Here is a 115,343-nt window from a genome sequence, read left to right on the forward strand (position 1 = left end):
CGCTGCTCCTTTTGGCGGCGCTGCTGGCGCTGGTCGCGGCCGTCGTCGTATGCAAGACGCACAAGCTCTCGCGCATCTCGCCGCTCGTCGCTTTCCGGGGCGGCGCGGCCGACGTGACGTTCCGCAGCCGGGCTGCCCGCCCGTTGGGCGGCTCCCATCTCGGTTTGGGGTTGGCCGTGCGCGCTATCGTGTCGGCGAAGCGCCGCTACGTGGGGCTTGCGGGATGTGCGCTGGTCATGTGTGCATTCATCGTGCTCGTGTTCGGCATAGGCGGCGCGCTCGGCGGCCCGAATGCGGCGAAGGAGGCTTTCGGCATGTGGACGAGCGACGTGTCGGCCACCCTCGTCTCGCCCGACGCGAGCTTCGACGAGGTGGAGCGGGTCATCGAAGAGGTCAGCCCCATAGAGAAGTCGTGGAAGGAGTCGTTCGCCATGGTGAGCTTCGGGGGCGAGAGCCACTCGTTCGCGGGCTTGAGCGACCTTTCGCTTGTGACGGGTGTGGTGGCAGGGCGTCTGCCGATTCACGACAACGAGGCGCTCATCGGCGGAAACCTTGCGAAGTCGATGGGTCTTGACATTGGAGACGAGCTGGCTGTCGACGGGGCGGACGGCGAGGAGCGCCGCTTCGTGGTGTGCGGGCTGCTCTCCGCCATGTTCAATGCTGGCTACGGCACCATCCTCACCTACGACGGGGTGTGCGATCTGGCCGGAAAAGGCGCGGACGTCGCCGAGACGGCGCGGCAGTACGTCCTGGCCGATCCGCAGAAGGCCGACGAGGCGCGTGCGGCCATCGAGGCGCGCTTCGGCGATGCGGTGGACGCGCGGCCTGCCGGCATGTTCAGCGATACCGAGGGCATGATCGGCCTTATCCAGCAGCTGTTCACCATCATGGGCTTTGCCATGGCGACGGTTGCCGCGACGCTCGTGTTCCTCGCCGTGTCGCTCATTATCGGGCGCATGTTCACGGCCGAGCGTCACGACTTGGGCGTGTACCGCGCGCTCGGGTTCACGACGCGCGCGCTTCGCGTGCAGTTCGCCCTGCGCTTCTTCCTCGTGGCGCTCGCGGGCTGCTCGGCGGGCGCAACGCTGGCGGCGCTCGGCGGCAGCTGGCTCATGGGGCAGCTGTTCGGCCTCTTCGGCGTTTCGCGCTTCGCCATCGATACGAATCCGCTCATGGTAGGCGGCCTCACGCTGGGCCTTTCGGCGCTGTTCCTGGTCGCCGCCTACGCGAGCGCCCGCAAGGTGAAGCGCGTGGACGTGCGGGAGCTGGTGGAGGAGTAGAGCTTGCGAGATGCAGGAGCACGGCTTCGCGTATAATGGCTCCAACGCATGACGACGGGAAGGGGCGGATCATGGCGGAAGCGACGTATCCGGGGCAGGGGGCGGCCATCGCCTTCGAATCGCCGGTTCTGCGATGCGCGGGGCTCACGAAGACGTTCGGGGCCGCAACGGCGCTCGACAATGTGTCATTCTCCGTACCGCGCGGGCGCGTGGTAGGGCTGCTCGGGCCCAATGGCAGCGGTAAAACCACGCTTATCAAGCTGGCGGCGGGTCTGCTCACTCCCACGGCAGGCCAGGTGCTCGTGGCCGGCAGCGAACCCGGCCCGCAGACGAAAGCCCTCGTGTCCTATCTGCCGGAGCGACCCTACTTTTCTCCTAGCATCAAGGTTGCCCGCACACTCGATTTCTTCGCGGACTTCTACGCCGACTTCGATCGTCCCCTTGCCGAGGATATGCTCGCACGCTTGCAGGTTCCTCCGAACATTCATATGGGAGCGCTCTCGAAGGGAACGAAGGAGAAGGTGCAACTGGTATTGGTGATGGCCCGCCGAGCAATGCTCTACCTGTTGGATGAACCTATCGGCGGCGTCGATCCGGCCACGCGCGATTACATTCTGGACACCATCATCGGCGCCTACCGTCGCGAGGCCACCATCCTGCTGTCAACGCACCTCGTGGCCGACGTCGAGAGGGTGCTGGACGATTTTATCTTCCTGCAGTACGGCACCATGGTGCTTCACGCGCCGGTGGCCTATGTGCATGAAACGTTCGGCATGAGTGTGGACGACTACTTCAGGGGGGCGTTTCGATGCTAGGGAAGCTGTTCAAATACGATATGGCGGCGCTCACGCGCGTGCTCGCGCCGCTACATTTGGCGGCGCTGGGCGTGGCGCTTCTGGCTGCGGTATGCGGGCTTGCGGGCAACGGCCTGGGGCAGGCCGCGCACCAGGCGTCTGGAAGCGCGGGGAAGTTGTTCGGCATGTTCGCCGGTTTCGCGTTCATGGCGTTCGGGGTTTGCCTGTTCTTGCTGCTCGTGCTCACGCTGGCCACCTTTTTCGTCGCGGTGCATCGCTTCTACGCCAACCTGTTCACCGACGAGGGCTATCTCACGCTTACGCTGCCTGTTACCGCTCACCAGATCGTGATATCGAAGGTGCTGGCGGCCGCGCTGTGGCTGCTCGTCGATTTTCTGGTGGTTGGCGCCTGCGTTGCTATGGTGCTGTTCGCCATGGACGTGTTCTCGGAGATTCTGAGCAGAAGCGACCAGGTTGGGCTTCCGAGCCTTCCCACGCCGAGCGAATGGCTCTCCTTCGCTCATTCGTTCTTGCAGATCATCGCCTGGTTGATCGCAGCGTATGCCGCGCTCGCCGCAGGCTCCGCTGCCGCGCGCCACAAGGTTGCGGCGAGCATCGGAGCATTCCTGCTCATCGCCGTGGCTGTAGGTGTGGTGACGGCGTTGCTCAATGTGTTCGCGTTTTCGGCACTTTCGGCCCTCGCGCCTGCCTACCCGATCGGGTCGCTCGACCCGTATGGGCCGGCGTCGAACATGATAGGCAACGTTGTCATGGTTGCGCTGGCGGCGTGTTCGTATGTCGCGTGCGTCGTTCGTCTCAAGCGGCACGTGAACTTGGCATGAATGGCGCCCGTGCGATGTAGACGGGCGTTTTCGAGGACGATGATTGCCGGTCATCCAGGTTGAGAAGATCGGTGGCGAATATGCCTTCGGGTGCGGGCTTTTTCGAGCCCGCACGAGGATGTCACCCCCAGTGCGATCGTTGATGCTATACTGGCGCTCGCAGAGAACCGGATCGGCAGGAAAGGAAGGGCTGCATGGCGCTTGAAATTCGCCCGTACCGCGAGGAGGATCTTGCGGGCATGATACGGGTGTGGAACGAGGTCGTGGAGGCAGGCAATGCGTTTCCGCAGATCGATCCACTGACGATGGAGACGGCTGGCGCGTTCTTCTCCTCACAGACCCTCACCACGGTTGCCGATCTGGACGGGCGCCTCTTTGGTCTCTACATCCTGCATCCGAACAACGTGGGCCGCTGCGCGCATGTGGCCAACGCAAGCTACGCCGTGGCGTCGAGCGCGCGGGGCCTGGGTCTCGGGCGCGCGCTTGTGGAGGACTCGCTCGAGCAGGCGGCGCGCAAGGGCTTTCGCGGTCTGCAGTTCAATGCCGTCGTGGCCAGCAACGAAGGCGCTGTTCATCTATACGAGGACATGGGCTTTACGCGCGTCGGCACCATTCCCGGTGGCTTCGTGAACTTCATGGGCGCCTACGAGGACATGTACATCTACTACAAGAATACGTTGAACGCCCAGCGCTCCTGCTGAGGCTAGTCGGAGCCGTCCGGTCGGACGGCGCGAAATCGTAGACCGAAACACATGCTTTGAGGCGGGACAGCGCGCCTTTCGAGCGACCATGCTTGCGATTCTAATACGGTATCCGTAGAGCGGTAGGAGCGGTGCTATTCCGCGATGACGAGCTCTGGATGCGCACGGTCGACCACCGCGCGTGCGATCACCTCAGCGCCCAGGTAGCGCTTCATGAGATCCGCGAACTCGTCGAGGGCGCCGTCCAGTTCGCACGTGCGCGCGGGATCGACGCACTCGACGATGAGAAACGCGTTCTCCGAATCGTCCTTGAGCGCCGTGCGTTGGCCATCGCGCCAGTTGAAGCAGCGACACACCGCTCCCTCATCGTCGCGATAGCACAGCTCGCCGGGCAGGGTCGGATCGTCCTTGTCCTCGCCGAGAGCCCTGAACGCATCGCCTCCTTCGGTGATGCCGAGCCTGAGATCGCCCGCGAAGGCGTCGATGTCCTCGCCGCCTACCGGCAACGCATATTTAAGCGAGATGGCATTATATATATCCACCGACGGTGTGATGGATCGCACAGGATTGTCTTTGAGCACGCGTTTGAGCAGGTTTTCGATGGAACAGCGCGCGCCCTTCTTCGTCTTGAACTTCTGGTAGGCCTCGCGCCATACGCGCACTACTTCGTTCTCCGAGATGGTAGTGCTTGTCAGATAGGAATTGGCTCGCTCGTTCGCCTCGCGCAGAAGCTTTGCGACGGCGGCCGCATCCTCGGCCGACACCTCGGCGGCGCCTTTCATGCCGCGTACGACGATGATGCCCACGGCGGCATGGGGGAACAACTCCCAGAATGAGTCCTCGGCGATGAACTTCTGCATGATAGTCTCCCGTCTTCGCGTCGCGTGCACGATCGCATTCCGTTTCAGGCTGGGTTCCAAACGCATCGGGCTTGCTTTCCGACCTGACGAAAAGCGTGCTTGCGCGTTTTCAATCTGCTCGACGGCACATCGTTCTGAAACCGGGTGCGAGCGTACTATAGGGAAAGCCGCCGGTCAAGAAGGACCCGCAGCGGCTGCTACCGCGTCAATCCCATAAGGCGGGGTTGTCCTGTCGCTTGCTTTGCTCGCGTGCGGCCATCCTCTGCTTCGAAACGGCTTCCCTCTACGGGCTACGCACGCTCGTCTTTTCTGTTTCCTGTTAGAATATTCTTCCGGATCGAGGGTGCGCCCGTCCACGTGGCACGCGCCTTTCGTCGAGAAGCGGAGCGGTTATGGGATCGTCGGGTGCGGCGGATATACGACAGCACGGCTCGTATTTGGGTCTGGGACTGTATTGGGCGTGGGTGACCGTCGTTTTTTACAGCGATGCGCTCGCCCCCTTGCCGTCCGGTGCCGATGGGCTCGTCGAGCAGATATGGCTCTGGGCCACCTGGTCGCACATGATCGGCCTGTTTGCGTGCGCCATGCTTGCGGATCGGTTGAAGAGCCTCTTCTCGAATCGCATATTCTGCGCCGGAGGCGCGGTGGGCAGCGCGCTCGGGTCGGCGGCGATCCCGGCGGCGCTGCTTCTTCTGGATCCGTCGAGTCCGGCGTGCGGGACGATTGTCGTGGTCGCAGCTGTTTTCATCGGATTCAGCAGCGCGTGGCACGTACTGCAATGGGCAGAGCTCTATGCCGCCGGAGCGGGACATGCCGTCGCCTCGCTCTCGCTGCTGTCGTTTTCCATCGGACTGTCATTGTACTTTCTCGTTTCGCTCTTTCCGTCTCTCGTTGCTACGTCGATGACGGTGCTCCTCCCTCTGTTTTCGGGTTTGGCAATGGCCGCTTGTCGCAGCGGGCACGATGTAGGCGCAGAGGCAGCCGAGGCAGCGGTTCCGTCGGGCTTGCCCGGCGACCTTGCGCTTGCCGTCGTAGCGACGTTCGTGTTCGCTCTGTGCGGCGAGATGCTGCGCGTGCTCTCGATACAAATCATGGGCGGAGGCGTCGATACGATGGGAACCCTGTATTTGGCAGGCGGCCTTGTGGGGCTCCTTCTGCTTACTGCATGGTTTCTCTTGCCGGGTGGCAGAACCCGTACCGTGATCACGCCCCCGCTCGTGCGCACGGTTCTGGTGATCATGGCGGTTGCGTTTCTGCTTGCTCCCTTTCTCGGCGGGCAGGCGCTTGCCGTATCCTACGGCATTTTCGGTGCGGGCTTCTGGTGCTTCCGCGCCATCAGCTGGATTGTCTGCTTCATGTTGGCGTTCAGATTCGGGTATCGGCCGGTTCGAGCAGTGGCCGTGCTCGACGGAGCTTTCGCATTGTCCGTGGTCGTGAGCGGCCAACTCAACCTTTGGGTGGCCGAGTCCATCAAGGTGGGCCGCATCGAGTTGACGGCGGTATCGCTGGTGGCCGTTTTCGTACTCATGCTCACCGCTATCTTCGTGCTCAACGGAAAGGGCATCGGGCAGCTGCTGCGCAACGAAAACGTCGGGGAAGCGCGCGAGGGCACCGATACGATCGCTTCGTCGCACGACGATGTTATCGCGGAGGCGGTGGGGGGCATCGCGCGGGACTTCGGGCTGTCCCCACGCGAAACCGAGGTTGCCGAGCTTTTGGCGAAGGGGCGCAGCCTCCCGTTCGTCCAAAACGAGCTCTACATATCGTCCGGCACCGCCCAGACCCATGCCCGCCATATCTACCGGAAGCTCGACGTCCACTCGCGCCAGGAGTTCCTCGACCTTGTCGAGGCGCGGCTTGCCTCGCCTCGATCGTCTGGCAGCCGTATCGGATAGCGCCCGCACCTGGTTAGACGCCAATATCAGCGATTTCATGTGATGCCGATCATCCATTTAGCGGATGGTGTCCCGCTTCCGTTTGCACAACCATAGGGCCCATGGGATATCCCGGGCGCAGCTCGGGGATCGTATGCAAAACGGAGGAGGAATTGCGATGACCAGGTATGCGAAAGAGAAGAAGGGTCTGACGCGCAGGACGTTTTTGACCGGGGCCGCGTTTACGGGCGTTGCGACGGCGGCCGCCGCTGCGGGGCTCGCAGGGTGTGCTCCAACAGGTGCGGAGGAGGTTTCCACCGACCGAGCGGGCAATGCAGCGCAGACTTCCGATTTGGCTATCGCGGCGGTTCCCGTTGCGGAGGCGGGCGAACCCGCACGCGAGTGCGACTATCTCGTCATAGGGGGAGGCAACTGCGGCATGATGTCGGCGGCGCACGCCGGCTCGCTCGGTCTCTCGACCATTTTGTTGGAGAAGAGCTCGGTGACGGGCGGCTCGTCGGTGGGCACGGAGGTGACCATGGCGTTCTCGGACTGCAAGATCATGCAGGAGTGCGCCGACGATCCGAACGTGATCAACATGAGCCAGCCAACCGGTACCTATGACGAGCTGTACACGTACTTCATGATGCATAATTCATGGGAAGCCAATGCCGAGCTTGTGTCGAACTACGTGAAGAACAACCACCGCCAGCACGATTTTCTCTACGAGCACGGAGCCTATCCCATGATGCTCCTGCCATCGCTCGATGCTCCCGGCGGCGGCATTATGTACGAGGGGCAAGGCGTCGGCGCCTTCGAGGTCATGCAGGCTGCGGCCGAGGAGTACGGCGTCGAGATCATCACGTCCGCCCCAGCCACTGCGCTCGTAGTCGACGAGGCAGGCGCGGTGGCGGGCGCTCTGGCAAAGATCGACGGCGAGTCCGCATTTGTGAAAGCGAAAGCCGTGTTCGTGGGCACGGGCGGATTCTCGAACAACCAAGAGATGATCGAGCGCTATATACCTGGTTATGGGACGCTCGCATGGAAAAACGATGCGCATCTCGCGCACGACGGCGACGGCATTCGCATGATGCTGGGCGCCGGCGCGGTGGAATCCGATTTGAGCCTGGCTCAGCCCTCGGCGTCGAGCGTAGAGAATGTCGCCTGGGACACCCCTATCGACAAGGCTGCGCGCGAGCCGTACGTATGGGTGAACGCGGTGGGCAAACGCCTTGGCAATGAGAAGTGGTCGGTCATGGACGTCATGTTCAAGGTGGGCATCAAAGAGAACGACTACGTCTACTTCAACGTCATCGATTCGGCTGCGGTTGAGCGCATGGCCTCCGAACCGCTGATGACAAGCGCACGCACGGTTCTCGGTTCGTCCGACCCCGTGCCGGACATGGCCGAGGCGCTCGAGCAGGGCGTGTCAGACGGCACCGTGTTCAAAGGAGAGACTATCGAGGAGCTGGCCGCCGCTGCAGGCATCGATGCAGAGGGCCTTGCGACCACGATGGACGCTTATAACAAAATGGCGAAAGCGGGAGAGGATACTGAGTTCTTCAAAGATCCCGCCGCGCTGTTCCCGGTCGATCAGCCGCCGTTCTATGCGTTCAGGCTCATACCGTCGTGGTATTCCACGCTCTGCGGCGTGAAGATCAACGGGAAGATCCAGGTGGTGAACGGGCAGGGCAAACCTATACCGGGCTTGTACGCCGGCGGGCTTGATTCCGGCGAATTCTTCAAGGACAACTACAACCACGGCTTCTCGGGAGGCTGCTCGGGCTACTCATACTTCACGGGGTTCTTTGCCGCCGATCAGGTTAAGGAATACATCGACGGGTTGCAGTAGCCGCATGTGAGAGACGGTCTTATCGGCGCTCGGCTCCGTCGCAGCCGGGCGCCCGCCGTCCGTGCGAGGTCATGCTTCGAACGAGCTTCGGGGAGGGTCGGGCGCCGGGAAAGAGAAAGCCCGCCCTCTCCACTGCCCAGAGTCCGCGGCCATGGCGGAAAACGTGGGCTTTTCGAGGACGATCCGGGTCGGGGATGCGCGTACGGGCGGCGTTGGGTACAATTCAATGCGGTAATCAGCTTGTCAAACGGGCGTTCAGGCCGTATCATAAGCAATTGCTGTTTTCGCGGAGCTTCCCAAAGGAAGAGCGCCCGCTCGGAGAAACGTAAGAAGCAAAAGGAGTTCATCTTCATGGCAGTCAAAATTCGCCTGGCCCGTCACGGCGCGAAGAAGCGCCCGTACTACCGCATCGTCGTCGCCGATTCGCGCGCTCCGCGCGATGGCAAGTTCATCGAGGAAGTCGGCCGTTACAATCCCTGCGTCGAACCTGCCATGGTTCAGTTCGACATGGAAAAGGTCGATCAGTGGATCAAGAACGGCGCCCAGCCGACCGACACGGTCGCGAGCCTGATCAAGCGCGCTCGCGAGAACGCGTAGGGATGCGCTCATGGCCGAGCAGACGGAAGACATCGCCGGCCTCGTCGATGCCATCGTTCGGCCGCTCGTCGAGTTCGAAGACGATCTCGAGATCGTGGCGAGCGATGCGGAGGACGGATCGATCCTCGTCGAGGTACGCGTGAACGAAGAGGATGCGGGCAAAGTGATCGGTCGTCAAGGTCGCGTCATCAAGGCCATCCGGACGCTTGCGCGTGCAGCTGCTTCGCGTACGAACACGCACGTCGAAGTGGAGCTTCTCGACTAGATGCGCGATTGGATGCATGTGGCCGATCTGGCCAGGACGAAAACGTTGCAGGGGGGACTCGTCGCGCGAAGCGCGTCGGGTCTTCCTTTTTTGCTACACGAGGGCATGGAGGTTGCGTTCGTCCCTCCCCGGCATGAAGCGCCGCGCCGGAGCATCGTAAAAAGCGTGCGCGAGGAGGGCGATGCCTACGTGGTCGCCTTCGAAGGTGTGGACGACATAGCTACGGCACAGCTGCTGAGCGGCTGCCGGTGCCTTGTCCGTCGCGCCGACGTGCCGGAAGACGCGCGTGCGACGGAACGCGACAGCCTAGCTGGGTGGGAGGTATGCGACGTGCGCACCGGGTTCGTGGGCGTCGTGAGCGATGTGGTGGAGAAACCGGCGCAGACACTCCTCGAGGTCGTGCTGCGCGACGTGGCGCGACAAGACGGAGGGCATGCGATTCTCATCCCGATGGTCGAGGCTTTCATCGCCTCTATCGATGAGGAGGCGCGCAGGATCGACATGACCCTGCCCGAAGGGCTGCTGGATCTCTAGCGCTCCATCGACCGTCCTGTCTGTTCCCGGCATCGTTTCCACCGTTCCGGATCTTTTCGCCGAAAGGACTTCCTGTGGTCATCGAAACGCTTTCGACGTTCCCCTCCATGTACGACTCCGTCATGGGAACATCCATGATGCGCATCGCCCAGGAGAAGGGCATCCTTTCGTTCAAAGCGCACGATCTGCGCGACTGGACGCACGATCGCCATCGCACGACCGACGACGATCCTTACGGCGGCGGAGACGGCCTCGTCATGAAGTGCGAACCCATCTTCGAGGCTTGGGAAGCCGTTGTCGGTTGCCGTTTCGCGCGTATGCCGCAGGCTGAAAAGGGCGCATCCGAACAGGACGGTAGCCGTTCTTCGTGCGCCGGCTCGCAGGCCGGCGAACTCGGGGCTGCTCGAGCGTCGTGTTCCTCCGGCCTTCTTCCCGTCAGCCGTCCCCATACGATATTCCTGTCTCCGCACGGGGAGCCTTTCGACGACGCGCTGGCCTGTGAGCTGGCGCGCGAACAGCGGCTGCTGTTCGTGTGCGGGCATTACGAAGGCATCGACGAACGCGCCTATGCGCTGGCCGATCGCGTGATCTCGCTCGGCGACTACGTGCTCACCAGCGGCGAGCTGGCCAGCATGGTGGTCATCGATGCGGTGGTGCGCAAGCTGCCCGGCGTGCTCGGCGCGGAGACGGGAGCGCTCGACGAGAGCTTCGCCGACGGCCTGCTGGAATACCCCCACTACACGCGCCCGGCCGTATTTCGCGGCATGGAGGTGCCGCCGGTGCTTCTGTCGGGGGACCATGCAGCCGTCGCGCGCTGGCGGCGCGAGCAGAGCCTCGAGCGCACAGCGCGCCTGCGCCCCGACTTGCTGGAGAGCGTCGAGCTTTCGGCGACGGACTGGAAGCTCCTCTCCGGGCCGGAGGCCGAAGCGGGCGAATGACTCACGGGTCGTGCGGCTTGCACGAGACTTGCGTTTGCGCGGGCTGTATCCCCGACTACTCGAATAGAAGCCATATCGACGTTACGTGACCGGGCGAAACGATGAAAACTTGCTGCGAAGCCGAAGTCAGTCTCGGCGAGCAGGCCGTACAGGCGCAATTTCCGCGCAGGCCTCGAAAGGATGACGCCCATGGAAACCCGCAGCCTGTTCGCGATCTGGCCTCTCCGCCGCGCGGCTTTCGAGGCGACCTCGGGCCCCTGACTTTCCCCCGATGATCGGGAAATTTCTGCAAAGTTTGTCGAGCGGAGCGAGCCGTTCGTTCCGAAGCGCTATCATATACCCTCGCGACTTTATTCGGGCGACTTCGGTGAGCCCGTGCAGAGGAGGATGGACAGACTTCATGGATTCCGGTCAGCACGCCGTTTCCCATCGTTCGGGCATACTGGGTACGTTCTTCAAATTGCTCTTCATGGTGGCCTTCATCCTGGGGCTGTCGTGGTTGCTGCGCACCTTCGTATTCCAAACCTACGAGATTCCCTCCGGCTCTATGGAGGACACCATCATGACGGGGGACATGGTTTTTGCCGAGAAGGTGAGCTACTACTTCCGCGAGCCTGAACCCGGCGACATCGTAACCTTCCAGGATCCCCAAATACCGGGCCGCGTTCTCATTAAACGGTGCATCGCCGTGGGCGGGCAGACGGTGGACATAGGCGACGAAGACGGTCTCGTGCGCGTGGACGGGGTGGCGCTCTCGGAACCCTATACGCGATGGTGCGCCATCTTTTACCCTTTCGGGGGGCGTGTCGTTTCCCTATACGGTGCCCGAAGGCTCCATCTGGGTGATGGGGGACAACCGCACGAACTCACAGGACTCGCGCTACTTCGGCGCCGTTCCCGTTTCGTCGGTGACGGGTCGCGGCGCGCTCGTGTACTGGCCCGTGAGCGATTTCGGTCTGCTGGACTGACGCGGGGGACCGAGCGAGGGCGATCGGGAACACAACGATCTGAAAGACAAGGAGAGCCATGCCAACCGAAATCTCCCCGGTGACGACTGGGCGGTCCGAGGGGACGCCGCCGACGTTCCAGGACGTCATCATGAATCTACAGCGCTATTGGGGCGACCAGGGCTGCGTCGTCCTGCAGCCCTACGATAACGAGGTGGGCGCCGGCACGAACGCCCCGGCCACCACGCTGCGCTCCTTGGGCCCCGATACGTGGCGCACCTGCTACGTGCAGGGCAGCCGCCGTCCGACGGACGGTCGTTACGGCGAGAACCCGAACCGCACCCAGCACTACTTCCAGTTCCAGGTGCTCATGAAGCCCTCGCCCGACAACATCCAGGATCTGTACCTGGGAAGCCTGCGCGCCATCGGCATCGACGTGGACGCGCACGACGTGCGCTTCGTCGAGGACGACTGGGAGAGCCCGACGCTCGGCGCGTGGGGTCTGGGCTGGGAAGTGTGGATCGACGGCATGGAGGTGACGCAGTTCACCTACTTCCAGCAGGTGGGCGGCTTCGAGTGCAACCCCGTGCCCGTGGAGATCGCCTACGGTCTCGAGCGCCTCACCATGTTCGTGCAGGGCGTGGACTCAATGTTCGACATCGTGTGGAGCCGCGGCGCCGACGGCGTGGACTTCACCTACGGCGACGTGTACCTCGAGAACGAGCGCCAGTACTCGCGCTACAACTTCGAGGTGGCCGACACGGACTTTCTGTTCCAGGAGTTCAACGATCGCGAGGCCGAGTGCCTGCGCACGCTGGAGGCGGGGTTGCCGCTGCCTGCCTACGACAGCGTGCTCAAGTGCTGCCACGCCTTCAACCTGCTCGACGCGCGCGGCGTGATATCCGCCACCGAGCGCATGGCCTACATCCTACGCGTGCGCACCATCGCCAAGGCGGTGTGCGCGTCGTACATGGAGCACGTGGTGGGCATCAAGCCCGCCGAGGAAGACGAGGCCGCCGAAGATGGTGCCTCGGCATCCAAGCCCAAGGCGGGGAAGGAGGCCGGCTGTGAGTAACCTGCATACGCTCGCATTCGAGATCGGCACCGAGGAGATTCCGGCGTTCGACCTGCATCGCGCAACCCAGCAGCTGGAGAAACTCGTGCCCGAAGCGCTCGATCGGGTGCGCATCCCGCACGGAGACGTGGCCGTCTACACCACGCCGCGGCGCCTCATCATGATCGTGTCCGATGTGGCCGATGAGACCGCTGCCCTCGAAGAGGTCTTCCGAGGCCCCTCCTCCAAGATCGCGTTCGACGCCGACGGCAACCCGACGAAGGCCGCCACGGGCTTCGCGCGCGGCAAGGGCGTCGAAGTCGGCGCACTCGAGCGCCGCGAGGAAGGTGGTGTGGAGTACGTGTTCGCCACCCGCAGCATCGCCGCGCGCGACGTGGCCGAGCTCTTGCCCGGCGTGCTGGAAGGCGTGATCGCCGGCATCTCGTGGCCGAAGTCGTGCCGCTGGGGCACCACGAGCGAGTACTTCTCGCGCCCAGTGCGCTGGCTCGTGGCGCTGCTGGACGAGCGCGTGATCCCCGTGCGGTTCGCGGGCCTCGAGGCCGGCAACCTCACGCGCGGCCATCGTTTCCTGGCGCCTGGCCCCCATGAGGTGCCCACGGCCGCCGATTTGCTGGGCGTCGTCGAGGCCGCGCACGTGGTCACGAGCGAACAGGCTCGCGAGGCCGTCATCCGCGCCGGCGTGGCCGAGGCCGAGCGGCGTACGGGTGCGCGCGCCAAGCTTCCCGAGAAGACGCTGCTGGAGGTCGTGAACCTCTGCGAGCAGCCCACCGTGCTCGTGGGCTCCTTCGACGAGGAGTTCCTGCGCGTCCCCGAGGAGATCATCGTCGACGCCATGCTCATGCACCAGCGCTACTTCCCGCTGTACGACGCGGACGGCAAGCTCACCAACAACTTCATCGTCGTGACCAACGGCGACCCGGCGCATGCCGACACCATCATCGACGGCAACGAGCGCGTGGTGCGCGCCCGCCTGTCCGACGCGAAGTTCTTCTACGAGGAGGATCTCAAGCACCCGCTGGAGGCGTACGTCGACCGTTTGGACGAGGTGGTGTTCCAGGAGACCCTCGGCACGATGAAGGCGAAGGCTGACCGCATCGTGGCGCTGGCGAAGCACCTCGCCGCCGACGCGCAGCTGGACGCCGCCGACGCCGCCGACGCCGAGCGCGCCGCGTACCTGGCCAAGGCCGACCTCGTGACGAACGCCGTCGTGGAGTTCACGAGCGTCCAGGGCGTCATGGGTTCCTACTACGCCGCTGCTTGCGGCGAGAACGACCAGGTGGCGCGCGCCATCGCCGACCACTACCGCCCGCGCTTCTCCGGCGACGAGCCGCCTGCGTCCGACGTGGGGCGGATCGTGGCCATGGCCGACAAGCTGGATACCGTCTGCGGCCTGTTCGCCGCGGGCCAGGCTCCCACCGGCTCGTCTGACCCGTTCGCGCTGCGCCGCAGCGCCATCGGCATCGTGGCTATGCTGGAAGCGGGCCTGCCCGTGTCGCTGTCCGCCGCGATCGACGCGGCGCTCGGCACCTACGAGAATGCCGGGATCGACTACGATCGGGACGCGGTCCGCGCCGAAGTGGCCGACTTCTTTGTGACGCGCACGAAGGTCATGCTGCGCGACGGCGGCTGCGCCCCCGACGCCGTGGAGGCCGTGCTGGCCACGGGTGTAGAGGAGCCGGCGCAGATCATCGCCCGCACTCGCGCCCTCGAGGCCGCGCGCGTGGATGACCCCGACACGTTCGCCGACCTGGCCACGGCCTACGCCCGCGCCAACAACCTGCGCGACGCGAGCCTGGGCGCCGAGGTGGACGAGACGCTGGCGGCCGACGCCGAGCGCGCGCTGCTCGCCGCCGCCGATGAAGCTGCGGCGCGCGTGGGGGAGGCCCTCGGCTCCGACGACTACGCGGCTGCCCTCTCTGCCCTCGCCGCCCTGCGCGCGCCCATCGATGCGTTCTTCGAGGACGTGCTCATCATGGACGAGGATCGGGCCCTGCGCGAGAACCGCCTGCGCCTGCTCAACCGCTTCGTCGCCGCGTTCGCCCACGTAGCGGACTTCGGCAAGATGGCCAAGGGACAGAAGTAGGGATCCATGGACTTCGACGATCTCGTCATCTGCGAGAACCTCACGTCGCTGCCTACCATCCATGTTGTCAGCGACTCGGTGGGCCTCACGGCCCAGGCGGTGGCCCGTGCGGCTGCCGCCCAGTTCGGCGTCACGAACCCTTGTATTGAGGTTCTGCCGAAGGTTCGCACGTTCGCCGAGATCAAAGAGTTCATCGATGTGCACAGCGCTTTCCACCGCAAACTCACGGGGGATGGGCGCATGCTCGTGTTCTATACGCTCGTAGATGCGTCTCTCTCGCGCAGCCTTGAGAACTACGCCGCTTCGCGCGAGGACATAGTGGCCGTCGACCTCATGACCGAAGCTATCGGCGCCATTGCGGGCATGACCGGGCTCACGCCTTCCACGAAGCCGGGCGGACTGCATGTAGCAGACCAGTACTATTTTCGACGTATCGAGGCCATCGAGTTCACCATCGCTCACGACGATGGACGCAATCCCCAGGAGCTCTCGCGCGCCGATATCGTCCTTCTTGGCGTGTCGCGCTCCTCTAAGACGCCTACCTCGATCTACTTGTCCCAGCAGGGCTACAAGGTGGCTAATATTCCGCTCGATCCCCATACCGAGCCGCCGGTCGAACTCGAGCAGGTTGAGCCTACGCGGCTGTTCGGGCTCATGACCACGGCCGATGTGCTCGTAGGCATCCGAAAGCGCCGTTTGGGCAACGCCGGCGTCGTCGCGTCGAGCTATGCCGATCCCGAATATGTGTACCAAGATCTCGAGCAGGCTCGTGCGCTGATGCGCAAACTCGGCTGTATCGTGATCCACACCGAAAATCGTGCCGTTGAGGAAACAGCGCAGGAAATTTTGCGTTACTATGAGCGGGCGCATCCCCCATCTGCTGATATGATGGGCTAGGCCTGTGACTTGGGTTTGAAACGTTAGATACGTCGGTTAAAGGAGAAAAAGGTGGCCGAAGAAGTCAAACGAGTCTATGCGTTCGGCAAGGACGCACAGGGCAACAACGTAACCGAGGGTAACACGCACATGAAGGCCCAGCTGGGCGGCAAGGGGGCGAACCTCGCCGAGATGGCCAACATCGGGCTGCCCGTGCCTCCGGGATTCACCATCACGTGCCAGACGTGCATGGAATACGCCAACGCCGACAACACCTGGCCCGAGGGCGCGCTCGACACCATCCAGGCCTATCGTGAGGACCTCGAAGCCCGCATGGGTAAGAAGATCGGCGATGCAGCCGACCCGCTGCTCGTATCCGTGCGCTCCGGCGCCCCCATGTCCATGCCGGGCATGATGGACACCGTTCTCAACCTCGGCCTGAACGACGAGTCCATCAACGGCCTCATCGCCCAGACCGAGAACCCACGCTTTGCGTGGGACTCCTACCGCCGCTTCATCCAGATGTTCTCCAACGTGGTCATGGGCCTGGACGGCGACCTGTTCGAGAACGCCATCACGGCTATGAAGCACGCTCGCGGCGTCGCGTCCGACACCGACCTCTCGGCCGACGACCTCAAGGAGCTCGTGGCCGAGTTTAAGCAGATCTTCTCCGAGAACGTGGATGCCGCAGCGTATCCGAAGCTCGTGGTGGGCGGCTCCGTGCAGTTCCCGCAGGATCCCAGCGTGCAGCTGCAGTTGGCCATCGAAGCCGTGTTCGGCAGCTGGAACAACCCGCGCGCGGTCCTTTACCGCAAGCAGAACAAGATCGCCGACGACCTGGGCACCGCCGTGAACGTGCAGTCCATGGTGTTCGGCAACAAGGGCAACACGTCGGCCACCGGCGTCGCGTTCACGCGCAACCCCGCCAACGGCGAGAAGGAGTTCTACGGCGACTACCTAGTGAACGCCCAGGGCGAGGACGTCGTGGCCGGCATCCGCAACACGAGCCCCATCGCCGACCTCAAGCACGTCGACGGTCTGGAGGACGCGGGCCGCGAGCTTGAAAAAGTGTTCGTGACGCTGGAAAACCACTTCCGCGACATGTGCGACATCGAGTTTACCATCGAACAGGGGAAGCTCTGGATGCTGCAGACCCGCGTGGGCAAGCGCACCGCCGCAGCCGCGCTGCACATCGCCATCGAGATGGAGAAGGAGGGCCTCATCTCGAAGGAGGAGGCCGTCATGCGCGTCGACCCCGAGCAGCTCGACCAGCTGCTGCATCCGCAGTTCGACAAGAACGCCTCCTACGATGTGGTGGCCAAAGGCCTGAACGCCAGCCCCGGCGCCGCTGTGGGCGAAGCCGTGTTCTCGGCCGCCGATGCCGTTGCGTGTGCGGAAGCAGGTCGCAAGTGCGTGCTCGTGCGCTGGGAGACCAACCCCGACGACCTTGCCGGCATGATCGCAGCCGAAGGCATCCTCACGTCGCACGGCGGGAAGACCTCGCATGCCGCCGTTATCGCGCGCGGCATGGGCGCGCCGTGCGTCTGCGGCGTAGAGGCGCTCAAGATCGACGCCGAGAAGAAGCAGGCCGTCGTTACGGGCACCGACGTCGTCATCAAGGAAGGCGACATGATCTCCATCGACGGCACGACCGGTTCGGTGGTGCTGGGTGCGGTCGAACTCGTGCTCCCCGAGCTCACGGGCGACCTGGACACCATCCTCGAGTGGGCCGACGAATTCCGCACGCTCGGCGTGCGCGCCAATGCCGACAACCCTGAGGACGCGGAACTCTCCCGCAACTTCGGCGCCGAGGGCATCGGTTTGTGCCGTACCGAGCATATGTTCTTGGGCGATCGCAAGCAGATCATTCAGACGTTCATTCTGAACGAAGACCCCGCCGTGCGAGACAAGGCTGTGAACGAGCTGCTGGAGGCCCAGACAGGCGATTTCCTCGGCATGTTCAAGGCCATGGACGGGCTGCCGGTCATCGTGCGGCTTCTCGATCCGCCTCTGCACGAGTTCCTGGAAAGCCCGCGCGCGCTTGATGTGGAGATTGCGAAGCTTGAAGCCATGGGCGGAGACGCTGCGGCCATCGCCGAGAAGCGCCGACTCATGGAGCAGATCGACGCGATGAGCGAAGCGAACCCGATGCTCGGCCTGCGAGGCTGCCGTCTGGGCATCGTATACCCCATCCTGCCGATCATGCAGGTGCGCGCCATCGCCACTGCGGCGGCTGAACTGAAGAAGCAGGGCCTCGATCCGCGACCTGAGATCATGATCCCGCTCGTGTCCGTGGTGCCCGAACTCGAGAAGCTGCGCGGCGTGGCCGAGCAGACCATTGCCGAGGTGGCCGCTGAACAGGGCGTCGAGCTGGACATCCCTGTGGGCACCATGATCGAGCTGCCGCGCGCTGCCGTCACTGCCGATGAAATAGCCGCCCAGGCCGACTTCTTCAGCTTCGGCACGAACGACCTCACGCAGACGACGTTCGGCTTCAGCCGCGACGATGTGGAGGCTGAATTCGTACCGCAGTACCTCGAGCAGCGCCTGCTGCCCTACAACCCCTTCGCCACCATCGATCCGGGTGTTGCCAAACTGGTGAAGATGGGTGTTGAGCTGGGTCGCGAGGGCAATCCCGAACTCGTGTGCGGCGTGTGCGGCGAACACGGCGGCGATCCCGATTCCGTGAAGACCTTCCACGCCATCGGGCTCGACTACGTGAGCTGTTCCCCGTACCGCGTGCCGCTCGCACGGCTCGCGGCCGGCCAGGCGGCGCTTGCCGAGCAGATGGATGGCGCGCGCGACAAGTAGATCGCGGTCGCGTATCGGTTTCAAGCTTGAACGAGGCGCTCCTTCGGGGGCGCCTCGTTTTCGGTGTGGGAGGACGGTGCGTCAGCACGGGGCGGATCTCCCGTTCGATCTCCCGCCCGATTGTTGGACGGGGGGGCTCCGGATTCCCCCTTTCGCGCTCCGAACTGCCGGTTTCGCCGGGGGGATTGTCGGAAGCGCAGCGCCGGGGCTAGGATAGGGGTTCGTTTCGATTCCGACGGAAGGGGCTTCATGGCTTCGGGTAAGGCGCGCAACCGCGCGACGGTCGTTGTTCTCGCGGTTCTCGTCGTCGTGCTCGCACTAGGGGCGACGGGTGCCGTTGGCTTCCTGGTCTGGCAGCAGCAGAGCGCAGCTGCGGCGCTGCGCGAAGCGAAAGAGGCGCCCCTACCGGCCGCCGAGCCGCTCTATGAACCCAAGGAAGACTCCCTTCCCTTGAATCCGATCGATTTCGAGGAGCTTCGGCAGGAGAACCCCGACCTGTATGCATGGGTCTACGTGCCGAACACGAACGTCAATCTGCCGGTGGCCCGCCGCGAGGGCGACGATCTTTTCTATCTCGATCACGATCGACACGGCGCCTACGATGCCACAGGCACCGTGTTCTCCCAAACGGCGAACGCGGCGGACTTTTCCGACCCGGTCACGGTCCTATACGGACACAACATGGCAAACGGCGCCATGTTCGCCACGCTCCATGATTTCAGCGATCCTGCGTTTTTCGCCGAGAACGAACTGTTCTACGTCTACGTGCCGGGACATATCCTGACCTACCGCGTAGTGGCGGCTTACAACTACGACGACCGCCATATCCTGTATTCGTTCGGCTTCGCCGACGCTGCAGTGCGCGAGGGCTACTTCGCCTCCGTGCTGGCGCCCGACGACCCGCAGGCGAACGTGCGCGAAGGTGTCGTGCTCGACGCCGACAGCCGGATCGTGCAGTTGAGCACCTGTCGATCGGCCTATGCCGACGATCCGGTGCGCTACCTGGTCACCGGCGTGCTGGTGGACGACCAACCCACGACATGATGCCGGGCGGTCGGCAGGCCGGTTGCGCACGGCGCAACGTCAAAGTCCCGCCCGAATTCGCGAAGAGCAAGGCTGCTTTCGCCCGACGGGTCGAATGGCGCGGAGGGGTGCAGTAGTATGAGGAGGCTGTGGTTTGCCGAGCGCTTTTCTGCGAAAGCGCGACGACGAGAGAGGGTTTTACGGTGAAGAAGAGACTGACAGCGCTTTTGTGCGCCGCGATGCTGACAGCTGCCCTGCCCGTGCTCGCATGGGCGGAGGAAGAGGCCGAGGGGCCGACCGAGACGGCCGACGGGGGTGCTGCGCCTTTGGCGGATGCGCAGGATCGATCGATCGGTTCGCGCCCCGCCAACGCCGATAACAGCGACGGCTCGTGCTCGCTCTTCGGCGAGACGACGGCTTCGAGCTTCACCATCATTAGCACCACCGAAGTGGCTGACGAATACGATGAGGCTTTGAAGGGTATGCCTTCGTACCAGGTGATCGCCCAGGAGGCGACTAAGAAGATGGAATTCCTCGTTGTGCTTTCAGGTGCGTACGCCGACTGCAACACGCTCGAGGTGCACGTGAGGCCGAATACGGGCAGCGCAGGCGTTGCCAAAACGTTCGAAGTGACGAAGCCTGCCGGCGTTGAGGCCTTCGACTTCACGTCCGAGATATTCAACCTGGGCGATCAGACGGGCGGCAACACCTACGGGGCCGATCTCATCTTGACATTCGTTCCTTCGAAGGTCGATGCAGGTTCGGCACCGTCGGCCGAGGCCGGATCCGCCGACGGCGCCGGCGTCAAATCTCCCAAGACCGGCCAGGGCGCTGGAACGGCAGCGGGCACCTCGGCTGTGCTGCTGACGGGCGCCGGCGCTGCGGCACTCGCCCTGCGCAGGAAGATACGCGGCTAGTCGGGAAACCCATCGCATTTCGATCGGGCCCGCCGCATCGAGCGACGGGCCCGATCCCGTTGTCGCCGAATTCGCTCCCCTGAGTGCCGAATTCGCACCGTGCCTGCTCCGAAGCCGGGGCTTCGCTACACTGAAAAGCTGTTTCGCAGTTACGCGTGCATGGTCGGACGAGGGGCCGCCGAACGCGCTGCGCGTGGGGTCGAGGTTGGAGGAGAGAGGAGCGCGAGGTCGATGAAGCTTGCGCTATGTGAGGACGATGCCCGGGATCGGACCCTGCTTCGCGATGCGGTCATGCGCTGGGCGGAGCGTCGTGGCCTCCTCGTGTCGTTTTTCGAGTACGACGCCGCAGAACGACTCGTCGAGGATATGGAGGAGGGCGTCGAGCGGTTCGATGCGTTGTTCCTCGATATCCTGCTCGGCGGCATGTCGGGCATCGATGCCGCACGGAGGGTGCGCGCCGTCGATAAGCGGGTCCCCCTCGTGTTTCTCACGGTGACGCCCGAATACGCCCTCGACGGCTACGAGGTGCGCGCCGCAGGCTATCTCGTGAAGCCGCTCGACGAGGCGCGGCTCTCCAAACTGCTTGACGAACTCTTCGAAAAGCAGTCGCCTCCGCGCCTCGCCTTCCGTGCGGGGTCGGCCTGGCGGTACTTCGATCACCGCGACATCCTCTACGTCGAAAGTCGCAATCATGCTGTCATCCTGCATACGGCTGACGGCGCGACGCACAAGGGCTACAGCAAGCTCGACGACGTGGAGGCGGCTTTGGATGATCCGCGGTTTCTGCGCTGCCATCGCAGCTACCTTGTGAACATGGACCAGGTAGCCGACGTGCAGGGCGACTTCGTCCTGCACGATGGGTCGCGCGTGCCGATCCGCGTAAAGGAACGCAAGCGGCTGACCGAGGCGTACTACGCGTACTTCGTCGACGCGAGCTGCTCGCCTTCTTAACCCCTTCGAGCATCTTTCCGCAGAATGATCCCCGCGAGGCAGACGAGCGCCATGGCGACTGCGAGCGCGACGAGGGCTCCAGGGAGGCGAGAGGCTGCTTCGCGCTCTGATGGCGTGCTTTGCCTGTCGCCCGCCTCGGTAGGCTGCGCAGCATTGCCTTCCAACGGCCGTGCGCTCAAGATTGCCGACGAAGCGTCTTCCTGTGCGTCATCAGCATCCGAAGCGCCCTCCGATCCCCTGTTCGACGATCCGTTGGATTCCGAACGTTCGCTCGACGCGTCGGGTTCTGCTGATGCTTCCGTCTCTGCTTCTTCGCCTGCATGTGCGCCCGCATTCTCGCCGTATCGCTCGGAGGGAAGGAAGCTCGGCGTCTCGATGACGGGGCGTTCGTGTTCGCCCTGACCGATGCCGCCCTTGTCGCCGCCGCTGCCTCCGCCGTCCCCGGCATCGGAAGGAGGTCCATCAGGTTTTCCATCGTCGGGCACGACGAAAAACACGGGTGCGAACGAGCGCGTCGCTGTCTTGCCGTCGACGACGATGCCGGCGTAGGCTCGCAGATAGAACGAGCGGCCGGAGCACTCGGTTTCGAAGTAATCGACAAAGGGGACGTCTTCTCCCGTGTCGTAATTATAGTAGCGGATGGTTTGGAATGGATCCTCCAGCGCTGCGAACTCGGCCCAACCCTCATTCCAAACGAACGTGTAGAGCGGCTCCCAGGCATGGGGATTGTCAGCCCAGGCGCGCTCGACGCGGAGCGTCTCCAGCTCGGGGCGATTCGGCAGCTCTGGCAGGTATAGCCATGCGAGCAGCCTGCCATCGTCGGTGATCTGCGGACCGGTGCCGTAAGATTCGCCCGTCGAGCCGTCGGGTTCAGCGGCTGTTGCGGCGAGGAGAGGGCAGGCGAGCAGGAGCGAGGCGGCAAGCAGTGCGCAGGCTGTGAGCGGCGCAGCATGGAAGTAAGGGGCTGCAGGTTTGCTACAATGACAAGGCAAGGATTACTCCGATGGATCGTTCGAGGGGCTATGTCGTCGTTGAGATGCACTCGTACGCTGGCAGCTTGCATTGCCGTTCTCGTGCTCACAGGGGCCGTTTTCGCTGCGGGCTACTTTTATGATAACAAATATGCAGTTTCATGCCCGCGTGGCGCGGATGCCGAATTCGCTTTCACAAGCGACGAACTCGATCGCCCGCTTGTGCTGATCGACGGCTGGCTCATGGACCTCGAAGGCGTCGGCGTTCGCGAGACTTTCATTGGGCAGTACTCCAACTTCTCCTACGTGCCCGGAAGCCCCTCGCCAGATGGGCGGGCCGTGTATACACTCGCGTTGCGGGCCGTCGATATGCAGCAGCCGGTGGCGCTCACGCTGTTCGTACCCGAAGTGTTCGGCGATTACGTGCTGCGTGTGGACGGCGAGGAGATTGCTTCGCGAGGAAGCGGCGCTTTCGCGGGCATCGTGGTGGACGGTACGGCGTTGCTGGAGTTTGATGTTGAAAGCGCGGGCGGCTATTACAGCGGGCTCGTGTACCCGCCGGTTGTGGGTACGGCTCAGGTTATGGGGATGTGGCAAGCGGTGCGCACGGCGACGTCGGGAGCAGCCTGCTTCGCGCCGCTCGTGCTTGCAGCGCTTGCCTGCGCGGTATGGGCTCCACGACGCAACGATCACGTTCTCGTGCTCTTCGCGGTTCTGTGCTTGTGCATGTCGGGCGCCTGCTTCGAGCCCTTCGCCTGGCAGCTGGGCTGGTCGGGCCCCTGGCTGCACGCTGCCGTGGACGCGCTGTGGACGGCGGTGCTTTCGTGCGCGACGGCCATGGCCCTCATCGTGTCAGGACTTGCAGATTCTGCGCGACGCCGTCGAGTCGTGTTCTCATTGCTTGCCGTAGCGCCGCTTGCCTCAGGGCTTCTGGTGGGGGCGGGTATCCCCGCTTTTCCTGCGCTCATCGGCGTGAACGAGGCGTTCCAGATCGTGTTCCGCTTGACGGCGTGGGCACTCGTCATGGCGGCCGCCGCCGCGGGTTTGCGTTCGCGGTTGGCGGATGCGCCCTACGTATTGTGCGCCGCAATGGCCATGGCGCTCGCATTCGCGGCGAACTTGCTGGACGCCGGGGCTTACGAACCCCTCTACGGTCTCTGGCAGAACGAGTATGCGGCGCTTGCGGCCATGGCCGCGTTCGCCGCCCTGATCGTGGCGCGCGGACGGCGCATGGTGGCGCACGAGGCCGCAGCGCACGAGCTCGACGTGCAGTTGCGAGCCGCCGAGCAGACGCTGGCCCACATCCGTGCTAGCGAGGATGCGACACGCGTTATGCGCCACGACCTCAAGCACCATGCGAACGCGCTCGCGATGCTCGCGACCGAGGGCGAGTGGGATCGTGCAAGGGCATATGCATGCGAGCTGAGCGAGGGGCTTGCCGTTATCGCGCCCGTGCGCTACAGCAGAAACCTCGTGGTGAACGCCGCGTGCGCGGCATACCTCGCGGCGGCAACCGAGCAGGGTGTGGAGGTGCGTTGCGACGTGCGTGTGCCCGAGAAACTGCCCGTGCGCGATGGCGATCTGGCGGTGCTCCTCTCGAACTTGCTGTCGAACGCCGTGGAGGGATGTTGGCGCGCGCCCGAGGGCAGCCGGCGTGCGCTGCGCTTCGATGCCGACTGGAACGGAGAGGCGCTGTGTATGCGCTGTGAGAACAGCGCCCCCGAAGGGACGCCTTCTGGCCGCACGAGCAAGCGCGATCCCGCCGAGCACGGTTTCGGTCTGACGTCCATGCGCCAAATAGCTCAACGTTACGGCGGATCAGTAACCGTTCGGCATGCAGACGGCCTTTTCGTCGTACGCTGCGTGCTGCGCCTAGGGCGGCAGGGCGGCGCTGCCCAAACAGACAAAAGCTCCGCTATGAGTGGGAGGATGCGCAATGGCTGATGCACGCTTCGATCGTTTGCCCCGCACGGTAGAACTCGTCCGCGACGGTGACGGTCATGCAGGCTTCGCATACGTCGACCAGCGCCTGCTTCCCGCCCGTCTGCATATTGCGCGCACCGGGGACTGGCGTGCGGTTGTCGAGGCGATCAAGACGCTCGCCGTGCGCGGTGCGCCCGCTCTTGGAGCGGCAGGGGCGGCTGCGATGACGCTTTGGGCCTGCAACGAAGGCGCGGTTCCGTTGCAGGCGGGTGGATGCTGCGAGATGCGTCCGCGCTTCTTCGAAGCGCTCGGCCGCATAGCCGACGAGGTTGCGGACGCCCGGCCGACAGCGGTGAATCTGGCGTGGGGCGTTCGTCGCCTCGAACGGCTCGCCCGCGTTCGCGCTGACGAGGGGGCTTCTCCCTCTGACATTGCCGATGCGCTTTTTGCCGAGGTCAAGCGGATGGAGGTCGAAGACGAGGCTGCAAACCGCGCTCTCGGTGTCCATGGCGCGGCACTGCTTCCTTCGAACGCGCGGGTGCTCACGCATTGCAATGCCGGCAGCCTGGCGACGGTATTCTTCGGTACCGCCCTCGGCGTCGTGTATACGGCGGCGGCGCGCGGCGGGATCGAACGCGTATACGCCGATGAAACTCGACCGGTGGGGCAGGGCGCTCGCCTTACCGCCTGGGAGCTCTCGCGCATCGGGGTGCCCTGTACGCTCATCTGCGACAATATGGCCGCGAGCCTTATGGCACGCAGCCAGGTTGACGCCGTTGTGGTAGGTGCGGACCGTATCGCGGCCAACGGCGATACGGCCAACAAAATCGGCACCTACGGCGTGGCTGTGCTCGCACGCCATCACGGGATCCCGTTCTATGTGGCCGCTCCCGAGTCGACCATCGATCGCTCTATCCCCACCGGCGCAGACATCCCCATCGAAGAGCGCGACCCCGCCGAGGTGCTCCCAGCGCCCATTACTGGTGTGGACGTATGGAATCCCGCCTTCGATGTGACGCCAGCGGGGTTTATCACGCGCATCATCACAGAACGCGGCGCCTTTGATCCGAGCGAGGTGGCGTAGCCGTTTCTGCGCGCGCGTTCTGCTACAATGTCCGTGTCGTCGCAGGCCGGCCCTGCGCGCAGCTCGGCTGGAGCCGTTGTGAGGAGGGTGTATGCGCATCATTCACCGTGAGGATCAAGAGCAGCGCGAGCACGAGATCCTTTCGTCCGATGCTTCGTTCGCCGATGAGAGCGAAGGGCGCGCCCGCTCGGCCGAGCCCGATATCCTGCGCACCGATTTCCAACGCGATCGCGACAAGATTCTCCACACGAAGTCGTTCCGCCGCCTATCTCATAAGACGCAGGTGTTCTTGGCCGCCGAGGGCGACCATTTCCGCACCCGCCTCACGCATACCCTCGAAGTGGCGCAGATCGCCCGTACCATCGCGCGCGCACTCGGTCTGAACGAGGACCTCGCGGAGGCGATTTCGCTCGGGCACGATCTGGGCCACACGCCCTTCGGCCATACCGGGGAAGAGGCGCTTGCCAGTTGCCTGGCTCGTCATCGCGGCATCGACCCCTCCTCTCCGGAGGCGATGTCGCTGTACCGCCACAACGAGCAGAGCCTGCGCGTGGTCGAGCGTATCGAGAACGGCGGTAAGGGCCTCAATCTCACGCCGGAGGTTCGTGACGGCATCGTCTGCCATACCGGCGAGGTGCGCGCTGAGACGCTTGAAGGCCGCATTGTGGCCACGGCCGATAGGATCGCCTACGTGAACCACGACATCGACGATGCCATTCGGGCGGGGATCCTTTCGGAACGCGATTTGCCCGACTCTACGCATACGGTGCTAGGACCCGACCATTCTTCCCGTATTGAGACGCTCGTTCTCGATATGGTGGAAACGTCGGCTGCTGCGGAAGATATCCTCATGAGCGAGCACGTCTGGGCCGCCATGATGGAGTTGCGTGCCTTTCTCTTCGAGCGCGTGTACACCTCGGAGATGGTTATGGCGGAGGTGGTCAAGGCGACGCACCTCGTCAGCGATCTGTTCGATCACTATGTTGAGCATCCTGGCGAGATCCCCCAGGAGTACCATCTCATTTCAGACGGCGATGATCTGCGTGCTGTAGCAGACTTCATCGCGGGCATGACTGATCGCTATGCAAAGAACCTCTACCAGCGGCTTTTCATACCACACGCGCTGCACTAGAAACGACTGCCTGGTTGTTCGCGCAGCTTCTCGTATCGTCTTTGATATGCATCGATAGGCGACGGAACCTGCTTGCGTCCGCGCTTGGAACTTGTATAATCGGGAAGCTGTGCTTTCAGGGGATCACATACGACAATCGCTGTCTACCGCGCTGCCCATCATGCTGGGCTACGTGGCCATCGGCATACCCTGCGGCATCCTGAGCGCATCGATCGGCTTGGACGCGCTGCAGGTGTTCCTGCTGTCAATGCTGTTTTATTCGGGGGCGGGGCAGTTCATGATTCCGAACATGTGGCTGGCCGGTTCTCCTCTCGCCTCCATCGTGGCCAGTGTCTCGCTTGTAAACACGCGACAGATGCTGTATGCCGCCTCGTTCGCGCCCCGATGCGAAGGGGTGAAGAAGCGCCTCGCCTTCCTGTTTGCGGCCACGGTCACCGATGAGAGCTACGGTGTGAACACGGCGAAATTCGAGGCGGGCGGCTGGTCGGTGGGCCGGGCGACGCTGGTCAACCTCATGTCGCAGGGTTCTTGGGCGATTTCCAACGTCGTAGGCGTGCTCGTGGGAAATGCGGTGGGAGTGCCTCTGGCCATCGCATCGTTCGCCATGACCTCCATTTTCATATGCCTGCTCGCCACGCAGAAAGCGAGCGCCGCGAATGTCGTTGCGGCCGCATGCGCCATGCTCGGCGTGTTCACCTGCAAGACGATCGGGCTTTCGGGACCTGCCATCCTCATCGGTGCGCTTGTGGGCGTCATGGGTGCGCTGCTGTTCTCATGGGCGAAGGAGCGCGGCTGATGGAGGCGATGGGTTGGGGCGATTTCCTGATCGTGTTCGCCTGCTGCGCGCTCACGATGCTCGCGTGCCGCGTGCTGCCGCTGTTCGCGCTCAAAGGCAAAGAGCTCCCCGAAAACGTGGAACAGGCGCTCGGTTTCATCCCGCCGGCCGCGTTTGCCGCGCTTGTGGCCAATGATTTGCTGACGCCCGGCATGTTCGATGCGGGCCTGTGGCCGGCTGCCGCGCCGCTCGTTGCTGCTGCGGTGGTGGTCGCCGTGGCGTGGAAGACGAAGTCGCTTCTATGGTGCGCGCTGTCGGGCGTGGCCGCCTATGCGCTGCTCATGATGTTGTAACGATCGAACGACCATCGCTATTTCCTATCGCTCTTACTCAGGCGCATGCCCGCTCCAGTCTTTTCCGTGCGGTATACTAAGGCCATCTCATCGGGCTTTGGGCGGCGGGTTCATGGCGGGCCGCTGTCTCGAACGACCGAGAGTCGGCTTCTCAACGGAACATCTCAGGGCCGGTTTGCGGCGCGATGCGGGCGGAGGTACTGCTATGTCGGACACGAGGCGCGTCGAGCAGGAGATTCCATGGACGCGACCCGCTAGCGCGTGGTCGCTGTACCGCACGGCGAAGCCTACGGCGGCCGATCGTCAGAAACAGCGCATCGCGCAAGCGTTCGAGGAGGTCCTCGAACGACAGTCGTTCGACAAGATCACCGTCATCGAAATCGCCCGAAAGTGCGGTATATCCCGCCAGACGTTCTACAATCATTTTCTTGACAAGTACGACCTGGTCAACTGGATGTATCGTCAGCTCGTCGTCGGGACGACCGGACGTATCGGCATCGACATGACGTGGGAGCGGGCCGTGCGAACCAAGCTTGAGATCATGAGATCGAAGGACTGGTTCTTCTCGAAGGTTTATCGGGTTGGCGATCGCGAGGGGCTGCTCGAGCATGAGCCCCGGCTCGTCTTCAACTACTACGAATCCAATCTGAAACGGCTGACGGGCAAGGTGCTCGACGAAAAGGAGCGCTACGCGCTCATGCTTTACTGCCATGGCGCGGTGCGCATGACGGCAGAATGGATCAGGACGGCCCCGGACACTCCGGTCGACGTCATCGTGGAGGCCGACATGGCGGCGCTTCCTCCGTTCGCAAGGCGGACGTTGCTCGGGAACAGGTGAGATGGCCCGCATGCAACACAGGGGCGATCATCTCCGCTTGAACGGGCATGGATCTGGTTTGGCGATCCGGCTTCTGATCCGCACTGGAGGAGAGGCTGCCTTCAATGATTCCCGGAATTGCTGACAGCGCCGGCGGAATGTACACATTAACGCTTTCGCATCTGTACATTTCCCCTGGCGTGCCGTAATCCAAGAAAGCGAGGCGTAGGTATCATCGGTTTTTTCTATAATTCAGCAACAGGATGATGTTTCGCAGCGTCCAGGCCGTGGCCGTTGATTGCGCTGCGAATACGAGGAAGGAGGTGCGGAAGGGGAATCTTCGCAACCGCAACACGATAAGGAGGAGTCATGTCAGCTGAGAAAATAGCCAGGCAGGGCCTCACCGCCCGCCACATCGGCGTCGTGGTCACCATGGCGCTCACGCTCCTGACCGCCGTGGGCATCATCTTCACGGCGGCGGGCCTGTGCTACCGGCCGGTCTCCGAGCACTTCGGCGTACCGGTCTCGCAGGTCTCGCTCTACATCACGTTCGTCTACCTCGGCCAGATGGCGGGCGCGGCGCCCATGGGCTACCTGTTCGACAGGTTCAGCGCCAAGTCGGTGTGCGTCGCGGCGGCCCTCATGGTCGTCGTGCCCTACATGGGCTTCGCATTCTACCCGGCCATCTGGTGCTACTGGGTGGCGGGTTTCGTCATCGGGCTGGGACTGGTGTGCATCGAGTTCACGATGACCGCCGGCATCCTCTCCCGGTGGTTCCACACCAACTACGGCACCGTCACCGGCATCGTGTTCGCGATGACGGGCGTGGGCGGGGTCGTCTGGAACATCGTCGGGCAGTTCGTGCTCGGCCCGGAGCTTGCGGGCTGGCACACGCTCTACCTCATCTTCGGCGTGGCGATGGCGATCGGCACTGTGCCGTTCATCGCGATCTTCGTCAAGCGCACCCCGCAGGAGTGCGGAACGCTGCCCTATGGCATGCCGCTTGACGCCGCGGCGCAGGCCGCCGAGCTCGAGGCGGCGGGCGAGCAGGCCGCCGAGGAGCCGGGGTTCCGCGCCAAGGAGGTCCTCAAGATGCCCTTCTTCTGGACGCTGCTTCTGGGCGCGGGCCTTCTGAACACCATCACCACCATGTCGCAGCTCTTTGCCACCTACGTGCAGTTCCTTGGCCACGACGGCTGGGGCGGACAGGCGCTCGTGGCACTGCTTTTGCTCTCGGGCACCCTTGAGGCCTTCGCGAGCGCCGGGCAGGGTGGCGGCAAGGTGCTCATCGGGTTTGTCGAGTCGCGCTCCATCGTGGCCGCCCAGGCTATCGGCTACATCGGCGGCGTGATCGGGCTTGTGCTCATGTGGTGGCTGCCCCAACTCATGGGCGAGGCGGGCATCTGGCCCATGTTCTGCAGCGGACTGTTCTACGGCCTGGCCTACGCCTGCTCGACTGCGATGCTGCCCTTCCTCGTGCGCGAGGTGTTCGGCGGGCGGGACTTCGACAAGATCTACTCGTGGATGATCACCGTCTTCAACGGCATCGGGGCGCTCGGGGCCACCGGCTGGGCGCTCGTGGCCGAGGGCTTTGGCTGGCACGGCTTCTTCATCGGAGGGCTGATCGTGCTCACGGTGACCTTCGGGCTTTTGCTCTACACCTGGAAGGCGGGGGACAAGGCGCGCCGAAGGGCCTGGTACAAAGACGACGCCCAGCTCGCCGCGGAGGCGGCGGCCGAGGCCGAGGCTGCGGCCGAGGGCGCCTAGGGCCTGCAGGGCTTGCCGGGCGCGGGGAGGGTCGCCCCTTCCCGCCCCGCGCCCGGAGCCCCGTCTCGCCCCCTGCCGCCCCGCGCGCCGGCGGAAACGGTATCGACGCCCGCCGGGCGAATCCCTATACTGGAACGGTATGTTCGACAGCGGGCCGCATGAGGCCGGCCTGCAGCGGATTTCCGCCCCCGGACAGGTCCGAGGGCCCGCAAAGAGAGGAGACCCGGACATGGGACGAGGAAGCGGACCTGCGCGTATCGATGTGGCTTTGCTGGCGGCGATGCTCAACCCGGCGATCTTCGTCATTCTGCTCGGAGGTCTGCTGCTGGGCTACGATCCCGCCGTGCTCATCGTCGTGGGGATCGTTGGCTATACGACGTGGGGAGTACTCAAATATATTGCCAATCGGCAGAGCAGGGAATAGCTCGGGCGGGAGGGAGCTTGCCGACGCGTTCGAACCTGCGCATCGGTGAGTGCTATGCATACCTGAGCGAGATGGGGCGAAAAGGAAGGCGCGGCCGTGGCCGCGCCTTCCTTTTCGCCTTGGAGGCGCTGGATCAGAGCATTGCTCCCAAATCGATGACGATCTCGCGGCCGTTGAACTTCGTGGCCTCGTCGGACTCGGCGAGCCAAAGCACCATCTTCGTGATGTCCTCGGGGTTGAGGAACTTGAGCCCTCCGGGGTTCTTCTCGTCTTCGAACATCTCCTGCCAAGAAGAGAAGTTCTTGCCCATGGTGCTATTGACGAAATCAACGTAGGCCTCGGTTTCGCACATGGGGGTGCGCACCTTGGTGGGGCAGACGACATTGCAGTAGATGGGAAGCCCTTCGCGCTGAAGTTCGAGGGCGAGCGTCTTGGTGAGGCCGATGATGCCGAACTTCGTCATGCAATACGTCGCCAGTTTGGCTGTGCCTTTCAAGCCCGAGACGGACGATATGTTGATGATGCGGCCATACCCCTGCTTGCGCATGTATAGAGCGGCATACTTATCGGTGCGCCACGTGCCCTCCAGGTTCACCGCGAGCGCTTTCTCGACTTCTGCATCGGTGAGATCCCAGGTGTAGTTGAAGTTGATGATGCCCGCGTTGGCGATGACGACGTCGAGGCGTCCAAATTCATCCCAAGCCCGGGCGAATGCCGTTTCCATCTCGTCGGTCGAGCAGATGTTAGTCTTGATGGCGAGGGCCTTCCCGCCGGCTTCTTCGACCATCCTGACGGTCTCGGCGAAGCGTTCGTCGGTTGGATCGAGCATGTCAAGGAGGATGCAATCGTAGCCCTCCTTCGCGAATGCGACGGCATGCGTGCGGCCTTGGCCCATCGCGCCGCCGGTAATCAGAACGGTTTTCTTATCCGACATGGGGCGTCTCCTTCGGATCGGTCTTCTTAGCGAGCGCGTGTGACGGCTTCGACGATGAAGCCGAGCTTGTCCATCGAATCAAAGTACGTGAAGCGGCATGCGGGATTGACGAGCGACGTCCCCTCCTGCCAGATGCCGATGCCTTTGTCGGCCATGAGCTTGATGATGGCATCCTGGTCATCCACGTCGAAGCGGATGTGGTGCAGGCCGTGCATGCCCATCTTGAGATAATCCTTCCAGATGGTATCCTGGTCACCGACGGGCTGGAGAAACTCCAGCTGCACGTTGAAGAAATCGTAGAACACGGCGTAAACAGGCGCTTCGATGGTCTCGCCCCGGTAATAGCATTCCTTGTAGACGAAATCGCCCTCGTTGTCCGGCGCCAGGCCGAAGACATCGAGCATTCCCTGCTTCGCCTTTTCGATATCTTCGACTACGATGCCAATCTGGACAATCTCTTTCAGTTCGTCGGTGATTGTGAGGTCCTTCACTTTCATGGCACTCCTCCTTTAACGATGGGCGGTACGACTCCGTGCTTCTATTCTACCGCGTCAAGCCTGGCCGTGTCGCGCTTGGAAACGGGCTTGGTCGACGTGGGCGGAGTATTGTCTAATAATGCGCAGATGCTGTTTGACACATCATCGAAAGTGTCAAACAGCGGAAGCGTTCGGCCGCTATACGGACGCGCCTGCCAAGCTGGGACGGTATCCAAGATTTCCCCTTGCAAGATGGTTACTTGGGCGGTATACTATCCAATCGTGTCTTTCCAAGACAGCGTGCACGAGGTTTCACTGAACATATACGAAGGAACGGACCATGGATATCATTCGCGCCATCGAGCAACAGCAGATCAAGCAGGACCTCCCCGAGTTCAACGTGGGTGACACCGTGAAGGTCCACTACCGTATCACCGAGGGAAACCGGGAGCGCATCCAGGTATTCCAGGGCGACGTCATTCGTCGCCAGGGTGCATCGAGCCGTGAAACGTTCACGGTTCGCAAGATGAGCTTCTCGGTGGGCGTGGAGCGCACGTTCCCGGTGCATTCTCCGAAGATCGAGAAGATCGAGGTCGCGCGCCACGGCGATGTTCGTCGTGCGAAGCTCTACTACCTGCGCGACAAGGTGGGCAAGGCCGCCAAGATCAAGGAGAAGGCGTTCCGCTAGTTTTGGCTCGGTTTTCGACCGATCCGTTTCGACGGAGTTGTTACGCCGTCGCTCCGTGTGCCGAGGTTCGACCGGAGTCGCAAAGCCTCCTCGTATCGGGTTCCTTTCTTCGTCAGCCTAGCGTTTTCGCTGCGGAGGAGGATGCCGATGCGCAGGAGGCTTTTTGCCGTCCTGGGTCTCGGCAGCTTGTCGTCTCCCAGGCGAAAGGATGCTCGAGCGCGCTTTGGCGGCGGCTTGCAGGGTGCATGGGCATTCCGCATCTGGCCCGATTGCTGCATAGGCTGTTTCGCATGCCGCTGCTGCGGCTTCGAGGAAGCTGCGTTTTGGTATCATGGGCAAGATAAGATAGCGGCCCGTGCTTACGGGACGAATGGGGGCATGAGAGCGCATGGGATCCACAGTGGCCGATATCAAGCGCCGGCTGCAGGAAGCAGGAGAGCGCGAGTTTGCCGTGCTGGAGCGCGCGCTCGTGGCCGACACGCGACGAGGCGTGCGCGAGGCCGTCGAAGTTGCTCGCAGGCGTCTTGCAGGCGAGCGCGCCGAGCGCGAGCGTGTGGCGCGCTTGTATGCCTATGAGCGCGAACTGGCGGCTGGCCGCGGTGCCGGGGTAGTGGTTGGTCTTGACGAGGTGGGCCGCGGCCCCTTGGCGGGGCCGCTTGCGGTGGGCGCCGTCGTGCTGCCGCTCGAGCCGGCCGTTGAAGGTTTGGACGATTCTAAACAGGTGCGTCCCGAAGCGCGTGAACGCATTGCTGCAATCGTGAAGCAGGTCGCCGTCGCTTGGACCGTCGAATACGTGGAGGCTGCGGACATCGATGCCTGCGGCATGACCGCATCGCTTGTCCTGGCGTTTCGCCGCGCTGTTGCGCACATCGAAGAGGCGGGGGCGTGCCCCGATGTCATTTTGCTCGATGGGAACCCGTTGCGTCTCGATCCGCGCGAGGTAAGCGTCGTGAAGGGCGATGGATGCTGCGCCTCTATCGCCGCAGCTTCGATCGTTGCAAAAGTCGAGCGCGATGCCCTCATGTGCCGCTACGCCGAGCAGTATCCCGAATACGGTTTCGATGCGTGCAAAGGCTATGCCTCCCCAGCGCATATCGAGGCCATCAGACGCTACGGCCTCACGCCCATCCACCGTGCCACATTCTGCACGGCGTTCGTCCAGCCGACGCTGTTCTAACGCGCCGCTTCCACGCGCCGCTGCGTGGGTACGGGGTTGGGCGCTCCTTGCCCATGGCTCGAGGACGCCGCTGGAAGCGCGCAAGATTTTTGTCAGCTCTGCGTTGAAATCGCGCAGGGAAGGCGTTCGCGCCTCGCAAGGCTTGTGTGGCCCCTGCGCATGATAGAAGGTCGATATGCGCCGTTGACCTGCTGGATGCCAGCAATCTTGGCGTCAGGATAGCTGCGTATCATGGCCTCGGAGACGAAAGGGGCGATGATTATGAAGGAAGCTGCGACGGCGGAAAAGGTATCTGGAAAGCAGGAGGGCTCCGCAGGGCGGCCGGGCTGCGAGCGGAAGCGCAAGCAGCCCGTCAAGCGCAAGCCGATCGGTAGGCAAAACGCCGAGCTGGGCCGTCGCGGCGAGGATGCTGCGGCACGGTTCCTCGAGCGGCGCGGATATGAGATAGTCGCACGCAATTGGACGTGTGCGGCCGGCGAGGCGGACATCGTTGCACGTGACGGCGAAACGATCGTGTTTGTGGAAGTGAAAACGCGTTCAAGCTGCGAGAAAGGAATGCCGTCCGAGGCTGTGGACGCCTCGAAGCGCGAGCGCTACGAGCGAATAGCGGCGCTGTATCTACAGGGTTGCGACGTGGTCGACGTTCCCATCCGCTTCGATATTGTGGCGATCGTGGTGATCGCGCCCGATCGTGCGATGATCCGCCACCATATCGATGCGTTCGGCGCGGCATGAGCGGGAAGGGCCGATGCCTCGTGCAGGCCGCCACCTTGCGCGGTGTGGAGGCGGTGCCGGTGGATGTGGAGGTGGCGGTTTCGAGCGGCGTGCCCGGCTTTGCCATCGTCGGCATGGCTGATGCCTCTGTGCAGGAATCGCGCGAACGGGTGAAGGCGGCCCTGCGTTCGTGCGGGTTCACCATGCCGGCAAGCAAGATCGTCGTGAATTTGGCTCCGGGAGCGTTGCGTAAAACAGGTTCCGGTTTTGACCTGCCTATCGCTGCGGGTATTCTGGTTGCCACAGGACAAGTTGATCCCTCCGCGCTCGAGCGCGCGCTCTTCGTCGGCGAGCTTTCGCTCGAGGGCGCCGTGCGACCTGTCGCCGGGTTGCTTGCCTATGCGCTGTGCGCGCGCATGCTTGGGGTCGGGCTGGTAAGCGCAGAAGTCGAAGAGGGGTCGTGTGCGCTTGGGAGGCTGGAGTTGCGCTGCGCGCGCACGCTGGCGGACTTCCGCACCCCTCCTTTTCCCCGTGCTGTGGGGAAGAAGATGCAGATACGAGCCGAGTCTTCCGATTTCTGCGATATTGCAGGGCACGATATGGCCAAGCGAGCCCTGCAAATAGCTGCGGCAGGAGGGCACGGAGTGCTGATGATGGGGCCTCCCGGATCAGGCAAGACCATGCTTGCCTCTAGACTGCCCTCCATCCTGCCGCCGCTGTCGGAAAGCGAGGCTCTCGAGACGGCGGTGGTGCATTCGGTTGCCGGAGAGAATTACGATCGTTCACTTCACGGTGTGCGGCCTTTTCGCAAGCCGCATCATTCGGCGAGCCTCGCGGGGCTTGTGGGCGGGGGATCCCCTCCGCGCCCCGGCGAGATATCGCTCGCCCATAACGGCGTCTTGTTTCTTGACGAGCTGGCTGAATTCTCGCCATCGGTGCTGCAGGGCATTCGGCAGCCGCTCGAATCTGGCAAGGCAACGGTGACCCGCGCCGACGGCAATGTCGAATTTCCTGCTCGGTTCATGCTCGTAGCCGCCTCGAACCCCTGCCCGTGCGGTTATTTTGGGGACGATGAGAAGAAGTGCACGTGCTCGGAACGACAGATACGCGCCTACCAGGGCCGGATCGGCGGACCTGTTATGGACCGTATCGACGTGCATATCGCGGTGCGCCGCATACCGCCCGGAGAAGTTCTTGCCACGGGGCGCGGTACGAGTTCTGAAGAGTTGCGCCGCGCTGTGCTGAAAGCGCGGGAGTACGCCTCATGGCGCCGCGCTCGGGCAGGCACCGGCTCGCGTCGCGAGACGACCGAGGAGCTGGTTCGTGCCTGCGATCTTTCCTCGGAGGACGAGGAGTTCCTTAAAGCGACGGCGCAACGCTCGTGCATGAGCGGCCGCGCCATTATGCGGACGCTTGCACTGGCGCGCACCGTGGCAGATATGGAGGAGCGCTCGCGCGTCAGACGAGCTGATCTGTGCGAAGCGATTGGCTTCAGGTCGAGGCAGGGGGAGCTATGAGCGGAATGCGAACGGATTCTCGGTTGGGAGTGAGTCCGCCGAGTGCGGGAGACTTGTCAAAACGATCGGGTGGGCCGCGTACGGTGCTCGCGCGGACGGACCAGGGCTATCCATCTGCTTTGGAACGAGCAGCCGATCCGCCTGAGCGCCTGTACGTGGCTGGTGCGGTCGATGCTCTTGAGGAAGGGATCGCCATTGTCGGTGCGCGCAGATCGACTCCGTACGGACTCGGGTGCGCCGCGCGGTTCGCACGTGCAGCCGCCGAGCACGGCGTGGTGGTGATATCGGGCGGGGCGCGAGGCTGCGATGCGGCCGCCCATCGAGCCGCTATGGAGGCAGGGGGTCGCACGGTAGCGTTTTTAGGCGGAGGATGCGACCGTCCGTACCCGGCCGAGCATGAGGGTTTGTTCCGGCAGATTGTCGCATCAGGAGGAGCTGTGGTGTCCGAGCATGCATGGGATGAGCCTCCTCTTCCGTATCGATTCCGCCTGCGCAACCGGTTGATCGCATCGCTTGCCCGCGCCACGCTCATCGTGGAAGCGGGCTTGCCTTCGGGCACGTTCTCGACCGCGGACGAGGCGCTCGCCGCGGATCGGGACGTGCTCGTCGTGCCGGGCGCAATCACATCGGCTTCGTCGCGGGGCGCGAACCGTCTGCTCTACCAAGGGGCAACGCCCATTGTCGACGACGAGGCGTTCGCGGACGCCCTGTTCTCGCTGTTCGGCTGCCTGAAGCAAGAGTGCGTATCCTCCTTTGGCGAAACTGCCGCCGTTGCGAAGGCGGATGGCCCGGATGATCCGATCGTGGAAGCGCTGCGCGCCCAAGCTCTCAACATGGAGGAGCTTTACGAGATTGCGCGTGCCGGTTGCGGCAGGATCGATGCGCGCGAATGGCTTATGGAGCGCCTTGTGCGGGCCGAGGGAGCCGGCGCAATCGCTCGTTATCCCGACGGGCGTTGGGGACCATGCTGAGGATGCCGGCCCGGTGCGGTGGAGGGTCGCCTCTTGCGCTCGTCGGCGGTCTTTTTCCCGATCCCGCCGCATCGGGCGATACCCTTTGGTATCCTACGGGCATGCCACGAACAACGACATTTTCCAGGGTGACCGTCCTCGGTGCGGGCCTCGCGGGGAGCGAGGCTGCGCTGCAGTTGGCGGATCGGGGCGTGCGCGTGCGTCTCGTCGAAATGCGGCCAGCCGTCGGCACGCCTGTACACGCAACGGGGAGCTGTGCCGAGCTCGTCTGCTCGAATTCACTCAAGAGCACCAAGTTCGAAAGCGCAGCCGGCATGCTCAAGGAAGAGCTCGTACGCCTCGGATCGCGTCTGTACGCGGTCGCGCTGCGTAACGCCGTGCCTGCGGGCGGGGCGCTCGCAGTCGATCGCGAAGCGTTCGCTCGCGAGGTCACCGCGCTCGTAGAGGAGCACCCTTCCATTGATCTGGTGCGGCACGAAGCCTTGAATCTCGGAGAGGCTGCGCGCGGAGCGGACGTGCTCGTTGTGGCCACGGGACCCTTGACCTCGGATGCGCTGGCCTCCTCACTTGCCGAGGCGGCCGGCGCCGAGCACCTGGCCTTCTTCGATGCTGCGGCGCCCATTGTCATGGCCGATTCGCTGGATGGGTCGAAGCTGTTTCGCCAGAGCCGCTACGAAGATGCTGACGGGGGGCAAGCGGGCGACTATCTCAACGCGCCGTTTTCCCGTGCCGAATACGAGGCGTTCATCTCGTCGCTTGTGACTGCGGAGCGCGTCGTGCAGCGCGACTTCGAATCGCGCGATCTGTTCCAAGCGTGCCAGCCCATCGAGGAGATAGCCCGCAAGGGTCCCGACGCGCCTCGGTTCGGTCCGCTCAAACCGGTAGGGCTCACAGATCCCCGCACGGGTCGTCGTCCGTGGGCGGCGCTGCAGCTGCGGGCGGAGGATGCGCACGGCGAGAGCTACAACCTCGTCGGATTCCAAACGAACCTGACGTTTCCCGAACAACGTCGCGTTTTTTGCATGATACCCGGATTGGAGCATGCGGAGTTCGCCCGTTATGGTGTGATGCATCGCAACACCTTCGTGGACGCGCCCCGTCTGCTCGGGCCCGATCTGAGGCTGCGCGCTTCCGGCGCCGCTGCGATCGGCGTACCGGTGTTCCTTGCTGGCCAAATTGCGGGGACTGAAGGATATTGCGAGGCCATTCGCTCCGGACTGCATGCAGCCGTCTCGGTCGCGGCCTTGCTGAAGGGGCGCGCTGCGCCCTCTCTGCCGATCGAGACGGCCTTCGGAGCGCTTTTGGCCTATGCGACTGATCCCGCCACGGTCGATTATCAGCCCATGCATGTCAACTTCGGCATTCTCCCGCCGTTCGAGCAGCGCATCCGGAACAAGCGGGAGCGCTACCGGGCATATGCCGAGCGCGGCTCGCGCGCCCTCGCCGTCTATGAGGACGAACTTGCGAATGCGGATCTGCTCTTGCATGCGTCGGCTGGAGGCGCGCAAGGGAGATGCGATGGAGCGTGATCGGAAGGAGGGCGCCGCTACCGAGACCGGGCGCGATGCCCGGATGGCCGCGCTGGTGGACGGCTTCTGCGATGTTTTGCGCTTCGAGCGCAATGCGTCGGCTCATACGGTACGGGCCTATCGGATCGATCTTGAGGACTTCCTTCGCTGGTCGGTTCGCGAGGGCGTCGACCCCCTGATCGCTACCCATCGACAATTGCGGCGCTACCTGGGAGAGCTCGACCGAGCACAGTATTCGCGCACAACCATCAACCGCAGGCTTTCGGCCCTGCGCGGCTTCTACCGCTGGCTCAATGTGACCGGAACGACGGACGAAGATCCTGCGAGCGTGCTGCAGGGGCCCAAGCAGCCCAAAAGCCTTCCGCGCGTCATCAAGGCGTCGGACATGGTCAGGCTATTATCGGTGTACGGCAAGCGCGATGCGGAGGGGCATCCCCGCGAGCAGTCGTATGCCGATATGCGCAACCAGGCCTTGCTTGAGTTTCTATACGCATGCGGTGCGCGCGTGTCGGAGGCGTCAGGTCTGTTGGAAGCGGACGTTAATCTGGCATGCGCGCAGGTCAAGGTGTTCGGCAAAGGCTCGAAAGAGCGCATCATCCCCCTGCACGCCATGGCTGTTTCGTCAATGCGTTCTTATGCGACGGTCGCTCGGCCGCATCTTCTGAAGGACCGGTCATGCGCATTCTTCTTTGTGTCCACACGCGGCAACCGCATGGGCACCGATGCCATGCGAAAGATGTTCAAAGACGCTTTGCGCGCTGCCGGATTGGATGAGACGCTATCGCCTCATACTATGCGCCATACCTTCGCCACCGACCTGCTCGAAGGAGGCGCCGATCTGCGTAGCGTACAGGAAATGCTCGGGCATGCGAGCCTGTCCACGACTCAGATATACACGCATCTGTCTGCCGACCGCCTCAAAACGGCGCATGCTCAGGCTCATCCTCGCAGCTGAGTGCCGTACCAGTCATGGCGCACAGGTAGCGGCACCGTGACCGCTGCCTGACGGTTGCTTCCTGTGCCGATTCGCCTACCCCTTCTCGGTCACAATGGGCGGCGCCATAGCGGCGCGCCGATCTTCGCGGCGCGCGATCCGACGAAGGGAGGACCATGAAAAAGAGAATGCGCGCATTCGCGTGCGCTGCGGCCGCTACGCTTGCCATCGTGCCGTTCATGTCCGGCTGTGCCGCCGATGAGGCGCAGTCCGAAGGACAGACGACGGAAGGCGCAACGACCGAGCAGCAGGACACGATGGGCGAAGCTGCCGAAGTGGTCAAATACGGTCAGGTCATGGCCGTGAACGGCGATGAGGTGACGGTCGTTCTCGGCGAGGTGGACCAGCCGAACGGTGACGACGAGGGTTCCTTCACGATGGGCCAAGATGAGATCACGTTCGATCGGACCGGAGTCGAGATCACGGACGGTTCTGGTGCCATGCTCGATCCCACGACGCTTACGGTCGATACTGTGATCGCCATGAAAGGCACAGGCGAAGGGGCCGATTTTAAGCCGGCTGTTATCGAGATCGATAATCTTCCCTTCGAAGCGGGCGAGCAGTCCCGTTAGCGAAGGGTCTCGGATCGTTCCCTTGCCTTTCAGCTTTGGGAACCTATAATGCGGGGATGCCCCTTTATCGGAGGGGCGTCCCCGTCGTCGTTTTTGAACCGGCGCATTGCAAAGGAGTCGGGCATGCGGTTGTTGAAAGTATCTTCGGAGAAGCTGCTGCTTATCGCCGGCATCGTGTGGAGCGTGGCCGGCTTGAATATCGCGTTCATCGGCTTGACGGCCTACCTGGTGGAAACCGGATGGCTTGTTTGGGCTCTCGTGGGCGCTACATTGGCGGTGTTCGTACTGTTCCACGTGTTCGTGTTTACCAAGATGGTGGGCAAACATGCCGAGCGCATCCGTGGGTTCGACGAGGACAGAACCTACGTGTTCAAGTTCTTCGACCGTAAGGGCTACCTCATGATGGCGATCATGATGGCGGTGGGCATCGGACTGCGTGCTTCGGGGTTGGTGCCCGATTGGTTTATTGCGTTTTTCTACACGGGACTGGGGCTTGCGCTGGTCGTGGCCGGTGTCAGCTTCCTGCTGCGCTATTTCCGCAGCGACAAGACGCCGTGCCCGGCATTGCCCGGCACCTACTCGAAAGACCGCAGAGGCGGGACCTCCGGCGGCCGCGGTCGTCGATGACGAAACGGTTACGGGTTGCTTCGCGCGATGGTGGCGTGCCATAGTATGGTTACGGAAGCGTTCGACGACTGTCATTATTGTTTTGACGTCTTGTGCGATGCGATTGCGAGGAGGACCATGTCCAAGGTATTCGTCGTCGAAGACGACGCATCGTTGCGCGAGGAGCTTGCGCGCCTGCTTGACCTGCAAGGATTCACCTGTGAGACGACGGTTGAGTACGATGCTGCGGTGGACGACATCATCGCGGCAGCTCCCGACTGTGTCATTCTCGATCTCAAGCTTCCCGGCGTGAGCGGCCATGCCATCTGCCGGGGGTTGCGCACGCGAAGCGATGTGCCCGTCATCATGCTTACTTCGTCCGACAGTGAGTTCGATGAACTCATGAGCATGAACCTGGGCGCCGATGATTACGTGACAAAGCCGTACAATCCGGCTATCCTGCTCGCGCGTATCCAATCGGTTCTCCGGCGGACGGCCCGTTCGGAGTCCGCGTCGTCCATTACGCATCGCGGGGTGACGCTCGACTTGGCGAAAAGCGAGGTGAAGTTCGGGGAACGGACTGTCGAGCTCACGCGCAACGAATTCAAGATCCTCCGCCTGCTTATGGAGAACTGCGATACTATCATCTCGCGCCAGGAGCTTATGAATGAGCTCTGGCAGTCGGACGCGTTCATCGACGACAACACGCTGACGGTAAATATCAACCGGCTTCGCAAGAGTCTCGAGAAGGCGGGCGTGACCGACTACCTGATTACGAGGCGGGGTCAGGGGTATCTCGTATGAGCACCGCGTGCTTGCATGTGCAGCCGGCCGCGTGGCCCGCCATGCTGCTGGAGGCCCCGGGCGCCGTACCGGCGAGAAACTCTGCTGCCGTATGACGCCGGTGGCCTACTTGAAGGATCGCATGCCGGCAGTCTGCATCGTGTTGATCTGCGCTCTGGCGATCGGGTCTGCCGTGGCGACTCTGGGTGCCGGCACGGATGCCGCTGTCTTGCTGTCCTTGTTCGTCGTCCTGAGCGGAGCAGGCGGTTTTTTGTGGGATTACCTTCGAATACGGCGTTTCTACCGGGAGTTGGGCGAACTGGCGGCTCGGCTAACCCAGCCCTGTCTCATGCCGTCCTTGCTCGAGGAACCGCTGTTTCTCGAAGGAAGACTCACCTTCGAGGCCATCGAATCTGCGAGCAAGGCAGCGGCGGACGAGGTGACGCGTTATCGTGACCAGGCGGAGTCGTACCGCGACTACATCGAGCTGTGGATTCACGAAATCAAAACGCCCATCGCAGCCGCCTGTCTGATAAGCGCGTCTTCGCACGGTTCCGAGGCGAACCGGCTCAAAGGCGAGCTCGACCGCATCGAGGCGTACGTTGAGCAGGCTCTGTACTATGCCCGATCGACATCGCTCGCACGTGATTACGCGATCCGCGAAGTCGATCTGGCAGTATGCGTGCGAAAGTCGTGCAAGAAGCACGCCCGGTATCTTATCGAGCAGGGCGCGACGCCGGACATTCGGGTGCCCGACGGCGAGCGCGTGTTCGCCGATGAAAAATGGCTGTCCTTCGTGCTCGGCCAGCTTATCGTCAATGCTGCGAAGTATGGGGCCGTGCGGATAGGATTCTCGTCGCGCATCGAAGGCGAGGGTACGAGCGCCGCACACACGGTGCTCGAGGTGTCCGACGATGGATACGGCATTCCTGCTGCCGACGTGCCGCGCGTCTTCGATCGGGGATTCACGGGCGTCAACGGCCGTAAGCAGGGAGCCTCGACGGGCATGGGATTGTATCTTGTGGCCCAGTTGTGCGAGAAGATGGGGCTTGGCGTGGCGATCGCGTCTGAAGAGGGTTCGGGAACGCGGGTTCTGGTGACGTTTCCGCATGATCGGCGGGCGTATGATATAAGGAAGTAAGGCTCAGGCCCCTTCCGCCAAGGCGCCGATCCGCGCGTTATCGCCGGCAGATGAGCGACGGGAGCTGTGCAAGGCCTTCCTTCCGGCGGCACGTGCCGCTCATGCGCGCAAGCGGTTCATGCTACCAACCTTTCAAAAGCGTAAGTATTGCGTAAGCGCAAGCGATGGCGCCGCCGTCGGTGAGTGCGTAGTATCGTCATGGCAAACATGCGAGAAGGAGATAGGGCTATGACCGAAGTCTACGCAACCCCTCAACCGTCGGCTGTCGGAAGAGCGGCCGCCATGCAGGCTGCACACGGATCCGAGTCGATGTTGTCCGTACGTCAGATCGAGAAGGTATACGGCAACCGCGATTCCATCACGCACGCGTTGAACAACGTGAGTTTCGATGTGATGCCGGGCGAGTTCGTGGGCATCATGGGGCCCTCGGGCTCCGGCAAGACCACGCTGCTCAACTGCGTGGCCACCATCGACACCGTGACGAGCGGCCACATCCTTGTCGACGGGCGCGACATCACGGGCCTGCGCTCCCGTGCGCTCGCGAAGTTCCGCCGCGACGACTTGGGCTTCATCTTCCAGGACTCCAACCTGCTGGACACGCTCACCGGCTTCGAGAACATCGCGCTCGCGTTGACGGTGAAGGGCGAGCCCACCGGCCAGGTGAAGCCCAAGGTGGATGCCATCGCGGCCACCCTCGGCGTGTCCGAAGTGCTGGGGAAGTACCCCTACCAGATGTCGGGCGGCCAGAGGCAGCGCATCGCGGCGGCACGCGCCATGGTGGCCGATCCGAAACTCGTGCTGGCCGACGAGCCTACGGGCGCGCTCGACTCGCGCAGCGCCACCGTTATGTTGGAGACGCTCTCGATGATGAACGCCTCTCTCGGCGCGACCATCATGATGGTGACGCACGATTCCTACGCTGCGTCGTTTGCGAACCGCATCCTTTTCGTCAAGGACGGTGCCGTGTTCAACGAGATACGCAAGGGCGACACCTCGCGCAAGGACTTCTTCGCGCGCATCATGGAAGTGGTCACATTCCTGGGCGGTGACGTGCGCGATGCTTGCTAAACTGGCCTTCCGCAACATCCGCCGCTCCGTCAAGGACTACGGCGTGTACTTCGTCACGCTCGTGTTCGGCGTGGCGGTGTTCTACGCGTTCAATTCGGTGTCGAGCCAGTCCATCCTCTTCGACTTGGAGGACGAAGCGTCGGCGGGCGTGTTCCAGATGACGGGGCAGTTCCTCGGCATGTTCAGCGTGCTCATCGCCTGCGTGCTCGGATTCCTCGTGCTCTACGCGAACGGTTTCCTCATCAGGCGGCGCAAGCAGGAGTTCGGCACGTACCTCGTGCTGGGCATGAATCCCGCCAGCGTGTCGGCCATCGTGCTCATGGAGACGGTGGCGGTGGGCCTCGTGTCGCTCGTGGTAGGCCTGGCGCTCGGGTTCGCGCTGTCTCAGGGCATGTCGTTCGTCACGGCGGGCTTGTTCAACATCGAGATGACGCAGTACCGCTTCATCTTCTCGTTCGACGCCTTCCTGCTCACGCTGATGTGCTTCGCGATCATCTTCGCGGTGACGGCCCTGTTCAACACTGTGTCCATCCGCCGCTACAAGCTCATCGACCTGCTGTCAGCCCGCAGCCGCAACGCGCGCTTCCGCGTACGCAACCCGTGGATTAGCTTCGCCGGGTTCGTTGCGGCCGTAGGTCTGATCACGTGGGCGTACGCTACGCTCGTCGAAAACGGCCTTCTGGAGTTCGACGACGGGTTTTGGAAGGCCACGACGCTCATGGTGGTCGGCACGTTTCTGCTCTTCTGGTCGCTCGCCGGCTTCGCCATCGCGGTGATCGAGCGCACGCGCGGCGTGTACTTCAAGGGCCTCATGATGTTCACGATGCGCCAGATAGCCAGCAAGGTGAACACGGCGTTCGTGTCGCTGTCGGTGGTATGCATCATGCTGTTCTTCTCGCTCACCGTGTTCTCCACCGGCATGGGGCTGGCGCGCGCCTTTAGCGGCAACATCGAGGACGGTACGATCTACGACGCCACGCTCACGGCGAACGTGTACCTGAACCAGGGCGGCACGCACGATTCCCAGGAGCTTGCGCAGATGACCGAGGAGGATCGCGAGTACCAGAAGGTTGCCGACGAGAAGGCGGCCGCCGTGACGGCCGACGCGGAGGCCTACGGCTGGGACATCGCCGCCAAGCTGGCCGACTCCTCGCCGGCGTGGGATGAGTTGGTGGAGCGCGCGGCGCAGATCGACGCCTTCGTGAGCGACGAGACGTCCTACGGCGAGCTTATGGAGCGCTACGGCCAGGGCACGGGAAATGCGAAGCAGAACGAGGCGCTGCACAACCAGGGCGTCACCCTCATCGGCGTCTCGCAGTTCAACGCGCTCGCCGAGCTTGCGGGCCGGCCGACCGTGGACGTGGGCGAGGACGGCTACGCGGTGAACAACACGCTCGACGCCATGAAGGGGCTCTCGGAGGCGCTCGCGCGTTCGGGCGAGACGGTGGTCGCAGGCGGGCGCGTGCTCGAGTCCACAGGCGAGCTGCGCAGCCAGCCGATGGAGGACACCACGTTCTCCGCGAGCGGGGCTGAGCTTATCGTGCCCGACGCGGTGATCGCCGGCCTGCGTGCTCAAGGTGCCGCGCCCGAGCAGAGCATCCTCAACCTCATGTACAAGACGGACCGGGCCGAAGGCGACAAGCTGCTCGAGCAGGTGCTCGTCGACGCATCTCCTGCCAACCCGGAGGTGGCGGCCTCCGGCTGGAAGTTCAGCCCGAAGCCCTGGCCCGTGACGCTGTCGTTCACGGCCGAGGAGGTGCTCGTGCAGTCGGGCGGCATGAACCTGATGATCTCGTATCTGGCGCTCTACATCGGCTTCGTGTTCCTCATCGCCACGGCGGCCATCCTGGCCATCCAGCAGCTGTCCGAGACGAGCGACTCGCTGCCGCGCTACCGGGTGCTCGCCGAGATCGGCTGCGACCGCCGCATGATCGTCCGGTCGCTGCGCGCGCAGGTGCTCGTGTACTTTCTCGTGCCGCTCTCGCTGGCCGTGTGCCACACGGTGTGCGCTGTGAGCGTCATCAGCGACGCGGTGCTCGGCCAGCTCGGGGTGTCGGTGCTCGAGCCCGCCTTCATGACCGGCGTGCTGGTGGCGGTGGTGTACGGGGCGTATCTGCTGGTCACGTACTTCGCCAGCAAGGGTATCATCCGCGCCTCGCTGGGGAAGAAGCTCGTGGGGTAGGGAAAGGCGCGCATGCGAAACGCTGGCGGCCGCAAACGCCGGCCGCCAGCGTTTCTAGCTCGGCTTGCGCTCAAGCGTTTGCTCCAAGTGCTTTCCAAGGCGCATCGTGACGATCCCCATGACTAGGATCGCGACGATAATGCCCAGCACCGTTGCGAACTCCAGATCCCATCCGATCTCGCTCAGCGTCGCGAAGAGCGTGACGCTGATGGCGGGCGCGATGTTGATGAAAACGGCGATGCGCGAGTATATTTTGGTGTATTCGCGCGGACCGAACAGATGGCGCGCGATCGTGGGACCCAGCACGTTGGTGGCCCCGTACAGTGCTCCGAACAGGACTGATCCCGTATAGATGAGCGCGGTGGAACTGTAGCCCAGCCAGCAGCACACGGTTCCCGTGAAGCCGCAGGCGCAGGCGACGCACAGAGCCACCACGATGCTCCTGTCCGCGATGGCGCCCAGGCATACTTTCGCTACCGCCTGGGAGGCTTGCATGCACATAGCCACCGCCGAGGCCACCATCACGGCAAGCGCGGGGGTGATGTCCGCCAGTCCCGTGTCGCCGAGGTGGTAGACGTAGGTGGGAAGCATGTTGCCAGCTTGGCCGGTGCCGTTGAAGAGCGCGATGGTGAGAGCAAGCAGATAGAATGCGGGGGAGCGGAACGCCTTCTTGGCCGAGACGCCCCATTGCATTCCCTCGTCGGCGCCGACTCGCTCCGCCTCGCCATAGGGTTGCAGTCCGATGTCGGAAGGGTAGCTTCGGATGCAGAACAGCGTGGCGGGCAGGCCGAGCGCGAGCACGGCGCCGCCCAGCACAAGGTACGCGCTGCGCCAGCCGAGATCGCCGATGAGGACGCCGCCCACCATGCTCCAAACGGCGCCTCCGACGCCCATCATGGCCACACAGATGCCTACGAGCACGCCCATGTGCGAATTGAACCATCGGTTGACGAGCGTCGGCGATGCAAGGTAGGAGAGGGCCACCACGCCGGTTCCTTCGAGGACGCCGGACAGGTAGAACTGCCAGATCTCGGTCCACTGGGAGCAGAGGAGTACGCCGGTGCCGCAAAGGGCGACCGATACGGAGAGTACGATGCGGAGGTCGAGTTTTTCCATGAGGTTGCCCAGAGGAGAAGCCATGACTGAACAGCTCAGGAATATAATGGTAATAAGCACGGTGAACTGGCTGGAAGCTATTCCCAGCTCCGTCGATACAGGCACGACGAAGATCGACCAGGTATTGAACACGATAGCGGAGGAGGAGAAGCACAAAAGCGCGCCGGTGCCCACTGCGAGGACATGCCGTATAGTGAGCTTTTGCGGCCTCGGAGCTTCGTCCGAGACCTGCTTCTCGTCGAGCGCTTGCGCTGTCGCTTCCACGTCCCAGCCCTCTCTTTCCTGACGCTGAGCACCCGCCATTCCCTTGAAGGTCGGGGTCGTACCCCCTGGTTCGCACCGAACCGCTCCAAGTATACTCCGCCCCGCTTCGCCGAAGCGGGTAAACCCCCGGAAGTTCGAGCCATTCGTGTGTCTTCATGCTCGCGAAATGGTATGCTCTGCTATTATGCGCGTTATGCAAGACTCACCGAGGACGGCGAAGCGGCGTGCCCGCGAGAAGCGCACCATCTCCCAGATGGTGGCGCTGTATTGCGCAGGCAACCATGATGGGAACGCGCGCAGCGAGCTCGCGCACTGTGGCGAGGCCGTATGCCCTGCCTGTGCAGACGTGGACGCCTATGCTGTGTTGCGCACAGAACGATGTCGCCGCATGGAGGCCAAGACTTCTTGCGAGAAGTGTGGCAACCACTGCTATACGACCGACAAGCGCGATGAGATTTGCGCCGTCATGCGCTATGCGGGTCCGCGCATGCTCGGGAAGCATCCCGTGGCAGCGGTTCGCCATCTCCTGGGCCGGTAGAAGCTGGCGGCGTTGTCGAGACGCGCGCTCGTGGTTCGTGTTCCACTTGTTGGGCCGCGTGCAGATCGGCGTCGCTCGTTCGCCATGCGACTCGCTCGCTAAAGCGCCGACCGGATCGAAATCCGCTTTCCGAACGTATCCGCCCGCGCTGCGCGCCGTGCCTATTCGGGGTACAATGGTTGCCGAAGGCTATCGGTGCAGGTTTTGACCGAGAGCGGAACGAGGTGACGGAAGGGCGGGCATGCTCGACAAGGTGTACGCGCAGTTCGCGCGTTTGGAAGGGGTCATGGCGTTCCAGGCCATCCGCCAGGGCCTCATCCTCACCATTCCGGTGCTGCTCGTGGGTTCGTTCTGCCTCATCCTGCTGAATCTCCCGCTCGAACCGTACCAAGAACTGCTCGGCAGTGCACCGCAGGTCGAGGGCCTGCTCCACCTTGTTTACGATGCCACGATGGGCATATTCTCGCTCTACGTAGCCGTGGCTGTGGCATTGCGCTACGCGAACGCCTACGCCGAGCGCTTCGGCGCGTTTTTCATTCAGGGAGCTCCATTCGCCGCGCTCGCGGCCTACCTCATGTCGGTGGGCTTTGGCACGGCGGGGTTCGATCTGGTCGTTCTCAGCACCCGTTCGCTGTTCATCGCCATCGTGTGCGGGCTTGGATCGTCGGTTCTGTACTGTCGGCTCGTGAACCTCCGACGTGCGCCGCGGCTCTACGGCGACAGCATCGACAACGTTTTCAACCAGGCCGTCACGGGGCTGTTCCCCATCGCCGTGGTGATTGCGCTATTCAGCCTGGTGAACGTCGGTGCGACGGCGCTCACTGGGGCGAGCTGCGTGGAGGAGGCGTTCTTCTGGGGAGTGAGCGCGCTTTTCCCGCTGGCTACGGCCACCCTCGGCAGCGGCCTGCTCTATTTGTTCATGAACAACGTCATGTGGTTCTTCGGCATTCACGGGGGCAACATGCTCGACGGCGTGGCGCAGAGCGTGTTCGTGCCGGGCACGGCGGCCAATGCTGCTGCGCTCGCAGTTGGCGGCGAGCCTGTGCAGATCGTGACGAAGACGTTCCTTGACGTATTCGCTTCGATCGGAGGGGCGGGCGCGCTCCTGTCGCTGCTCATCGCCATGCTCGTTTTCGGAAGGCGGCGAAGCGCACGGCGCCTGTCAGCATTTGCCGCGATTCCCATGTGCTTCAATATCTCGGAAATCATGTTATTCGGTCTGCCGGTGGTGTGGAATCCGGCGCTGTTCGTGCCGTTCATCATCGTGCCGATGGTGAACCTTGTCGTGGCATATGCGGCGACTGCGACGGGTCTCGTGCCGCCCGTTATGGTGGACGTGTCGTGGACGACTCCGCCGCTTGTCGGGGGCTATGTGGCCACGGGTTCGCCTGCGGGAGCCGTGCTGCAGCTCGTCTGCATCGCGCTGGGAGCAGTGCTCTACCTGCCATTCCTACGTCGTTACGAGCAACTGGCCGACGACCGGGCGCGAGTGGAATACGCCTCGCTGCTCGCGTCGTTCCAAGAGGATGAACGCGCCGGGCGCGAGCGCGCGCTCGTCGCGGCTCCGGGCGCCTTGGGAGGAGTGGCCCGTTCGCTTTCGGAGGACGTGCGCCGTGCGGTGGCCGAGCGCGCCTTCGAGCTGCGCTACCAGCCCCAGTTCGACGCGACGGGGCGCTCAACAGGGGCCGAGGCGCTGCTGCGCCTTGAACACCCCGTGTACGGCATGCTGTATCCGCCGCTCGTTATCGAGCTAGCAAAGGAGGCAGGCGTCGTCAACCGGCTGGAACGCGCCGTATTCGAGCGGGCGATCGAAGATGCGCGGGTTTTGGAGGCTCTCGCGCATGCGGGGGAGCTCGACTTCGGCTTTCGCGTGAGCGTGAACGCCACGGCCTCGATGCTGCAGGACGAGGCGGCGGTCGGGTTCATGATCGACGCTTTTCGTGCGAGCGGTCTCGATGCGGGGCGTGTGGTGGTGGAGGCCACCGAGCGTGAGGCACTGCGCTGGGACGAGGGCGCGCACGACCTTCTGCGGCGCGTGGCGGATGCCGGCATGCCGCTCGCAATCGACGACTTCTCTATGGGGCGAACGTCGTTCCAGTATCTTGAGACAAGCGTGTTCAGCGTGGTGAAGCTTGACGGAACCATCGCGAAAGGCGTCATGGAGAACGAGCGCTACGCCGAGATCGTTTCGTCCATCGCCGATCTCTCCGAGCAGCTGGGTTTCTCCGTCCTGGCTGAGTACGTGGAGACGGCCGAGCAGCGCGATGTGCTGAAGATGCTCGGCTGCACGTATTTCCAGGGCTACCTGTACGCCCCCGCGCTGCCCCTCGATGAAATGGTGGAGCGGGCTCGCTTGCGTGACGGTGCTCCGCCGTCTGAATAAAGGGCGCGCTGTACATAAGCCGAAGAATCCCGCGCGATCTGCCATCGAACGAATTGTGCGCATCGTTTGAACGCTCGGACACGAACGGATGTTTTCGCGGGCTCTTTCCGCTCGCTGCGCTAGAATGGACGATTGCACGGAAATGATAGTTTCCCGGTAGCCTAATTTGCGACCATCGGCGCGCAGCGCTGTAGGCGCGGCGCCGGTAGCAGATGCGCGAAGAGAAAGAGCGATAAGCCACATGGGACAGAATGCCATCGTCATCAAGGGTGCCCGCGAGCACAACCTCAAGGACATCGACCTCATCATCCCGCGCGACGAGCTCGTGGTCATCACGGGTCTGTCAGGCAGCGGCAAGTCGAGCCTCGCGTTCGACACGATGTACGCCGAGGGCCAGCGCCGCTACGTGGAGAGCCTCTCCAGTTACGCGCGCATGTTCTTGGGGCAGATGAGCAAGCCCGACCTGGATAGCATCGACGGCCTGTCACCGGCCGTGTCCATCGACCAGAAGACCACGTCGAAGAACCCGCGTTCCACCGTGGGCACCACCACCGAAATATACGACTATCTGCGCCTGCTGTTCGCTCGCGTGGGCGTGCCTCACTGTCCTGAGTGCGGGCGCGTCATTCGCAAGCAGACCACCGACCAGGTGACCGACGAGATACTGGCGCTCGCTCCCGATGCGAAGGCCATCATCATGGCCCCGGTCGTCACCGGACGCAAGGGCGAGTTCACGAAGCTGTTCGCCGACCTGCAGAAGGAGGGCTTCAGCCGCGTGCGCATCGACGGCGAGATCGTGAAGCTCGAGGCCGAGCCGCTCACGCTCAACAAGAAGATCAAGCACTTCATCGACGTGGTGGTGGACCGCGTGCAGCTGAAGGAGAGCGCCACGAGCCGCATTGCCGAGGCGGTGGAGCTGGCCACGAAGCTGGCCGACGGGCGCGTGCTCGTGCAGGTGCTCGGCGAGGACGGGCAGCCGCTCGGCGAGGGCGGCGGCAAGTCGAGCGGCGCTACGGGTGGCCTCGGCGCCGGCGAGCATATCTTCTCGCTCGCGCTGGCGTGCCCCGAGCACGGCCATTCCATGGACGAGCTGCAGCCGCGCGACTTCTCGTTTAACGCCCCCTACGGCGCCTGCCCGGACTGCCTCGGCATCGGCAGCCGCGAGGAGGTGGACCCCTCGCTCGTGGTGCCCGACCCCTCGCTCACGTTGGCCGAGGGCGCCATCGCGCCGTTCAAGACGGGCAACTACTACCCGCAGGTGCTGCGCGCCGTGGCCAAGCACATGGGCACCGACGAAAATACGCCGTGGGAAGATATGCCGAAAAAGGCGCAGGATGCGCTGCTCTTCGGCCTCGGCAACGATAAGGTGCGCGTGGACTACGTGACCGTGGACGGCCGCGAGACGTACTGGTACATCGAGTGGGAGGGCGCGCTCGCTGCCGTGCAGCGCCGCTACCAGGAAGCCCAGTCCGACAACCAGCGCGAGAAGCTGTCGGAGTATTTCGCTATCGTGCCGTGTCAGACGTGCGGTGGCAAGCGCCTCAAGCCGGAGATCCTGGCCGTGACGGTGGGGAATCGGTCCATCCATGACGTGACCGAGATGAGCGCGGCCGACTCGCTCGACTACTTCGAGGGCTTGGCCTTTCATGGCTCCGAGGAGCATATCGCCGGTCCTATCGTGAAGGAGATCAAGGCGCGCCTGCGCTTCCTGGTGGACGTGGGCTTGGACTACCTCACGCTCGAGCGGGCCACGGCCACGCTCTCGGGCGGCGAGGCGCAGCGCATCCGCCTGGCTACGCAGATCGGCGCGGGCCTTATGGGCGTGCTCTACATCCTGGACGAGCCATCCATCGGCCTGCACCAGCGCGACAACGAGCGGCTCATCGCCACGCTGGAGCGCCTGCGCGATTTGGGTAACACCGTCATCGTGGTGGAGCACGACGAGGACACCATCCGCAGCGCCGACTACGTCATCGACATGGGCCCGGGCGCGGGCGAGCACGGCGGCGAGGTGGTGGCGGCCGGCAAGCCCGACGAGATCGTGAGGTTCGAGGGCTCGCTCACGGCCGACTACCTTTCGGGCCGCCGCACCATCCCCGTCCCGGAGAAGCGCCGCAAGCCGCGGCGCGGGTCGCTCAAGCTCACGGGCGCCTCGGAGAACAACCTGAAGAACCTGACGCTGGAGGTTCCCTTCGGCACGCTCACCGTGGTCACGGGCGTGTCGGGCTCGGGCAAGAGCTCGCTGGTCACCGACACGCTGGCACCGGCGCTCGCGAACCGCGTGAATCATGCGCACCGCCGCTCCGGCACGTACAAGAAGATCACCGGCCTGGACAAGATCGACAAGGTCATCAACATCGACCAGAGCCCCATCGGGCGCACGCCGCGCTCGAACCCGGCCACCTACATAGGCCTCTGGGACGACATCCGGGCGCTGTTCGCCAGCACGCAGGAGTCGAAGGCGCGCGGCTACGGGCCGGGGCGCTTCTCCTTCAACGTGAACGGCGGCCGCTGCGAGGCCTGCAAGGGTGACGGCCAGATCAAGATAGAGATGCACTTCCTGCCCGACATCTACGTGCCCTGCGAGGTGTGCGGCGGCGCACGCTACAACCGCGAGACGCTGCAGGTCACGTACCGTGGCAAGAACATCGCCGAGGTGTTGGACATGACTGTGGACGACGCGCTGGCCTTCTTCGAGAACATCCCCGGCATCAAGCGCAAGCTGCAGACGCTGCACGACGTGGGCCTGGGCTACATCCGCCTGGGGCAGCCCGCCACCACGCTCTCGGGCGGCGAGGCGCAGCGCGTGAAGCTGTCGAGCGAGCTGCAGCGCCGCCAGACCGGCAAGACGTTCTACATCCTGGACGAGCCCACCACCGGCCTGCACTTCGAGGACGTGCGCCAGCTCTTGGAGGTGCTGGAGCGCCTCGTGGACGCCGGCAACACGGTTCTCGTCATCGAGCACAACCTGGACGTCATCAAGTGCGCCGACCGCATCATCGACCTGGGACCCGAGGGCGGCGACCGCGGCGGCACCATCGTGGCCCAGGGCACCCCCGAGGAAGTGGCCGAGGTCGAGGGCAGCTACACCGGCCAGTTCGTGAAGCGCATGCTATAGGCGCGGAAGGCTGCCAAGGGCGCGGGGCGATCGGACTTCGGGAATCGCGCGCTCGGTCTGGCCGGGGACGATCGCCAGGCCCTGCGCGACGACAGGCGATGCATGCCGCGTGCTCTTTCAAGGCCGGGGGGCTGGTCTTTGCCAGATTCTTGAGCAAAACCTCTTTACCGCGGAGTCGCATCGTGCGACAATGCGTCGGCTTTGTTGATGATGAGCGGTTCGTACGCGCGGAGAAGAGGGTTCGGTCAAGGTGGCGGAAACGGCGATGTCGACGGGAAACCGCCATGTGGCGCGCGGTGTCGTGTGCGCACTCGCGGGAGGCATATGCTGGGGGTTCTCGGGCACGTGCGCCCAGCTGCTCATGGACGACTACGGGATTCCGGCAACCTGGATCACGTGCGCGCGCATGGTCATCGCAGCCGCCTTCTTCCTTGCTATGACGGCGCTGCGCAACTGGAAGGGCCTTCTTGCCGTGTTCCGCGATTGGCGGTCGCTCGTCCAGATAGCCGCCTTTGCCATTTTCGGCGTGCTGCTCACCCAGCTGAGTTACCTTTACGCCATAGGTTATACGAGCGCCGGCGTGGGCACCACGATCGAGCAGGTGGGGCTTGTGCTCATCATGCTTTACGTATGCCTGCGGTCGCGTCGCATGCCGCGCATCCGCGAGGCGCTCGGACTTGTGCTCGCCCTCGGCGGCATGCTCCTCATCGCGACCCAGGGGGATCCGGACACGCTCGCCATTCCGCCTGAAGGGCTCGCGTGGGGGCTCGTGTCGGCTCTTGCCCTCGCGTTCTACACGCTCATGCCCGTCAAGGTGCTGAAAAAGTGGGGGTCCATGCTGGTTACGGGCCTGGCCATGCTCTTCGGCGGATCTGCTGCATCGGTCGTGGTGCAGCCGTGGTCGATGCCCGTGGAGCTGACGGGAGGGGCTCTTGCCGCCTTCGTCGCCATCGTACTGGTTGGAACGCTCGGGGCCTACATGCTCTACCTGCAAGGGATCAACGATGCAGGGCCGGTGAAGGCGAGCCTTTTGTGCTGCGTGGAGCCCGTATCGGCGATGGTGCTTGCCCTTGTCTGGCTGCAGACACCCGTTTCGGTGTGGGATCTTGCAGGCTGCGCGTTCATTGTGGCGATGATCTTCCTGGTCACCGAGCGAGAACCGAAGCCGACGTCGGAAGCGACGGCAGTCGATGCGCTTCCAGGATCGGGTGCGGTCTACGACGATCCGCCGCTGTTCGCGGGCCGTGCTTCGGTGCTCGGCTACTACACGTCGCGTCCAGCGGTGCGCGAGGACTTCGAGCGGGTGGCGAGCTTGATCGACGTTGGGCATGAGACGTTCGCCGCGCTTGGTATCGATGAGGGGCGCAACAAGAAATATCCTTCATCAAGGCGCCTCATGCACAGCATCAAGAATGGTACGACCCACGTTGTGGAGGACGGTGACGGCCGCTTGATAGCCGTGTTCGCCGTCTCGTTCTCTCCCGACAAAAACTACGCTCGCGGTATTGAAGGCGGTGCCTGGCTCACCGATACGAACGCCGTGCCGCAGCCCTATGCCGAGTTGCATTGGGTATCGGTGGACTACCGGGCACGCCGCCGCGGCGTGGGCATGTTCATACTAGACAAAGCCGACCAGATCGCGCGAGCGGGCGGCCGGTCGAGCATTCGCGCCGACGTGTACGAGCCCAATGCGCCCATGCAGAAGCTGCTCGAAAAGCACGGGTATCGGCGCTGCGGCATCGTGGCGATCCGCGATGTGCTGGGACGCGAAAAGCGGCGCGTCGGGTACGAGAGGCTGCTGCGCACGCGCTCGCGCGGCGCAGCGGGATCGGAAGAAGAAAGCGAGTAGCAGTGCACTTTCGCAGAGCGAGGGCAAACGATATCGAGCGCATCATGGACATCATTGAAGACGGCCGCCGGGCGCTGGGCGCGCTCGGCATCGACCAATGGCAGGGATGCTACCCTCATCGCGCAGCGATCGAGGGCGACGTCGCCTGCGGCGAATCCTATGTCGTGGAGGAATCCGGACGTGTGCTGGCTACCGCCATGATCGGGCTTTCCGGTGAGAGCGACTATGATCTGATCGAGGGCGCGTGGCTCACGCGGTTCCGCTCGGATGATCCGGGCTATGCCGTGGTGCATCGCGTGGCGGTGGATGCCGGCGCTCTTGGCCGAGGTGTCGCGTCTTTCCTGCTGTCCTGCGCTGAAGATGTGTCGCGAGATGGAGGTGTGGCGAGTGTGCGCATCGACACGCATCCCGGGAACAAGCCTATGCGCCGACTGCTCGAGAAGACGGGTTTTGCGCAGTGCGGGACCATCTACATCGCTCATGCCGAAGGGGGAGTGCCTGAGCGCATTGCCTACGAGAAGCTTGTGTAGGCGTCTGACCTCGCGTTGCCTGCGCTGTTGCAGGATGTGTTGTGCCTGTTCAGATGCGTACCCCAGACTTCCTGTCGATATTCTGTCGCTTATGCCGAGGTGCGGCCGGTCTTCCGCCGTGCGAGTATAATTACGACACTATGGCCACTCTGTCTCATCAGTCGCGAGAAAAAATAGCCTTGGCGGTGTTCGCCGGGCTCATCGTGCTCAGCCTGTGCGGGTTCGGATGGTACCTGCTCGTCGGTCATTCATGGAACGTCGCCGCGTCCAACATCGACGACACGTTCGGCAGCATGGAAGGCTATACCGCCATCGTGTACGATGGCGTTGAGCACCCCGTCGATGCGGATTCCGACGTCGCGCTGCCGGATGCGGATGACGAGCCGGCTGCTCCGGGGCTGCTGTCGGCAGGGGGGTCGGACGACGACGCAGGGCATTCAGGTGAAGGATCCGGCGCCGGTTTCGGCTCCACCGTCAATCCGGCGGCAGGAGCGGGCGCCGCAGACTCGAGGAGTCGTGGTTCCGGGGTCAATGCGGAGGATGCGAAAGCGTCCGAAGGAGGCACGGGGCGCGGAACAGCCGCAAGCGACCTGTCGGGTACGCACAAGGGCGTCACTGCGGCAGAAGCGAAAGAGAGTTACGAGGAGAAGGGCGCGACGGTATTCTCTCTCGACACCGACGACCCGGGCCGGTACGAGGAAGGCGTGATCCTCAAAAAGGGCGCGCATCGCTTCGGCGTGCTCAGCGTCCTCGAGTCGCTGCCTGCCCGCCTCATTGAGCGGCAGATCGCCTATTTCGCCGAGCATGAAGTCGATTTCATAGTCGTACTGACCTCCGACAAGGAGTATCTCGAAGGTGTCGAGGGCGTCGATATCGCGCTTTCGATCCACGACGAGGAGCTGTTCGTAATGGGGGAAACCGTGAACGGCACGTTTTTCGTCGATGCTCCCGATGAAGGGTCGGTCGGCGTCATCCTCATCTCGCCGAGCAACGTTGTTTCCGCAAAGGTTATCGAAGAGCTGTAGCGCGTTCCAAGGAGGATCGGCGCGTGATAGTAAGCGCATCTCGGCGAACAGATATACCTCGGTTCTACTTGGACTGGCTGCTCAATCGCTTCGATGAGGGGTTCGCGCTCGTTCGCAACCCGGTGAACCGCGCTCAGGTGAGCCGGGTGCCGCTCGGGCCCGATGCGGTGGACTGCATTGCCTTTTGGACGAAGGACCCCGCTCCGCTCCTGGCCTGCGCCGAGCGGCTTGAACGTGCGGTTCCGGCCCCGTTCTTCGTGCAGTTCACGCTCAACGCCTACGGTTCCGACGTGGAGGCTGGCCTGCCCCGTAAGGCCGAGCTGGTCGAGACCTTCCGCGCGCTTGCCCGCGCTGTGGGGCCCGAGCGCGTTGTGTGGCGCTATAGTCCCATCCTTCTCGGGGGCCGCTATACCGTCGAGCATCATCTGCGCTGGTTCGCGGTCTTCGCCGACCGGCTGCGTGGATACACGGCTTCCTGCCGGCTGAGCTTCCTCGATGTCTACCCTAAGATCGCAGAGCGGATGGCCCTGCTTGGTTTCGAGGATGTGCCTGCCGACCAAAAGGCTTCGCTGGCCCTTCGACTTGCCGAACTCGGGGCCGAGCGGGGCATCGCGGTCGGAGGATGCGGAGACTCAGCGCTCGACGACGCAGGGCTTGCTCGCGTTGGATGCATCGACGCTGATCTGGTGGCGCGCGTTGCGGGTGTCGAGACGCGCCCGGGCTGGCCTGCCGAGCCGGGCGGATGCCGATGCGCGCCGAGCGTGGACATCGGCTCGTACGATACTTGCACGAACGGATGCGTTTACTGCTACGCGAATCCCGGTGCGCCGTTTTCCGGGGGCCCTTGGCGCCATCGTCGCTACGATCCGTGCGCTCCGATGCTCTGCGACGCTCTGCGGCCTGACGACACCGTGGTCGAGCGGGTTATGCCGAAGCTTCCGCCGGTACGGCCACGGCTGTTCTGATGGCGCGCAAACACGGGTGCTGATCAGCGTCAGCGCAGGTTGCTTACGTGTTCGTAGAAATCTCCGTAGAGAACGTAGCCGTTGGAGGCGACGATCTCGGATCCTGATACGGGATCGAGATGGCCTGACCGGTGATGATGGTGTCGCCATAGGCGCGGAATGGAAGACACGATGCGCGCCCCGGACGGGCAGTGATATGTGGAAAAGGAATTGACCTGGCAAAACAGGATACATACCCCATTTGCACGACAAGGAGCACGATCGCAGGATCCGCAAATCATGAGTCTGCACGATAGGCGCCCGTGCGCAGCGGGGGCATACTGGCACAGTCGATTGCGAACCGCACGGCAACGGCCAGAAGAGCCGTTGCCCGAACGCCCACAAGGAGGACCCAACATGAAGATACTCGGTATGGGCATGCCCGAACTCGTTATTATTCTTGCCGTGATCCTGCTCATCTTCGGCCCGAAGAACCTTCCGAAGCTCGGTGCATCCATCGGCAAAACGGTCAAGAGCCTGCGCGAGGGCCTCGGCGGCAACGAGAAGACCGATGCTGCCGAGCTCATCGTCGAGGACAATGCCGAGGAAGCGGAAGCTTCTGATCCGGCCCCGAAGCAGACTGCTGCGAGAACCGCTTCCAAGAAGGCGAGCCAGACGGCGTAGCCTATCCAGCTGATCACTCTCTTTTCAGTGGCGCACCCCCTCCCTCCCTGCGCCCCGCAACCGCCCGCGGCTGATGCCGCGGGCGGTTGCGCGTATTCAGGGAAAACGCCGCACGGGCACTCGGGCAGTTCAGGACCTCTGCTATCATGGGGAGTCGACAGCCGTCTGTGGGCGGCGCAAGAATCTCCGAGAGAAGGAGGGATCCGTGCGATTCGGCATCCGCGCCGATCAACCTAGCGCTGCGGAGGCCTTCCGCGTTATCGCGGGGTTCGCGTGCAATCAGGGATTCGCGTTTTCGCTGTTTTACCTCGGGACCAATCAGGCTTTCGGCGGTGGTCCCTTCGCGTTCGAGCGGGCGGATCTGTTCGGGACGCTCCTGAGCATGGTTGCTGCGTTCGCGTTGCTTCGCGCCGCTTCGCCGCGCGCCCGAGACGCGCTGCTCGCGCGCCCGCTTCTCTGGTGCTATGCAGGGCTGCTCGTCGTCGGGTCGCTCGTGCCGGCGCTCGCCGAGGCGGGGCAGCCGGGCATCATCGTGGAGAGCGTGCTCGTGGGGGCGCCTGCGGGCCTCATGCTGGCGGCATGGGGACGCGCGCTGGGCCGCCATCCGATGGGAGCATCGGTCCGCCGGGTGTTCACGGCGTCTGCTTTTGCTGCTCTCGCATGCCTTGCGGCAGCGGCCGTACCCGGCGCCGTAGCCCTCTTTGCGCTCAAGCTGCTGCCTCTCGGAAGCGCGCTCGCCCTGCGCGGCCTGCTCGCGAATGACGCTTCCGAGCATCAGATCGGCAGCTCCGTTTCCTCGGAAGCCCGGCCTTCGGGCGCTCCGCTTTCGTTCGGCGACCTGCTTGCCACGAAGGAGCAGCGCGAAGAGGCCGCACGGCTCTCGAAGAAGATCGTGGCTGGCACGGCTCTGTTCGGGCTTGCGGCTGGCTTCATGGGGACGTTCGCCTCCGAGCCCGGCATGGCTTCCATGCCCGCGTTTCCGGCGACCTTGCTTTTGCTCGCGTTGTTCTGCGCAGCGGCGATGCAGCTGTTCTCGTCGGGAGGATTCGAGGTCGCCGATAGATTGGACGGGCGCGCCGCCGAAGGCCCACTCGACAGCGTATACCGGCTGTCGGTGCTCGTGATGATGGCCGGCTTCTTGTTCGTGCCCGTGCTCGGAGCGTTCGGCGTGCCGGGCGAGTCCATCGTGCTCGCGGGGTATCTGGGACTCTCGTGCGTGCTCGTCTCGCTGTTCCTCGTGATGTCCAGGATCACTGGGCAGGATGCTGCGGCGGTGTTCTCGCTCGGGTTTGCCGCACTGTACGCGGGAGAGATGGCCGGCATCGCGCTCGGCAACGGCATCGAGCTGCTGGAACCGGCGGGGCAGGCGCCTTATGCGGTCGCCGCGTTCGCAGGGCTGGCGGTTCTGTTCGCCTATCTGTTCCTGTTCACCGAACGGGATTTCCGTGCGTTGTCGGTCATCGCGCGCGAGGCCGATCGCTTCGGCGACGCCTGCCGCCTCATTGCCGGCGAGTATGGACTGTCCAAGCGCGAGGCCGAGATCTTACCGTTCGCGCTGAAGGGTAGGACAGGGGAGCGCATCGCCGCCGAGTTCTTCATCTCCAAGAGTACGGTCGATACGCACCTTCGGCGCATCTATGCGAAGACCGGGACGCACGGCCGCCAGGAACTTATAGACCTCGGCGAGCGCACGGCGGGGATGCGAAGCCGTCCGCGCTGCTGAACGTATTGCGGCCCAGCGCTTTGCGCGCCATCGGCGTCGCCGGTTTGCTACAATGCAAGAATGCGAAAAGGGTGCATCGCATGCACCAGAGGGGCAGAGAAAGGACTGCGGCCATGCAGAACCAGGTGAACGATCTGCGCAGCGCGATCGAGCTTTTGAAGGGGATCCCCGGGCAGTACATCGAGACCGACGTCGAGGTGGACCCCATAGACGAGCTGTCGGGCGTGTACCGACGCATCGGATCGGGCGGTACGGTCAAGCGGCCGACACGCCTGGGGCCGGCCATGACGTTCAACGCCATCAAGGGCCACCCCGGTGCGCGTGTGCATATCGGCCTGCTGGCCAGTCGCAAGCGCGTGGGCTATCTGCTCGGGTGCGATCCGAAGCGTTTGGGCTTCCTGCTCAACGAAGCGGTCGACCGTCCTGTCGCGCCCGTCGAGGTGGGCGCCGATAAGGCGCTGTGTCAGGAGGTCGTCTACCGGGCCGAGGACGAGGACTTCGACATCCGCACCATTTTGCCGGCCCCCACGAATACGCCCGACGACGCCGGCCCGTACCTGACGCTGGGCATGTGCTATGCGCACGATCCCGAAACGGGCGTGCATGACGTCACCATCCACCGCATGTGCTTGGAAGGGCCCGACGAGTTGAGCATCTACATGGTGCCCGGCGCGCGGCACATAGGCCATTTTTACGAGGTCGCCGAAGCGCGCGGCGAAGCGCTGCCCATATCCATCAGCATCGGCGTCGATCCGGCTATCGAGGTGTCGACGTGCTTCGAGCCTCCCACCACGCCGCTCGGCTACGACGAGTTGAGCATTGCAGGCGCGCTGCGCGAGCAGCCCGTGGAGCTTGCGCGCTGTTTGACCATCGACGAGCTGTGCATCGCCAACGCTGAGTACGTCATCGAAGGGGAGATCCTTCCCGGCACGCGCATCGCCGAGGATCGCGAATCGGGCACCGGCTTCGCCATGCCCGAGTTCCCGGGCTATACCGGCCCCGCCGTGCCGGAGATACCCGTGATCAAGGTGAAGGCCGTCACGACGCGCAGGAATCCCATCTTCCAGACCTGCATCGGGCCGAGCGAGGAGCACACCTCCATGACCGGCATTCCCACCGAGGCGAGCATTCTGTCCATGGTGGAGCGCGCCATGCCCGGCAAGCTGAAGAACGTCTACTGCGCAAGTCCTGGCGGCGGCAAGTATCTTGCGGTGCTTCAATTCTGCAAGTCCCAGCCGTCAGACGAAGGGCGCCAGCGTCAGGCCGCGCTGTTGGCGTTCTCTGCGTTCAGCGAGCTCAAGCATGTGTTCATCGTAGACGAGGACGTCGATCCGTTCGACTTGGAGGATGTACTGTGGGCCATGAACACGCGCTTCCAGGGCGATGTGGATGTCGTGCCCATTCCCGGCGTTCGCTGCCACCCGCTCGATCCATCGAACGATCCGAGCATGTCGCCGAGTATTCGCGAGCACGGCATCGCCTGTAAGACCATCTTCGATTGTACGGTTCCCTTCTCCGAGAAGCATCGTTTCGTACGCGCTCGTTTCTTGGATGTGGACCCGAAGCATTGGGTGCCCGAGTTCGATGGCGAGTAGGGCGGACGCGCGACGCATCGTCGTGGGCGTGACGGGGGCGAGCGGCACGCCGCTCGCGGCCCGCTGTCTGCGCATGCTGCGTGAAATTGACGGCATCGAAGTGCATCTCGTGGCGAGCGAGGCCGCGCGGACGACGGCGGCTTACGAGCTCGACGGATCGTTCGAGGATCTTACGGCGCTGGCCGACGTCTGCCACGATGATGCCGCGCTTGACGCGCCCATTGCCAGCGGCACGTTCGAAACGGGGGGCATGATCGTCGTGCCCTGCAGCATGAAGACGGCAGCCGGCATTGCGAGCGGTTATTCCGACAGCCTCCTTTTGCGCGCTGCGGATGTCACTGTCAAGGAGGGGCGCCGCCTGGTGCTCGTCGCTCGCGAGGCGCCTCTGAGCGTGATCCACTTGCAGAACCTGACACGCCTGGCTTCGCTGCCAGGCGTGTCGATATGCCCGCCTGTCCTGTCGTACTACCATCGACCCGAGAGTCTTGAGGACATGGAGCGCCATATCGTCGCCAAGGCGCTGCAGCAGTTGGGCGTCGATGTCGAGGGATTCGCGCGCTGGGGAGAGGCTTCCTGAGGACGTCTCGAAAAGGGACGCCGAAACGTTACTCCGGGAACGCGAGCTCCACCGACAGCACGTCGCCGTCGAGGCGGGCGGACGCCTTGATGCTCAGGGCATGCGCCAGCTGGGCGACGATGGCCAGCCCGAGGCCGCTGCCCCCGCCGCCGCGGGCGGCGTCGCCCTGGTAGAAGCGCTCGAACAGGCGATCGGCGTCCAAGCTGCCCGGGTCTGCCATACGATTCTCGAACGTCACCGTGCGGCCCTCCTGCACGATGTGCGGGGGCTCGCATCCGTAGCGCAACGCATTCACGGCGAGGTTGCGGAAGATGCGAGCGAGGGCGTCGGCGTTCGAGCCGACCATGAGCGCCTCGTGGGAAAGCTCGATCACGGGCTCCCACCTGTGCTCCTTGAACTGGGCGTACAGCGAGGCGAGCGCCTCTGCGAGCACCTGGCTCGCATCCACCGGCTCGCGCTCAAGGCGGAAGTCGGGGTCCTGTGCCTGGGCGTAGGCGTATAGCTGGTCGAGCAGTCCTTCAACGTCGTCGAGGCGGCGGCCTACCACGCCCAGGTACCGGGCGCGCAGAACCTCGTCCTCCTCGGCCGCCAGCAGCTGCGTGTAGCCCTGCGCCCCCGCTAGCGGCGTGCGGATGTCGTGCGCGAGGTAGGTAAGGCCGCGCCGCAGGTCGCGTTTGCCCTCCTCGGCGGCGATGCGCTCGCCCTGGTGGCGGTCGATCTGGCGGTTCACCGCCTGCGCGAGCCGCAGGAACCCGCGGGTGCGCACGAACACAGTGACGCGGGCGTTGCTCGCCGACTCCCGGCCCACTAGGAACTTCGCGATGGCGCGCAGCTGCAGCTCCGAGCGCACGAGCTGGGAAGCCAACACGACGACGGCGACAAGGGCGACGGCGAGCAGAACGACCGCGATCTCCATGGGTTACACGTCCTTCCTCTGGAGCACGACGGCGCTCGCCGCCGCGGCGACGATGATGAACGCCGCGCACACGAGCGCGATGTGCGGCACGCCCAATGGTCCGGCAAGTCCGAGGGAGAGCGAGGACATGCAGGAAGACAGGGTGAAGTCGGCAAGGAACGACGCGCTGGGGAACAACAGCAGCACGGATTGGAGCGCGAGGGTCACGAGCCCCGCGGCTAACACGATGCCAATGACGATGCCCGCCGCCATCTTGCGCGTCACCCACACGGCTAGCGCGGTGAGCATGCCGAAGCCCGTGGCGGCAAGCACCACGAGGGCTGTCCAAAGCAGAAGGTCGGGCAGCGGGCTCATGATGAGCGGAAGCCCTGCGACGGCGGCCGTAGCCAGGGTTGCCACGACGATGAGCGCCGTGAACACCGCCGCGAGGACCGCGATCTCGAGGAAGCGCGCTCCCAGGAACGCAAGGCGGTTCGGCTGCACGGTGAACACGTTCTTGCTGAAGCCGCTTTCGAACTCGGTCGCCAGGAAGATGGCCACGAACACGGCGAACAGGGAGGATAGCCCGCCGCCGCCGAGGAACACGTTGCCGATGAGCGCCTCGGGCGTGAGGCCCTGGGCGACAAGGCCCGCCAGGGCATCCGCTTGCAGGAGGTCGTCCGCATCCGGTCCGCTCGGGCTCGTGAACCCGATGTTGACTCCGGCGGGAGCTCCGTTTGTGTACGACACCTTCATCGACTCCAGGAACGTCGGGTCGGTGATGACGGCCATGGTTCCCGCGCCTGCGGCGGCCAGCACCACAATGATGCCGAGGAATATCCACAGCGACTTGCCGTGGAGGAGCCGATACAGGTCCATTCTCAAGATATTAGCCACGGTACTCAGCCCCCATCATCTCAACGAAGAACTCCTCCAGGTCGCGGCGGTGCGTGAACAGGGCGCGCACGGCGATGCCCTGCTCGTTCAAGGCCGAGCCCACTTCTCCCGCGTCCGCGCCGCCGTAGATGCGGATGGCGCCGTCGGGCAGGGCCTGGAAGCTCAGGGCCCCGAAGCGCTCTTGCAGCACGGCCAGGGCGAGCGTGGGGTTCGCAGCCTCGAGCTGCAGGAAGTCGCTGCACTCCTGGTCGACCTCGGCGGCCGTGAGCTCGCGCACCTTGCGCCCCTCCCGGATGACGCCGTAGCGCGTGGCCATCTTCCCCAGCTGCTCCAGCACGTGCGAGCTCACCACCACGGTGACGCCGCGCTCCTCGTTCAACCGCACAATGAGCTGGCGGATCTCGCGCGCGCCCTCCGGATCCAGACCGTTGAGCGGCTCGTCGAGCAGCAGTAGGTCGGGTTCGCCCAGAAGCGCGAGCGCAAGCCCTAGGCGCTGCTTCATGCCCATGGAAAACGTCTTGGCCTTCTTGGAGCCCGCGCCTTCGAGGCCGACGAACGCGAGGAGATCCTGCACTGCGGCCTTCGGGTCGACGAGTCCCAGCGCGAGCGCCTTCATCATGAGGTTGTCGACAGCGGTCATACTGCCGTAGAGTCCCGGCTGCTCGATGAGCACGCCGATGCGCCTCGAGGCGCCCGCCTCCCGGGGTGACGTGCCGAACACGTGCGCCTCGCCGCCCGTGGGCGCTGCCAGCCCCGCGAGCATCCTCATCACCGTGGTCTTGCCGGCCCCATTGCGTCCGACGAACCCGTATATGTCGCCTTGATCGACGTGCATGTCGAAGTGGTCGACGGCCGTCTTGCCGCCGAAGGTCTTCGTGAGCCCGCAGGCTTCGACTACGTTCACGTCCTCGCTCCTCTCGGTATCGCTTTCTATGGTTTCCTTCACGCCACCCACGATACGGAAAGGATGTTCAGCGATTCGCCTCGAAAACGTTAAGAAAGTTATAAGCTGCTGAGGGCGGCGGGGTCGCGCTCATGGCGCCAGCTCACTCTGCCAGCTTGAAGCCGATGCCCCAAACCGTCTCCAGGTAGGCGTCGGTGCCGGAGGGCTTCAGCTTGCCGCGGATGTTGCTCACGTGCACGTTCACGGCCTTCTCTTCCACGACGCAGTCTTCGTTCCATGCCGCCTGGAATAGCTCTCGCTTCGTGAACACCTTCTTCGGCCGGCGCACGAGCGCCTCCACGATGCCATACTCCAGGCGTGTGAGCCTCACAGGTTCCCCGGCGGCTACGAGGGTGCGCGCTTCGGTATTAAGCACCCAGTCCTTGAACCGCAGCGTGGCCGAGGTGCGCGTCGTGCTGCGTGACGCATGGCGCAGCTGCACGGCGACGCGCGCAAGCAGCTCGTCGAGGTCGAAGGGCTTGGCTACATAGTCGTCGGCCCCCAGCTCCAGAAGCTCCACCTTGTCGCCCGGATCGGTGCGGGCCGACACCACGATGACGGGTGCATCGCTGTGCGCGCGGATCTCGCGCACGAGCTCCTCGCCGGAGGCGCCCGGCAGCATGAGGTCGGTGATGACGAGGTCGAAAGGTTCCTCGCCTGCGGTGGTGGCCGCTTTGAATACGAGGCGTGCCTCGCTTCCTGAGAACGCCTGCGTGCAGACGTAGCCCGCCTTCGCAAGCGAGGCGGCCATCACGTTGTTGATGTCGATGTCGTCTTCGATGACGAGGATGCGTGCGCTGTTCTTCATACGGCCATTGTAGCCGAATCGGAGTGCTGCCTGCCCAGCCCTGCAGCAGATGGAGAAGTTGTGCATGACGCCGCGGGCGCCGCGACCGTCGTGACGGGGAGGGAGGGAAGGGAAACGTCACGCAGTCGCGGCGCCGTCGGCAGCGAGGGCTGACCGAACGGGCGTGGGCGCTATCCAAAACACGATAAAACGCCCGTGATACGTACAACTAGAGGAAGCGCGGCATCGGCGAGCGGAATCGCGGCGACGCTCCGAACTCCGAACGCAGCGGGGGCTTTGCTCCGGACCGTTCATCCGCCGTATCGCACAACCCTGCTCCGTCGGCTTCCGCCATCATCGTATAGGCTCAACCCCTCTGCCCGGCAGCGAAAAGGCATCAAAACGGCATCATATTCGGGTAAGATGTGCATACGCGCGGTGCCGAGCATCTGCGGAGAGAGGCATTGTGGTGTTCGCTGCGCTGCGCTGTGTCGATGTCGGCGAGACTCCGTTCCCTCTGCCGTTTTGATGCCGGCTCAGGGTAGAGTGGACGAGGGAGACGAGGGAGGTTGCGCGTGATCAAGATTTTGATCGTCGAGGATGAAAAGCCCATTTCGAACCTGATACGGTTGAGCCTGACCAAGGAAGGCTATTCCTGTTCATGCGCTTACGATGGCGACGAGGCTGCCGATATGCTGGAGCGCGAGCGGTTCGACCTCGTGCTCCTGGACGTCATGCTGCCGGAGATCGACGGGTTTGAGCTGATGGAGCTTATCCGGCCCCTTGAGGTTCCGGTCATGTTCATCACGGCGAAGGATGCGGTGGCCGATCGGGTGCGGGGCCTGCGCGCGGGCGCGGAGGACTATATTGTCAAGCCTTTCGAAATCGTCGAGCTGCTTGCAAGGATCGACGTTGTGCTTCGCCGGTACCGGAAGAACGAGTCGGTCATCGAAGTGGGCGGGTTGCACATCGATGTCGAGGCCATGCAGGTGCGCAAAGACGGAGCCGAAGTTTCACTGACGAAAAAGGAGTACGATCTGCTGCTCTTGTTTGCCCAGAATCCCCATCGCGCCCTTTATCGGGAGACTATCTACGAGCGCGTTTGGGGAGGGGAGTACCAGTATGGCAGCAAGACGGTCGACCTGCACGTGCAGCGCTTGCGGAAGAAGGTGGGCTGGGAGGATCGGTTGCTGGCGGTGAACAAGGTGGGCTACCGGCTCGAGGCATGACGTGAAGTTCCGGTTGAAGATAACGCTGTGTATGCTCGGTCTGCTCTCCGTATTATTCGGAGTGGGAGGCGGCCTGCTGATCACGCTCTCGTTCCACGATTCGCTCGAGCGCGAGGAAGCGTCCGCATACAATGCCTACCAGATGGTGCTCGGCACCCTCCAGATCGTAAACGCTGCCTCCGAGCAGACGGACTACGCCGACGTCTCCGAAACGCTCAGGCAGCTTTCGGAGCAGAACGAGGGATCGTGGAGCGCGCTGCGCCTTTACACCGCATCCCAGACCGTCTACGAACACGACGCCGCCGACCTCGATCGTCCTGACGAGCTGCCGGCGCTCGGCAGCTGTTCGATGCGCCATGCGACCACGGATGGCGACGGGCATCTGCTGGCTCTCTCGGGAGCGCTCGAGGCGGATGACGAGACGCTGTATCTGGATATGGCGTTCGATGTATCGTCCCTCTTCGAGGCGCGCCAGGCTCAGCTGTGGACCTACCAATGGGTGTTCCTGCTCATGGCCGCCTTGTGTGCCGTGCTTTCGTACACGCTTGCGCGCGTGCTCACCGCGCCGCTCGTACGCCTATCCGAGGCGTCGCGCTCCATTGCAGCGGGCCAACTGTCGACTCGCGTGCGCGTGCGGACCGAAGACGAGGTGGGCCTCGTTGCCCGCGACTTCAACGCCATGGCCGAGGCCATGGAGGAGAATGTCTCCCGTCTCGAGGAGGCGGCGGCGCGCCAGGAGCGGTTCATGGGCAGTTTCGCCCACGAGGCAAAGACACCGCTGACCTCCATCATCGGCTACGGCGACCTCATCAGAGGCCAGGTGCTCAATGCGGAGGAGCAAACGCAGGCGGCCGACTACATCGTCTCGGAAGGCAAACGGCTGGAGAACCTGTCCGCCAAGCTGCTGGAGCTGCTCGTGCTGAAACGAGAGGACGTCTCGCTCTCGGCGGCGTCCCCCTCGGCGCTCGTCCAGGGGCTCGCCGCGCGTTGGGAACCCCTGTACCGCGCGCAGGGGATCGAGCTGTCGTGCGAATGCGAGGAGGGATGGTGCATGCTCGAGCCCGACTTGGTCAAGTCGTTGCTCGTCAACGTATGGGACAACGCCCGCAAAGCGATGGACGGGCGCAGCGGCAGCATACGCGTGCGGTGCGAGATGCTGGTCGACGGCTGCAGGCTGTCCGTGAGCGACGACGGGCGCGGCATTCCTCCCGATGCACTCGAGCATCTCGATGAGGCGTTTTTCCGCGTGGACAAGTCGCGCGCCCGCGCGCAGGGCGGGGCGGGGCTCGGGCTGTCGCTGTGCCGAGAGATCGTCGACGTGCACGGCGGCTCCCTGCGCTTCGAAAGCAAGGTCGGAGAAGGCACGACCGTGATCGCCGAGCTGAGAGGAGGCGCGGCATGAAAGCGGTGCGCGCTCTGCCCGTCCTGCTGACCGTACTGGTCGTTGCCGTGGGCGCCTGCATCCCCCTGTTCGCTTCTGCGGCCCTGGACCGTCAACTCGAACACGAGACGAAGCGGTGGGAGGATACGAGCGTTTCATTGGTGCTCTCGCAGGAGGGCGATTTCTTCCAGACTTTGGAACTGTTCCGCTCCGACCACTCCCAGGTGGAGCTGTCGGAAGGGGAGGCCATGAACGCCGAAAAGGCCCAAGAGGCCGCTCGGTATGCCGCCGCTTTGCTCGCCCTCGGGATTCCCATGGAGGAAGAGCCGAGTGTCGTGCCGATGCTGTTCGCGAGTTCGGGCGCCCCGGTGTCCTCCGGTATCTTCTGGTGCTGCACATGGGGCGAGAAAGACAAGCAGGCTCAGCTATGGATCGACGATCAGAGCGGCCGCATGGTGGCGCTCGAAAGCCCGATTTCCCCTTCCGAGGTCTACGCGTCAGACAGCCCGTTCCACGAGGCGGCGTTCAACGTGCTGGAATATTGCCAGACCCAGTATCCGATCGATTCTCTGGACTATGAGATCAGCCAGGATGCCGCCGGAGACGAAACGGCCGCCTCAACGGAGGACGCGGTCAGCGTCTCGAAAACGGGACGTTTCGCGCAGTACCTGGTGACCCTATCGAGAACGGTCGACGGTCGCACTGAATCGTGTCCTGTGCCCATGATGATTGACGGCGAGCAACTCTTCTTCAATCTGTGATGACGTTCCGATGCCGCTCGGCTGCCGAACGGAAGCGATGCTTTTCTATCATAGCGAATGTTGTTGGTAGAAAGGTGAGCGCATGAACAGAACGACGCGACGATTCGCACCTCGGCGGCGCGCTTTGAGGCCCGTTCGCCCGCGCCGCCGCGCTCTCGCACGGCTGGTGGCGGTATACATCCTTGTGGTGGGCTGCCTGTTCGCAGGCCTGCGTCTTGCGGACGGAGCGCTTGCGGCGCAGCAGGACGAGCGGCCTGCTGCGCAGACCGCGGGCCAGGAAGCAGAGGCGCGAAAGACCGGCTACGACGGACCCTCGAGTGCCGGCGACTGGAATCTGGTGCTCGTCAATCGGGACAACCCGCTTCCGGAAGGATACGAGGTGACGACCGCGCCGTTGGCGGGCGGCCAAGCCGTGGACGAGCGCTGCCTTGCCGACCTGCAAGCTATGATGGATGATTGCCGAGCTGCTGGGCTCGAGCCGGTCATCTGCTCGTCCTACCGCACGCAGGACAAGCAGCAGGAGCTTTTCGACGAGCAGGTTCGAATACTGGAATCCCGAGGACTCTCAGAAGGGGAAGCACGGGTGAAAGCGGGTACGTCTGTCGCACTTCCTGGCACAAGTGAGCATCAGCTCGGTTTAGCGGCGGATATCGTGGACGCTCGCAACCAGCTTCTGGACTCAAGCCAGGAGAGCATGCCTGTACAGCAATGGCTGATGGCGAACAGCTGGTCATACGGATTCGTCCTGCGGTATCCTTCGGACAAGAGCGATGTAACCGGCATTATCTACGAACCCTGGCACTATCGCTACGTGGGAAAGCCCGCCGCGCGCGAGATGCACGAGGCGGGCCTGTGCCTAGAGGAGTACCGGGCGCTCGTATCGGGTTCGTGAGCGATCTCGGCCGGATGTCCCGCCGCAGGCGCCTGCGGCGGGTCCTCGCCGTTTCCCGCGCTCGCGGCCAGCGGCAAAGGAGCGAAGAACCCTTACCGCCGCATCTTAGAAGAGGCGCCCGCTCCGTTCCATGGAGAGGACGGCCTTGACGCCGACGAGGGCGCATGCCGCGACCACGATAGCTCCCGCCGCCCCGCTCGCGATGAGCCGCACGGGGCATGAGTCGAAGGGCGAGCGGTCGTAGATGTAGATGGCCGAGCCGCCCTCCTCTTCGCTGTCGATGTCGTCCCCTGCACCGGACGGATCCCTATCGTCGGCCTGGCGGTGGTTCTCCGTTGCGGGCGCTGCGGACTCGTCGTTGGACGTACCGGGCGAATCGTTGCGGCGATCGGCTTCGATCTTCTCGGGCTCGCCTTCCTCCTTTCCTCGATGCTCCTCTTCGGTATTCCTGGTCTCGCCGTCGCCCATAAGGGCGTCCATGCCGCGTCCCAGCGCTCCGGGCCGCGTGCTGCTGTCTTTGGTTTCCTTTGAGCTCATATGCACTCCTTCGCTCTCGATCATCGGGCGCCGCCTTCTCGGCTGCGCTTCGACGGAAGAGGGATCCGGGGCGCGGCCGGTCCCGTCGGACGAGGCTTCAGGCGGCAAGCACAACCGTACCTCGGGCGGGGAGGACTCGTTCTTGAAGCGTGCCGTCGCGTCGCCGCTGCGTGGGCGATCTGCAACGGGCGCGTCAGGACGGCGAGGCCTTCCTGCGCTTCGAGGGCGAAGCGTCTAGGCCGCGGCGAACTTCACGGCGCAGAGCGCTGCAAAGCACACGACGACACTCGCTGCAAGTGCGTTCATGGCGCGCGGCGGCACCTTCGCCAGTGCCTTCTCGCAGAGCGGGTACACGCACCAGGTATAGAGCATGGCCACGGCGCCCAGCGCCATGTCGTTCACGAGCCACGCTTGGCCGAGCACGTTCAAGGGCAGCTGTGAGTTGTCCCACAGTGGGTACGCGCCGTCGGGGCCGGGCTGGTTGAGCATGAGGCCCATGCCCAGCTCCATGACCAGGCACACTGCAATGGTGATCAGGTAGAACTGCGCGCCGGCACCGAACAGCGTGCGCCGGCGCGCCACGAGGCGCTGTTTGAGCGGCTCGAGCAAAAGCACGCACACCGCGACTCCTACGCCGTAGACGAGGAACGGGTAGAACGGGTCGTCCCACACGAGCGAGTCGGCGTCTACAATGCCGAACAGGTTCATGAACGAGCAATAGGCGATCTCCATCCAATGCCCGATGACGCTGAACGCGCAGAAGTGCACGACGAGGTTGCGCCAGAACGAGAACGTGCCCGGCAAAACGCCATGAAGCTTGCGATCGTTCGCGAGATGCGGCATGATCCTCCCGCAGGGCTAGCCGGCCTCGGGCGCGGTGGGTTGCGCCTGCTGCGCTTGGGCGGCTGCAGCCTCCGCTTCCGCAGCAATCGTTGACGTGTCGAAGTCGGGCAGCAGGACGTTCACGCAGTAGAAGAAGAACAGGATGCAGAACACGATGACCACGGCGACAAACGCTACGTTCATGACGTCCTTGGAGAACCGTGCGAGGAACGTTTCCAGACCGGGGTAGACGACCCAGGTCATGAGTGTGGCCACGATACCGAACGCCACGGCGTTCTGTAGGCACACCTGGCCCATGAAGTTGCAAAACATGTCGCTGTAGTCCCACAGTGGGTACGCGCCGTCGGGGCCGGGCTGGTTGAGCATGAGGCCCATGGCCAGCTCGATGCCGGTGCACACGAGCGCGTTCACGACGAAGCTGAGCGCGAGCGGCAGCGCGTGGCCCTTGAGGTGCTTCTGCAGGAAGTTCTTCACGGGGAACAGCAAAAGCACGCAGGCCACGGCCCCGAAGCCGTACACGCAGAACGGGTAGAGCCAATCCGACCAGATCTGAGAGTTCGGGTCGTAGATGCCGGGGATGAGCCCGAAGCGGATCAACGTGCAATAGCCCGCTTCCATCCAGTGCCCCACCACGCTGAACACGCAGAAGTAGATGATGAGGTTGCGCCAGAAGCCCCATGTGCGCGGCCGGTAGAAGTCGATGTGGCGCTGGAGATCGGCGTGCTTGATCTCTGCCGAGAAGGGCTGGGTGAGCACGGCCTTGGCGCGGCGCGACGTAAGGAAGTAGGCGAGCAGGATGATGTCGGACGATGACGCGATGAGCTGGCCGACGATGTCGAACTGCCCCGTAGCTAGGTTGTAGGCGCTGCCCACGACGATGTTGAACAGGCTGAACCCTATGATGAAGTGGCGTGCAAGGCGCTTGCGCTGCCAGATGAGCCAAAGACTCACGCCGTCGAACACAAGGTTGGCGAAGTCGAGCATCTCGCCGAAGCCCAACTCGTCGCCGCCCTTCACCACGAACACCAGAAGCGAGATGGTGAAGACGACATTGCAGGCGAAGAACACCTCGATGAGGCGCATGAAGCCGAGCTTCTTCGGGTCGCTGAAATCCTTTGGCATAGACGGTGCTCCAATGCTCGCACAGGGGAGAAAATCGGTCTCGGCCATCGCCAGGTAAACCTTCCCTGTCCGCTCGGCGATGGGCCACAGGCGATTATAGCGCGCCGTTTTCCCCGATGGCGCTCCATAGAAGAGGTTTAACCCACGGTTGCAGGTCGGGTTCGTGCGCGTGCGGCGCGTGTCGGGCTGGACGATGTACTGCGCGCGTCGCGAAAGCCGTACGGCTGCTCGGCGAGATGGGCGGCTGGCGGCCACTTCATGAGGACGCTCCAGAAGGCCTTCTCGATGCGTTCGACAGCCGACAGGTCCGCTTGGCCTGGCCCGGGTTGCAGGCGGACGAGCTGGGCTTCAACGATGGCGTCGAGCTGGTCGGCGCGAACGCAACCTTCGAGAGTCCTTTCGCCAACGAGATCGAAAGCGGCGGGCACGATGGCGTGGTTTTTGGCAATGCCGGCGAAGCCTGCGCAGAACATCGAAGGACGCTCGCCGGGCCTCGAGGTGCCCATGCTTGCGCAGTCCGCGGTCATCCTAGCCGTGGCGCTGGGAGTGGGGCTTGGGGCGTCGGCGTTCCTGCGGCATCAGCGTTCGCTGCGCGAGAAAACCGCACGCGCGACGAGCGCGCCAAGGGACGCGCCGAGCGTGTCGACCAACCAGTCGAGCGGGTCGCACATCCGTCCGGGCACGAAGTACTGATGGAGCTCGTCGGTCACGCCGAAGAGGCTCGCGCAGGCGATCGCGACAAGGCAGGCGCGCGCAAGCGGAATATGGAGGCGCAGCGCGTTGGCCAGAAGGAATCCCAGTATCGCGTACTCGCAGAAGTGGGCCGCGGGCGAGAGCAAGTCGACGTACGGCCCCAGCAGGCTCTGCTGCATGGCTTTCAGGTTGCGGTAGAGTTCCGAGAAGAGGCCGAGATCGCCGCTGAGGTTCGATCCGGTGTTCGACGACATGAACACGACGAGGCACGCCCAAGCGGCGACGAGGGCCCAGCGCATGGCGGCGCGGCATGCGCGGGGGATCTTCCGCGGGCGTGGCGTGGCAGTTTCATCGACGTTTGTCTGGCGGATGTCCATAAAGGCACCTTACCATAGCGGCGAGCGAATGTGCACATGTCGTCCGCAATGCAACACGGACCAATCCGAGCGGCGTCTGCTTTCGCTCGGCCGGGGTTTTCCGCGCGTCTCGCGACCGCGTCGAAGAGCATCCCGCCGAGTGGGCGGGGACGTCCTGCTCGAAGCGGCGTACATAAGGTACAATGGTCCCATGGAACATCAAATCTTGCAAGAGAAGCCCGCATCCGGCTGGAAGACGCTCGTCATGGCCTTCGGCGACGTGGTTCGCTCGCCCAGCTGGCCGGTGAAGATGCTGCAGATGGGGCTGGTGTCGGTTGTGCCCGTGTTCGGGGCTGTCGTGTTGAACGGATACCTCCTCGGCTGGGCGCGCGATGCGGCCTGGGGACGCACGGAACCCCTGCCGGCGCGCTTGTTCGGCAACGAGGACGGGGCGCTGTATCGGCGCGGCTGGTACGCCTTCGTCATCAGCTTGGTGTACGGGCTTGCGCTGGCCCTCGTATACGCCGCATGCGTTTCGCTGTCGCAATCGGCGTTTCCGGCTGCAGCCGGGCAGCCGGCCGTCCTCGATCTCTACGCATACGCCCAGCAGCGCGTCGCTATCCATCCTATCCTGCTTGCAGTCTACTATGCGGCCTCCCTCGTTATCTCTCCTTTCATGCTCGTCTCGATGATGCGCATGAGTATCTACGGTCGCCTGGGCGCTGGCTTGCAGTTCGGCCGCGTTCTTGCCATGGTTCGGAAGGGCCTCGCGAGCATTGCCGTCATCGTTGTGGTCACGGCGCTGGCGGAGGAGGCTGTATCGGCTTTGAGCGGGCCGCTTTCCGATGCGGCGCTGTCGGCGCAGCTCGATCCGCTTGCGACGTTCGGGACGTTCGCCGGCCTCGTGGCGGCGCTCGCCCTCCTTGCGTTCGTAAACGCGGTGTCGATCCGCGCGGCGGGTTTGTGGACGGCCCGGTTCGACGTGCCCCGATGGAAGGGCTACGGCGATCCTTTGCCGTTCGAAGAAGAAGGGAACGATGCATGAGCAGGACGGAAGCCACCGTGCCGATGAATCGCGTTGTTCTGGGGTCGACGGGCATCGTGTCGCCCCAGGATGCCTTCGGCGCGCTGCCCATCCAGCGCATCTCGTTCGACGAGGCGGAGCGCCTTCTGCGCCGCGCCGTGGACGGGGGCATGTCGTTCTTCGACACTGCGCGTGCCTACTCCGACAGCGAGGAGAAGATGGGGCGTGCCCTGCACGGCTTGCGTGATCGCGTTGCGATCGCCACCAAGACCATGGCCAAAACCCCCGAGGATTTCTGGGACGATCTGCATACGTCGCTTCGCAACCTTCGAACCGACCATGTCGATCTCTACCAATTCCATTGTATTGACCGCGTGTGGGAGCTCGGCGACGGTACCGGCATGTACGAATGCATGGTCGAAGCCAAGCGACAGGGCAAAATCAATCATATCGGCGTCACGGCGCACAAGGTGGGGACGGCCTTCGAGGCCGTCGAGACCGGTCTGTACGAGACGATGCAGTTTCCATTCAACTATCTGTCCTCTCCGCGCGAGACGGAACTCGTATCGGCGTGCGAGCGCAAGAACATGGGGTTTATCGCAATGAAGGGGCTCGCCGGCGGCCTTCTTATGAATGCCGATGCGCTGATGGCCCATATGGCGTGCTTCCCGAACGCGCTGCCCATCTGGGGCATCCAGCGTCTGGAAGAACTCGAGACATGGCTATCGTACATCGAGGAGGGGCAGCCTCGGATGAGTCCGGAGCTGGCTGCGGCCATCGAAGCGGATCGGGCTGAGCTGGCAGGCTCGTTCTGCCGTGGCTGCGGCTACTGCGCCCCTTGCCCGCAGGGCATCGTCGTCAACCAGTGCGCCCGTATGTCGCTGATGGTGCGCCGGGCGCCTTCCGATGTCTGGCTGAGCGAAGCGTGGCAGACGGAGATGGACAAGATCGATTCGTGCACCGAGTGTCGGTCATGTGTCGAGCGCTGCCCGTACGGGCTGGACGTTCCGGCGGTGCTGAAAGAGAACCTGGAAGACTATCGTCGCCTCCTTGCCCGCCGTGTCGAAGCGGGAAGTGCCGAAAGTGCGGTGGACGGGCGCGGCCCCGCATGAGGGCGTGCACGTCGGATTCGCCGCGGATGCCAGAGCGTGCGGGAGCGAAGATTGCAAGGAGCCTTCCATGCCGTACAAGGTGAACGATCGCGGCGGACAGCGGCCCGTCATCGACGACGAGCAGCTCGAGCGCATGATGGGCGCGAGCACGCCCGGATTCTTCGCGCGCAACCGGTTCCGTCTGGTTACGCTCGCGCTTATCGCGATAAACGTGATCGTTTTCGCGGCCGAGGCGGCGGTATCCGTCCTTGCCGGCGCGCACGTGGGGGTCAGGGTCGACGTGCCGCCCCTCGTGCTCGTGGGCATGGGGGCGATGTACGCGCCGCTCGTGCAGGCGGGCGAGCTGTTCCGGTTCGTCACGCCCATGTTCCTGCATATGGACCTCATGCATCTCGGCTTCAACATGGTGGCGCTCTACAGCGTAGGCGAGGTGCTGGAGCGCGTGCTCGGGCGCGGCAACTTCCTGGCGCTCTACTTCGTGGGAGGCATCACGGGCAACGCCGTGTCGTATGCGGCCGACGTGCTGGCGGGCGGGATGCCCGCTGTGAGCGCTGGAGCGTCGACGAGCGTGTTCGCGCTGTTCGTGGCTGTGGCGCTGCTCGGCGTGCTGCACAAGGGCAACCGCCACGTGTTCGCCCAGTACAGTAAGAGCATGCTCGCCATTATCGGCGTCAACGTGGCGTACACGTTCCTGGTGCCGGGCATCTCCGTGAGCGGGCATCTGGGCGGCGCGCTCGGCGGCCTCATCGCCATGTTCATGGTGCCTTCGAAGAACCTATGCGTGCCGAATGCAGTGCGCATCGTCGTGGCTGTGCTGTGGACCGCCGCGCTCGCGTGGGCGGTCGTCGGGGCGTTGGGCTACGGATCGGGGTAGGCTCTCGCGGCGTCGAAATACGGAGCAGCACGCCTTCATATCCTTGTGTGCTCGGAGGCTTCCAGGAGTCTGCGCGCGAACGGCACGAGCGCTCTGCCATGCGTTGTGCGCAGGTAGCCCTCGTCGAGGCCCTGCGGCCCCAGCCTGATGCGATCCAGGCCGTCGGCGTCCTTGAACATGCGGTAGACCGTTGCGGCGTCGGCTCGGGCGCGTGCTGGAACAAGCGATCCTAGATCGTCGATGCCCAGTTCAGGAAGGGCGTTGCGGCGAATCGCTTCCTCGATGGCCTCCAGTCCTGCATCGTCGTCGCGGTCGTGCCACTTGACGGCTAGGTACGTACGCGGGTCGAAATCGATGTTCGCTCCCGCCGTGGTGCTTCGCTGCGCACCGGTGCCCGTGTCGCGGCAAAACTGCGCGTAGTAGGCCGCGGCACGCGCTCCGTGGCCGGTGTCGAGGTACGGGTCCTTGCGCCGAGAATCATGAAAGGCGGCGGCCATTGCCAGCGCGCATGCGTCTTTGTCAGCCAGGCCCTCGAGGTCTGCTATGACGAGCGATAACATGAGCACACGCGCCCAGTGCGGCCTGAAGTGTATGGCGCCGCCCGTGGTCCAAGGTTGCAGGTCGCCGTCGATGAACGCAAGCCAGCGTTCGAAGTCGCGTCGGACGCGATCGGTCGGCGCCTGCCGAGCAAGCGGCTCGAGCGGCTCGTCGGCTATGTCCTCGGTTCGCAGCTCGTTGGCTATGATCTCCGCGAAGCCTGGATCTTTCATGGCGCTGGCGAACGCATCCGAGCCTCCTGCGAGGCCGTTGAGGAAATGCTCGGCGATCCGTCCATCTTCCGCACGCATTCGCTCCACACGGTAAGCCGGGCGCCCGACGATCCCATCGTTTGTTCTATCGGTGTTCATCTGCAGCGGCCTTGTCGATTGCGATCGTTGCGGCCATTGTACCGTGCTGCTCTCGCGGGTTGAGCACGCTGGTGCTGCACGGTTGTCCGGCGGCGTAGGCGGCCCTGAAGCCCGCGCATTGGGTGTGTGCTCGTGCGCGTTGCGGGGTCTCGCGCGTGTTCTTTTGTCGCGTCTGTCGCCCTCTGCAGGCGCGTGCGGGTAGAATACGCATTCTACGATACGATCGAATTGACCCGGAGGCCCGTCCATGGCAGAACAAGAGGCAGACGAAACGACGGCGCTCGGCGAGGGCGGCCGCAGCATGCTTGCCCCCGGCGAAGCCGAAGGCGGCGCATACACCCACGGTTCGCTCGGCAGGCTTTCGCCCGCGTGGTGGGAACCCGAGGAGGAAGGGGCCGAGCCGGAGCCTTGGGCGACGGCCGACGAGGCGCTCGATCGCTTCCTTGCCTGGACAGCCGAGCGCGGCATCGAGCTGTGGCCGCATCAGGAAGAGGCCCTCATGGCGCTCATGGTGGGCGACCACGTGGTGCTGGGTACTCCGACGGGTTCCGGCAAGTCGCTCGTGGCTCTTGGAATGTGCTTCATGGCGATGGCAACCGGGCGCAGGTCGTACTACACGGCGCCCATCAAGGCGCTCGTGAGCGAGAAGTTCTTCGATCTGGTGGACGTCCTCGGGCGCGAGAACGTGGGCATGATCACGGGCGACGCGCACATCAACGCCGAGGCGCCCGTCGTCTGCTGCACGGCCGAGATCCTAGCGAACCAGGCGCTTCGAGAAGGGGAGCGCGCCGATGTTGGCTGCGTCGCCATGGACGAGTTCCACTTCTACGGCGACTACGATCGGGGGTGGGCGTGGCAAGTGCCGCTGCTCACGCTGCCGAAGACGCAGTTTCTGCTGATGAGCGCAACGTTGGGGGACGTAGGAGCGATTGCGGAGTCGCTTGGGGAGCGTACGGGCGTCCAGGTTGACGTGATCGCCGACGCACCGCGACCCGTACCGCTGGCATACGAGTACGTGGAGATGCCGCTCGAGGGCACGGTGGAGCTCGCGCTGCGCAAGGGCGAGGCGCCGCTGTACCTCGTGCATTTCTCGCAGGATGCGGCGCTGTCAACCGCCCAGTCGCTTGCGAGCTACGGGGTGGCGACCAAGGAGCAGCGCGAGGCTGTGAAGGAGGCCGTGAAGGGCACGCGCTTCACCACGGCGTTCGGCAAGACGCTCAAACGCCTGCTGGCAAGTGGCGTGGGCGTGCACCATGCGGGGATGCTCCCACGCTACCGCCTGCTCGTGGAGAAGCTCGCCCAACAGGGCCTGCTGCCGGTCATATGCGGCACGGATACGCTCGGCGTGGGCATCAACGTGCCCATCCATACCGTGGTGCTGACGGCGCTCACGAAGTTCGATGGACGGAAGATGCGCCGCCTGCGCGCTCGCGAGTTCCATCAGATCGTCGGGCGGGCCGGCAGATCCGGCTTCGATACCGAGGGCATGGTGGCGGCCCTTGCGCCCGAGCACGACATCGAGAACGCGAAGCTTATCGCCAAGGCGGGGGACGATCCGAAGAAGCTGAGGAAGATCAAGAAGAAGCGCGCTCCCGAGGGGTTCGTCTCGTGGAACAGGCAGACGTTCCAGCGCCTTATCGAAGCCGCGCCGGAAACGCTCAAGCCGCGTATGAAGATCACCCACTCGATGGTGCTCTCCGAAGTGGTGCAGGGCGGCGATGCCTTCAGCCGGGTGCGGCGCCTCGTCGAGGACTCGGCCCAGCCGCCCGAGGAGAAGGCGGCGCTCGCCGTGCGCGCCGACGAGATATTCGATACGCTCATTACGGAGGGTGTCGTGGAGCGTTTCGAAGGTGAAGGGGGTGCGACCGAGTACGTGACCACGATTGACGTGCCGGAGGATTTCGCACTCGACCAGCCGCTTTCACCATTTTTGCTGGCAGCGCTCGAATTGCTCGATCCGCAGGAGGAGACGTACGCGCTCGACGTCATCTCGCTCGCCGAGGCCACGCTCGAGGATCCGCGACAGGTGCTGCGTGCCCAAGAGCGCCAGGCGCGCGAGAAGGCGATGGCGGAGATGAAGGCCGACGGGGTCGAATACGAGGAGCGGCTTGAGAGGATAGCCGAGATCACGTACCCCAAACCTCTCGAGGATCTGCTGGATGCGGCGTTCGTGCGCTACTGCCGCGAGGTCCCCTGGGCGCGCGATTTCGAGCTGGCGCCCAAATCGGTGCTGCGCGACATGCTGGAGACCGCCTCGGACTTCAAGACCTACGTGGGCCGTTACAAGATCGCGCGATCCGAAGGGACGCTCCTGCGCTACCTGTCCGACGCTTACCGCGTGCTCGACCGGACGGTCCCCGCCGATAAGCGCGACGAGCGCCTGGACGATGTGGTCGCATGGCTGGGATTCGTCGTGCGTTCGGTGGATTCCAGCCTGATGGACGAATGGGAGGGCGCAGGCACGGCCGCCGCGCCTCATTTGGCGGCGGACGAGGTTGTCCGCGATCGGCGGGGGCTCACCGTGCTCGTGCGCAATGCGCTGTTCAGGCGCGTGCGGCTTGCAGCGCGCGGCGAGATCGAAGAGCTCGGCAGGCTCGACCAGGACGGGGGATTCGGCGAGCAGCGCTGGCGCGAGGCGCTCGAGGCGTACCGCGAAGCGCACGAAGACATCCTGCTCGATGCAGATGCGCGCTCGACGGCCTACTTCGTCATCGACGAGTCGGACGAGCGGACCGAGCGCAGGTGGCGCGTGCGCCAGATATTCAGCGATCCGGAAGGCGACCACGACTTCGCCATCGTGGCGGACGTAGACCTCGACGCGACGCAGGAAGAGGGCGAGGCCGTGTTCCTGCGTATCCGAGCCGGTTTCGCAGAGGAGCTTGCAGAAGCCTGATCGGGAGCGTTCGATGGCGGCATGAGAGTCGCCGGGCGTTCGGGAGCGATCGGGGGTGTCCTGCGTTCGGGGCGCTATCCGTCCGTCGCAGTTCCAGGTGTAGGCAGTATCTGAGGGAGGAGCTCGGCGATATCGCCCTGCAAGCCCGCAGCGCGGCCCTCTCTGCCATCCGGGACGCGCGCATCGTCGCGGTTCAAGCGCACGAGCGGTGCATCGCATGACGTGGCCAGGCGATCAAACGGCAGGCGGATGATGGAGGGCGTGTTCCATCCGACGCCCAGCTCCAGCAGGACGGTGCGTTCGTCGCGCACGCCTTCCGCGAAGCGCAGGCAGCGCTCCCGAGCGTCATGCCAGGCGGCGTTTTCGACGAATGCACCGTCGATGCGCAGGTGCACTGCCATGGGCCCGCCGCACACGGGGCAGTGCGGAACGAGACCGCTCGGTGCCCGCGTCGGGTCGCCTTCGTCCGCCGCCGCGAGGATGTCCTCGACGAGCTCTCGATTCGGGTAGAGGCTGTCGTGGCAGCCTCGCGCGCACTGGTTGAAGCCGTAGTCGCCTTGGACGGCGAAAATGCGCGCGGGATCGAATCCGGCTTTCTCGAACTGGGCGTCCACGTTCGTGGTGAGGACGAACCATTCCTTTCCGTGTATCGCCTCCAGCAGGCAGCGGTACAGGGGCAGCGCAGGAGGCTCGTAGCGGTTGGCCCATACGTGCCGCGCCCAGTAGGCCCAGCGGTCTTCCTCCGAAGGGAAGGGGTAGAATCCCGCCGAGTACATATCGGTCATGCCGTAGCGTTCGATGAAGGGCGCGAAACCGCGATGGAAGCGCTCGCCGTCGTAGCGCAGTCCGGCCGCCGCGGACAGACCCGCTCCGGCACCAACGAGCACACGGTCCGCGCCTTCCAGCAGCGTGCGCGCCCGTTCGATTCGCTCGAGCAGCTCCTGCTGCCGCTTTGCACGCGATCTTTTGGATGTCGATGACGGACTCATGCCAACCGGTGCGCCCTCAGACGAGCTTGCCCTTGCAGTGGTCAATCATGTGCTGAATGATCTGCGCCGTCCAGTCGGTGAAATCTTGCTTGCGCGGTTGCAGTTCGCCCTCCGCAAGCTCCTCGTAGGCGACCTTGATCTTGGCGAAGCGCGTCACCTTGGAGTCGGCTTCGAGGGAAAGGCAGCCCTCTTCCGCTTTGAACGCTCCCAGGGCCAGCTTCAGTGTAGGATTGTACATGACATGAGGCTGGTCGTTTTCGTCGAGATAAGCGACGATGCACTTGGAGACGCCTATCTGGTTGGCGGCCAGGCAGGCGGCGTTGTCGAGCGATGCCAGCGTGTCGAGCAGATCCTGCGCCACCTGCGCGTCCTTTGCTGTGGCGGCGTCGCAGGGCTGCGAGAGGATTGCCTCGTCTTTGACCAGTTCCTTGATCATGGTACTCCCGTCTTCGTCGGCTTTACGAGTCCGGCTTGTACGCGCGAACGACGCAGCTCCGGATTTGATCCCAACGAATTCTATCATGAAGTCGTGCGAAGGCCCTCGGTCTCCCGAACTTCCGGCTGCCCTCGCGTCGGCGTCGAACGGTCTGCGCAAGGGGGGCGACAACGTCTGTCAGCGCGCCGCGGGAACCAAGGCGATGTGGCGAGTTGGTGCCGTGCGCTGGAATCGACGCGTGTTTTTACTCTTTCGGAACATTTCAACGGTATCATAGACGTGCACAGAGGAGAGGGGCATGCTCGCGCTCATGCGATCGGGACTGCATGTCGCACGATGACGAAAGGCTGACAATGGCGAAGATTCAGATGACCACGCCGCTGGTGGAGATGGACGGCGACGAGATGACGCGCATCATCTGGCAGATGATCAAGGACGAGCTGATCTGCCCGTACGTCGATCTTAAGACCGAGTACTACGACCTGGGCCTCGAGCACCGCAACGCCACCGACGACCAGGTGACCGTGGATTCCGCCGAGGCCACCAAGCGCCTGGGCGTGGCCGTAAAGTGCGCCACCATCACGCCGAACGCTGCGCGCATGGACGAGTACGACCTAAAGCAGATGTGGAAGAGCCCCAACGGCACCATCCGCGCCCTGCTCGACGGCACCGTGTTCCGCACGCCCATCACCGTGGCGGGCATCGAGCCGTGCGTGCGCAACTGGGTCAAGCCCATCACCATCGCCCGTCATGCCTACGGCGACGTGTACAAAAACACGGAGCTGCGCGTGCCCGGTCCCGGCACGGTGGAGCTCGTGTACACTGCGGCTGACGGCACCGAGACGCGCGAGCTCGTCCACGAGTTCGACGGCCCGGGCATCGCCCAGGGCATGCACAACCTCGACGCGTCCATCGCCAGCTTCGCGCGCAGCTGCTTCGAGTACGCCCTCGACGTGAAGCAGGACATCTGGTTCGCCACGAAGGACACCATCTCGAAGAAGTACGACCACCGTTTCAAGGATATCTTCCAGGAGATCTACGATGCCGAGTACGCCGCGCGCTTCGAGGAAGCCGGCATCGAGTACTTCTATACGCTCATCGACGACGCGGTGGCGCGCGTGATGAAGGCCGACGGCGGCTTCATCTGGGCGTGCAAGAACTACGACGGCGACGTGATGAGCGATATGGTGTCCAGCGCGTTCGGGTCGCTCGCCATGATGACGTCGGTGCTGGTGAGCCCGCAGGGGTACTACGAGTACGAGGCCGCGCACGGCACCGTGCAGCGCCACTACTACAAGCACCTCAAGGGCGAGGAGACGTCCACGAACTCGGTGGCCACGATCTTCGCGTGGTCGGGGGCGCTGCGCAAGCGCGGCGAGCTGGACGGTTTGGACGACCTCGTGACATTCGCCGACAAGCTGGAGCGCGCCACGCTCGACACCATCGAGGCCGGCGAGATGACGGGCGACCTCGCTCTCATCACCACGCTGCCGAACCCGGTGAAGCTCTCCACCCGCGACTTCATCCTCGCTATCGCGAAGCGCCTAGCGGCGTAAAGGCGCGGCGGCGCGCCCCTCCCTCACCAAGTTCCCCGGCGCCCGGGATCCTTCCCGGGCGCCGCTTGGTTCGGAGGGCCGAACGGCGTTCTCCATCGCGCTGTGCTGCGCGCCGTCGGGATCGCGAGAGCATGACCTTGCTGCCCGTCTTTCCGCCTGCCATGAGGAGAAATCGTTCAAAACGCACCGGATGCCTGGCGTTTTCTCTCAGGAGGGGTATGATTGCCCGGTTGTTTCAAGCGGTTGCGAAAAGGGGGCGGTAAGGCATGGGGAACGTTTTGCGCGTGCTCAAGCGCGATGTCCTGCGCCTGCTCCATGTGCCGCCAGCCCTCGTGGTGGTGCTTGCACTGCTCGTCTTGCCTTCGGTATACACCTGGTACAACGTCGTGGGCTTCTGGAATCCATACGACAACACGGGCAACCTGCGCGTTTGCGTGGTGAACGAGGACGCGGGCGGTTCGAGCGAGCTGACCGGCGAGCTCCACGTGGGCGATCTCATCGTTGACGAGCTGCGCGTGAACGACCAGCTCGATTGGACGTTCTCCGACCGGGGCACCGCCCTGTCCGAGCTCGAGGCGGGGAAGAGCTACGCCGTGTTCGTCATCCCCGAGGACTTCACCGAGCATTTGCTCTCCCTGACCACGGGCGAGTTCTCGAAGCCCGAGATCGAATACTTCGTGAACGAGAAAACCGGCCCCGTGGCACCGAAGATAACCGACACGGGCGCCAGCACCCTCGACGAGACCATCAACTCCACGTTCGTCTCCACGGTGAGCGACGTCGCCGCCGATGCGATCGACCAGGCGCTCGCCGACTCGCGCACCGCCTTGGACGCGTCCCGCTCCCAGGCGGCCTCCAAGCTGGGGGAGGCGACGCAGGTGATAACCGACGCGCGCGAATCGATCGCGGGGATAGCGTCGGCCACCGATCAGGCGCAGGCCAAGACCGACGAGTCGAAGGGCGCGCTCGAGCGCGCCCGGTCGGGTGTCGAGACCGCAGGCGAGACCCTCGATACCGTATCGGGCCTGACGTCCCAGCTGCAAAGCGGCCTCTCCTCTTTCTCGGCTTCGGCGATGCCGGCCGTCAATCAGAGCCTGCTCGCGGCCTCGGCAACGTCCTCGAAGGCCAACGGCGCGGTGGCGGGAATCGTCGGCGATGTCGGCGATGCGCGGGCCGCCATCTCGACGGCCATCGTGCAGGGCCAGGCGATGGTCGACGAGAACAGGGCGCTCGCGGTGTACCTGCGCGAGCAGGGCGAGGCGCTGCCCGATACCGATTCGAACAAGGAGTCGATCCTCGCGGTCGCCGACGAGCTGGATCAGCGCGCCGACGATGCTCAGAAAACGCTCGAGCGCCTGACCGCTGCCAACGAAGGGGCGGGGGAGCTTTCCCAGGCTGTCTCGCAGGCGAGCGGCGCGCTCGATACGGCCGTCCAGAACGCCACACAAGAGGCCCAAGGGTATTCGGACGTGCTGTTCGGCACGACGATACCGGCCATCAACGGCAGCCTGTCCCGGATGGGGACGACTGCGGCGGCATTGGGAACCGCGGTGTCGAACCAGCGCCTCCTCATCGACCAGGCCGAGCTCGTGCTCGACCAGCTGTCCTCCACGATGGCCGACGCGAAAGAGGCGCTCTGCCAGACCGACGGCATCCTGGTGGGGCTCGAGCAGGGGCTCGACACCGTGCTGACCGATGTGCTGGCCCTGAGCGAGTCCGATGCCCTGGTGAAGGCGTTTGGCGAAGACGGCCTCGACGCGTCGAAAGTCGCCGACTTCATGGGATCGCCCACCGAGCTCGTCACCGAGGAGCTCTACCCGCTGAACGCCTACGGTTCGGCCATGGCCCCGCTGTTCATGAACCTCACGTTCTGGATCGGCGCCTTCATGCTGCTCGTCATCATGAAGCAGGAGGTGGACGGCGAGGGCATCCGCAACCTCACCGTGACCCAGCGCTATCTGGGCCGCTTCCTGCTCCTTGCGGGGATGGCCGTGCTCCAGGCGGTGATCTGCTGTGCGGGCGTGCTGTTCATCGGGGTGCAGGCGGTCAACGTGCCGGCGCTCTTCTTCGCGGCCGCCGTGGCCTCACTCGCCTATCTCAGCATCATCTACGCGCTCTCGGTCACGTTGCAACACATCGGCAAGGGCATCTGCATCGTGCTGGTGTTCGCGCAGATACCCGGCGCGACGGGGCTGTATCCCATCGAGATGACCTCGAGCTTCTTCCAGACGGTCTACCCGCTGTTCCCCTTCACGTACGGCATCGAGGCCATGCGCGAGGCCATCTGCGGGTTCTACGGCACGCAGTACGCGGATGCGCTGGGCATGCTGGCGTTCTTCTTCGCGCTGTTCATGGCCCTGGGCGTTCTGGTGCACCCGCTCATGGCGAACGTCAACCGGATGGTGGCGGGCCAGGTCAGGCAGAGCGGCATCTTCAACGGGGAGGACGTCGAGATCCCAGCGCGCCCGTACCGCTTCTCCCAGATATTCAAGGCGCTGTCGGGTAAAGAGGAGTACCGGGAAGAGTTGAGCCGGCGCTACGAGCGCTTCTCGCGCTGGTACCCGCGCCTCATCAGGGGGTCCGTCGCCCTCGGCCTGGCGGTGCCCATCGCCTTGGCGGCGCTGTTCGCGCTCACGCCCGCCGAGAAGGTGCAGCTGCTCACCGCATGGCTCGTCTGGCTGGTCGCGGTGTTCGTGTTCCTCGTGGTGGTGGAGAGCCTGCGCGACAGCTTCGAGCGGCAGATGAAGCTCGACGGCATGACCGACGAGGGGCTTTTGAAGCTGGGGTCCTCGCGCAACGAGATGGAGCGGCTGTCCGTCGATCCGGCGGGCGATCCGAAGGGGGGCGATGGGCTTGCGTAACATCGTCCGCCTCGTGCGCAGCGACTTCAAGCACCTGTTCTCGAACGCGATGAGCGTCATCATCGCCATCGGGCTGGTGGTCATGCCGTCGATCTTCACCTGGTACAACGTCATCGCCTGCTGGAACGTGTTCGACAACACGGGCAACCTGACCGTGGCCGTGGCCAGCGTGGACGAGGGCTACGAGAGCGACCTGATCCCCTTGCGCGTCAACATCGGCGAGCAGGTGGTATCGGCTTTGCGCGCCAACGAGGAGATCGACTGGACGTTCACCACCGAGGAGGATGCGGTGGACGGGGCGCGCTCGGGCCGGTACTATGCGGCAGTGGTCATCCCCGAGGGCTTCAGCCGGGACATGCTCACGTTCTATTCCGAGGACGTGCAGCATGCGCGCATCGTCTACTATTCGAACGAGAAGAAGAGCGCCATCGCCCCCAAGATCACCGATCAGGGTGCCGATACGGTATCGTACCAGGTGAACAAAGTGTTCGTGGAAACGCTCTCGGAGATAGCGCTGAACGTCGCCAAGTCGCTGTCCGAGTACGCCGACGAGGCCGACATGGACGGGCGCATCGCGGCCGTCGCGGGCCACGTGCGCAGCATGGGCGACGATGTGGGGCGCATGGCGTCGGTCCTGGGCCTGTACGCCTCGCTCGCGGATACGTCCCGATCGCTCGTCTGCGACTCCGCGAAGCTCATCGATTCCGCGCAGCGCGAGGTCGACGGTCTCGGTGCAACGGCGTCGCAAGGGGGCTCGTCGGCTTCCGACATGGCCTCGGCGCTCAAGGAGTCGGCCGAGGAGCTTTCGCGCGCCCTCGAGGCGAGCAGCCGGGGATTCTCCGCCGTGTCCGGATCGGTGGACGAGCTGTTCGACGTCGCCTCGACGGGGGCCCAGGAGAGCGCCGCGGGGATGCGGGACGAGGCGGACGCCCTCGACGGGCATATCGCGCAGTATCAAAGCATCGTGGGCGAGCTCGATCAGATGCACGGGAGCATTCCCCCGGAGTACGAAGAGGCGCTCGACGCCGTCATCTCGAGGATGAACGCGCTGATAGCGCTGGAAGAGGGCATGCGCGACAACCTGCGCACGGCCGCCGACAAGTTGGAGTCGGGCAACGACGACGCGCAGGCCGAGCGCGAAGAGGTCAAGGCCCTCGCCGACCAGGCGCGCTCGAACGTCGCCGAATTGAAGAGCAACTACGATGCCAATCTGAAACCGGCGCTGCGCGATCTCGCCGACCGCGCGGCCGACCTTGCGGGCATCGTGAGCGGGGGCCTGGACAACCTCCGCGCATCGGGTTCGGGCCTGGCCGATTCGGCCGGATCGGTCGGCTCGGTGCTGGGCGAGGCGTCGGAGAAGATCGATGCGGCCATCGGGAAGATGAACGAGTCCGCGGAGGGCCTGCGGGCGCTGGCGGACGATATCGACCGCGCCCTCGCGACGGGCGACGCGAGCTTCCTGCGCCAGGTGCTCGGCTCGGACGCGCAGGTTCTGTCAAAGGCGCTCGCCGCCCCGGTGTGCATCGAGCGTACGGCCGTGTTCCCGGTTGAAAACTTCGGATCGGCTATGGCTCCGTTGTACACGACGCTCGCCCTGTTCATCGGCTCGTTGCTCATTCTGGTGGCGGTGAAGCCCGCCGTCTCGCAGCGCGTGCGGGAAGGTCTGGACGATCCGCGGCCCCGAGAGCTGTTCCTGGGGCGCTTCGGCATCATGGCGTTTCTGTCGCTTCTGCAGACGACCGTCATGGGCCTGGGCAACCTGCTGTTCCTACAGGTGCAGGTGGCCGAGCCCGTGCTGTTCATGCTGTGCTTCTGGTTTGCGGGGCTCGTGTTCACGTTCCTCATCTACGCGCTTGTGGCGGCATTCGCGAACCTGGGCAAGGCGGTGGCGGTGCTGCTGCTTATCGTCCAGGTGACAGGTTGTGGCGGATCGTTCCCGTTGCAGATACTTCCCTCGTTCATCCAGAATATCAGCCCGTGGCTGCCGGCCACGCATGTGGTGAACGCGATGCGGGCTGCGATGTTCGGCGTATACGGCAACGACTTCTGGATCGAGATGGGGCTGCTCGCGCTGTTCATCATTCCGGCCGCGCTCATAGGGCTCGTGCTGCGCAAACCGCTCGCGCGTTTCATGACCTGGTATGTCGAGCAGGTGGAGTCTTCCAAGCTGATCGGTTAGGGGCGGGCTCCTGCCCGCTCGCGCCTTGCAAACAGGCAACCGTTCGTTCAAGGCCGGTCCACGCTTGCATGCAGAGCCCTCGTGCAATCCGCCCCGTCGGGTACCGTTTGCTGGACATGCGCGAACGGAAGCGGACGAAAGGGCGGGCCCATGACCTCGATTTGGGAAGCGAACGCGGAACGGCCGGACGGCGTCGTGAAGACGTTGGACGGGGACGTCTCCGTCGACGTGCTCGTGATCGGCGGCGGAATGGCGGGAATGCTGTGCGCTTACCTGCTCAAGCAAGCCGGATACCGCTGTGCCGTGGCGGAGGCCCGACGCGTGGGATCGGGCGTGACGGGCGGCTCTTCGGCGAAGGTCACCGCGCAGCACGGCCTTATCTACGACCACCTGGTCAAGTTCGACGGCATCGAGAAGGCCCGGAGGTACTACGAGGCCAACCAGGCGGCCGTCGACGGGCTCCGACGACTCGCCTCCGAGGTGCCGTGCGACTTCGAGGAGCGGACCGCCTACGTGTACGCGCAGGATTCGACCGAGCCGTTGGAGCGCGAGCGCGCCGTGTACGAGCAGCTGGGTATCCCGCACCATGTGCTGAAGCACGCGCCCTTGCCGCTTGCGAACAGGGGCGCACTCGGGATGGAGCGGCAAGCGCAGTTCAACCCCCTCAAGCTCCTCTGCGGGCTCATGCCCCTGCTCGACGTGTATGAAGAAACCTTCGTCGAGCAGGTGTCGGGCAATACGGCCCGCACCGAGCGCGGGACGATCACGGCGGACTACATCGTGTTCGCGACGCATTATCCGCTGGTTAACGTGCCCGGCCTCTACTTCATGAAGCTTCACCAGGTGCGCTCCTACGTCCTGGCGCTGCGCGAGGCAGCGCCGGTCGACGGCATGTTCATCGGCGCGGACGGCGGCCTGTCGTTCCGCACCTATGGTGACTCCCTTCTTTTAGGCGGCGGCGGCCATCGCACGGGGGAGGGGCCGAGACCAGATGAGGGCTTCGCCGCGCTGCGCGAGTTCGCCCGCATCGCGTATCCGGACGGCAGAGAGCGTTTCGCCTGGGCGGCGCAGGATTGCATGAGCCTGGACAAGCTGCCCTACATCGGCGTCCATCGACGCGGGCGTCCGAACCAGTTCGTGGCCACGGGGTTCAACAAGTGGGGCATGACCGGGTCGTTCCTTGCGGCGCACACGATAACCGATCTCATAACCACCGGCAAGAGCCCCGTCGAGGACCTGTTCTCGCCGCAGCGCTCCATGATGACAGAGGATCTGTTCACGAATCTGGGTGTATCCGCCTCGAACCTTGTGAAGGGAGGGCGCCGCTGCTCACATCTGGGATGCTGCCTTGCGCACAACGATGCGGAAGGCAGCTGGGACTGCCCCTGCCATGGCTCGCGCTTCGGCTCCGACGGCGCGGTGCTCGACGGCCCGGCCAAGAAGCCGATCGCGCCCGAGCGGCGGTAGGCGAGCGGCGGGACAGGGGCTGTTCGAGGGCCGTGTCCTCGGATTCCGCGCCTGCGACGTCGCTCAAGCCCCGCGCGGCGCGACGAGCGGCCAGAGCTCGGCGATGTCTCCCTGCAGGCCCGCCCCGCTCACGGGCACACGCGCGTCGTCGCGGTTCATGCGGACGAGCGGCGCGCCGGCGAGCGCCGAGAGCCGCTCGAAGGGCAGGTGGATGACGCTCGGGGTGTTCCATCCCACGCCCAGCTCCAGGAGCACTGCGGGCTTCCCGTGCATCCTTTCGACGAAGTGCAGGTAGCGCTTTTGGGCCTCGCGCCAGGCCGCGTCCTCGACGAAGCTCCCGTCCACGCGCACGTGCACCGTCATCGGCCCGCCGCATACCGGGCAGCGTGGCACGAGGCCGTTGGGCGCGCGTGTGGGGTCGCCGTCCTCTCGCGCCGCCGCGAGGATGCTTTCGGCCAGCTCGCGGTTGGGATAGAGGCCGTCGTGGCAGCCGCGGGCGCACTGGTTGAGGCCGTAGTCGCCCTGCACGGCGAACAGCCGCTCGGGCGCAAGGCCCGCCTTCTCGAACTGCCCGTCCACGTTCGTGGTGACGACGAAGAGGTCTTTGTTCTTGAGGGCGGCGAGCACCTCGCGGTACAGCGGCAGCGCCGGCGGCTCGTGGCGGTTCGCCCAGACGTGGCGCGCCCAGTAGGCCCAGCGGTCCTCCTCGGACGGGAAGGGGTAGAACCCCGCCGAGTACATGTCGGTCACGCCGTAGCGCCTGATGAACGGCTCGAAGCTGCGGTGAAAGCGCTCGCCGGAGTAGGTGAGCCCCGCGGCGGCGGACAGCCCCGCCCCCGCGCCCACGAGCACGCGCTCGGCGTTCGCGAGCAACCCCCCCGCGCCTGCTCGATCGCACGTTCGCACTCGGCTTCTTGCGTTTGCGATGCGATCATGGGTTTCTCCCGTTCCGTTGCGTCGTTTCTTCCGCCATCCTACAATATGCGGTAGCAGAAGGTAAGCAGGCACTTTTGCGTTGGGTTGGTGCCTTTTTGAAACCGTGAGACGAGGAAGCGAGGCCGCCATGGAGTACGCAGAGTTCCGCAACGACGAAGCCCCTTCGATCGACGACTTGCCGCCGTGCCCAGTGGAGACGACAGCGCAGCTCATCGGCAGCAAATGGCGGCTGCTCATCCTGCGCGACCTCATGGAGGGCACGAAACGCTTCGGCGAGCTAAAGAAGTCGGTGGGCTCCATCTCGCAAAAGGTGCTTACGTCCAATCTCCGCGATATGGAGAAGAAGGGGCTTGTGGTGCGGCGCGTGTACCCCGAGGTGCCCCCGCGCGTCGAGTACGGCCTCACCGACCTCGGGAAGAGCCTGACGCCCATCGTCGACGCCATGCGCGCCTGGGGCGAAGGCTACCTCGATCGAGCGCGAAGGACCTCGTGGGGCGGGTTTTAGGCGAAGAAGAACCCGGACGTCATGTCAAGGTAATTGCCGCCGGAGTAGCCGGGGAAGCGGTTCTGCACGGCGGCCTTGAACTCCTCGGCCCCGCCGCATTCGGCGGCGATGGTCTTGAGGTCCTCGAGGTAGTCGATCTTCGTCCGCACGTCCTTGAGGTCTTCGGGCGTGTAGTGCGAGGTGAGCACAAGGCCGATGCCGCGCTCGAGGTAGCCGCGCAGCTGGGCGACGATGGCGTCTGCGTGGCCCGGGCCGGCCACGATGGAGTGGCAGTCGTGGCCGAGCATGTGCGTGTACAGCGCGTCGATCTCGGGGATCTCCAGGTCGAAGGCCTCGCTCGTGCGCACGATGCGCATCCGCACGCCTGCGAGCTCCAGCTCGTCGCCCTCGATGACGTCCGTGACCGTCGCGATGGAGCTGTCGAACGCGTCGCTGAACGCGCCGGCGAAGTTGTCGATGAGGGCGCGCCCGCCGCCGGAGTGGCCGTACACGTCGGCCTCCCGGGTGGCGAAGACCGGCGTGCCCGCGAGGAAGCTTGCGCCCGCCATGTGGTAGGACGCCACGATCCCCTCTACGTCGATACCTGCGTCGCGCAGGTAGCCCTCGAGCGCGGTGATGCTGTCGAAGAAGCAGGGCATCTCGATCACGAAGCCGCGCCCGCCCTTCTCGACGACGAACACCTCATCGTCGATGGGGTCGGCCGTGCGATATGCGTGCAGCCTGACCTCGCCGAAGTCGTAGACATCCACCCAGCCTGCGGCCAGCTCGATGCGCGTGAAGTCGTTCTTGTCCATGTCGTTCCTCCTGCGGTCTGCGGCGTTTTCCGTCGCGCTTTTCCTTGCACCGAGGAGGATACCGGCTACAGTTTCAATTGGTAAGTAAGCACTTAAAAGTGCGGTAGTCACCTTTTGGTTACTTTAAGTGCGCGGCACGTAGCCTCTACCGTGCCCTTCCTGCTCCAGTTGCAGCATGCGCTGGCCGACGGAGTCTTCCAGCCGGTGCGCCACGAGGTCGACCATCGCCGAGCCGTCGCGGCCTTCTATGTCGCGCGTGAACGACTTGATGGCCTGGTAGTATGCGGCGACGCCCTGCTCGTCCGCTTTGAGGCTCACCGGTGGGAAACCGCCGCTCATCAACATGAAGTTGAGCAGGATGCGGCCCGTGCGGCCGTTGCCGTCCTTGAAGGGGTGGATGTCCTCAAACGCCAGGTGGAAGAGCGCTGCCGTCTCTATCGCGCGGGCTTCTGCCTTCGCCGCCCATGCGACGAGATTGCCCATGAGCGTGGGAACGCGCGCCGGTGGCGGGGGGATGATGGGCGAGGACGAGATGTAACGCTGATCCCAGCGATACTCGCCCGGCTCGCAATCTTCCAAGTGCGCCGAGGCGACGCGATGGACTGCGAGGACTACCTCCTCCGAGAGCCGCTTCCTTTCGCGCACGAAACCGACCATGAGGTCGAAGGCGGCGGCGATGTCGATCACTTCAAGGTGCTCGCTCAGTGGCTTGCCGGGAATGACGGCGTCCTCCTCCAGCACCAGGCTGGTCTCTTGGAGCGAGAGTGTGTTGCCCTCGATGCGGGCGGTGGTATGCACGAAGTCGACCTTCATGGCGTTGAGGATGTGATCCTCCTTCGCGGGGTTGAAGCCGCGCTCGGCAAGGATCGAGCATTGGCTTTCAAGGCGCTCGATGAGTTCTTTGTCGCAGTTCGGAGCCGTGGGAAGCGTGTCAAAGCGGCGAAGCTGGGATTGTAGAAGTCGCAGGTAGCTCTCGCGCTCGTCGGTGACGCCGTACATCTTCTCGTAACCGGTGGCGTATTCGAGGTCGCTTAAATCCTGTTCTGGCATTGCGTGCTCCCTTGTGAGTGCTTGCGATGAGATTTTACCATGCTTTCGCAGGGGTCTCGAAGCTGGCGCCTTCTGTCAAAATTGCAGGGAGTGTTCTGCAATTGGACTACTTTGAGCAACAATGCAGAGTATATCTGGCACCTGCGAACAACACTCTTACAAATACCTTCCCGTGACGCTGTCCGGGTTGGCGGCCACCTCCTCGGGCGTGCCGGCGGCGACGATGCGGCCGCCGGACGCGCCGCCTCCGGGACCGAGGTCGATCACGTAGTCGGCGTTTGCGATGACGTCCAGGTCGTGCTCGATCACCACCACGGTGGCGCCTTGCGCCACCAGGCGGTCGAACACCTCGAGCAGCGTGCGCACATCGAGCGGGTGCAAGCCGATGGTGGGCTCGTCGAACACGAACACGGCATCGTCCTGCGTGCGCTTCATCTCGCTGGCCAGCTTCAGGCGCTGCGCCTCGCCGCCGGAAAGCGCCGGCGTGGCCTCGCCGAGGGTGAGGTACCCCAGTCCCAGGTCGCAGAGGGTTTGCAGCTTAGCGGCCACCTTCCTGAGGTCGGAGGTGGCGGCCAGCGCCTCGCTGGCGCTCATGGCCATGAGGTCGGGCAGCGACACGAGGTCCACCGGGTCGTCGGCGTGCGGGCGGCGGATGCGATCGGCCTCGGGGGCGTAGCGCGAGCCGCGGCAGGCGGGGCAGGTGATGTCCACGTCGGGCAGGAACTGCACGTCTAGGCTGATGGAACCCGTGCCGTCGCATACGGGGCAGCGCAGCTTTCCCGTGTTGTACGAGAAGTCGCCCGCCTTGAGCCCCGCCGCCTTCGCGTCCGGCGTGCGGGCGAAGGCGCGGCGCAGCTCGTCGTGCACGCCCGCGTAGGTGGCCACGGTCGAGCGCACGTTGATGCCGATGGGGGAGGCGTCGATGAGGTTCGCCCGCTCGATGCCCGCAGCCTCGAGGGCGCGCACGTGGGCGGGCGGCCTCTCGCCGGCGGCCCACGCCTTCAGCGCGGGCACGAGGCTCTCCAGCACGAGCGTGGTCTTGCCCGAGCCCGACACGCCGGTGACGGCGGTGAGCCGGCCGCGGGGAACGTCCACGGCAAGCGGCTTGACCGTGTGGAGCGCGTCCGTCTCCAGATGGATGCGGCCGAGGGCGAACACGCCGTCCGCATCTGCCCGGTCGCGCACGCAGACGGTGCGCGCGCCCGACAGGAACGGCCCGATGAGCGAGGCGGGGTCGGCCTCGATCTCGGCCACGGAGCCCTGCGCGATCACGCGCCCGCCCGCGGCACCCGCTCCAGGGCCTATCTCCACGATATGGTCGGCCGCGCGCAGGATGCGCGCGTCGTGGTCCACCATGGCCACCGAGTTGCCGTCGGCCAGAAGGTCGCGCATCACCTCCACCAGGCCGTCGACGTTCAGGGGGTGCAGGCCGATGGACGGCTCGTCCAGCACGTAGAGCACGCCGGTGGTGCGGTTGCGCACGGCGCGGGCCAGCTGCACGCGCTGCCGCTCGCCGGTGGAGAGCGTCGAGCCCGCGCGGTCGAGCGAGAGGTACCCCAGCCCCAGGTCCACGAGGCGGCGCGCCGTGTGCTGGAACGACTCGCAGATGTTTCGCGCCATCGGGCGCATCTCGGGGGAGAGCCCGCCCGGCACGGCGTCCACCCAACCGGCGAGGCCGTCGAGCGTCTTCTCGGTGGCCTCGGCCAGGTTGATGCCCGCCACCTGCGGCTTCAGCGCGTCGGCAGACAGGCGCGTGCCGTGGCACACGGGGCAGGTGCCCTGCTTGAGGAACCGCGCCACGCGCGCCAGGCCCTTCTCGTCCTTCACCTTCGCCAGCGCGTTCTCCACGGTGTAAACGGCGTTGTAGTAGGTGAAGTCGAGCTCGGCGAAGGTGTCGGACTTCTTCGCCTTGTACAGGATGTGCTTCTTCTCGGCGGGGCCGTGGAACACGATGTCGCGCTCCTTGGGCGTGAGCTGGTTGAACGGCACGTCGGTGCGCACGCCCATCTCGCGCGCAACCTGCTTCATGAGGTCCCACATGAGCGTGCCCCACGGCACCACCGCGCCCTCGTCGATGGTGAGCGACTCGTCGGGCACAAGGGCGCTTTCGTCCACGGTGCGCACGATGCCGGTGCCGTCGCATTCGGGGCAGGCGCCATCGCCGTTGAAGGCCAGCTCCTCGGCGTTCGGGCCGAAGAACTCCACGCCGCAGACGGGGCACGTGATGGGGCGCTCGGCAGCGACGTTCAGCGTGGGCGGCACGCGGTGGCCGTTGGGGCACACATGGCTGCCCACGCGCGAGAACAGGAGTCGGAGGCTGTTCAAGAGCTCGGTGGAGGTGCCGAACGTGCTGCGCACCCCGGGCACGGCGGGCCGCTGGTGCAGCGCGAGGGCGGCGGGCACGTGCAGCACCTCGTCCACGTCGGCGCGCCCTGCCTGCGTGAGACGGCGGCGCGTGTAGGTGGAGAGCGCCTCGAGGTAGCGCCGCGAGCCCTCCGCGTACAGCACCCCGAGCGCGAGCGACGACTTTCCCGAGCCCGACACGCCCGCGATGCCCACGAGCTGGTTCAGTGGGATGTCCACGTCGAGGTTCTTCAGGTTGTGCACGCGCGCCCCGCGCACCTGGATGTGGTCAGGGGCGGGCGAGGCGTCGGAAAAGAGCTGCGCGGGCGTGTGCGAGGAATGCCGGGTCGTGTCGTCCACAGTGTGTTCGTCTGTCCTTCCTGTTCGATCGGCGGGGTCCGGGTCGACGCTGCCTTGTTCGCCGGCTATCTTATCATGCCGAGCTCCGCCGGGACCTTCCCTTCGTCGCACATGGCGCGCTGGCGCCCGTTCGCGTCCGGTTCATTACGCATCTGTTGACCGCAAGCTTCGCGAAGGGGGCTTCGTCACAGGGCGTGATGCAGTGTCGAAAGCGCACGAAACTTAAAAAAGAGTTGAAACACCCTTCTTTTCCGATCGCCGCACCGCGGTTTTGACATACTGAATGATTTGGTGAGGCTTTGCGCGATCGCTATGCGCAAAAGCGGGGCGCTGGATTGTGCGAATGCTCAAACGCGTACAAGGATAGGATGTACAGGAAGGAACAAAGCCATGGCTGCAAAGGGAGGGCGTGTCGCGTTGGTTGCGGCACTTGCGCTCGTATGCGCGCTTGCAGGACTGGTCGGATGTGCTGGTGCTTCGGACGGGAATCTTGTCACAGCAGGCGAGGGCACACTGCGCGTGGGCGTGCGCAGCGACGTGGTGGGCTTCGGGTACCTCAATGAGACCACGGGGAAGTATTACGGCCTCGAGATCGATATTGCCGAGGAAATGGCCTCGCGTTTGGGCTTCTCCGACGTCGAGTTTGCGACCGTGTTGCCGGAGACACGCAAGGACATGCTCATGAACGGCGAGATCGACTGTCTCGTGGCGTGCTACTCCATAGCCGAGTCTCGTCAGAAGAACTTCGACTTTTCGGCGGCGTATTACGCTGACGACTCCGTCATCGTGGTGGAAAACAGCTCGCTCGTCGACGACGTCGAGGATCTCAAAGGTCTCACGTTCGGCACCATGGCGGGATCGAACACCGCGCCTCAACTCGTGATCAAGCTCACTGAGTCCGGATTCACCTCCGGCGAGGCCCTTTCGGCAAGCGAAGATAATTCGGACGTCCAGTTCGACACGTTCCATCTTGTGCAGATGGCGTCCTATCAAGAGCTCGCCCAGGCGCTCGAAGAGGGCAGAATCGATGCCGCCTGCATGGACGGCAGCATTGCCAAAACCTATATGAGCAGCGACCGCAGCATCCTCGACTTTACGATCGATACGCAGGAGTATGGTGTCGCCACACAAAAGGATTCCGCGCTCAGCCAGCCGGTGGCCGAGGCCGTGCAGGGAATGCTCGACGACGGCACCATCGCTCGGCTTACGGACAAATGGAATTGAGGAGGCGAGCGAGCATGTCTCGGAAACTCAAGGTCAAAATCATTTGCCTCATCGCGGTGGCGGCCATCAGCATGGCAGCTATGGGCATACTGCTATCCTCTTTGCAGAACGAACTCTCGCTTGACGGTTACACGACCGAGATGAAGCAGGAGGCTGACGCGCTCGAAGGGCTGCTGAGCGTGGCCGATGAAGGCGTGGCGCAAAGCACCGTCACGTACGACGAGATCTATCAATCAAAAGCCGAGAGCGTTGCCTTCATGGCGAACAACGATGCCGGTTTCGAACCCACCGATGCGAAAATGGTCGAGTATCAGGACCTCCTCGGCGTGGATAACGTTGTGGTGGTTTCCCGCGACGGTGCGATCCTCGCGAAGGCTCGCGACACGCTCGCCAATTTTTCGTTTTCGCGCTTCAATCAGCTGCGCACCGTTTTTGCCGATGGAGAGCCTTCTGAGGCGGTTGAGATCGAGCTTCCCGAACATGATTGGCTCTTCCGGTATTACGCCGCGCGCATCGATGACGGCTCCATGGTTGTGATCGAACAGAATCCCGATGAGCTGCGCCAGCTCGTGGCGGACACGGGATCGATCGAGAGCGTGCTCAAAGACATCGCCATCGGCCAGCACGGCTACCTGTTCGCGGTGTCCGCGCAGGACTATGTGATCGCCTACCATCCGAATGCCGATCTCGTGGGCGCCGATGCCCTTGACGCCGGTATCGATGCGGTCGATTTGGAAGACGGGAATCTCGCTTGGATGAAGCTCGCCGGCGAGTCGTTGTACTGCGAGGTCAGCAAGATCGGCGACATGTACTACGTGGCCGCCGTGCCCGAAAGCGACATGGCGACCACCCGCAATATCACGGTGGGCGTCATCCTGTTCATCTTCTTCGCGGTCATGTGCGTGGTTATCATGTATGGCATCTTCGTCATGCGCGAGGACGAGCGCGAGGGGCGCAGCCCCGAGGATTACTGCACCATGGGGCCGCTGCGATACAACAAGGCGATCGGGCGAAAGGCGGCGGTGCTCTCGCTTGTGGGCTTCATCGGCATCCTGGGCGTGTCGTTCTACATGCAGACGCTGTTCGCCCTGTCCTCGGAGTCGGTGGCCAACAACGAGCGCGCTGCCGAAGCGGTGGAGACCATCCAACGCGCCGACGAGCGCATGACGGCTCTGCAAGATCAATACAGTGAGCGCTACCTGAGCAAGGCGCGCGTGGCCGGCTATATCCTCGATCACAATCCAGCGCTCGCGAACCGAGACGATCTGCAGAGGCTCGCCGACACGCTCATGATCCAATACCTGTTCACGTTTGACGGAAACGGCGTAATGACCGCCACCAACTCATCGTATGCAAACTTCACCATGAGCGAGGATCCCGAGAGTCAATCCTTCGAGTTCCGCAAGCTGCTGCAAGGCGCCGATTCGGTAGTGCAGGAAGCGCAGCCCGACGAGATATCCGGGCAGCTGCGGCAGTACATTGGCGTGCCACTTCACGCCGAGTCGGGCGAGGTGGACGGAGCCGTACAGATCGGTATTCGCCCGACGCGCTTGGAGAAGCTGCTCGAGACCGTTACGGTGGACAGCGTGCTCAGCGGCGTGAAGGTGGGAGCCGACGGATTCGCCTTCGCCGTGAACAAGGAGGACGACACGTTCGTCTCCTTTCCCGATCAGCGACTCGTGGGCAAGAACGCGCTTGAGCATGGCATGACCGAGAATCAGTTCAAGGACGGATACTGCGACTACGTCACCGTCGAGAGCGTCACCTATTACGCCTCGTCAGCCGAGACGGACGACTACTATCTGTACATCGCCGGCACGGAAGGCGAGCTCATGGCCGAGCGCGTACCGCTCACCATGGCCACGGGCGGTGTCGCCTTCGTGTGCCTTGCGGCGATATTTCTCCTGTTGGCGTTCGAGCCGCGCCGCAGTGTGACCGTGGCGAAGGGGGTCGGCGCCGAGGAGCGCGACGCGCGCATGATCGACGTGAAGATGCCGAGCGGGCGCACTGCAAAAACCGAGAGCGCCGCCAGCCGCTGGCTTGATCGCTCGTTCAAATGGAGCGAGAAGACAGCCGAGCAGAAGACGGCAACGGTGGTGCGCTGGCTGGTGGGCGTGTCGGTGATCGCCGTATTTGCGGCCGTGGTGTTCCAAGATCGCATCTTCGGGCAGGGTTCTCTCTTCTCCTACATCCTGGGCGGAAACTGGGAGCGTGGACTGAACATTTTTGCGTTCACGGCGTGCATCATGTTCGTGTGCGTGGCCCTGACCGTGGTGACCATCGTGCACAAGCTGCTGAACCTGCTGTCCTCCGTGCTGGGCGCGCGCGGCGAGACGGTATGCAGGCTCCTTGGTAGCTTCATCAAATACGCCACCATCATCGGCATGGTGTACTACTGCCTCATGCTCGTAGGCGTGGACACCACCACGCTTCTGGCTTCGGCCGGCATCCTGTCCATCGCCATCAGCTTCGGCGCCAAGGAACTCGTATCCGATATCCTGAGCGGGCTTTTCATCATCTTCGAGGGCGAGTTCCGCGTGGGCGACATCATCAAGGTGGGCGACTGGCGCGGCACCGTGGTGGAGATAGGCGTGCGCACCACGAAGGTGCAGGATGGATCGCAGAACATCAAGGTCATCCGCAACAGCGACATCAGCAATGTGATCAACATGACGAAGGAGACGTCCTATGCCTCGTGCGACGTCGGCATCGAGTACGGCGAGTCGCTCGAACGCGTGGAGAACATCCTTTCCAAGGAGCTGCCGAACATACGCAAACGCCTGCCCGCCATCATTGACGGCCCGTTCTACAAAGGCGTCGTGGAGCTGGGCGACAACAGCGTAACCATTCGCATCGTGGTGCAGTGCGCCGAACCCGATCGCTTGCAGCTTGAGCGCGATCTGAATCGCGAGATGAAGCTGATCTTCGACAAATACGACATCAGTATTCCGTTTCCGCAGGTGGTCGTCAATCAACCTGTGGAGTTCAAGAAAGCGACGGCGAGGGAAAAGCGCAGCGCCGACCGGTTCAACGCGGAGCAGAAAGCCGCGGCGAAGGAGCTGGGCAACGATGAGGACGACGAGACGCGGTAGCGCGAAGCTGCCGCGCCGCGACGCGAACGGCCTCGGGAGCGCATCGTTCCCGAGGCCGTTTTCGCGAGGAGGAGAGCGGAATCGAGCAGCGATGCGTTTGCACGTCTGCCCATCGAAGCGAAAGCCATCATGAGTGGAAAAGCGCCATAGGTGCACTACCTTCTTGTGCATGTTCGAACGGAGTTTCTTTCGGAGCGCTGCGATCGGTAAACATCGGCGGCGTATCGGCGAGCTTCGTGACCGATGCCGCATGGACCTTTGGCTTCTGAATCTCACGATGCTCCATCGCTTGGAATAGCCAAGAGCTTTTTATGTCATAATCGAGGGGATTGAAGAGAAAGGCTCCCTCATGGCACGATCCGCTGCTCCGTCGACGACGCGACGCACGCTGCACTACTTCTGGCTGGTCACCCGCAAACACCTCGGGCTGTTCGCCACGCTCATGACTGCGACGCTTCTGTTCGTGGCGCTACTGTCGTACGGCAACCCCTACGTCATGAGCCTCGTGGTGGACCGCGTGAGCGCGGGCTCGGTGGCGCCCGACGAGGTGTTCGCGGTGTTCGGCCCCTACATCGTCGCGCTCATCCTCATCAACGTGGCCGGCCAGGCGGCCAGCAAGGTGCAGGACTACGCGATGTACCGGCTGCAGATCGCCGCCTCCTACGACCTGGCTACCATGTCGTTCGACGCGCTGTCCAACCAGTCGATGTCGTTCCACTCCAACCGCTTCGGCGGCACGCTCGTGAGCCAGACGACCAAGTTCATGAGCGCCTACCAGCTGCTGCTGGAAACCATCACGTTCCCGTTTCTGCCGGTCATCTGCTCGGTGGTGTTTACGTGTGCCATCCTCGCGCCGCGCGTGCCGGTGTACGTGGCCATCCTCATGGCGCTGCTCGCGGTGTACGCGGGCGTGTCCTACTACATGTACAAGCGCATCCTGCACCTCAACGAGCAGGCGGCCAGCGCGCAGAACCAGCTGTCGGGCGAGCTGTCCGACTCGGTTGCCAACATCCTGGCGGTGAAGACCTACGGGCGCGAGGACTACGAGCGGGGGCTGTTCGACCAGGCGAACCGCGAGGTGGTGGCGCGCGACTCGAAGCGCATGTGGGCGTCGCTCACGCGCGGTATCGTGACGGCGTGCATCACTATCGCCATCATGAGCGTGGTGGCCGTGTTCATCGCGGGCGGGAACGCGTGGTACGGCATCACGCCGGGCACGCTCGTAGTGATGTTCACGTACACCTACACGGTGACGAACCAGTTCAACTTCATCAACAACGGCCTGCAGCGCTTCAACCGCGCGTTCGGCGACGCGAGCGGCATGACCGTGATCCTCGACGAGCCGCGGCTCGTGGCCGACAAGCCGGGCGCGCCCGAGCTCGAGGTGCGCGAGGGCGCCATCGACTTCGAGGACATCGGCTTCTGGTACACCGACGGCGAGGCGCGCACGCGGGTGTTCGACGACCTCGACCTGCACATCCCCGCCGGCCAGCGCGTGGGTCTCGTGGGATCGAGCGGGGCGGGGAAGACCACGCTCACGAAGCTGCTGCTGCGTTTGTCCGACATCCAGGAGGGGCGCATCCTCGTGGACGGGCAGGACATCTCCGAGGCCACCCAGCAATCGCTGCGCCGCCAGATCGCTTACGTGCCGCAGGAGGCGCTCCTGTTCCACCGGAGCATCGCGGAGAACATCGCCTACGGGAGGCCCGACGCCACGATGGAGCAGATCCGCGAGGCGGCGCGCCAGGCGAACGCGCTCGAGTTCATCGAGCGGCTGCCGCAGGGCTTCGACACCGTCACGGGCGAGCGCGGCGTGAAGCTGTCGGGCGGGCAGCGCCAGCGCATCGCCATCGCGCGGGCGCTTCTGGCCGACTGCCCGGTGCTCGTGCTGGACGAGGCCACGAGCGCGCTCGACTCGGAGAGCGAGCAGCTGGTGCAGGACGCGCTGGCCACGCTCATGCGCGGGCGCACGGCCATCGTGGTGGCGCACCGCCTGTCGACGGTGGCCAGCCTCGACCGCATCGTGGTGCTCGACGGCGGCCGCGTGGTGGAGGACGGCCCGCACGCCGAGCTCATCGAGGCCGGCGGGGCCTACGCGAACCTGTGGAGCAGGCAGACCGGGGCGTATCTGGAGTAGGGCGCGCGCAGGCAGCGGCCGGCGCGCATAGGCGAGGTGTGGGACGAACAGCCGAGTTTGGGGGATGCGGATCGCTTCCTGCGCCGGAGATATCGTAAGTTGTGGCCGGATTCGACGGAAATTCGCCGCATCGCAGCAAGAACTCGTGTACTCGTAGGATCAACGCGTTCTTGAACAGGGAAAACGCAAAAGGCTTGCGATGCATGACGAGTGCAGGTCGCGAAACTCGTCTTCTGATAGCGAATTTCCGGCGGAATTGGCCACGATTTCGCTTTTTGATGGCGTTGGCGTGGCGGTCAGCGAAGTAGCTCGGAGCGAAGGGACAGCTGTCTGCTGGGGTAGTCGCAACAACGAGGCCTCATCCTCGTGGCAAGATGCCCAGCGAGAATGCGCGCGAATCGGTTGTACTCGCGATAGTTCTCGACCTGTCGCCAGGTGGCGGTCACCACGGTAAGCCCGAGGGATTCGAGTGCGTTACGGCGCGCGGCGTCTTCGGCGATGCGCTCGGCACCCGTGTGGCACAGGGTGCTGTCGTACTCGACGGCCACCTTCTTCTCGGGCCAGAGCAAATCGCATCGGAAGAACGACTTATCTGTCGACCAGCTGTTCCGCCTTCCGAGAGGGACGGAAGCGTTCATGCGCGGCGGAGCGACACCGCTTCCTCCGCTCGTGTACGGCAACGTCAGCAGCTCGGCCAATATCGATTCCCGCGGCGAAGCCGACCCGCTCAATACGTGGCGTATCGCGACCCGCGCACGCTTGGCGCCGCGGACGCGCTCAGTTTTGTCGAGGTAGGCTTCGAGCTTCTCCGGCGTGGTGAGGGGTGGCCTGCTTCGCACGCCGTAGGGCCGGGTTTCGTCGGGAGCGTACGTGCCGCAGAGCTCGTAGCCGAGATGTACGAGACGCGGGAAGCTCAGCAGGGAGGCCATGTGGACAAAGGTCAACTCGGGGCTCGTGACGAACACGGCTTCGCCGCCGCTCTGGAAGGGCGTCGCGCGTAGCGACTGGGCCGGCAGAACATACATCTGGTGAACGGCAAGATCGGTTGCGCGATTGCGGCGTCCGTCGAGCGTCAGGACGTGGATCGGCTTGGAGAGTATCCCGTTGTCGAAAAGTGCATCGACACCGGTACGAGGAATGCTCGGCATGTGCTCGGGAAGCGAGCATGCGCGGCATCGCGCACGCGGGAGCCCTGCGTCGCTTAGGGAGGATCTCCAGAATTCGAGGGCGGAGGAATATGCGAGCACCGTTTTCATGGCGCGAGTGTAGCATGCAATATGACCAGGAGGAACAATAAATTCTACGCGATTGATCGGTGTGTGCACCGCGCTGGAACGGGAGAAGAACGGTGTCGGATCCGTGCTGGATTCGTTTGGAAAAGCGCTATACTAATACGTACAAACGTTTTGGTTATCGTAAAGCGAGGAGGCGAGCGGTGGCGGAAGGTCGCACGTACGTGTGCATTGACTTGAAGAGCTTCTACGCCAGCGTCGAGTGCGTCGATCGCGGGCTCGACCCGCTGAAGGCGAACCTCGTCGTGGCTGATCCCGACCGCACGGAGAAGACCATCTGCCTGGCCATCACGCCGTCGATGAAGGCGCTCGGCCTGTCGAGCCGCTGCCGCGTGTTCGAGATTCCCGAGGGCGTGGACTACGTCATGGCACGCCCGCGCATGCAGCGCTACATGGAGGTGTCGGCCGACATCTACTCGATCTACCTGCGCTATGTGTCGCCCGAGGACGTCCACGCGTACTCCATCGACGAGTGCTTCATCGACGCGACGCCGTACCTCGCGCTGTACCGGATGGAGCCTAAGGAGTTCGCCGTCATGCTCATGGACGCGGTGCTGGCCGAGACGGGCGTCTGCGCCACCGCGGGCATCGGTCCGAACCTGTTCCTCGCCAAGGTAGCGCTCGACATCACGGCGAAGCACGCCGAGGACCATATCGGTTATCTCGATCAGACCGAGTTCGAGCGCTCGATCCAAACCCACCGGCCCATCACCGATATCTGGAACATCGGTCCCGGCATCGCGAAGAGGCTGGCGAAGTACGCTGTGTACGATCTGCGCGGGGTGTGCGAGATGAGCGAGGCCACGCTCTACCGCGAATTCGGGGTGAACGCCGAGTACCTGATCGACCATGCCCATGGCGTTGAACCGTGCACCATCGCCGACATCCACGCCTACGAGCCGAGCGGCCATTCCCTGGGGAACGGCCAGGTGCTGCCCTGCGACTACTCGTTCAAGGAAGCGCGCGACGTGCTCAAGGAGATGGTGGACCAGCTCGTGCTCGACCTTGTGGAGAAGCGCCTCGTAGCCGGATCGATATCGCTGTACGTGGGGTACGCTAAGGGGCGCCGCGCGGACGGCGGGGGCGATGCGCAAGGCTGCGGCGTGGCGCGCGGGGAGGGTGACAGGGTGGATGACGACGGTACGGACGCGTTCTTCGATGGCGGCCACGGCAGGCGCCCCGCAAGCGGCCGCCGCGCATTCCCGCATACAGGAGGCACGCGCAGACAGGCGGATCGCACGAACCTCTACTCGAAGCTCATGCCGCGCTTCCTCGACCTGTTCGACGAGACCACGCGCAAAGACGCGCCCATCCGCCGCATCAACGTGGGCGTCGGCGGGGTGCTCCCCGAGGAGTTCGCCACGATGGATCTGTTCTCGGATGCGGAGGCGGAGGCCGAGGAGCTCCGGCTGCAGCAGGCCGTGCTGGCCGTGAAGGACAGATTCGGCAAGAACGCGCTTCTGCGCGGGACCAGCCTGAAGGAGAAGACCACGGCGCGCGAGCGCAACGAGCAGATCGGAGGCCATCATGCCTGAGCGCCGCCCGCGTGCCGACCGGGCGCAGCAGTTCATGCCCTTCGCCGCGCTCAAGGGCTACTACGACCTCATCCACGAGCGCGAGCGCGTGACGGAGCCGAAGCGCGAGCTGACCGACGAGCGCGCTCTTATGCTTTCGCGCAAGCTCGCCCGGGTGGAGCGTCGAACGATGGCGACCGTCATTCACTACGACGGGGAGGCCTATGTGGCCGACCGGGGTCTCGTGAGCGACATAGACGAGGCTCGCCGGACCATCACGGTCGTGCGTACCCGCATCGACTTCGAAGATATCTGGGATATCGAGCGAGACGGCGATGATACGGCTGATGCCTTGTGAGCCCTCTCACAAAGCCCTCTCTCGCCGTTGCGACACGGCGCGCCTCGCGTATGGGCAATCGAGGGATCGGCCATTGTGGGTATAGGAGGGCTCACACGCGTTTGCGCCCTCACGCGCCGCCCCTTCCACCGAGGGGAGGGGCTCGTGGAAGGGGCGGCGACAGGAGGGGGCGGGTAGGCGATAAGCTGCTTTCAGCTCTTACTCGAGGTGATGGATGGGTCCCGCACCCTGTTCGGCACTTTGCCAGCCGTCGGGCAAGGGGATATCATGGCATTCGTTGCAGCTCAGCGTTGAGGTCGCGTCCACCGAATGGCACGAGAGGCATTCTCCTGATTCGAGGTGAGCCTTGTGTGGGTTGACTCCCTCGATGCCGGCGAAATCCTCGTTTCCTTTATTGATGACGTCGCGAGGATGGCAGCTCAAGCAGAATTTGTTGCTGTAATCGTCGGTCTTGTCAAGCTCTCCGTTGACATGCAATGCCATGAGCGAGCCCGTTGGGAACGAGTCGGGGGAGGCGGATGCTCCGCCCTTGTTGGAATCCGCCTGCTGGGGCGCGCATCCTGCGATTGTCGCAGCCAGGGCTGTTGTGGCCAGGGCGGTTAAAAGCAACATCGATAGTCTTTTGTTCTTCACGTCAAACACCTTCGCCTTCCTCGGTCTCAGTCCCTAGATATTTGCGTGGATGTAATCCATGCCGAGGATGTCCTTGATGGCGAGCCAGGCGAAGCACTGGCCGTGGCCGATGCCGGAACCCATGACGTTCGGCGGATACACGTTGCCGTAGAAGGAGCCTGCGGTATTCCCTGCGACATAGAGGCCGGGAATGGGCTTGCCGTCCTTATCGAGCACGCGGCACCGCTCATCGTTCTTGAGGCCACCGCGTGTCGAAGTCATCGACGAGCAATGCTTCGAAGCGTAGAACGGCGGCGTGTCGATGGGGGTCATCCAGAGAGGATCCTTGTAGAAGTCCAGGTCTTCCCCGGCAGCGCATAGCTCGTTGTAGCGGTTGAACGAGGCCGTGAAAATGTCCTTGTCGAATCCGCAGTGCTCGATAAGCTCGTCGATGGTGTCGAACTTGAAGGTCACGCCCAACTCCACGTTCTTGTCCACTTCCTCCTGCGTGTTGGAGGCGGTGTAGTCCTCGACCATGTAGCCGCCTTCGGGGAACTTCTCTTTCCATGCGCTGTCCCAGATGCTCCATGCGCATCCATCGGAGGTGCAGGTGAGCTTCGGGATGGAGGGGGACTGGAACGGCAGGTTCTCGGCCATGAGACGGCGGCCTGCGCCGTCCACCATAAACACAGGGAGGTTCGCAACGCCAGCGTAGAAGTGCGTGCCGTCAAGCTTGGGCAGCGTGCCGTCCGTCATGACGGCGGCGAACGGCCACAGATCGCCGCAGGCGAACTCATCCATATCGGCGCCTATCCACATGCCCATCTTCTGGCCGTCGCCGGTATCGTTCGTATTGATGTTGTAGCGGATGATCTTGCTCAGCGATACGTTGTAATGGGCCATCATTTCACGATCGCCGGACATGTCACCGGTGGTAAGCAGCACGCCCTTTGCGGCGTTGTACTTTACGTACTCCTCGGATTCGTTCTTGGCGATGACGCCTGTGCACCGACCGCTGTCGTCGCGGATCAGCTGCACGGCTGGCTGGCCGTAATGGAAAGTCGCGCCCTTCTCGGTCGCGTATTCTTCCATGATGCCGGTCCAGTCGACGTCGCCGCCGGTGGCGAAGAACTTGCCTTCGGAATCAGCGAAGAAGATCATCTGGGCGAACGCTTGCCACAACGGGCTGGCTCCGGGCATGCCGATGCCGTCGTTCGTGATCTTGTAGTCCAGCGAGGCGGCCGGAATGAGCTGGTAGCCCTTGCTGTTGAAGATGCCTTCGAGCCAGTTGACGTAGGGGCCGGAGTTGTCGAACCAGAGACCGTACGAGGACGTTCTACCTTGCACGCCGTTGCTGATGGCCCAGGTGGAGGTCACAAACTCCTTGCGATCGGTGGTCAATCCCAGCTTCGTCTGAACATCGGAATTGAAACCAGCAGTGCAGAGGCGCGCGACGCCGTACGAGCTGCCCTTTTCAAGTACGTGGACGTCTGCTCCGCTTTCTGCGGCCAGCATCGATGCGGGCAAGCCGCAAATGCCGGCGCCGCAGATGACGATGTCGCAGTCGATGGTTTCCGCTATCTCGTCGTCCGAGATGGGATTGGGCGGCGTGAGGAACGCGGGTTCTCCGGAGGCGCCGGCCTCGGCACCGGTTTCGGGCGTCTCGCTGCTCCCCTTGTCCTCCGCGGGCGCTCCGCTCGCGCAACCGCTCATAGTCCCTACCATCGCCGTGCCGACGCCGGCGAGGGCGGCACCTACGAGAAAGTCTCGACGGGATAGACCCTGGTGCTCGGATTCGATTGCGTCGAATTTGTTTTCCATGATACTCCCTTTCCCCTTGCTTCCTTGTTCTGCTTCCTTGAGCCGACCGTCGATGGCAGCCGCCTTCGCCAAGCAATGCTAGGGCCTGATCCGGTGCTAACCCCAGGTTTAACTTCAAGGGGAAACGGGTTATTCGCCTAACCCGCCCGCTCTGGGGTTCGTGCTCGAAGCTGGTCGCGTTCGGTTTAGGGAAAGAGGTGCGAAAGAGGCCTTTCGTCAGCGTGGATTTATCCCTACAATTTGCAGGATACGGGGAGAGGGGTTCGAATGAGGGCAGCAGTGAAGGATTCCGCAGGGCATACGATGCGATCATTCGCGAAGTCGTTGCTCGTATACGCAAGCTATTGGTACCTGCTCGGGCCCGCGTTCGGTGTTTCGCTGCAGCTTTATTTGAACCACCGGTTCGGCCTCGTGAATGCACTCGGACCAGCCACGTTCCCCGACGTCATCTGCGTGGCTAGCTGCATCGTCCTCATGTGCTATATGGCGGCCAGCTCATTCTTCTCGCTGCGTGCACAGCGCAGGCGGCTTGCTCTGGCGTCGTCGGTATGCGGTGTCGCCTCGATGCTTGCTATGGTGCTGCCCACCCTGGTGGGAGTTTTTTCGGGTGCGTGGGCGCTCGTTGGCATCATGCTGTTCTCGTTCTTCCTTATGACCCATCTTCTGCTCTGGCTTGAAGTCTTTGTCTGCTACGACAATATGGTGAATCTCGTCTATGTTTTGGCCGTGGCCGCCTTGGCATGCTGCCTGTGCTGGTTTCTTATCGGACTCGAAGGTCCGCGCTTGCTGTGGGCGCTCGCGTTCGTGGTGGCGTTGGCGGGAGGTATCCTGCTAAAAGGCTTCCGCTCCACCGTGGAACTTGATTCGCCTCGATCAGAATCCACCGGTCGCGTGGGAAAGGCCGGGGGGGGGGGCTTCTCGTTGTGACCTTCTTCTTCGGCGTGGGCTTCATGTACACCACGAGCTTCATGTCGTTGGAAGAGTTCCATACGAGCTTCGATTGGACCGTTCCCGTCTATGCGCTGCTGCTGTGCGCAGCGGTGCTCGTATTTTCGCGGCGAATCCGCGTGTCCACGTTGTACGGCATCGCGATGCCGGTGGCTATTGCGGGCATCCTTCTGGCGCTGTTCGATAATCCGCTGCAGCTTTCGCCGACCATCCTGAACGAGATCGGTTTCTTCACCTATCTGGTCTTCATCCTGGTTTTGTACTGCATCCTGGGTCGCGAGTGGAACTCCGACTCCCCGCGAGTCGCTTGTCTGCTCATACTCGGACTCTACCTCGGTTTGTTTGCCGGTCGACAGCTTTTTTCTGCGGTAGACGCGCTTGTTGACGAGGGGTCGCAGGCGTTTGTGCACGAGCTGCTTGCCGTATCGCTGCTCGTCGTTCTGGTAGTGTGCATGATGGGGGGTTGGCGCATTATCAATAAGATCGTTTCGAACGGTCTCTCTCGTCCGCGGTTCGACCACATCACCGAACTCGAGAACCGTGAAACTGCGATGCACATCGCGAGCATCTACAAGCTGAGCGAGCGCGAACGCGAGGTGCTGGAACTGATGTTGGAGGGCAAGACGGCCACCGAGATAGCCGAATCGCTCATCATCGCACATGGGACGGCGAAGGCGCACATCAACAACATCTATAAGAAGGTGGGCATCCACACCCGCGAAGAGCTTTTGGCCATGATTCCGGGGAGGCTGTCGTCCTAGCGCACAGTGCCGATCTGCATCGGATACACGCGGCCGTATGCCGCCGATCTGTTTGTCGGGCGCCCCTGGTTGCAAGATGCCGGCTCGTCTCGTACGTTCGCGGGCGTGAGACTCCGCCATGTCGTCGTTGGCCTGTGGCGAAGCCCGACATCGTTCCTCCGATTTCTGCAAGATGCAGAAGGAAGAAGTGTAGGAGGGTTACACTGTGTAGGTGGATATCGGCGTTCGCCTCGAAGCGGAAAGGAGCATGTATGACCGTCATGGACACCATACGAGCACGCCATTCGGTGCGCGATTATCTTAATCGGCCCGTCGAGGGAGAGGACTTCGCGGCGCTTGAGGGCGCCGTGGCAGATGCGGGCGTGGCAGGCGGTCTGAACGTGCAGCTGGTGCGCGACAACCCCGAAGTGTTCAAGTTGTTCCTTGCACGCTATGGCGTTATCAAGGGCGCACGTACGAGCATCGTGTTTGTTGCTCGCGACGGCGAGCAGGATGAAGCGATAGGGTACTGGGGTGAACGTATCGTGTTGATCGCTCAAGAGTTGGGGCTGAACACGTGCTGGCAGGCTATGTCGGCGCGCAAGAAGTCGAAGGCGGAGGTGCCCGAAGGCGAAGACGTGCGCATCGTCATCGCTGTGGGTTATGGTAAGACACGGGGGAAGCCGCGCAAGACGAAGCCGCTTGAAGTGTTGTGCACGTTTGAGGGCACTGGTCCGATGCCCGCGTGGTTTGAGACTGCCATGGAGGCGGCCCAGCTTGCGCCTACCGGCATGAACAGTCAGAAATTCCATATCACCTTGCGTGCCGACGGTCGTACCGTGACAGCCGAGGCGCCCGAAGGCGGTTTGAATGCCATCAACCTGGGCATCGTGAAGCGCCACTTCGAACTGGCTGCCGATGAGACGGGCGCCGACTGGGCATGGGAATGACGCTTACAGCTTCTCCCTCACCATGGAGAGCGAGATCTTGCCGCGGTCCTTGTCGACGGCGGTGACCCAGACGGTGACGGTGTCGCCCACGGCCACGACCTCGCTCGGGTGCTTGACGAAGCGCTCGGCCAGCTTGGAGACGTGCACGAGGCCGTCCTGTTTCACGCCCACGTCCACGAACGCGCCGAAGTCCACCACGTTGCGCACGGTGCCGGTGAGCTCCATGCCGGGCACGAGGTCGTCGAAGGAGCGGATGCCCTTGCTGAACACCACCTCCGGCGCGCCGTCGCGGGGGTCGCGCCCCGGCTTCTCCAGCTCGGCCACGATGTCGCGCAGGGTGGGCAGGCCCACTCCCAGCTCGGCCGCGAGGGCGGGCAGGTCGCCGAGGCGGCTCGCGATGTCGGGGACGCCGCCGCGCGCGAGCGCTTCCGGCCTCACCTTCGCGCGCTTCAGCAGCTCGCGCGCCACGGGATAGCTCTCGGGATGGACGCTCGTGGCGTCGAGCGGGTTCGCGCCGCCGGTCACGCGCAGGAAGCCGGCGCAGTTCTGGTAGGCCTTGGCGCCGAGCTTCGGCACCTTCTTGAGCTCCCGCCGGTCGGAGATGCGCCCGTGCTCCTCGCGGTAGGCCACGATGTTCTTCGCCACGGCGGCGCTCACGCCCGACACGTACCCTTGCAGGCTCGCGCTGGCCGTGTTGAGGTCGACGCCCACGCGGTTCACGACGCGCTCAACCACGCCGGCGAGCGCGCGGCCGAGCTCCGCCTGGTTGAGGTCGTGCTGGTACTGGCCCACGCCGATGGACTGCGGCGGTATCTTCACCAGCTCGGCGAGCGGGTCCTGCAGGCGGCGGCCCAGGCTCATGGCGCCGCGCGTGGTGACGTCGAGGTCGGGGTACTCCTCGCTCGCCAGCTGGGAGGCGGAGTACACCGACGCGCCTGCCTCGTTCACGATGGTGTAGCGCAAGGGCGCGTCCGACTTGGCGATGAGGTCGGCCACCACCTCCTCCGTCTCGCTGCTGCCCGTGCCGTTGCCGATGACGATGGTGTTGGCGCGGTGGCGCTTCACGTACTCGGCCAGCTTGTCCTGCGTCTTGCGCACCTCGCTGCGCGGCGGGGTGGGGTAGACGGTGGTGAAGTCGAGCAGCTTGCCGTACTCGTCGAGCACCGCCACCTTGCAGCCGGTGCGGTAGCCCGGGTCGATGGCGATGACGCGCGCGCCGCGCACGGGGCGCTGCGAAAGCAGGCTCTCGGTGTTCTTGGCGAACACCTTGATGGCGTCGGCCTGCGCGCGCTCGGTGAGGAGGCTGCGCATCTCGCGGTCGAGCGCGGGGGCCATGAGGCGCTTGTAGCCGTTGGCGAGGGCCTCGCGCAGCACGGGGGCGAAGGGGCTTGCCGGGTTCCTGACCACGCGGCGCTCGAGCTGCTCGATGGCGGCGTCTGCGTCCACGCGCACCTTCGCGCGCAGCTTGCCCTCCTTCTCGCCGCGGTTCACGGCGAGCACGCGGTGGTTGGGGATGCGCGAGAGCGGCTCCGAGAAGTCGTAGTACGCCTCGTAGACGGTCTTCTCTTGCGGGTCGACCGCTTCCACGGCCAGCGCGCCGGTGCGCTTGGTGAAGTTGCGCAGGGCCTCGGTGTGCTCGGCGTCGTCGGCGATGGCCTCGGCCACGATGTCCTGCGCGCCCTGCAGCGCCGCCTCGGGCGTGGGGAAGCCGGCCTCGGCGTTCACGAGCCCGGCCGCGAGGTCGAGCGGCGTTTTGTCGGAGCGGCCCTGCGCCAGGATGAGCAGCGCAAGGGGCTCCAGCCCCGCGTCGCGCGCCTTCGACGAGCGGGTGGCGCGCTTCTTCTTGTACGGCTTGTACAGGTCCTCCACGCGCTGCATGACCGCGGCGTCCTCGATCTTCGCGCGCAGCTCGGGCGTGAGCTTGCCCTGCTCGTCGATGGCGCGCAGCACCTCGTCCTTGCGGGCCTCGAGGTTGCGCAGATAGGCTAGGCGCTCGTCGAACGCGCGCAGCTGGGCGTCGTCCATGCCGCCCGTGGCCTCCTTGCGGTAGCGGGCGATGAACGGGATGGTGTTGCCCTCGTCGACAAGGGCGATGACGGCCGCGACCTGGGCTGCGGAAAGGCTGAGTTCGTGCGCGAGGGTTGTTTGGATGGTGGGCATGGGGTGGGCTCCTTGGTTCTGGCTCGAAATCGGGCTTGACATTATACGCGAAGGCCTTTGCCGGGTATGCCCGCGTTCTCGGTGTCGTCCGCACGCTCGTCCGATGCGCCGCCTGCACCCGGGTCGTGCTCCCGTCCCCATGCGCACATGTCCTCCATCAGGGGGTAGAGCGACGTGCCCTTCTCGGAGAGGCGGTACTCCACCTTCGGCGGGATCTGGGGGTACTCGGTGCGCACGATGAGACCGTCGGCCTCCATGCCCTTGAGCTGGCTGCTGAGTGTCTTGTCGGTGATGCGGCCGATCTTGCGTTTAAGCTCGTTGAAACGCATGGTCTCGCATTCCACGAGCCAGTACATGATGACGAGGCGCCACTTCCCGCCGATCATCGACAATGTGTAGCCGAACGGCGTGTCGGCGAGCGACGAGAGGCTTCCCTCGTAGGGCTCCATGCTCATAGCGCTTCCCTTCAGGATAGTACCTATTCTGAATGACCGTACTTCCGCTGCGGCCTCGCTCACAGTATAACGAGGCTGCAAGCACGCATGCCCAACGATCGCGAAAGGATGCGCCATGGCCATGACCAAGGTGAGGATCACCGTTTTGAAGGCCACGTTCGACGAGGAGCTGGCCGCCGAGTACGGCGCCGAGGGGCTCGCGCCGTGCCCCATGATGAAGGCCGGGCAGGTCTTCCTCGCCGACTACGCCAAGCCCGAGGGTTTCTGCGACGAGGCGTGGAAGGCCGTCTACCAGTACGTGTTCGCGCTCGCCCACGGCGGCGGCGACTTCACGTTCTACTTCGACGACTGGATGCGCGTGCCCGGATGCGCCATCGTCAGCTGCAACGACGGTCTGCGCCCCGTCATCATGAAGCTCGAGTCCACCGACATTCCTGCCCAGCTGGACTACGAGCCCGTTCGCTAGAGGCGCATTTTCAGGTACACCATGTCCATGAGCTTGTGGCCGTCCTCGTACATGGGATGGTCGTAGTTGTCGACGAAGAAGTTCTCCACGACATGCGAGCGCTCGAACCCGCACCGCTCGTAGAAGTGCAGGATGCCGGGCACGTCGCCCGTGCCGACGAGGAGCCAGTCCCCGCGCCCCCGGTAACGCTCGGCGACAAGCGCGACGAGCCGCCGCCCGTAGCCCTTGCGCTGGTGCTCGGGCACGGTGACGATGTTCTTGATCTCGAACACGTCGGGCTCTTCCTGCGTCACCACGCAGAGCGCCCGCGCCTCATCGTCCTCGATGAGGGCCAGCAGATCGCCGCGGTGCAGGTACCGCTCGATCATGTCCGCCGACTCGTCGGCGATGAGCAACAGGTCGAGGTGCTGCGCTCTGTCGCTTTCGGGGATTTCGGCGAGTTCCATATAAGGCTCCTCCTCGTGTCTTAGAATCGCAGGCGTGATAATCCCAAAGAGGCATTATAGCGGGCTGACGCGTCTGGTTTCCCGGCGCGCGCACGCGAGCGAGCGGAAGGCGAAGGCGATGAACATCCAGGTGTTCGGCACCAAGAAGAGCTTCGACACGAAGAAGGCGCAGCGCTACTTCAAGGAGCGGCGGGTGAAGTTCCAGTTCATCGACCTGGCGGAGAAGGGGATGAGCAAGGGCGAGCTGGAGTCAGTGCGCCGCGCGGTGGGCGGCATCGACGCGCTCGTCGACCCGAAGGCGAAGGACCAGGACACGGTGGCGCTGCTTGCATATCTCTCGCCCGACCAGAAGTTCGACAAGCTGTTGGAGAACCAGCACGTGCTGGTCGAGCCCATCGTGCGCAACGGCAAGCAGGCCACGGTGGGCTATGCGCCCGACGTGTGGAAAGGGTGGGAGTAGTACCGCGGCAAGGGCGCAGTAAACAGTCGGCGCCGCCCGTCGTGCGCGCGTCGTTCGTGTGTCCTTCTTTGCGCTGCCCGACGCCGCACGCGATTCGGTGCCGGCGTTTCCGTCGAATAATCGCGCCGTTTCGGTGTCGCTTCGCCCGGTGCGGTCCAGTTGCGGGTACCATAGGGCCGTGCAAGCGCTGCAACATCCACAAGGAGGCCCTACATGGACGTGAGCGAAAAGCGGTACTTGGAGCTTCTCTCCCGGTCGTTTCCCACCGCCGCCAAGGCTTCGGCGGAGATCATTAACCTGAGCGCCATCTTGAACCTGCCGAAGGGCACCGAGTTCTTCGCCTCGGACATCCACGGCGAGTACGAGGCGTTCTCGCATATCCTGCGCAACGGCTCGGGCTCCATCCGGCTCAAGATCGACGCGGAGTTCGGCGACTCCCTGAGTGAGGAGGAGAAGCGCTCGCTTGCGACGCTCATCTACTATCCGCATGAGAAAATGGAGTTGGTGTTATCGCAAGTGAGCGATCCTGGGGCATGGTATGCCATCATGCTGCCGCGTCTCGTGGCCGTATGCAAACGCGCCGCGCGGAAGTACACGCGCTCCCGCGTACGCAAAGCGTTGCCGGACGACTTCGCCTACATCATCGAAGAGCTCATGACCGAAGACCGTCACGGCGAGGACAAGCAGGCGTACTATGCGGCCATCATCGACGCGGTCATTCGCACTGACCGCGGTGGAGAGCTCATCGAGGCGCTGTGCCAGCTTATCCAGCGACTTGCCATCGAGCGACTCCACATCATTGGCGACATATACGACCGTGGGCCGTATCCCGACGTCATCATGGAGACGCTCATGGACCACCATGCTCTCGACATCCAGTG

The 115,343-nt window shown here is 63.9% G+C and carries 100 protein-coding genes and 1 pseudogene (2 of these 101 only partly in view); 74 read left to right on the forward strand and 27 right to left on the reverse strand.

Translation table 11 applies throughout. From position 1 onward, the window contains the following. From ABGT83_RS02735 to ABGT83_RS02750, 4 genes are all read left to right on the forward strand, one after another. On the forward strand, positions 1-1,280 hold the 3' portion of the coding sequence (locus ABGT83_RS02735) for an ABC transporter permease (protein WP_346685784.1). Its footprint begins 1,162 nt before the window's first position; 1,280 of the gene's 2,442 nt are visible here — the last part of the coding sequence; its start codon lies beyond the left edge, outside the window; the stop codon is at positions 1,278-1,280. A gap of 71 nt (positions 1,281-1,351) precedes the next feature. Then, a complete protein-coding gene (locus ABGT83_RS02740; RefSeq protein WP_346685785.1) occupies positions 1,352-2,095 on the forward strand; it encodes an ABC transporter ATP-binding protein in 744 nt (247 codons plus the stop codon). Beyond that, a complete protein-coding gene (locus tag ABGT83_RS02745; RefSeq protein WP_346685787.1) occupies positions 2,089-2,916 on the forward strand; it encodes a hypothetical protein in 828 nt (275 codons plus the stop codon). Before ABGT83_RS02740 ends, ABGT83_RS02745 begins: the two co-directional genes overlap by 7 nt. Positions 2,917-3,110: 194 nt before the next feature. After that, complete coding sequence (locus tag ABGT83_RS02750) at positions 3,111-3,617, forward strand: GNAT family N-acetyltransferase (protein ID WP_103265891.1); 507 nt, start codon at positions 3,111-3,113, stop codon at positions 3,615-3,617. Positions 3,618-3,751: 134 nt separating this feature from the next. On the opposite strand, the gene ABGT83_RS02755 is transcribed toward ABGT83_RS02750, so the two are convergent. Then, positions 3,752-4,477 carry a B3/B4 domain-containing protein gene (locus tag ABGT83_RS02755; protein WP_346685788.1) on the reverse strand — a complete coding sequence of 242 codons (726 nt, stop codon included), beginning with the start codon at positions 4,475-4,477 and terminating at the stop codon, positions 3,752-3,754. A gap of 392 nt (positions 4,478-4,869) precedes the next feature. Here ABGT83_RS02755 and ABGT83_RS02760 point away from each other — a divergent pair, with 392 nt between their 5' ends. The 14 genes and pseudogenes from ABGT83_RS02760 to ABGT83_RS02830 all read left to right on the forward strand — a co-directional run bounded on the left by ABGT83_RS02760 (position 4,870) and on the right by ABGT83_RS02830 (position 21,220). Further along, positions 4,870-6,372: a response regulator transcription factor gene (locus tag ABGT83_RS02760; protein WP_346685790.1), complete on the forward strand. Its 1,503-nt coding sequence runs from the start codon at positions 4,870-4,872 to the stop codon at positions 6,370-6,372. Positions 6,373-6,529: 157 nt separating this feature from the next. After that, positions 6,530-8,203 carry an FAD-dependent oxidoreductase gene (locus tag ABGT83_RS02765; protein ID WP_346685791.1) on the forward strand — a complete coding sequence of 558 codons (1,674 nt, stop codon included), beginning with the start codon at positions 6,530-6,532 and terminating at the stop codon, positions 8,201-8,203. Between the two features lie 351 nt (positions 8,204-8,554). Next, positions 8,555-8,800: a 30S ribosomal protein S16 gene (gene rpsP, locus ABGT83_RS02770; protein ID WP_103265895.1), complete on the forward strand. Its 246-nt coding sequence runs from the start codon at positions 8,555-8,557 to the stop codon at positions 8,798-8,800. 10 nt (positions 8,801-8,810) lie between these two features. Beyond that, positions 8,811-9,065, forward strand: coding sequence for a KH domain-containing protein (locus tag ABGT83_RS02775; RefSeq protein WP_103265896.1), 255 nt, complete (start codon positions 8,811-8,813; stop codon positions 9,063-9,065). Further along, entirely contained in the window at positions 9,066-9,599 is a 534-nt protein-coding gene (locus ABGT83_RS02780; protein ID WP_346685793.1) for a ribosome maturation factor RimM, read from the forward strand. It abuts the gene before it with no gap. Between the two features lie 74 nt (positions 9,600-9,673). Then, a complete protein-coding gene (gene trmD, locus ABGT83_RS02785) occupies positions 9,674-10,537 on the forward strand; it encodes a tRNA (guanosine(37)-N1)-methyltransferase TrmD (RefSeq protein ID WP_103265898.1) in 864 nt (287 codons plus the stop codon). A 400-nt stretch (positions 10,538-10,937) separates the two neighbouring features. Then, a pseudogene (gene lepB, locus ABGT83_RS13430) lies at positions 10,938-11,505 on the forward strand (signal peptidase I). A gap of 58 nt (positions 11,506-11,563) precedes the next feature. Further along, complete coding sequence (locus tag ABGT83_RS02800; RefSeq protein ID WP_346685796.1) at positions 11,564-12,559, forward strand: glycine--tRNA ligase subunit alpha; 996 nt, start codon at positions 11,564-11,566, stop codon at positions 12,557-12,559. After that, entirely contained in the window at positions 12,552-14,642 is a 2,091-nt protein-coding gene (gene glyS, locus ABGT83_RS02805; protein ID WP_346685798.1) for a glycine--tRNA ligase subunit beta, read from the forward strand. Before ABGT83_RS02800 ends, glyS begins: the two co-directional genes overlap by 8 nt. A 6-nt stretch (positions 14,643-14,648) precedes the next feature. Beyond that, complete coding sequence (locus tag ABGT83_RS02810) at positions 14,649-15,539, forward strand: pyruvate, water dikinase regulatory protein (protein WP_103265902.1); 891 nt, start codon at positions 14,649-14,651, stop codon at positions 15,537-15,539. A 51-nt stretch (positions 15,540-15,590) separates the two neighbouring features. Next, positions 15,591-18,329, forward strand: coding sequence for a pyruvate, phosphate dikinase (ppdK, locus tag ABGT83_RS02815; RefSeq protein WP_346685800.1), 2,739 nt, complete (start codon positions 15,591-15,593; stop codon positions 18,327-18,329). Between the two features lie 249 nt (positions 18,330-18,578). Then, positions 18,579-19,373 carry a class B sortase gene (locus ABGT83_RS02820; RefSeq protein WP_346685802.1) on the forward strand — a complete coding sequence of 265 codons (795 nt, stop codon included), beginning with the start codon at positions 18,579-18,581 and terminating at the stop codon, positions 19,371-19,373. Positions 19,374-19,555: 182 nt separating this feature from the next. Then, complete coding sequence (locus ABGT83_RS02825) at positions 19,556-20,269, forward strand: hypothetical protein (protein ID WP_346685804.1); 714 nt, start codon at positions 19,556-19,558, stop codon at positions 20,267-20,269. A gap of 231 nt (positions 20,270-20,500) precedes the next feature. Further along, on the forward strand, positions 20,501-21,220 hold the full coding sequence (locus tag ABGT83_RS02830) for a LytR/AlgR family response regulator transcription factor (protein WP_346685806.1): 720 nt from the start codon (positions 20,501-20,503) through the stop codon (positions 21,218-21,220). On the opposite strand, the gene ABGT83_RS02835 is transcribed toward ABGT83_RS02830, so the two are convergent. After that, positions 21,217-22,212 carry a hypothetical protein gene (locus ABGT83_RS02835; RefSeq protein ID WP_346685808.1) on the reverse strand — a complete coding sequence of 332 codons (996 nt, stop codon included), beginning with the start codon at positions 22,210-22,212 and terminating at the stop codon, positions 21,217-21,219. The two genes, ABGT83_RS02830 and ABGT83_RS02835, sit on opposite strands and share 4 nt — an antisense overlap. Before the next feature lie 39 nt (positions 22,213-22,251). On the opposite strand from ABGT83_RS02835, the gene ABGT83_RS02840 reads away from it, so the two are divergent. The 8 genes from ABGT83_RS02840 to ABGT83_RS02875 all read left to right on the forward strand — a co-directional run bounded on the left by ABGT83_RS02840 (position 22,252) and on the right by ABGT83_RS02875 (position 30,466). Beyond that, on the forward strand, positions 22,252-24,135 hold the full coding sequence (locus tag ABGT83_RS02840) for a sensor histidine kinase (protein WP_346685810.1): 1,884 nt from the start codon (positions 22,252-22,254) through the stop codon (positions 24,133-24,135). Further along, complete coding sequence (gene mtnA, locus ABGT83_RS02845; RefSeq protein ID WP_103265908.1) at positions 24,128-25,198, forward strand: S-methyl-5-thioribose-1-phosphate isomerase; 1,071 nt, start codon at positions 24,128-24,130, stop codon at positions 25,196-25,198. Before ABGT83_RS02840 ends, mtnA begins: the two co-directional genes overlap by 8 nt. A 91-nt stretch (positions 25,199-25,289) precedes the next feature. After that, positions 25,290-26,330, forward strand: a complete 1,041-nt coding sequence (locus tag ABGT83_RS02850) for a deoxyguanosinetriphosphate triphosphohydrolase (RefSeq protein WP_103265909.1) — start codon at positions 25,290-25,292, stop codon at positions 26,328-26,330. Positions 26,331-26,439: 109 nt separating this feature from the next. Next, positions 26,440-27,126, forward strand: a complete 687-nt coding sequence (locus ABGT83_RS02855) for an AzlC family ABC transporter permease (RefSeq protein WP_103265910.1) — start codon at positions 26,440-26,442, stop codon at positions 27,124-27,126. Then, positions 27,126-27,458 carry an AzlD domain-containing protein gene (locus ABGT83_RS02860; protein WP_103265911.1) on the forward strand — a complete coding sequence of 111 codons (333 nt, stop codon included), beginning with the start codon at positions 27,126-27,128 and terminating at the stop codon, positions 27,456-27,458. Before ABGT83_RS02855 ends, ABGT83_RS02860 begins: the two co-directional genes overlap by 1 nt. 205 nt (positions 27,459-27,663) lie before the next feature. Further along, on the forward strand, positions 27,664-28,296 hold the full coding sequence (locus tag ABGT83_RS02865) for a TetR family transcriptional regulator (protein ID WP_346685813.1): 633 nt from the start codon (positions 27,664-27,666) through the stop codon (positions 28,294-28,296). 348 nt (positions 28,297-28,644) lie between these two features. Next, on the forward strand, positions 28,645-30,042 hold the full coding sequence (locus ABGT83_RS02870) for an MFS transporter (RefSeq protein WP_103265675.1): 1,398 nt from the start codon (positions 28,645-28,647) through the stop codon (positions 30,040-30,042). Positions 30,043-30,271: 229 nt separating this feature from the next. Continuing rightward, positions 30,272-30,466, forward strand: a complete 195-nt coding sequence (locus ABGT83_RS02875; protein ID WP_103264482.1) for a hypothetical protein — start codon at positions 30,272-30,274, stop codon at positions 30,464-30,466. 133 nt (positions 30,467-30,599) lie between these two features. On the opposite strand, the gene ABGT83_RS02880 is transcribed toward ABGT83_RS02875, so the two are convergent. Next, positions 30,600-31,400 carry an SDR family NAD(P)-dependent oxidoreductase gene (locus ABGT83_RS02880; RefSeq protein ID WP_103264483.1) on the reverse strand — a complete coding sequence of 267 codons (801 nt, stop codon included), beginning with the start codon at positions 31,398-31,400 and terminating at the stop codon, positions 30,600-30,602. A gap of 26 nt (positions 31,401-31,426) precedes the next feature. After that, positions 31,427-31,897: a VOC family protein gene (locus tag ABGT83_RS02885; RefSeq protein ID WP_103264484.1), complete on the reverse strand. Its 471-nt coding sequence runs from the start codon at positions 31,895-31,897 to the stop codon at positions 31,427-31,429. Between the two features lie 319 nt (positions 31,898-32,216). Between ABGT83_RS02885 and rplS the strand changes: the two genes are divergently transcribed. The 13 genes from rplS (at position 32,217) to ABGT83_RS02950 (ending at position 45,818) form a co-directional block, all read left to right on the forward strand. Beyond that, entirely contained in the window at positions 32,217-32,564 is a 348-nt protein-coding gene (rplS, locus tag ABGT83_RS02890) for a 50S ribosomal protein L19 (RefSeq protein WP_103264485.1), read from the forward strand. A gap of 388 nt (positions 32,565-32,952) precedes the next feature. Beyond that, on the forward strand, positions 32,953-33,741 hold the full coding sequence (locus ABGT83_RS02895) for a ribonuclease HII (protein WP_103264486.1): 789 nt from the start codon (positions 32,953-32,955) through the stop codon (positions 33,739-33,741). Positions 33,742-34,002: 261 nt separating this feature from the next. Continuing rightward, positions 34,003-34,476 carry a YraN family protein gene (locus tag ABGT83_RS02900; protein ID WP_239926315.1) on the forward strand — a complete coding sequence of 158 codons (474 nt, stop codon included), beginning with the start codon at positions 34,003-34,005 and terminating at the stop codon, positions 34,474-34,476. Next, on the forward strand, positions 34,473-35,972 hold the full coding sequence (locus tag ABGT83_RS02905) for a YifB family Mg chelatase-like AAA ATPase (RefSeq protein WP_346685817.1): 1,500 nt from the start codon (positions 34,473-34,475) through the stop codon (positions 35,970-35,972). Before ABGT83_RS02900 ends, ABGT83_RS02905 begins: the two co-directional genes overlap by 4 nt. A gap of 5 nt (positions 35,973-35,977) precedes the next feature. Then, complete coding sequence (dprA, locus tag ABGT83_RS02910) at positions 35,978-36,943, forward strand: DNA-processing protein DprA (RefSeq protein WP_103264648.1); 966 nt, start codon at positions 35,978-35,980, stop codon at positions 36,941-36,943. Positions 36,944-37,071: 128 nt separating this feature from the next. Continuing rightward, positions 37,072-38,472, forward strand: coding sequence for a methylenetetrahydrofolate--tRNA-(uracil(54)-C(5))-methyltransferase (FADH(2)-oxidizing) TrmFO (gene trmFO, locus ABGT83_RS02915; RefSeq protein ID WP_346685818.1), 1,401 nt, complete (start codon positions 37,072-37,074; stop codon positions 38,470-38,472). A gap of 43 nt (positions 38,473-38,515) precedes the next feature. Then, positions 38,516-39,427, forward strand: coding sequence for a tyrosine recombinase XerC (locus ABGT83_RS02920; RefSeq protein WP_418762849.1), 912 nt, complete (start codon positions 38,516-38,518; stop codon positions 39,425-39,427). A 155-nt stretch (positions 39,428-39,582) separates the two neighbouring features. After that, positions 39,583-40,038, forward strand: coding sequence for a hypothetical protein (locus ABGT83_RS02925; RefSeq protein ID WP_103264490.1), 456 nt, complete (start codon positions 39,583-39,585; stop codon positions 40,036-40,038). A gap of 123 nt (positions 40,039-40,161) precedes the next feature. Next, positions 40,162-40,665 (forward strand): hypothetical protein, encoded by a 504-nt coding sequence (locus ABGT83_RS02930; protein ID WP_103264491.1) that lies wholly within the window; start codon positions 40,162-40,164, stop codon positions 40,663-40,665. 117 nt (positions 40,666-40,782) lie between these two features. Beyond that, on the forward strand, positions 40,783-41,448 hold the full coding sequence (locus ABGT83_RS02935) for a response regulator transcription factor (RefSeq protein ID WP_103264492.1): 666 nt from the start codon (positions 40,783-40,785) through the stop codon (positions 41,446-41,448). A gap of 121 nt (positions 41,449-41,569) precedes the next feature. Beyond that, positions 41,570-42,568, forward strand: a complete 999-nt coding sequence (locus tag ABGT83_RS02940) for a sensor histidine kinase (RefSeq protein ID WP_346685820.1) — start codon at positions 41,570-41,572, stop codon at positions 42,566-42,568. 228 nt (positions 42,569-42,796) lie between these two features. Continuing rightward, entirely contained in the window at positions 42,797-43,636 is an 840-nt protein-coding gene (locus tag ABGT83_RS02945; RefSeq protein WP_103264494.1) for an ABC transporter ATP-binding protein, read from the forward strand. Continuing rightward, the gene (locus ABGT83_RS02950; protein ID WP_346685822.1) at positions 43,626-45,818 is read left to right on the forward strand and encodes an ABC transporter permease; all 2,193 of its coding nucleotides are present in this window, start codon (positions 43,626-43,628) and stop codon (positions 45,816-45,818) included. The genes ABGT83_RS02945 and ABGT83_RS02950 overlap by 11 nt, the downstream gene beginning before the upstream one ends. A 54-nt stretch (positions 45,819-45,872) precedes the next feature. On the opposite strand, the gene ABGT83_RS02955 is transcribed toward ABGT83_RS02950, so the two are convergent. Then, positions 45,873-47,198, reverse strand: a complete 1,326-nt coding sequence (locus ABGT83_RS02955) for an MFS transporter (protein WP_346685824.1) — start codon at positions 47,196-47,198, stop codon at positions 45,873-45,875. A 193-nt stretch (positions 47,199-47,391) separates the two neighbouring features. Between ABGT83_RS02955 and ABGT83_RS02960 the strand changes: the two genes are divergently transcribed. The 11 genes from ABGT83_RS02960 to ABGT83_RS03010 all read left to right on the forward strand — a co-directional run bounded on the left by ABGT83_RS02960 (position 47,392) and on the right by ABGT83_RS03010 (position 62,164). After that, positions 47,392-47,736, forward strand: a complete 345-nt coding sequence (locus ABGT83_RS02960) for a nitrous oxide-stimulated promoter family protein (protein ID WP_103264650.1) — start codon at positions 47,392-47,394, stop codon at positions 47,734-47,736. Between the two features lie 241 nt (positions 47,737-47,977). Next, positions 47,978-50,119, forward strand: coding sequence for a PTS sugar transporter subunit IIC/EAL domain-containing protein (locus ABGT83_RS02965; RefSeq protein ID WP_346685826.1), 2,142 nt, complete (start codon positions 47,978-47,980; stop codon positions 50,117-50,119). A gap of 241 nt (positions 50,120-50,360) precedes the next feature. Beyond that, positions 50,361-53,237, forward strand: a complete 2,877-nt coding sequence (gene uvrA / locus ABGT83_RS02970) for an excinuclease ABC subunit UvrA (protein ID WP_346685827.1) — start codon at positions 50,361-50,363, stop codon at positions 53,235-53,237. Between the two features lie 265 nt (positions 53,238-53,502). Then, complete coding sequence (locus ABGT83_RS02975; RefSeq protein ID WP_103264499.1) at positions 53,503-55,086, forward strand: GNAT family N-acetyltransferase; 1,584 nt, start codon at positions 53,503-53,505, stop codon at positions 55,084-55,086. 44 nt (positions 55,087-55,130) lie between these two features. Next, positions 55,131-55,616 (forward strand): GNAT family N-acetyltransferase, encoded by a 486-nt coding sequence (locus ABGT83_RS02980; RefSeq protein ID WP_239926323.1) that lies wholly within the window; start codon positions 55,131-55,133, stop codon positions 55,614-55,616. Positions 55,617-55,801: 185 nt separating this feature from the next. Next, on the forward strand, positions 55,802-56,641 hold the full coding sequence (locus ABGT83_RS02985; RefSeq protein WP_239926365.1) for an alcohol dehydrogenase: 840 nt from the start codon (positions 55,802-55,804) through the stop codon (positions 56,639-56,641). Between the two features lie 23 nt (positions 56,642-56,664). Then, positions 56,665-57,606 carry a DUF1848 domain-containing protein gene (locus ABGT83_RS02990; protein ID WP_103264501.1) on the forward strand — a complete coding sequence of 314 codons (942 nt, stop codon included), beginning with the start codon at positions 56,665-56,667 and terminating at the stop codon, positions 57,604-57,606. A 396-nt stretch (positions 57,607-58,002) separates the two neighbouring features. Further along, positions 58,003-58,269: a twin-arginine translocase TatA/TatE family subunit gene (locus ABGT83_RS02995; RefSeq protein ID WP_103264502.1), complete on the forward strand. Its 267-nt coding sequence runs from the start codon at positions 58,003-58,005 to the stop codon at positions 58,267-58,269. A gap of 205 nt (positions 58,270-58,474) precedes the next feature. Then, on the forward strand, positions 58,475-59,992 hold the full coding sequence (locus ABGT83_RS03000; protein ID WP_103264503.1) for a helix-turn-helix transcriptional regulator: 1,518 nt from the start codon (positions 58,475-58,477) through the stop codon (positions 59,990-59,992). A gap of 113 nt (positions 59,993-60,105) precedes the next feature. Beyond that, positions 60,106-61,587, forward strand: a complete 1,482-nt coding sequence (locus ABGT83_RS03005) for a UbiD family decarboxylase (protein WP_346685830.1) — start codon at positions 60,106-60,108, stop codon at positions 61,585-61,587. Next, positions 61,577-62,164, forward strand: a complete 588-nt coding sequence (locus ABGT83_RS03010) for a UbiX family flavin prenyltransferase (protein WP_346685832.1) — start codon at positions 61,577-61,579, stop codon at positions 62,162-62,164. Before ABGT83_RS03005 ends, ABGT83_RS03010 begins: the two co-directional genes overlap by 11 nt. A gap of 28 nt (positions 62,165-62,192) precedes the next feature. On the opposite strand, the gene ABGT83_RS03015 is transcribed toward ABGT83_RS03010, so the two are convergent. The 4 genes from ABGT83_RS03015 to ABGT83_RS03030 form a co-directional block, all read right to left on the reverse strand. Next, entirely contained in the window at positions 62,193-63,080 is an 888-nt protein-coding gene (locus ABGT83_RS03015; protein ID WP_346685834.1) for a sensor histidine kinase, read from the reverse strand. A gap of 3 nt (positions 63,081-63,083) precedes the next feature. After that, positions 63,084-63,956 carry an ABC transporter permease gene (locus ABGT83_RS03020; RefSeq protein WP_346685835.1) on the reverse strand — a complete coding sequence of 291 codons (873 nt, stop codon included), beginning with the start codon at positions 63,954-63,956 and terminating at the stop codon, positions 63,084-63,086. Continuing rightward, on the reverse strand, positions 63,949-64,860 hold the full coding sequence (locus tag ABGT83_RS03025) for an ATP-binding cassette domain-containing protein (RefSeq protein ID WP_346685837.1): 912 nt from the start codon (positions 64,858-64,860) through the stop codon (positions 63,949-63,951). Before ABGT83_RS03025 ends, ABGT83_RS03020 begins: the two co-directional genes overlap by 8 nt. Before the next feature lie 142 nt (positions 64,861-65,002). Further along, entirely contained in the window at positions 65,003-65,707 is a 705-nt protein-coding gene (locus ABGT83_RS03030) for a response regulator transcription factor (RefSeq protein WP_346685839.1), read from the reverse strand. Positions 65,708-66,261: 554 nt separating this feature from the next. On the opposite strand from ABGT83_RS03030, the gene ABGT83_RS03035 reads away from it, so the two are divergent. From ABGT83_RS03035 to ABGT83_RS03050, 4 genes are all read left to right on the forward strand, one after another. Then, positions 66,262-66,915, forward strand: a complete 654-nt coding sequence (locus tag ABGT83_RS03035) for a response regulator transcription factor (RefSeq protein ID WP_103264653.1) — start codon at positions 66,262-66,264, stop codon at positions 66,913-66,915. 1 nt (position 66,916) lies between these two features. Then, positions 66,917-68,317 (forward strand): sensor histidine kinase, encoded by a 1,401-nt coding sequence (locus ABGT83_RS03040; RefSeq protein ID WP_103264509.1) that lies wholly within the window; start codon positions 66,917-66,919, stop codon positions 68,315-68,317. Further along, positions 68,314-69,057: a hypothetical protein gene (locus ABGT83_RS03045; protein WP_103264510.1), complete on the forward strand. Its 744-nt coding sequence runs from the start codon at positions 68,314-68,316 to the stop codon at positions 69,055-69,057. The genes ABGT83_RS03040 and ABGT83_RS03045 overlap by 4 nt, the downstream gene beginning before the upstream one ends. Positions 69,058-69,139: 82 nt before the next feature. Further along, positions 69,140-69,949 (forward strand): M15 family metallopeptidase, encoded by an 810-nt coding sequence (locus ABGT83_RS03050; RefSeq protein ID WP_346685840.1) that lies wholly within the window; start codon positions 69,140-69,142, stop codon positions 69,947-69,949. Positions 69,950-70,054: 105 nt separating this feature from the next. Here the strand turns inward: ABGT83_RS03050 and ABGT83_RS03055 are convergent, their stop codons facing one another. The 5 genes from ABGT83_RS03055 to ABGT83_RS03075 form a co-directional block, all read right to left on the reverse strand. Continuing rightward, positions 70,055-70,486 (reverse strand): hypothetical protein, encoded by a 432-nt coding sequence (locus ABGT83_RS03055; protein WP_346685841.1) that lies wholly within the window; start codon positions 70,484-70,486, stop codon positions 70,055-70,057. Between the two features lie 234 nt (positions 70,487-70,720). Then, complete coding sequence (locus ABGT83_RS03060; protein WP_346685843.1) at positions 70,721-71,329, reverse strand: putative ABC transporter permease; 609 nt, start codon at positions 71,327-71,329, stop codon at positions 70,721-70,723. A gap of 15 nt (positions 71,330-71,344) precedes the next feature. Further along, entirely contained in the window at positions 71,345-72,451 is a 1,107-nt protein-coding gene (locus ABGT83_RS03065; protein WP_346685845.1) for a putative ABC transporter permease, read from the reverse strand. A 137-nt stretch (positions 72,452-72,588) separates the two neighbouring features. Beyond that, on the reverse strand, positions 72,589-72,957 hold the full coding sequence (locus tag ABGT83_RS03070) for a hypothetical protein (RefSeq protein ID WP_346685847.1): 369 nt from the start codon (positions 72,955-72,957) through the stop codon (positions 72,589-72,591). Between the two features lie 72 nt (positions 72,958-73,029). Beyond that, the gene (locus ABGT83_RS03075) at positions 73,030-73,521 is read right to left on the reverse strand and encodes a VanZ family protein (RefSeq protein ID WP_239926327.1); all 492 of its coding nucleotides are present in this window, start codon (positions 73,519-73,521) and stop codon (positions 73,030-73,032) included. A 190-nt stretch (positions 73,522-73,711) separates the two neighbouring features. Between ABGT83_RS03075 and ABGT83_RS03080 the strand changes: the two genes are divergently transcribed. From ABGT83_RS03080 to ABGT83_RS03090, 3 genes are all read left to right on the forward strand, one after another. Continuing rightward, positions 73,712-74,545, forward strand: coding sequence for a DUF4013 domain-containing protein (locus tag ABGT83_RS03080; RefSeq protein ID WP_346685849.1), 834 nt, complete (start codon positions 73,712-73,714; stop codon positions 74,543-74,545). After that, positions 74,542-75,636, forward strand: a complete 1,095-nt coding sequence (locus ABGT83_RS03085) for an aldo/keto reductase (RefSeq protein ID WP_346685851.1) — start codon at positions 74,542-74,544, stop codon at positions 75,634-75,636. Before ABGT83_RS03080 ends, ABGT83_RS03085 begins: the two co-directional genes overlap by 4 nt. Before the next feature lie 67 nt (positions 75,637-75,703). Then, entirely contained in the window at positions 75,704-76,510 is an 807-nt protein-coding gene (locus ABGT83_RS03090; protein WP_346685852.1) for a rhomboid family intramembrane serine protease, read from the forward strand. A gap of 35 nt (positions 76,511-76,545) precedes the next feature. On the opposite strand, the gene ABGT83_RS03095 is transcribed toward ABGT83_RS03090, so the two are convergent. Further along, positions 76,546-77,418, reverse strand: coding sequence for a hypothetical protein (locus ABGT83_RS03095; protein ID WP_346685854.1), 873 nt, complete (start codon positions 77,416-77,418; stop codon positions 76,546-76,548). 247 nt (positions 77,419-77,665) lie between these two features. Here ABGT83_RS03095 and ABGT83_RS03100 point away from each other — a divergent pair, with 247 nt between their 5' ends. Then, positions 77,666-80,311, forward strand: coding sequence for a DEAD/DEAH box helicase (locus ABGT83_RS03100; protein ID WP_428994600.1), 2,646 nt, complete (start codon positions 77,666-77,668; stop codon positions 80,309-80,311). A 74-nt stretch (positions 80,312-80,385) separates the two neighbouring features. Here ABGT83_RS03100 and ABGT83_RS03105 read toward each other — a convergent pair whose 3' ends face one another. After that, on the reverse strand, positions 80,386-81,300 hold the full coding sequence (locus tag ABGT83_RS03105) for a Sir2 silent information regulator family NAD-dependent deacetylase (RefSeq protein ID WP_103264517.1): 915 nt from the start codon (positions 81,298-81,300) through the stop codon (positions 80,386-80,388). Positions 81,301-81,316: 16 nt separating this feature from the next. Further along, positions 81,317-81,736, reverse strand: coding sequence for a peptide deformylase (locus ABGT83_RS03110; RefSeq protein WP_103264518.1), 420 nt, complete (start codon positions 81,734-81,736; stop codon positions 81,317-81,319). Between the two features lie 353 nt (positions 81,737-82,089). On the opposite strand from ABGT83_RS03110, the gene ABGT83_RS03115 reads away from it, so the two are divergent. From ABGT83_RS03115 to ABGT83_RS03130, 4 genes are all read left to right on the forward strand, one after another. Then, positions 82,090-83,292, forward strand: coding sequence for an NADP-dependent isocitrate dehydrogenase (locus ABGT83_RS03115; protein WP_346685857.1), 1,203 nt, complete (start codon positions 82,090-82,092; stop codon positions 83,290-83,292). Positions 83,293-83,558: 266 nt separating this feature from the next. After that, a complete protein-coding gene (locus ABGT83_RS03120) occupies positions 83,559-86,153 on the forward strand; it encodes a YhgE/Pip domain-containing protein (RefSeq protein WP_346685859.1) in 2,595 nt (864 codons plus the stop codon). Continuing rightward, positions 86,140-88,332: a YhgE/Pip domain-containing protein gene (locus ABGT83_RS03125; protein ID WP_346685861.1), complete on the forward strand. Its 2,193-nt coding sequence runs from the start codon at positions 86,140-86,142 to the stop codon at positions 88,330-88,332. The genes ABGT83_RS03120 and ABGT83_RS03125 overlap by 14 nt, the downstream gene beginning before the upstream one ends. Before the next feature lie 150 nt (positions 88,333-88,482). Then, the gene (locus tag ABGT83_RS03130; protein ID WP_346685863.1) at positions 88,483-89,799 is read left to right on the forward strand and encodes an FAD-dependent oxidoreductase; all 1,317 of its coding nucleotides are present in this window, start codon (positions 88,483-88,485) and stop codon (positions 89,797-89,799) included. 63 nt (positions 89,800-89,862) lie between these two features. On the opposite strand, the gene ABGT83_RS03135 is transcribed toward ABGT83_RS03130, so the two are convergent. Beyond that, complete coding sequence (locus tag ABGT83_RS03135) at positions 89,863-90,705, reverse strand: SIR2 family NAD-dependent protein deacylase (RefSeq protein WP_346685865.1); 843 nt, start codon at positions 90,703-90,705, stop codon at positions 89,863-89,865. A gap of 157 nt (positions 90,706-90,862) precedes the next feature. On the opposite strand from ABGT83_RS03135, the gene ABGT83_RS03140 reads away from it, so the two are divergent. Further along, positions 90,863-91,240, forward strand: coding sequence for a winged helix-turn-helix transcriptional regulator (locus ABGT83_RS03140; RefSeq protein WP_346685866.1), 378 nt, complete (start codon positions 90,863-90,865; stop codon positions 91,238-91,240). Here ABGT83_RS03140 and ABGT83_RS03145 read toward each other — a convergent pair. The 3 genes from ABGT83_RS03145 to ABGT83_RS03155 form a co-directional block, all read right to left on the reverse strand. Further along, the gene (locus tag ABGT83_RS03145; protein ID WP_346685868.1) at positions 91,237-92,034 is read right to left on the reverse strand and encodes a hypothetical protein; all 798 of its coding nucleotides are present in this window, start codon (positions 92,032-92,034) and stop codon (positions 91,237-91,239) included. The genes ABGT83_RS03140 and ABGT83_RS03145 overlap by 4 nt on opposite strands. A 123-nt stretch (positions 92,035-92,157) precedes the next feature. Continuing rightward, positions 92,158-93,084, reverse strand: coding sequence for a Fic family protein (locus tag ABGT83_RS03150; RefSeq protein WP_346685870.1), 927 nt, complete (start codon positions 93,082-93,084; stop codon positions 92,158-92,160). Between the two features lie 156 nt (positions 93,085-93,240). Beyond that, on the reverse strand, positions 93,241-95,787 hold the full coding sequence (locus ABGT83_RS03155; RefSeq protein ID WP_346685872.1) for an excinuclease ABC subunit UvrA: 2,547 nt from the start codon (positions 95,785-95,787) through the stop codon (positions 93,241-93,243). A 390-nt stretch (positions 95,788-96,177) separates the two neighbouring features. On the opposite strand from ABGT83_RS03155, the gene ABGT83_RS03160 reads away from it, so the two are divergent. The 3 genes from ABGT83_RS03160 to ABGT83_RS03170 all read left to right on the forward strand — a co-directional run bounded on the left by ABGT83_RS03160 (position 96,178) and on the right by ABGT83_RS03170 (position 102,240). Further along, a complete protein-coding gene (locus ABGT83_RS03160) occupies positions 96,178-97,011 on the forward strand; it encodes a transporter substrate-binding domain-containing protein (protein ID WP_346685873.1) in 834 nt (277 codons plus the stop codon). Positions 97,012-97,025: 14 nt separating this feature from the next. After that, the gene (locus ABGT83_RS03165) at positions 97,026-100,103 is read left to right on the forward strand and encodes a mechanosensitive ion channel domain-containing protein (RefSeq protein ID WP_346685875.1); all 3,078 of its coding nucleotides are present in this window, start codon (positions 97,026-97,028) and stop codon (positions 100,101-100,103) included. 349 nt (positions 100,104-100,452) lie between these two features. Continuing rightward, positions 100,453-102,240, forward strand: a complete 1,788-nt coding sequence (locus ABGT83_RS03170; protein WP_346685876.1) for an ABC transporter ATP-binding protein — start codon at positions 100,453-100,455, stop codon at positions 102,238-102,240. Positions 102,241-102,536: 296 nt separating this feature from the next. On the opposite strand, the gene ABGT83_RS03175 is transcribed toward ABGT83_RS03170, so the two are convergent. Next, the gene (locus ABGT83_RS03175) at positions 102,537-103,388 is read right to left on the reverse strand and encodes a hypothetical protein (RefSeq protein WP_346685878.1); all 852 of its coding nucleotides are present in this window, start codon (positions 103,386-103,388) and stop codon (positions 102,537-102,539) included. Positions 103,389-103,675: 287 nt separating this feature from the next. On the opposite strand from ABGT83_RS03175, the gene ABGT83_RS03180 reads away from it, so the two are divergent. Together ABGT83_RS03180 and ABGT83_RS03185 are read left to right on the forward strand one after the other, a co-directional pair. Next, entirely contained in the window at positions 103,676-105,067 is a 1,392-nt protein-coding gene (locus tag ABGT83_RS03180; protein WP_346685879.1) for a DNA repair protein, read from the forward strand. After that, complete coding sequence (locus tag ABGT83_RS03185; RefSeq protein ID WP_346685880.1) at positions 105,060-105,404, forward strand: hypothetical protein; 345 nt, start codon at positions 105,060-105,062, stop codon at positions 105,402-105,404. The genes ABGT83_RS03180 and ABGT83_RS03185 overlap by 8 nt, the downstream gene beginning before the upstream one ends. Before the next feature lie 198 nt (positions 105,405-105,602). On the opposite strand, the gene ABGT83_RS03190 is transcribed toward ABGT83_RS03185, so the two are convergent. Further along, positions 105,603-106,037, reverse strand: coding sequence for a cytochrome c3 family protein (locus ABGT83_RS03190; protein WP_346685882.1), 435 nt, complete (start codon positions 106,035-106,037; stop codon positions 105,603-105,605). Between the two features lie 33 nt (positions 106,038-106,070). Next, positions 106,071-107,837: an FAD-dependent oxidoreductase gene (locus ABGT83_RS03195; protein ID WP_103264532.1), complete on the reverse strand. Its 1,767-nt coding sequence runs from the start codon at positions 107,835-107,837 to the stop codon at positions 106,071-106,073. A 267-nt stretch (positions 107,838-108,104) separates the two neighbouring features. On the opposite strand from ABGT83_RS03195, the gene ABGT83_RS03200 reads away from it, so the two are divergent. From ABGT83_RS03200 to ABGT83_RS03210, 3 genes are all read left to right on the forward strand, one after another. Continuing rightward, positions 108,105-108,764 carry a hypothetical protein gene (locus ABGT83_RS03200; RefSeq protein WP_346685884.1) on the forward strand — a complete coding sequence of 220 codons (660 nt, stop codon included), beginning with the start codon at positions 108,105-108,107 and terminating at the stop codon, positions 108,762-108,764. Further along, a complete protein-coding gene (locus ABGT83_RS03205; protein WP_346685886.1) occupies positions 108,761-109,546 on the forward strand; it encodes a helix-turn-helix transcriptional regulator in 786 nt (261 codons plus the stop codon). Before ABGT83_RS03200 ends, ABGT83_RS03205 begins: the two co-directional genes overlap by 4 nt. Positions 109,547-109,797: 251 nt before the next feature. Next, on the forward strand, positions 109,798-110,475 hold the full coding sequence (locus tag ABGT83_RS03210; RefSeq protein ID WP_103264534.1) for a nitroreductase family protein: 678 nt from the start codon (positions 109,798-109,800) through the stop codon (positions 110,473-110,475). A gap of 3 nt (positions 110,476-110,478) precedes the next feature. On the opposite strand, the gene ABGT83_RS03215 is transcribed toward ABGT83_RS03210, so the two are convergent. Together ABGT83_RS03215 and ABGT83_RS03220 are read right to left on the reverse strand one after the other, a co-directional pair. Next, the gene (locus ABGT83_RS03215) at positions 110,479-112,635 is read right to left on the reverse strand and encodes a Tex family protein (protein WP_346685888.1); all 2,157 of its coding nucleotides are present in this window, start codon (positions 112,633-112,635) and stop codon (positions 110,479-110,481) included. A gap of 41 nt (positions 112,636-112,676) precedes the next feature. Beyond that, on the reverse strand, positions 112,677-113,090 hold the full coding sequence (locus ABGT83_RS03220; protein WP_346685889.1) for a winged helix-turn-helix transcriptional regulator: 414 nt from the start codon (positions 113,088-113,090) through the stop codon (positions 112,677-112,679). A 115-nt stretch (positions 113,091-113,205) separates the two neighbouring features. Between ABGT83_RS03220 and ABGT83_RS03225 the strand changes: the two genes are divergently transcribed. Then, complete coding sequence (locus tag ABGT83_RS03225; protein ID WP_239926338.1) at positions 113,206-113,556, forward strand: TIGR04076 family protein; 351 nt, start codon at positions 113,206-113,208, stop codon at positions 113,554-113,556. Here the strand turns inward: ABGT83_RS03225 and ABGT83_RS03230 are convergent. Next, on the reverse strand, positions 113,553-114,002 hold the full coding sequence (locus ABGT83_RS03230; RefSeq protein ID WP_346685891.1) for a GNAT family N-acetyltransferase: 450 nt from the start codon (positions 114,000-114,002) through the stop codon (positions 113,553-113,555). The two genes, ABGT83_RS03225 and ABGT83_RS03230, sit on opposite strands and share 4 nt — an antisense overlap. Before the next feature lie 118 nt (positions 114,003-114,120). Here ABGT83_RS03230 and ABGT83_RS03235 point away from each other — a divergent pair, with 118 nt between their 5' ends. Then, positions 114,121-114,462 carry an arsenate reductase family protein gene (locus ABGT83_RS03235; RefSeq protein WP_103264537.1) on the forward strand — a complete coding sequence of 114 codons (342 nt, stop codon included), beginning with the start codon at positions 114,121-114,123 and terminating at the stop codon, positions 114,460-114,462. A 213-nt stretch (positions 114,463-114,675) separates the two neighbouring features. After that, on the forward strand, positions 114,676-115,343 hold the 5' portion of the coding sequence (locus ABGT83_RS03240) for a fructose-1,6-bisphosphatase (protein ID WP_346685892.1). It continues 1,288 nt past the right edge of the window; only the first 668 of its 1,956 coding nucleotides appear in the window; it begins with the start codon at positions 114,676-114,678; its stop codon lies off the right edge, out of view.

Source organism: Enteroscipio rubneri, from assembly GCF_963929405.1.
GTDB classification, from domain to species: domain Bacteria; phylum Actinomycetota; class Coriobacteriia; order Coriobacteriales; family Eggerthellaceae; genus Enteroscipio; species Enteroscipio rubneri.

Excerpts from the sequence above, each read along its gene's own strand:
- ABGT83_RS02740 (WP_346685785.1), top strand. The coding sequence starts at position 1,352 with ATGGCGGAAGCGACGTATCCGGGGCAGGGGGCGGCCATCGCCTTCGAA.
- ABGT83_RS02745 (WP_346685787.1), top strand. The coding sequence starts at position 2,089 with ATGCTAGGGAAGCTGTTCAAATACGATATGGCGGCGCTCACGCGCGTG.
- ABGT83_RS02750 (WP_103265891.1), top strand. The coding sequence starts at position 3,111 with ATGGCGCTTGAAATTCGCCCGTACCGCGAGGAGGATCTTGCGGGCATG.
- ABGT83_RS02755 (WP_346685788.1), bottom strand. The coding sequence starts at position 4,477 with ATGCAGAAGTTCATCGCCGAGGACTCATTCTGGGAGTTGTTCCCCCAT.
- ABGT83_RS02760 (WP_346685790.1), top strand. The coding sequence starts at position 4,870 with ATGGGATCGTCGGGTGCGGCGGATATACGACAGCACGGCTCGTATTTG.
- ABGT83_RS02765 (WP_346685791.1), top strand. The coding sequence starts at position 6,530 with ATGACCAGGTATGCGAAAGAGAAGAAGGGTCTGACGCGCAGGACGTTT.
- rpsP (WP_103265895.1), top strand. The coding sequence starts at position 8,555 with ATGGCAGTCAAAATTCGCCTGGCCCGTCACGGCGCGAAGAAGCGCCCG.
- ABGT83_RS02775 (WP_103265896.1), top strand. The coding sequence starts at position 8,811 with ATGGCCGAGCAGACGGAAGACATCGCCGGCCTCGTCGATGCCATCGTT.
- ABGT83_RS02780 (WP_346685793.1), top strand. The coding sequence starts at position 9,066 with ATGCGCGATTGGATGCATGTGGCCGATCTGGCCAGGACGAAAACGTTG.
- ABGT83_RS02800 (WP_346685796.1), top strand. The coding sequence starts at position 11,564 with ATGCCAACCGAAATCTCCCCGGTGACGACTGGGCGGTCCGAGGGGACG.
- ABGT83_RS02810 (WP_103265902.1), top strand. The coding sequence starts at position 14,649 with ATGGACTTCGACGATCTCGTCATCTGCGAGAACCTCACGTCGCTGCCT.
- ABGT83_RS02820 (WP_346685802.1), top strand. The coding sequence starts at position 18,579 with ATGGCTTCGGGTAAGGCGCGCAACCGCGCGACGGTCGTTGTTCTCGCG.
- ABGT83_RS02830 (WP_346685806.1), top strand. The coding sequence starts at position 20,501 with ATGAAGCTTGCGCTATGTGAGGACGATGCCCGGGATCGGACCCTGCTT.
- mtnA (WP_103265908.1), top strand. The coding sequence starts at position 24,128 with ATGGCTGATGCACGCTTCGATCGTTTGCCCCGCACGGTAGAACTCGTC.
- ABGT83_RS02850 (WP_103265909.1), top strand. The coding sequence starts at position 25,290 with ATGCGCATCATTCACCGTGAGGATCAAGAGCAGCGCGAGCACGAGATC.
- ABGT83_RS02860 (WP_103265911.1), top strand. The coding sequence starts at position 27,126 with ATGGAGGCGATGGGTTGGGGCGATTTCCTGATCGTGTTCGCCTGCTGC.
- ABGT83_RS02865 (WP_346685813.1), top strand. The coding sequence starts at position 27,664 with ATGTCGGACACGAGGCGCGTCGAGCAGGAGATTCCATGGACGCGACCC.
- ABGT83_RS02870 (WP_103265675.1), top strand. The coding sequence starts at position 28,645 with ATGTCAGCTGAGAAAATAGCCAGGCAGGGCCTCACCGCCCGCCACATC.
- ABGT83_RS02875 (WP_103264482.1), top strand. The coding sequence starts at position 30,272 with ATGGGACGAGGAAGCGGACCTGCGCGTATCGATGTGGCTTTGCTGGCG.
- ABGT83_RS02880 (WP_103264483.1), bottom strand. The coding sequence starts at position 31,400 with ATGTCGGATAAGAAAACCGTTCTGATTACCGGCGGCGCGATGGGCCAA.
- ABGT83_RS02885 (WP_103264484.1), bottom strand. The coding sequence starts at position 31,897 with ATGAAAGTGAAGGACCTCACAATCACCGACGAACTGAAAGAGATTGTC.
- rplS (WP_103264485.1), top strand. The coding sequence starts at position 32,217 with ATGGATATCATTCGCGCCATCGAGCAACAGCAGATCAAGCAGGACCTC.
- ABGT83_RS02895 (WP_103264486.1), top strand. The coding sequence starts at position 32,953 with ATGGGATCCACAGTGGCCGATATCAAGCGCCGGCTGCAGGAAGCAGGA.
- ABGT83_RS02900 (WP_239926315.1), top strand. The coding sequence starts at position 34,003 with ATGAAGGAAGCTGCGACGGCGGAAAAGGTATCTGGAAAGCAGGAGGGC.
- ABGT83_RS02905 (WP_346685817.1), top strand. The coding sequence starts at position 34,473 with ATGAGCGGGAAGGGCCGATGCCTCGTGCAGGCCGCCACCTTGCGCGGT.
- dprA (WP_103264648.1), top strand. The coding sequence starts at position 35,978 with ATGCGAACGGATTCTCGGTTGGGAGTGAGTCCGCCGAGTGCGGGAGAC.
- ABGT83_RS02920 (WP_418762849.1), top strand. The coding sequence starts at position 38,516 with ATGGCCGCGCTGGTGGACGGCTTCTGCGATGTTTTGCGCTTCGAGCGC.
- ABGT83_RS02925 (WP_103264490.1), top strand. The coding sequence starts at position 39,583 with ATGAAAAAGAGAATGCGCGCATTCGCGTGCGCTGCGGCCGCTACGCTT.
- ABGT83_RS02930 (WP_103264491.1), top strand. The coding sequence starts at position 40,162 with ATGCGGTTGTTGAAAGTATCTTCGGAGAAGCTGCTGCTTATCGCCGGC.
- ABGT83_RS02935 (WP_103264492.1), top strand. The coding sequence starts at position 40,783 with ATGTCCAAGGTATTCGTCGTCGAAGACGACGCATCGTTGCGCGAGGAG.
- ABGT83_RS02940 (WP_346685820.1), top strand. The coding sequence starts at position 41,570 with ATGCCGGCAGTCTGCATCGTGTTGATCTGCGCTCTGGCGATCGGGTCT.
- ABGT83_RS02945 (WP_103264494.1), top strand. The coding sequence starts at position 42,797 with ATGACCGAAGTCTACGCAACCCCTCAACCGTCGGCTGTCGGAAGAGCG.
- ABGT83_RS02950 (WP_346685822.1), top strand. The coding sequence starts at position 43,626 with ATGCTTGCTAAACTGGCCTTCCGCAACATCCGCCGCTCCGTCAAGGAC.
- ABGT83_RS02960 (WP_103264650.1), top strand. The coding sequence starts at position 47,392 with ATGCAAGACTCACCGAGGACGGCGAAGCGGCGTGCCCGCGAGAAGCGC.
- ABGT83_RS02965 (WP_346685826.1), top strand. The coding sequence starts at position 47,978 with ATGCTCGACAAGGTGTACGCGCAGTTCGCGCGTTTGGAAGGGGTCATG.
- uvrA (WP_346685827.1), top strand. The coding sequence starts at position 50,361 with ATGGGACAGAATGCCATCGTCATCAAGGGTGCCCGCGAGCACAACCTC.
- ABGT83_RS02975 (WP_103264499.1), top strand. The coding sequence starts at position 53,503 with ATGTCGACGGGAAACCGCCATGTGGCGCGCGGTGTCGTGTGCGCACTC.
- ABGT83_RS02980 (WP_239926323.1), top strand. The coding sequence starts at position 55,131 with ATGGACATCATTGAAGACGGCCGCCGGGCGCTGGGCGCGCTCGGCATC.
- ABGT83_RS02995 (WP_103264502.1), top strand. The coding sequence starts at position 58,003 with ATGAAGATACTCGGTATGGGCATGCCCGAACTCGTTATTATTCTTGCC.
- ABGT83_RS03005 (WP_346685830.1), top strand. The coding sequence starts at position 60,106 with ATGCAGAACCAGGTGAACGATCTGCGCAGCGCGATCGAGCTTTTGAAG.
- ABGT83_RS03010 (WP_346685832.1), top strand. The coding sequence starts at position 61,577 with ATGGCGAGTAGGGCGGACGCGCGACGCATCGTCGTGGGCGTGACGGGG.
- ABGT83_RS03015 (WP_346685834.1), bottom strand. The coding sequence starts at position 63,080 with ATGGAGATCGCGGTCGTTCTGCTCGCCGTCGCCCTTGTCGCCGTCGTC.
- ABGT83_RS03030 (WP_346685839.1), bottom strand. The coding sequence starts at position 65,707 with ATGAAGAACAGCGCACGCATCCTCGTCATCGAAGACGACATCGACATC.
- ABGT83_RS03045 (WP_103264510.1), top strand. The coding sequence starts at position 68,314 with ATGAAAGCGGTGCGCGCTCTGCCCGTCCTGCTGACCGTACTGGTCGTT.
- ABGT83_RS03050 (WP_346685840.1), top strand. The coding sequence starts at position 69,140 with ATGAACAGAACGACGCGACGATTCGCACCTCGGCGGCGCGCTTTGAGG.
- ABGT83_RS03055 (WP_346685841.1), bottom strand. The coding sequence starts at position 70,486 with ATGAGCTCAAAGGAAACCAAAGACAGCAGCACGCGGCCCGGAGCGCTG.
- ABGT83_RS03060 (WP_346685843.1), bottom strand. The coding sequence starts at position 71,329 with ATGCCGCATCTCGCGAACGATCGCAAGCTTCATGGCGTTTTGCCGGGC.
- ABGT83_RS03065 (WP_346685845.1), bottom strand. The coding sequence starts at position 72,451 with ATGCCAAAGGATTTCAGCGACCCGAAGAAGCTCGGCTTCATGCGCCTC.
- ABGT83_RS03070 (WP_346685847.1), bottom strand. The coding sequence starts at position 72,957 with ATGGGCACCTCGAGGCCCGGCGAGCGTCCTTCGATGTTCTGCGCAGGC.
- ABGT83_RS03075 (WP_239926327.1), bottom strand. The coding sequence starts at position 73,521 with ATGGACATCCGCCAGACAAACGTCGATGAAACTGCCACGCCACGCCCG.
- ABGT83_RS03080 (WP_346685849.1), top strand. The coding sequence starts at position 73,712 with ATGGAACATCAAATCTTGCAAGAGAAGCCCGCATCCGGCTGGAAGACG.
- ABGT83_RS03085 (WP_346685851.1), top strand. The coding sequence starts at position 74,542 with ATGAGCAGGACGGAAGCCACCGTGCCGATGAATCGCGTTGTTCTGGGG.
- ABGT83_RS03090 (WP_346685852.1), top strand. The coding sequence starts at position 75,704 with ATGCCGTACAAGGTGAACGATCGCGGCGGACAGCGGCCCGTCATCGAC.
- ABGT83_RS03095 (WP_346685854.1), bottom strand. The coding sequence starts at position 77,418 with ATGAACACCGATAGAACAAACGATGGGATCGTCGGGCGCCCGGCTTAC.
- ABGT83_RS03100 (WP_428994600.1), top strand. The coding sequence starts at position 77,666 with ATGGCAGAACAAGAGGCAGACGAAACGACGGCGCTCGGCGAGGGCGGC.
- ABGT83_RS03105 (WP_103264517.1), bottom strand. The coding sequence starts at position 81,300 with ATGAGTCCGTCATCGACATCCAAAAGATCGCGTGCAAAGCGGCAGCAG.
- ABGT83_RS03110 (WP_103264518.1), bottom strand. The coding sequence starts at position 81,736 with ATGATCAAGGAACTGGTCAAAGACGAGGCAATCCTCTCGCAGCCCTGC.
- ABGT83_RS03115 (WP_346685857.1), top strand. The coding sequence starts at position 82,090 with ATGGCGAAGATTCAGATGACCACGCCGCTGGTGGAGATGGACGGCGAC.
- ABGT83_RS03120 (WP_346685859.1), top strand. The coding sequence starts at position 83,559 with ATGGGGAACGTTTTGCGCGTGCTCAAGCGCGATGTCCTGCGCCTGCTC.
- ABGT83_RS03125 (WP_346685861.1), top strand. The coding sequence starts at position 86,140 with ATGGGCTTGCGTAACATCGTCCGCCTCGTGCGCAGCGACTTCAAGCAC.
- ABGT83_RS03130 (WP_346685863.1), top strand. The coding sequence starts at position 88,483 with ATGACCTCGATTTGGGAAGCGAACGCGGAACGGCCGGACGGCGTCGTG.
- ABGT83_RS03140 (WP_346685866.1), top strand. The coding sequence starts at position 90,863 with ATGGAGTACGCAGAGTTCCGCAACGACGAAGCCCCTTCGATCGACGAC.
- ABGT83_RS03145 (WP_346685868.1), bottom strand. The coding sequence starts at position 92,034 with ATGGACAAGAACGACTTCACGCGCATCGAGCTGGCCGCAGGCTGGGTG.
- ABGT83_RS03150 (WP_346685870.1), bottom strand. The coding sequence starts at position 93,084 with ATGCCAGAACAGGATTTAAGCGACCTCGAATACGCCACCGGTTACGAG.
- ABGT83_RS03160 (WP_346685873.1), top strand. The coding sequence starts at position 96,178 with ATGGCTGCAAAGGGAGGGCGTGTCGCGTTGGTTGCGGCACTTGCGCTC.
- ABGT83_RS03165 (WP_346685875.1), top strand. The coding sequence starts at position 97,026 with ATGTCTCGGAAACTCAAGGTCAAAATCATTTGCCTCATCGCGGTGGCG.
- ABGT83_RS03170 (WP_346685876.1), top strand. The coding sequence starts at position 100,453 with ATGGCACGATCCGCTGCTCCGTCGACGACGCGACGCACGCTGCACTAC.
- ABGT83_RS03175 (WP_346685878.1), bottom strand. The coding sequence starts at position 103,388 with ATGCCGAGCATTCCTCGTACCGGTGTCGATGCACTTTTCGACAACGGG.
- ABGT83_RS03185 (WP_346685880.1), top strand. The coding sequence starts at position 105,060 with ATGCCTGAGCGCCGCCCGCGTGCCGACCGGGCGCAGCAGTTCATGCCC.
- ABGT83_RS03195 (WP_103264532.1), bottom strand. The coding sequence starts at position 107,837 with ATGGAAAACAAATTCGACGCAATCGAATCCGAGCACCAGGGTCTATCC.
- ABGT83_RS03200 (WP_346685884.1), top strand. The coding sequence starts at position 108,105 with ATGAGGGCAGCAGTGAAGGATTCCGCAGGGCATACGATGCGATCATTC.
- ABGT83_RS03210 (WP_103264534.1), top strand. The coding sequence starts at position 109,798 with ATGACCGTCATGGACACCATACGAGCACGCCATTCGGTGCGCGATTAT.
- ABGT83_RS03215 (WP_346685888.1), bottom strand. The coding sequence starts at position 112,635 with ATGCCCACCATCCAAACAACCCTCGCGCACGAACTCAGCCTTTCCGCA.
- ABGT83_RS03220 (WP_346685889.1), bottom strand. The coding sequence starts at position 113,090 with ATGAGCATGGAGCCCTACGAGGGAAGCCTCTCGTCGCTCGCCGACACG.
- ABGT83_RS03225 (WP_239926338.1), top strand. The coding sequence starts at position 113,206 with ATGGCCATGACCAAGGTGAGGATCACCGTTTTGAAGGCCACGTTCGAC.
- ABGT83_RS03230 (WP_346685891.1), bottom strand. The coding sequence starts at position 114,002 with ATGGAACTCGCCGAAATCCCCGAAAGCGACAGAGCGCAGCACCTCGAC.
- ABGT83_RS03235 (WP_103264537.1), top strand. The coding sequence starts at position 114,121 with ATGAACATCCAGGTGTTCGGCACCAAGAAGAGCTTCGACACGAAGAAG.